Consider the following 115,343-nt stretch of genomic DNA (forward strand, 5'->3'; position numbering starts at 1 on the left):
TGGAAGCAGATGAAATATTATTGGCGAGATTTTCAAGTCATGACAGCTGATAAAATAGAGCAATGGGTGGAGAGAGTATCAAACCAATTCGGAAAAGAATACATGTTTACTTTTTAATGACAGCTTAGTTTCTAATCCTCAAACTGAGCAAACTCTGCCTATAAGTGCTCAACAGAATTTAATAAATAGTTTTACAAATAAGAGGAAGTATGAGAACTATTATATTGAGTTTAATAAAACCGATTATGTAAAATTTAAAACAGGAATTCCTCCATACGATGAAGATAAAAAAGGGCTATTTGGGAGTGTTTTACAAATAGTTTCAGGAGCATGTGATTTTATCGTTACATCTATTTTAAAGAAAAAGAATCTGTTTATAACAGTTTCATATCACCCGCCAGTTGTAAAACATGATGCAAATAAAATCACTCCTTATGCAACTCTAAGACTCTATAAAGAAAAAAATAGAAAATCTGAATTATTAAAAATACAAGAATTGAAGTCTGATGGTGGGGTTTGGAGTATTGAGCGAGGAAAAGAACCAGTAGGTTTCTGTAACATTACCTTACCTGAGCCTGATTTACTCCTATTGAGGGTTGAATTAGATCTTGGATATGTATTGACGTTTAGCGGTGGAGTTGTTACCCCGATACCCAGTTTTACAACCCACAGCTTTACTTTAAATTCCGCAGCAAGGGAAGTTAGATGAAGAATTTTCTTATTTTTTTAACAGCCTTCTTGATATTCGGAAGCACTGCCTGCTCATCTAATGGACATAATACACATCATGGTGAAGTTGAACTCACTCAAGATAGTGAAGCTGCCCAGAGTCTTTCTGCAGAAGATCAATCTATTATAAAAAAATATAAAGATACGATTCATAATTTGAATTTTAGGGAAAGAGAACATGCGAATAAGGTAATGAAAGATAGTTTGTCTGAAATAAACAAAATTAAGAATGATTCCGAGCGAGAAAAGTTGCAAATGCAGATTTACTTAGCCACAGCCATGTATAAAGAAGCTTATGATTTAAATAGTAAAATGTTAAAAACTAGGTTTAGCGAAGCACGTTTACTGACTCAATGTGAGTTGAGCTATTACGCTAAAAAGCCTAAAAATGAATATGAAAAATGTTATGCCCAAGTAGCGTCATTGCTGGAAAAGACATTGAAAGTCACTCCTAAAAATGACTCTGAATATTTATATGGTGAGTGGGGGTACTTACTCGCGATGTATAAGGCAGGACATGAAGAATATAGACAAAAAATGGAAGATTTTATTCATTCTACTCAAGATAAAACGCTGAAATATCAGTTTGAAAGTTCTTATGAGTTGGCGATTGAACAGATCGCTAGTTACCAGTGATCTTTGTTGTATTGGTTTTCAGGAGTGCGTAAATACATCAACCTAACCCTACTGTTGTGATGTATGCAAAATTCTTAAAATACGAACAGAATCTTTAACGTCATACACGACAACATAGTGCGATGCACCACAAGTTCTCGAGTTCCATGGATGAGACCAGATCGCCCTTTAATGGCAGCGAAGAATGCTATACACGCACGACTTAAAAGGAGACATTTGGGGTATGAAGAGGGTATGAATAACACTGAGTATCTAAGCGTATTCACTCAGTCTCCTCCTCACACTTCTTACACTCCAGCATCACCCCCAACTTTTCCTTGCGCCCTTGCTCTGTGATTACCCACGGGCGGTTTTGCCACGGTGGATTATGCCGCACATGCTGCCCATGACCGCAGGCCAAATCTGCGACCCAATCATTTTCTTCATCTAAATGAAAATCAATAATCGCTTGTTGCATCGCATACTCCTAAGTGCATGATGATCGTGGATAAAGCGTTACGAAAATTGCAGCAAAACCAAAGCCAAACTCCGCTATACTTTTGCTTATTCAATTCTTCAAAAGAGCACCGAAATATGCGCGTACTTGTTGTGATGGATCCCATCGAAAGTGTCAATTTGAAAAAAGACTCAACCATGGCGATGTTATGGGCGGCAAGCCGTCGTGGGCATACCTTGGGCTATGCATTACAGCAAGACTTATATATTGATCAGGGCAAGGCATTTGGTCTGATTGCTCCGCTCAAAGTCTTTGAAGACTATAACCATTATTACGAATTGGGCGAAAAACGCAAAGAATCCTTAGCCGATTATGATGTCATTCTCATGCGTAAAGACCCGCCTTTTGACATGAATTTCGTTTATACCACATATATTTTAGAGCAAGCTGAACGCGAAGGCGCATGGATCATCAACAAGCCGCAAAGCCTGCGTGACTGTAATGAAAAGCTGTTTGCGACTCAATTCCCAGAACTACAAGTTCCGACATTGGTCACTTCACAACAAAGCCTGATTCGTGAATTTATTCAGCAACAGGGTGATGTGATCGTTAAACCGCTCGATGGCATGGGCGGCATGGGAATTTTCCGTTTGTACCAAGATGGGGTCAATATTGGCTCAACCATTGAAATTCTGACCAACAACGGCACTCAGCCAATCATGGCGCAGCGCTATATTCCAGAAATTGTAGATGGTGATAAACGCATCCTCATGGTTAATGGTGAGCCTGTGCCTTATTGTTTGGCACGAATTCCACAAAATGGCGAAGTGCGTGGCAACTTAGCTGCAGGTGGTTTAGGCGAAGCACGTCCATTGACTGAAAATGACAAAGCCATTGCCGCCAAAGTCGGGCCATTTTTACGTGAAAAAGGCTTGGTTTTTGTCGGATTAGATGTGATTGGCAACTATGTCACTGAAATCAACGTGACCAGTCCAACGTGTATTCGTGAAATTGATGCACAGTTTGGTACATCCATTGCCGATGATTTATTTACCGTACTTGAAGCAGGTCGTCCCAACTAAGTTTGGGCTTTATGCTCACTGTATCAATACAAAAGCCGTTTTCTATTTGAAAGCGGCCTTGTTTTTAGAGACGTGGATACAAAAAACAACTTAAACACTTTGCAAAATAGATCAATCAAAGCAGGTAAAATTGAATAAAACTTAACATTTTCCGTAGATTAATAATAAAACTAGTTTAAACTTGAAAATCTGTAGAAAAAAACAATCAAGCACTTGGTGAAAAAAAGTAAATAACCTTTCAAGCCCATGCGTTTGTGATTACAATTGATAGCTTATACAAGATTTTTATTTGCCTTATTTTGAGTTGAAGAATTAAACCGTGACTGACGCACAGCAACAACAGCCTAAACATGTCATGATGATGGCCGCAGGTACAGGTGGACATGTTTTTCCCGCTTTGGCCGTCGCAAAACAATTACAGCAACAAGGGATTCAAGTGTCATGGTTGGCGACCCCAATGGGCATGGAAAATCGTCTGCTTAAAAATCATAATATCCCAATTTACCAAATTAATATTCAAGGTGTACGTGGCAACGGTTTGATCCGTAAACTGGCTGCACCATTTAAAATTTTAGGCGCAACGCTCAGTGCTGTGCGTTACATGAAGCAATTAAAAGTTGATGCTGTTGCAGGTTTTGGTGGTTATGTGGCAGGGCCGGGTGGCTTGGCAGCACGTGCTTTGGGTATTCCTGTGCTGATTCACGAACAAAATGCAGTTGCGGGTTTTACCAACACTCAATTGTCACGTGTGGCAAAAACCGTGTGTCAGGCTTTCCCAAATACCTTTCCAAACAGTAACAAAATTGTCACCACAGGCAACCCTGTTCGTGAAGAAATCACTGCGACCTTAAGCCCTGCATGGCGCTATCAGGAACGTGAAAAAGCAGGCTTGCCAATTCGTATTTTAATTGTGGGTGGTTCACTAGGTGCACAAGCCTTAAATGAATGTGTACCTGAAACGTTAAAGCAACTAAATGTCGCTTTAGATGTTTATCATCAATGTGGGCAAAACCATGCCGATGCGACGCAGGCACGTTATGCACACAAGCCTGACCATTTACAGGTTGAGGTACAGCCTTTTATTGAAGATATGGCCAAAGCCTATAGTGATGCCGATTTAATTATTTGTCGTGCGGGCGCACTCACGGTAACCGAGGTCGCGACTGCAGGTGTTGCAGCAGTATTTGTACCATTGCCTAGTGCGGTGGATGATCACCAAACTGCCAATGCCAAATTTTTAGCCGATTTGGGTGCAGCAAAAATCTGTCCGCAAGCCAGTATGACTCCCGAAAGTTTAACAACATTATTAACCCCGTTAATGAATCGTCAATTGTTGTCTGAAATGGCGGTCAAAGCCCGTCAGCAGGCACAGCCAGATGCAACTCAGCACGTGGTTCGTCTTATTCAAGCATTGTTCGAGTAAAATATGTCTCCATCTACACCCGCTGATCAAGCGAAAAAATTAATCAAAGTGCCTGAAATGCGCCGTATCAAACACATTCATTTTGTGGGTATTGGTGGCGCGGGGATGTGTGGTATTGCCGAAGTCTTGAAAAACCAGGGCTATAAAGTATCGGGTTCAGACATCAAAGCCTCAAAAACCACAGCGCAATTAGAAGAAAACGGCATCAAGGTTTATATTGGGCATGCGGCAGACCATATTAAAGGCGCAAATGTTTTGGTGGTGTCTACTGCAATTGACCCAGAAAACCCAGAAATTAAAGCAGCAATTGACACCCGTATTCCTGTGGTGCGTCGTGCTGAAATGCTGGGCGAGTTGATGCGTTATCGTCATGGTATTGCAGTGGCGGGTACGCATGGTAAAACCACCACCACCAGTTTAATTACCTGTATGTTGGCCGAAGAAAACATGGATCCAACTTATGTGATTGGTGGCTTGCTAAACCGTACTGGGGTCAATGCAGCATTGGGTGCGAGCCGTTATATCGTGGCAGAAGCCGATGAATCTGATGCATCGTTTTTATTCTTAGAGCCCATGGCGGCTGTGGTGACTAATATTGATGCCGACCATATGGACACCTATGGTGGTAGTTTCGATACCTTAAAAGATACCTTTATTCAATTTTTGCACAAACTGCCATTCTACGGTTTGGCTGTGGTGTGTGGTGATGATGCCAATATTCGTGAAATCATGCCGCGTATCGGGCGCCCTGTATTGACCTATGGTTTTAATGAAGACAACGATATTCGTGCCATTGATGTCGATCAAGACGGCATGCGCACACACTTTACTGTACTGCGTAAAGACCGCGAACCGTTACGCGTGACGGTGAATCAACCGGGGCTGCATAACGTATTGAATGCCTTGGCTGCAATTGGAATTGCCACCGATGAAGGCGTTTCTGATGGTGCAATTTGCCGTGCTTTAGAAGGCTTTAGCGGTGTCGGTCGTCGTTTCCAAGTACAAGGTGAGTTTGAGGTAGCAGACGGCAATGTGAAATTGGTAGATGACTACGGACATCACCCGAAAGAAGTGGAAGCCACCATTAAAGCTGCGCGTCAAAGTCATCCTGATCGCCGTTTGGTGATGTTGTTCCAACCACACCGTTTTAGTCGCACCCGTGACTGTTTTGATGACTTTGTGGAAGTGTTGTCACAAGTCGATCAATTGTTATTGCTCGATGTTTATCCTGCGGGTGAAAAACCAATTGTTGGCGCAGATAGCCGTACTTTGGCACGCAGTATTCGTTTGCGTGGTCAGGTTGAGCCAATTTTGGTCGATCCAAATGACGGCAACCTACCGAATATTGTGAAACAAGTGTTACAGGCCAATGACTTGTTATTGACCCAAGGTGCAGGTAATGTGGGGGCGATTTCAATCGAGCTTGCACAAAACCATTTATATTTAAAATAATCACAACCTGTGATGTTTGAATTTGATCGACCAGTTTAAAGTTTAAGGATATAAACGTGTCAAATGCTTCAAAGTTCGGCAAAGTTGCCGTGTTATTGGGTGGAAAATCTGCTGAGCGTGAGGTTTCTCTAGACAGCGGTCAAGCAGTACTCGAAGCACTGCTACGTTCTGGGGTCAATGCAGAAGCATTTGATCCACAAACACGTAGCGTGACCGAATTGGTCAATTATGATCGTGCCTTTATTGTGTTACACGGGCGCGGTGGTGAAGATGGTCAAATTCAAGGTGTTTTGGAATGGTTGAATATTCCATACACGGGTACGGGCGTGCAAGGTTCAGCCATTGGCATGGACAAAGTGAAGACCAAGCAAATTTGGCAAGGTTCTGACTTGCCAACTGCGCCATATCGTATTGTTAGCAAAGATTCCAATATTGAAGACGTGGTTGCCGAATTGGGTTTACCACTCATCATCAAGCCTGTACATGAAGGTTCAAGTATTGGCATGAGCAAAGTCGAAAAAGTAGAAGACTTTGCCGATGCTGTAGCGAAAGCAACTGCACATGACGCTATTGTTATGGCTGAAAAATGGATTACAGGACGTGAATTTACCATCGTGCTGTTAAATGGTCAGGCTTTACCGATTATTCGTTTAGAACCACCGAAAGATGTGGCGTTCTATGATTATGAAGCCAAATATCAACGTAATGATGTGCAATACGGTATTCCGTGTGGTTTAAGCACTGCCGAAGAGCAACAGTTACAAGCTTTGGCATTACGTGCCTTCCAAGCCGTGGGTGCAAGTGGCTGGGGTCGTATTGATGCCATGCAAGATGAGAACGGCAATTTCTGGCTATTGGAAGTGAATACCGTGCCGGGAATGACCAGCCACTCTTTAGTTCCGAAAGCGGCAAATGCAGTCGGCTATAGTTTTGATGAGCTGTGTGTGGCAATTTTGGCACAAACCCTTACAGGTGAAGCACACTAAATATGGCTCAACTTCCTGCATCCTTGCGCCGTAAACGGGCAGCGATTACCTCGATTCATGACAAACCGCCAACAGCCAAAGAAAAGCTGATTCATTTTGGCGGTTGGGTAATGCTGTGCGTTGCGGTGCTCGTGTTGGCAGTGGGTGCGTACGGGCTATACAAAGTCATGACCGATGCACAAATTGCCAAGCTAGATGTAGTGGGTACACGTTCAGATGCGGAACACCGCCAAGTGATGACGCATGTGAACCCTGTAATGACCAAGAACTATTTCACCTCTGACCTAGAGCAAATCCGCGATACCGCTTTGGAGTTGTCTTGGGTAGATCGAGTGGTGGTTTCACGTGCGTGGCCGAATGCTATTCGTGTGCGGGTTATGCCGCGTCATCCAATTGCACGTTGGGGGACAGGTCGTTTGCTCAGTGACAGCGGTGAAGTCTTTACCGAGGTCACGCCACAAAATAATCAACATTTACCGTTATTACACGGGCCAACGCATCAATCTAAAATGATGATGCGTCGTTATAATGAAATTAACCAATTATTCTTACCCGTCAACGATCGTTTAAAAGAACTATATTTAACAGAACGTATGACGTGGTTTATGCAGTTTGATTCAGGTCTACGTGTTATTGTAGATAAAGATCAAACCATGAGTAAGCTGCAGCGCTTGGGGCATCTTGCACAAAGTGATTTGAAACCTGTATGGTCTAAAATATCCGCCATCGATTTGCGTTATCGCAATGGTTTAGCCATTCAATGGAAAAACTCAATTCCGCCAAAAATTGCAAATGGTCACTTTGTTGTAACGATTGATGACACAAGCATTGCAGAGGGAATAAGAGCAAAGCCATAATATTGGGCTTTAAAAAAATAGAGGCATTAAGCCATAAATTAAACATACTGGTAATGGTAGTGAATAAATGAGTGAAGCTGTTCCCTCGGTTGTTGCGATTGACATTGGGACGCACAAAGTTTCAGTTTTGATTGCTAAGGTCCATGCGCCAGACAATATCCAAGTCATTGGTATGGCCACCGCACGTAATCGAGGCATGAGTAAGGGAAAAATTGTCAGTCTCGATAAAGTGATTACTGCAATTAAAAATGCCGTGCAAGAAGCGGAAGATATGGCGGAATGCCGTGTGCATTCGGCATGGATTTCTATTCCTAGTGCAGAGCTAAAAAGCTTTTATGCTTCAGGTCGCACACCTATTGAAAGTAGTGATCACACCATTACCACCAGTGAAGTGGTACGCGCCTTGGACTTGGCCAAAGCCAGTCACCTCACCTCAGACCATTATTTGGTGAGTGCAGTACCACTCGGTTTCGATTTAGATGATTCGGGTGAATGGGTACAAAACCCAATTCGTATGTCAGCACATAGCATGACGGGGCATTATCAATTGATGATGTTGCCTATTAGCACCATGCAGAATTTAGACCGTGCTTTAAAAGGTGCCAATATTGGTGTCGAAAAAATGGTGGTGTCAAATTTAGCCACTGCAGAAGCCAGTCTGCTTAAAGATGAAAAAGAATACGGTGTGTGTCTGGTAGATATTGGCGCAGGTACGACCAGTATTGCAGTTTATTTAGATGGACGTTTGGCCTTGGCACACACTTTGCAGCGTGGTGGTGAGCATGTCACCCGCGATATTGCAGCGGTGTTACAAACCACAACTGAAGAAGCTGAACGGATTAAGCTATTGTATGGCTGTGTAGATATGAAAGTGGTCAAACCTGATCACATGATTCAGATTCAGGGCATTGATGGGCCGCAAACCATTAGCCGTATTGAACTGGCGGAAATTATTATTGCGCGTTATGAAGAAATTTTTGCACAAATTCGTCAGGAACTCGAAAAGAGCGGTGCCATTCATGGTTTATATCATGGTGTGGTTTTGGCGGGTGATGCCTCACAAATTGAAGGCATGATCAGCTTGGTACGTCGTATGTTGGGTGTTTCGGCACACTTGGGGAATCATCCTTCACAAGTTTATGCCGATGAACCGCATCAGGCCGCCTTACGCCGTTCACAATATGCAACAGCTTCAGGCTTATTGCTTTATAGTCAAAACTATACTCAAGACACGATTGTAGAACATGAAGACCCTGAAACCTTATCGGTTTGGGGGCGTGTCGGACGGGCATGGTCTGGCTTGAACGAAAAGTTAAAATCTATTTTTTAGTTGAGTTTTTTGGGAATATTGTTAGGAAGTTGTACGGATCATCACTGGTACTTGACAAGCCAGAAGTTGAACAGCATTCTTAAAAATAATTTTTATGAAGATCAAGGCAGTATACGGGCTTAAGTGACTGCCAATAACGTATTAGGAAATCTAAAGGTCATGGCCTCATTTGAATTTATAGATGATCAAACCGATAGCAACGGTCAAGCCCGTTTCACTGTGTTTGGTGTGGGTGGTGCAGGTGGTAACGCTGTGCAGCACATGCTTGAGTCGGATATTCAGGGTGTAAAATTTGTTTGTGCCAATACGGACAAACAAGCATTGGATCGCATGAATTCGCAATTCAAAATCCAGCTAGGTGAGCAAAGCACACGTGGTTTAGGCGCGGGCGGTGATCCTCAAGTGGGTCAAACTGCAGCGGAAGAAAGCCGCGAGCTGATCTGTCAGCAACTTGAAGGCACAGACATGGTGTTCGTGACTGCAGGGATGGGCGGTGGTACAGGTACAGGTGCTGCGCCAGTTGTGGCTGAAATTGCCAAAGAAATGGGCATTTTGACTGTTGGTGTGGTGACTACGCCATTTAACTTTGAGGGTAAGCGTCGCTTACTTTCTGCGGAAAAAGGGATTGCGGCATTAGAACAGCATGTAGACTCTTTAATCATTATTCCAAACCAGCGTTTAATGAAAGTTTACCGCGACATTTCAATGAAAGATGCGTATAAAAAAGCCGATGACGTTTTGTTGAACGGTGTACGCAGTATTTTTGATTTGGTGGTACGTCCAGGTCACATCAACCTAGACTTTGCTGACTTGAAAACTGCGATGAGTACGCGCGGTTATGCGATGATGGGTGTTGGTTCAGGTCGTGGTGAAAACCGTGCGCGTCAAGCGGCTGAACAAGCGATTCGTAGCCCATTGCTCGATAGCGTAACCATTGCCAATGCCAAAGGCTTGTTGATTAACGTAACGGGTGGTGATGATGTGACCTTCGGTGAAATCGAAGAGATCATGGACGTGATTCATCAACTTTCAGATACCGAACAAACCCAAGTATTCTACGGTACGGTATTTGATCCTGAAGCGCGTGACGAAATTAGCGTGACTGTTATTGCTACTGGTTTAGCGCGTAACACAGGCGATACACCAGAGCCTGCAAAACGCACCGTGACACAAACCACTTCTGCAGCACCAACAGCGGCAGTAGAAGAAGATGATGTGCCTGCAATTCAGCGTCAGCAGGCAGAAACTGCGCCTGCAATTAGTGCGACAACAACATCAGGCTCTGCGCGTCCAACGCCAATGAGTATTCAAGACTATTTGAAAAATCAGCAGCGTAAATAAGCCAAGATCCTCAATTTCATTGTGTGATCGGGAAAAGGCAGTTTTAAACTGCCTTTTTTGTTTTTTATCAATGGCTAAATATGCTAACGTATAGCGGTTTTAAAATTTAGATGAATTGAGAACATGCTGAAACAACGTACCCTACAACGTGTCGTCAAGGCGAGCGGTATTGGTCTGCACAGTGGTCAAAAAGTATTGATCAACTTTGTGCCGCATCATGCCGATGGGGGAATTGTGTTTCGTCGTATCGATTTAAATCCGCCTGTCGATATTCCAGCCGATGCCATGCTGATTCAAGAAGCATTTATGTGCTCGAATTTGGTTCAGGATAATGCCAAAGTTGGCACTATTGAGCATGTTATGAGTGCAATTGCAGGGTTGGGCATTGATAACTTGATTATTGAAGTGTCTGCCTCTGAAGTGCCCATTATGGACGGCAGTGCAGGGCCTTTTATTTATTTGTTGATGCAGGGTGGTTTAAAAGAACAGGATGCTGCGAAAAAGTTCATCAAAATTTTAAAACCTGTAGAAGCTTTAATTGACGATAAACGTGCGGTGTTCAGTCCGCATGAAGGTTTTCAGCTCAATTTCACCATCGACTTTGATCATCCTGCCTTTAAAAAAGAATATCAGTCTGCCACCATCGATTTTTCTACAGAAACCTTTGTCTATGAAGTCAGTGGCGCACGTACTTTTGGCTTTATGAAAGATTTGGACTATTTAAAAGCCAATAATTTGGCTTTGGGTGCGAGTTTAGATAATGCCATTGGGGTAGATGATACAGGCGTGGTCAATGAAGAAGGTTTGCGCTTCTCGGACGAGTTTGTACGGCATAAAATTTTAGATGCTGTGGGGGATTTGTACTTGCTTGGACATCAAATTATTGCCAAGTTTGATGGTTATAAATCAGGACATGCCTTAAATAATCAGTTATTACGCAATGTTCAGAGCGATCCAAGCAGTTATGAAATTGTAACATTTGATGACATAAATTCTTGCCCGATCACTTTTGTGCATGTGACATAAGTCATTGTCTTTTCTTACTACGTTATAATGTAACAACAATAATATGTGAATTTCATCACAAATTTGAGCGCGAGTTTTTGGTGTTTTCTGCAAACAATTATTTTTTATTGCTTGCCAAACGTAACAAAGCTTGGCTAAGCTTAGGGTCGCTCACAAAGTCAGCAGCACCTCGTAACATATCTTGAGTTTCTGGACTAAGTGTTCTTAAAGGCTTTTCGCTTTTTGGGGGCGTTTGAGATTCAACTCTTAAACGAACTTGAATTTTTTGTATGTCTTTCAGTTCATGCAGTTGTGACAGTTGAGTAATGTATTGCTTTTGCAAATAAGCAAGTTGACTGACCATCGCTTGATTCGTTCCAGTAATGGTTAAGACACCTTGTTGATAACAAACCACCTGCCATTGCTCTGGTTGCGGCAGTAAAGGTTGAATAAGTTTGCCAAGTTTCTGCCATGCAGCAACTTGGGTTGAGAGAAACGTTAGGTTTCCTGTTTTTATGTGTTTTCTTGTTTGTTGAAAGAGATTCACAGGTTCGGACATACATCATTCCTTCATGTTTATGCCCTAATCTTATGCGCTCCTTTCAGTAGATATCAAGGAAGAGATCACAAGGAACTTCAAGTAAGAACAGTTAAGAGGTTTTTTTATGCATTCGCGCCGTATTTTATTAGCGTTTTCACTGGCAGCTTCGGCAGCATCTGTCGCATTTGCTGATTTAGTTGAGTTAGATTCTCAAAATTCATCGACTGATCGTATTGAGCAATTAACCCGCACCTTGTCACAAGGTTCTTATACAGAAACACAAGACATTGATGTTCCTGCACAAACGCAGATGACCGTTAAGCTTCGTGAAAAGACTACAGAATTAAACAATGCGTCTTTAGCAAAAAAATACGGTACCAATACCAGCACCCGTTTTGCTTCTTCAAATCCTTATGCTTGGTTAGTGTCACATCCATTACCAAATGCACGTATTAGCTCGAACTATGGCGGTCGTGTCATGAGTGGTCGTGCTGAAAACCATTCAGGCTTAGACCTTGCTGCACCAAGCGGTACTCCAATTTATGCGACTGGCCCAGGTATTGTGACCAAGTCAGGCTGGGGCACAGGTTATGGTCAATATGTAGAAATTAACCACGGTAATGGTTATATCACGCGCTACGCACACGCTTCACGTTTAATTGCACGTGTGGGTGACCGTGTAGATGCAGGCGAACATATTGCCAACGTGGGTTGTACAGGTCGTTGTACAGGTCCTCACTTACATTATGAAGTAGTGAAAGATGGTCAACGTAAGAACCCTTCTACCTATTTAGCAATGTTGCCGTAATGTTTTGGCTAGAAATTCATGCTCTAGCCACACTCACTGTAAACTACACGCGAACTACAAATTAAAACATGAAATTAAAGCGGCAAAGGTCGCTTTTCTTTATACTCACGTTTAGCTTTTAGCAAAATCTAGTGAGACATTTCAGACATCAACTTATCACCTAAAAAAATAATAACACGCAGTATCTGCTTTATTGTATAAAAAACCGCCTAAATTGGCGGTTTTTTGTTATTTGCTGTAAGAATGTGTCAATGACTATTTATTTTCTAAATAGTATGCAGGATATGCATTTAAGATTAGCCATATCTACTAAAGTCTAAATTATGATACATATAAAGCATACGATTAGGCTTAGGAATAGTGAATTATGGCGTTTTACGGTGATACGGACTCACAAGAAACCCAAGAATGGCAAGACGCCTTTGATGCTGTGTTACAACATATGGGTACTGAACGGGCAGCATTTTTACTCGAAAAACTGTACCAACGTGCAATTGCAAAGCATGTACCCATTCAGCGATTAAATACTCCTTACCTCAATACCATTTCAGTGGAAGAACAACCTGCCATGCCGGGCGATCAGGATATGGAGCGTCGTATTCGCGCCCTGATTCGCTGGAATGCGTTGGCGATGGTATTGCGTGCCAATAAAACAGGTGATGATTTAGGTGGTCACCTTGCAAGTTTCGCATCTTCAGCCACATTATATGATGTTGGTTTTAACCATTTCTTCCGCGCCAATAGTGATCATTTTGGCGGTGACATGATTTACTACCAAGGTCACTGTGCACCTGGTATTTATGCTCGTTCATTTTTAGAAGGGCGTTTAACCGAAGATCAATTGAATAATTTCCGCCGTGAAGTGGGCGGTAACGGTTTACCTAGCTATCCACATCCTTATTTAATGCCTGACTATTGGCAGTTCCCAACGGTATCGATGGGTCTGGGTCCAATCATGTCAATTTATCAGGCACATATTCAAAAATATTTAATGAACCGCGGTTTGATTAAAGAAGAAGACCGTAAAGTCTGGGCATATCTAGGCGATGGTGAAATGGATGAGCCAGAAAGTTTGGGTGCAATTTCACTGGCAGGTCGTGAAAAGCTAGATAACCTGATTTGGGTGGTGAACTGTAACTTACAGCGTTTAGATGGCCCTGTACGCGGTAACGGTAAAATCATTCAAGAACTTGAGTCGTTATTCCGTGGCGCAGGTTGGCGCGTGATTAAAGTGGTCTGGGGGCGTCATTGGGATGCTTTATTAGACAAAGACGACACAGGTGCATTAAGAGCCATTATGGAAGAAGCGGTGGATGGTGATTATCAGCGCTTGCAAGTGAAAGGTGGTGCATACGCTCGTGAAAAATTCTTTGGTAAATATCCTGAAGCCAAAGAATTGGTCAAAGATTTAAGCGATGAAGATATTGATAACCTGAACCGTGGTGGTCACGATCCGTACAAAGTATTTGCGGCGTATGCTGAAGCATGTAAGGCCAAAGGTCAGCCAACGGTCATTTTAGCCAAAACTGTCAAAGGTTATGGTTTGTCTGATGAAATTGAAGCGGTGAACAAAACCCACCAAATCAAAAAAATGCAGTTGGATTCTTTAAAATATGTACGTGACCGCTTCAACTTGCCATTTAGCGATGAGCAACTTGAAGAAGTGCCGTTCTATCGTCCAAGTGAAAATTCGCCTGAATTGAAATATATGAAAGCGCGTCGCGAAGCGTTGGGTGGTTATTTGCCTGCGCGTCGTAAAGACAGCGAAGCTTTACAAATTCCTGAATTATCAGTTTTCGATTCAGTCTTGGCAGGTTCAGGTGGCAAAGAACAATCGACCACTATGGTGATGGTGCGTTTGATTTCTGCCCTGCTCAAAGAAAAAGCCATTAAAGACCGTGTGGTACCCATTGTACCCGATGAAGCACGTACTTTCGGTTTAGAAGGCATGTTCCGTCAACTGGGTATTTATGCCGCACATGGGCAAAAATACACCCCTGAAGACCAAGAACAATTGATGCATTATCGTGAAGCCAAAGACGGTCACATGCTGCAAGAAGGCATTAACGAAGCAGGTGCAATGAGTGCTTGGGCAGCTTTGGGTACCAGTTATTCGACCAATAACTTACCAATGATCCCAATGTATATGTATTACTCCATGTTTGGTTTCCAACGTATTGGGGATATTGCATGGGCGGCAGGTGATGCACAGGCGCAAGGTTTCTTGTTGGGTGCCACTGCAGGACGTACCACACTCAATGGTGAAGGCTTGCAACACCAAGATGGTCACTCGCATATTTTAGCCAATACTATTCCAAACTGTGTGTCCTATGACCCATGCTTTGGTTATGAACTTGCCGTGATTGTGCATGATGGTTTGCAACGCATGTATGTCAATCAGGAGCGCGTGTTCTATTACCTCACCGTAATGAATGAAAACTACGAGCATCCTGAAATGCCACAAGGTGTGGAAGAAGGCATTAAGCGCGGCATGTATTTACTGCAGGAAGATGAAAAAGCCACGGTTCAATTGCTAGGTTCAGGTGTGATTTTGCGTGAAGTCATCAAAGCGGCGAAAATCTTGCGTGAAGAGTATCAAATCCACTCGAATGTCTACAGTGTGACCAGTTTTAATGAATTGGCGCGTGATGGTATGGCGTGTGAAGAATACAACCGTTTGCATCCATTGGCTGAAGAAAGCAAAGAGCCGTGGATCTCACAACAGTTACGTGGCAAAGATGGCATTGTCGTGTCTGCTACCGATCACATGCGCGCCTATAGCGAGCAAATTCGCGGTTACTTGCCAGACAATCGTCCATTTGTTGCCTTAGGTACCGATGGTTATGGTCGTTCCGATACCCGCGGTAACTTGCGTAGCTACTTTGGGGTCGATGCTGCACACATTGTGGTAGCCACCTTGAAAAAACTGGCTGATGAAGGCGAAGTCGATGCGCGTTTGGTCAAAGATGCAATCTCGACATTTGAGTTAGATACAGATCGTCCTGTCGCGTGGGCACCGCAAGCGGTTCCTGAAGTACAAGCGGTTGCTGACTACAAAGAGGAGCACTGATCATGCAAATTCAAACGCCTGATATTGGTGTCGATAAAGCCACTGTTGCAGATATTCTTGTCAAAGTTGGTGACACGATTGCAGTTGATGACAGCATTGTCCTATTGGAATCAGACAAAGCCTCTGTTGAAGTACCCAGCACCGTTGCAGGGGTGGTGAAAAGTATTTTGGTACAACAAGGCGATGAAGTGACTGAAGGTGCGGTGCTGATTGAGTTGGAAACTGAAGCTCAAACGGCAGCTGCTACAGAAGTTGCTGCACCGCAAGCCCAAGTAGATGCTGCACCGAAGCAAGATGCTGAACCAGTGATCGCTGCAGAACCAAGCTCAGCGACATCAAACACTGCGCAAGAAGTAGATGTACAAGTACCTGACATTGGCGTGGAAAAAGCCGTTGTTGGGGAAATTTTAGTACAAGTGGGCGATGCGATTGATGTGGATCAAAGCATTATTGTGGTGGAGTCGGACAAAGCTACAGTAGAAGTGCCAAGTACGGTGTCGGGTACAGTTACCGCTATCCAAATCAATACGGGTGATACCGTAAAAGAAGGTGTGGTGATTCTGAAAGTGAAAACCGCCGCTGCTGCAGTCACACAGGTGGAAACACCTCAAGTGGCATCAGCAGAAGCGGCTGCTGCAACAGCGAGCGCAGCAACTGCATCTGCACCACAAACAACAGCATCAGCACAGGTTGAAGTCGCAGTGCCTGATTTAGGGGTCGATAAAGCCACAGTGGCAGAAATTTTGGTACAAGTGGGCGATACGGTTGCTGCTGACCAAAGTTTGATTGTGGTGGAATCAGACAAAGCCACGGTTGAGGTGCCAAGTACTACCGCAGGTGTGATTCAAGCCATCCACGTGGAATTAGGACAAAGTGTTGCGCAGGGCAATGCCTTAGTGACGATAGTAACTGCAGGCGCAGCTGCACCAGCAGCAGTTGCGGCAGCGCAAGTTGCCTCTGCACCAAGTGCATCGCCAGCAGTCAGTGCTGCATCTACAGCACAAACCACAACGGTTGCAGCAAGTGCACATACGAATGTAGACAAATTGAGCAAGGCGCAAAATGAAGCCAATGCAAAAGTGTATGCAGGCCCTGCTGTGCGTAAACTGGCGCGTGAGTTAGGTGTTGTTTTAGCCGATGTAAACGCCACTGGCCCACATGCACGTGTACTCAAAGAAGACTTGAAGGCTTATGTTAAAGCGCGTCTTACTGCGCCGCAGATGGCTCCTGTCGCTGCTACAACACAGCAAGTTACAGGTTTGCCAAAGTTGCCTGATTTTAGTGCATTTGGTGGCGTGGAAGAAAAAGGTTTGACGCGCTTACAACAAGTGTCAATTCCGCAATTGTCCCTGAACAATTACATTCCACAAGTCACGCAATTTGATTTGGCCGATATTACTGAGCTAGAAGCGTGGCGCAGTGAATTGAAAGCTAACTTCAAAAAAGAAGGTGTTAGCTTGACCATTTTGGCGTTCATTGCCAAAGCTGTAGCGCATTTGCTGAAAGATGAACCGTATTTCGCTGCGCATTTGGCAGATGATCAAAAGTCTGTGCTGCTGCGTAAAGAAATCCACATGGGCATTGCCGTGGCAACCCCTGATGGTTTAACCGTGCCTGTGCTACGCAATCCAGATCAGAAATCGATTAAACAAATTGCGATCGAACTGGGCGAGTTGAGCCAAAAAGCGCGTGATAAAAAGTTGTCGCCTAAAGATTTACAAGGTGCAAACTTTACTATCACCAGTTTAGGTTCGATTGGTGGTACGGCATTTACGCCGTTAGTGAACTGGCCACAGGTTGCGATTTTGGGTATTTCACCAGCGACCATGCAGCCTGTCTGGAATGGTGAAGGCTTTGATCCGCGCTTGATGTTGCCATTGTCATTGTCGTATGACCATCGGGTAATTAATGGCGCAGATGCAGCACGTTTTACCCATAAACTGACCCAGTTGTTGGCAGATATTCGTAGCTTGCTGCTCTAAACTCAGAAAAGCTTTATAAAACCCTGCTGCGGCAGGGTTTTTTGTCACTGCCGTTATTCGGCTAAATTTGCTTAACCGCAGTATTCCGTTTAGAATAGCTGTACTTCATTGGGGAGTAGCCGCTTTTTACTAATTTCTGTTTCAACTGAATGCAGTAAAAAGGTGATGGTCAACATATTTGTTCCACAGAACATGGTCATCATAGCAAAGAACCAAGTCTGCTTTTTCAAGCTTTCTTTTGTTGGCAAGACCTTTGATTTATCACTCTGCAGATTTTGGCTAGCAGGAGGGATAGGTCATTGGTATGTGTGCTAGCCAGAGAAAAACATCATGTATGAATTCCTCATCTCGACTGCCATTGTCGCCTTAGCCGAAATGGGTGATAAAACCCAATTACTGGCTTTATTACTCGCGGCACGTTTTCGTAAACCTGCTCCAATCTTGGTTGCTATTTTACTGGCAACACTCATTAACCACGGACTTTCTGCAGTTTTGGGGCAGTGGATTACCACGGTACTTAGCCCAGAAATTTTATTGTGGATTTTGTCTTTAGGTTTTATTGGCATGGCGATTTGGATGCTTATTCCAGACCAGCTAGATGATGAAACTGAAAGCATCAACAAGTGGCAAAAATACGGTGTATTTGGCGCGACCTTTGTATTGTTCTTTTTGGCAGAAATTGGCGATAAAACTCAAATTGCCACAGTGGCTTTAGCTGCACGTTATGACAGCGTGTTTTGGGTCATGCTTGGAACCACTTTGGGGATGATGCTGGCCAATGCACCTGCGGTATTTATTGGTAATAAATTAGCGACCCGATTGCCAATTGCTTTAATTCATAAAATTGGTGCACTGATTTTCCTAATTATTGGTGTGTCGACTTTGGCGCAACATTATTTATTCTAAATTATTCATTAAAATGCATAAATCCTGAGCAAACTGCTCGGGATTTATTTATGTGAATGGTACTGCAATTCACTGATATTTCAGATAATCTGAGCCATTTTATTTATTGTAACTTTCCATAAATAGCTATATGTTATTCAGTGATAGAAAATCTATTTTTAAAATGAAAAAATTGGGGATTGGTTATGGCATTTGACCGTACAACATCGCAGGTCTTATTTGATAATGGGACACATAAATGTATTAGTTTTACCAGTTTGGTCAAAGGTGAAGGTGTTCAGGCCAACCAATTTCTGATCATTGATAATAACCGTGCCGCAGTGCTAGACCCAGGTGGCGACCTGACCTATGTACCACTGACCATGGAATTAAACAAATATACCCGTTTGACCAATCTTGACTATGTCATGGCATCGCACCAAGACCCAGACATCATCACTTCAATGCCGCGTTGGTTGGTCTATACCGAAGCAAAAATCGTAGCATCAAAATTGTGGGCGCGTTTCTTGCCGCACTTAAGCTCATCTTTTATGAGCGACCGTATGAAAGGCAACTGGTTAGATCGTTTGGTGGAACTGCCAGATGAAGGTCAGGCAATTCCTTTGGGCGAGTCTAAAATTATTGCTGTGCCTGCGCATTTCTTACACTCTGTTGGTAATTTCCAGTTTTATGATCCTATCGCCAAAATTTTATTTTCTGGTGATATGGGTGCGTCAATGGTGGAAGATGCTTCAATTCCATTGACTGATTTTGCTGCGCATATTCCTGCGATGAAAGGTTTCCATCAGCGCTATATGTGTTCCAATAAAGTGATTCGCCTATGGGTGAATATGGTACGCACCATGGACGTTGAAATGATTGTGCCGCAACACGGTACGCCATTTGTGGGCAAAGAACAGGTGAACCAATTCCTAGACTGGATTGAAACATTGGAATGTGGCGTCGATTTGATGGATGAACACGTTTTTAGCTGCCCTGAATAAGCGACAAAAAAAGCTGAAAAAACTGTAAAAAAAACTTGAGTGCAAAAACAACTTTTTTTAAGATTTTCGCCCAAAAACGATTTTTTTGATGACGAGAACTTAACGAATGTTGTCTCAAGTACCTACAGCCGATGCCTGCTTAAGCTGCGGCGCGTGTTGCGCTTATTTCCGTGTTTCATTTTATTGGGCTGAAGGCATGAATATGCCTGAGCACTACACGGAACCAGTAACAGCAGTCTATTCATGCATGTGTGGTACCAATCAGAGTCAGCCGCGTTGTGTCGCTTTAGAAGGTGAAGTTGGACAGCAAGTGAGCTGCGGGATTTATGAATTACGCAGCAGCTCTTGTAAAGAAGTGCAAATTGCCGATGATCAATGCAATAAAGCACGTCGTGCGCATAACATGATTCCATTTGTGCAAGTCGATCCAGCCATTTCTGTGAATGATGATGACTTCGATCAAGTGGTTTAATGGTGCTTTAAGTTGTTGATCGCAATCCAGATTGGAAAAGCAAAGCTGCGGCTTTGCTTTTTTTGTGGCTCAATTTTGGGTAGATAGCCAAATCATGATTCAGATTGAAGCGGCTTTATCTGCCTGAAAAATGAAACCTCGCAAGTTTTAAACTTGCGTGGCTAAAAAGCAAACTAGGAGTGAAAACCTCAATTTTTAGATGAAAATTACCGATTTTTTCATGCTGCATCCCCCAGAAGGGCAGAATAAAAAATATTTCTTAGAGAACAAATGAAATTTGTGCCCAGATTTGTTTATAATGGCTCACGGAAATTACCAGTGAGACTGTTATGCTGACCATCGTTCAAGAAGCGTTAACCTTCGATGATGTCTTATTACTCCCTGCCTATTCTACTGTTCTCCCAAAAGATGTCTCCTTAAAGACACGTTTTACGCGCGGCATTGACCTGAATATTCCTTTGGTTTCAGCAGCAATGGATACGGTGACTGAATCTCGTATGGCAATTGCGATGGCGCAAAATGGTGGTATTGGTATTTTGCATAAAAACATGGACATCGTTGCGCAAGCAGCCGAAGTGCGCCGTGTGAAAAAATTTGAAGCGGGTATGGTGAAAGACCCGATTACCGTAACGCCAGAAACTACAGTACGTGAATTGATTGCGCTGACTCAAGCCAATAATATTAGCGGTGTACCTGTAGTAAAAGATGGCAAAGTTGTCGGTATTGTGACAGGACGTGATACACGTTTTGAAACCAACCTTGAACAACCTGTCAGCAATATCATGACAGGTCAAGATCGTTTAGTGACAGTACGCGAAGACGAATCTAAAGAAAACATTCAAGCTTTATTGCAACAGCATCGTATTGAAAAAGTCTTGGTGGTGAATGACCAGCAGGAATTAAAAGGCTTAATTACGGTCACTGATTTCCGTAAAGCAGAATTGTATCCAAACAGCTGTAAAGATGACTTAGGTCGTTTACGCGTGGGTGCTGCAGTGGGTACAGGCGCAGAAACACCAAGCCGTGTAGAAGCATTGGTTGAAGCAGGTGTCGATGCGATTGTGGTTGATACTGCACACGGTCACTCTGCAGGCGTAATTGAGCGTGTACGTTGGGTAAAAGCTAACTATCCACAAGTTCAAGTAATTGGCGGTAACATTGCAACTGGCGATGCTGCTTTGGCATTGTTAGATGCAGGCGCAGACGCAGTGAAAGTGGGGATTGGCCCAGGTTCAATCTGTACCACACGTATTGTGGCAGGTATTGGTATGCCGCAAATCTCTGCAATTGACGCTGTTGCCAATGCATTGAAAGAACAGATTCCATTAATTGCCGATGGTGGTATTCGCTTCTCTGGTGATATGGCCAAAGCGATTGGTGCAGGTGCAAGTACCATTATGGTGGGTTCATTGCTTGCTGGTACTGAAGAAGCACCGGGCGAAGTTGAATTCTTCCAAGGTCGTTACTACAAAGCATACCGTGGTATGGGTTCATTGGGTGCAATGGCGGGTGCAACAGGTTCTGCAGACCGTTATTTCCAAGACTCGAAAGCAGGTGCAGAAAAACTTGTACCAGAAGGTATTGAAGGTCGTGTACCGTACAAAGGCCCAATGGGCAACATCGTGCATCAGATGATGGGTGGTTTACGTTCATCTATGGGTTATACAGGTTCTTCAACCATTGAAGATCTACGCCAAAATGCTAAATTCGTGAAAATTACTGCAGCAGGTATGCAGGAATCTCACGTGCATGATGTGACGATTACTAAAGAAGCGCCGAACTATCGCGTTGGTTAATATGAACTATCGCGTTGGTTGATATTTAGTAGCATTTTCAAATAAAAGCCGTCATCAATGTGACGGCTTTTTCATTTTTGGTGTAAAGTAACTCGCAGTAAAAAAGTGATGATAAAGATCACCCCTAAGAAGTGAGAACAATATGAGTTATTTTGGTACAGACGGCATTCGAGGGAAGTTTGGAGAGTTACCAATTACACCTGATTTTGCATTAAAACTAGGTTTTGCAGCAGGTAAAGTTTTAAAAAAACACACCAAAAAAAATAAACCTATTGTGGTATTAGGTAAAGATACACGTCTTTCAGGCTATATTTTAGAAGCAGCATTACAAGCGGGTTTAAATGCCGCAGGTGTCTATGTGCATTTGCTCGGCCCATTGCCGACGCCCGCTATTGCGCACTTAACCCGCGCTTTGCATGCCAGTTTAGGCATTGTGATTTCAGCATCGCATAATCCGTATTTTGATAACGGGATTAAATTTTTCTCGGGCGAAGGGAAAAAGCTGCCAGATGCCTTGCAAGAAGAAATTAACCAAGAATTGCAGCAAGAATTAAAAATTGAAGATACGGCCAACTTGGGTAAAAGCGTTCGTGTTAAAGATGCCAATGGGCGTTACATCGAGTTTTGTAAATCGACCTTTCCATATCATTTAGATTTAAATGACCTCACCATTGTGGTCGATTGCGCCAATGGTGCTGCCTACAATGTTGGCCCTGCGGTATTCCGTGAATTAGGTGCGAAAGTGATTGCCATTCACAATGAGCCAAATGGTTTAAACATCAACGAAAATTGCGGCTCAACCCATCCTGAAAGTTTGCAAAAAGCGGTGCTTGAGCATCAGGCGGACTTGGGTGTTGCATTTGATGGTGATGCAGACCGTGTGATTTTGGTGGATAGTCAAGGCAAGCAAATTGATGGTGACCACATTTTATATATTCTTGCCACACAAGGCTCGAAAAAACCTGCAGGTATTGTTGGGACGTTAATGAGCAATATGGCGCTGGAATTGGCGTTAGAAAAAGCCCAAGTACCATTACTGCGTGCCAATGTCGGTGACCGTTACGTGCTACAAGGTCTGGAAGAAAATGGCTGGGTTATTGGTGGTGAGCCATCGGGGCATATTTTGACTTTGGATAAGAGCACTACAGGTGATGCAATTATTGCGGCTTTGCAAGTGTTAACGGTGATGGTCGAACAAAATAAAGCCCTGCATGAATTGGTGGCAGATTTTAAACTGTTGCCAAACGTGCTGGAAAATGTGCGCTTAGCAAATATGTTTGACCCGTATACTGTTCCTGCCTTGGTGGAAGAGTTTGACCGTGCCACGGAACAGCTGAAAGGTCGTGGACGTTTATTGATTCGTAAATCGGGCACTGAACCTGTGATTCGTGTCATGGTAGAAGGTGATGATTTGGCTGAAGTGAAGACATTGGCGAAAGATTTAGCCGATGCTGTACGTCGTCATGCCGTCTAAAGGGGGTAAATCGTGAGTGATTTAATTAAAGATTTAAGTGAGCTGCGTTTAAGTTACCAAAAAGGTGAATTGCTAGAAGCACAGGTCAGTGCCAATCCGCATATTCAGTTTTTGAATTGGTTTAACCATGCCTTAGAAGCCAAGCTGCATGAACCGTATGCGATGTCATTGGCGACTGCCAATGCGCAAGGTCGTCCGCATGTGCGTACTGTGTTGCTGCGTGGAGCCACCGAAGCAGGCTATGACTTTTATACCAATTATGACAGTCAAAAAGGGTTGGATTTAGCGGCCAATCCTTATGCTGAATTGTTATTTTACTGGCCTGAACTGGAACGTCAGATTCGTGTCAGCGGTTATGTCGAAAAAATTGATGAGCAAGAATCGACAGCGTATTATCACAAACGCCCACGTGACAACCAAATCGCTGCGCATATTAGCACTCCGCAAAGTGGTGTGATTGCCAGCCGTGAAGAACTACAGGCGCGTTTCCAAGACTTGCATGCCCAAGTGGGCGATCAATCTGAATTGCAAAAACCTGTATTTTGGGGCGGTTACCGCTTGCAGCCTGATTATTACGAATTTTGGCAAGGCCGTCCGAACCGTTTGCATGACCGCTTAGCTTATGAAAAAATTGAAGGTGACTGGAAACTACAACGCTTGATGCCTTAAATCACTGGAAATTATGTCAAAAATTCTAATAAAGCAAAGACCTTTACTTACACGCCCTGAAAACTTTCAGGGCGTCTCTACATTTGTTGCCCAAATTTTAGCGCGCCGTGGCGTTGCGTCTGAGCAGGAGCTGGAACTTAAACTGAAGCACTTGCTTGCTCCAAGCATGAAAGGTCTACCAGAAGCAATTCAGCTGATGGATCAGGCGATTGATCAGCAGAAAAAAATTGTAATTGTGGGCGATTACGATGCCGATGGCGCGACCAGTACCACACTTATGATTTTGGCATTGCGCGAAATGGGCGCACACGTGCAGTATTTAGTACCTGACCGTTTTAAATATGGTTATGGCTTAACCCCCGCCATTGCCGATTTGGCTTTTGAGCGTTATGCACCTGATCTATTAATTACGGTAGATAACGGAATTTCCAGTCATGCAGGCGTGGAACGTGCGCAAGCTTTGGGGATGCAGGTCATCATTACCGATCATCACCTCACAACGAAAGCCACCCCAAATGCAGAGGCTGTGGTGAATCCAAACCAATTGGGTTGTGATTTCCCAAGTAAAGCCTTGGCAGGTGTGGGTGTGGCATTTTATGTGTTGGCGAACTTATCCAGTCAGCGTAAAAAACAGGGCAAATCTGCTGCAAATTTAACGCAATATTTAGATTTGGTGGCTTTGGGCACCTATGCCGATGTAGCCAGTCTGGATTATAACAACCGTATTTTGGTGGATGCAGGCTTAAAACGGATACAGCAGAATTTATGTCGTCCTGGGATTAGCGCATTGCTAGACTTGGCAGGGCGTGAACCCACACAGCTTAAAGCGCAGGATTTAGGTTTTGTCTTAGGGCCACGTATTAATGCTGCAGGGCGCATGGAAACGATGGATATTGGAATCGAGTGTTTATTGGCAACGGATATGCAAAGTGCCTATGCTTTGGCACGTCAGTTAAATGCTTTGAATCAGGAACGTCGTCAGGTTGAAGCACAAATTAAACAAGATGCGCTGGCAGAATTGGAAAAGTTGCAGTTAGATCAAAGCGATTTACCGCATGCTTTGATTATGTTTGAAGAACATTGGCATCAAGGCGTGATTGGAATTGTCGCAGGACGTTTAAAAGAGCAGTTCCATCGCCCTGCGATTGTATTTGCTGCCGATGAAGATGGTGAGCATATTAAAGGCTCTGCCCGTTCCATAGAAGGTATTCACATTCGTGACAGCATTGAATTGGTGGCAGAGCAATATCCACACTTGGTTAGTCATTTTGGTGGGCATGCTGCAGCCGCAGGCTTGACCATTAAAAAGGCTCATTTTGCAGAATTTAAACAGGTCTTTGAACAGATCATTGCGCAAATGGATGCAGAGCTGTTTCATGCCGTGCTGTGGACAGATGGTGAATTGCCGCCAGAGGCTTTTCATTTGCACACGGTAGAGATGCTGCAGCATTTGGCACCGTGGGGACATAAATTTCCGCAACCTGTATTTGAAGGGCGTTTTAAAGTGGTCGATTTTAGATGGCTTAAAGATACTCATTTAAAACTGCGTTTGGCATTGGAGAATGGGCAGGTTGTAGATGCGATTGCGTTTGGTGCCAAAGATAAATTTGAATTTAACCCGATGCTGGATGATGTGCGTTTGGTTTATGAATTAGAGCGCAATGTGTTTAATGGCAATGTGAGTTTACAGTTGCAGATTGTGCATTTGGAGCAATCTAAATAACAAAATCCGCTCAAATTTGAGCGGATTTTTTGCTTTTAATTTATGGAATTAGAAGCGGAATGTACCATTAATGCCATAAGAGTCCGCACCATCAGTTGTTGTGTAATTCACACCTACAGCAAATGCAGGGGTAAAGAATTTTTGTGCACGGACATTAAAGATAGTATCAGAGTCATCTTCTGTTGAATCAGCAAAAGCAACACCAACACTTAGAGTTGGGTCGATATAAAGGTCTGCACCTAGACGATATACTGTTTCATCGCCGAAATAAGAAACACCCTCAAAATTCGTATAATAGTTACCTATTTGAGATACATATTTTGCGCGTAAAGAAACAGCTGTTTCATCAACTACAGCCACCCCATAACCAAGTGTGCTTGCAAATCCAATTTTAGAAGCTAACATTGGATCGAAGCTGTCTTTTGCGACACCAACCGCTAATAGTAGACCATTTGTAGGTAGATAACCTGCTTCTAAAGAGTAACCAGTATTATCTTCAGACTCTTCTTCATGAAGTCCAGGGGTAGTTACCGAACCTGTATAGTCCAAACGGTTTAAGCTACCACCAATATAAAATTGGGTATTAGGGATATAAAACTCACCGTTAATACCAACAATGTCATATTCTTCTTCTGCCTTGACGTTACCTATGTTGAGTTCATTTTGGGCATTAAGATATCCTAAGCCAATATTGCTCGCTTTAGCTAAAAAAGCAGCTTCAGCTAAAGGTACATTTTTGACTTGAACACCATTTAGGTAATATTTACCATTAATAAAGAATAAGTCGCCATCAGACTCAAGTTCTACACCACCTAAATTATTATCAAAATCAGTGTTTTCATACCCACCATTGATTTCAAATTGATACGCATGAGCAGTACTTAAACCAGCAAGAAGAGCAGTTGCAAGCGCAAGTTTTTTAAACATTATTGAGATTCCCTCTGTTGTAGAAATATGACTGTTTTGTTACAGTTGTTGCTGATTGTACGGAAAATAAACATACAGTCAATGCACTATTTCTACCTAACTGCTTTATTTTGAGGCATAAAAAAGCACCCTTCCGAAGAAGAGTGCTGTTTGAATATCTAATTAGGCTAAACTCAGAAGCGATATTTTGCAGCGACACCAAAGCGGTTATAGTCATTGTTGCCAACTTCACCAAAGCCAACACGGCCTTCGAGGCTGATTTGCGGGGTAAAGAATTTACGTGCATTGATACCAAATTCGTTAGTATCACCGTAGTCACGATCTTTACTGTAGTAGTCTACACCTAGACTTAAGGTTTTATCGATGAAGTAATCTGCCGCAAGGTTATATTCGTCTAAATCACCAAAACCTGCGCCTGCTTCTAAGTTGATATCTTTACCATTGCTTAGAGAAGTGACATATTTAGCGCGAAGCGTAGGATCGACACCGTCGTCATAATCGTTGTCGTAGCCTTTTAGACCTGCAGCAATTAATAAACCTGGTGCGGGTAAATAACCGACTTCAGCGCCATAAACAGTCTCATCAAAATCGCCACCGCGGTCAAATTTCATATCGTCGCGACCAACATTACCACTCACATAGAAATCTGAGTTAGGAATGTAAACTTCAGCACCTACGCCGTAACGATGACGTTCATCATTACCGACTTCGTCATATTGGTATTTGGCATTTACGTTGCTAGCACGATCAAGGAACGCTGCTTCTGCCAAAGGTGCATTACGGGTTTGTACAGGGTTAAAGTAATAAGTACCATCAACACCGAATGAACCGCTTGAACTGTCGTTGTCTGGATCAATCAGTCCTGCTGATGCACCAATTTCAGCTTGGTATGCGTTCGCAGTACCAGTGATAGCCAAAGCTGAAAGTAGGGCTGATGCGATTGCTAATTTTTTCATGGAAAGTACCCCTCTGAAATCTGGTTAACAGTTAAACTTTTTGTTACAACTTTCAGTCTAGGCGAAAAAAAATCAGCGTCAATCACAGGAAAGTTACCGCATTGTTTCAAGCGTAAGTTTGTGTAATTTTTTTTATTTAAGTGATTGAAATAAAAATGAAATAATTAAATGTTTTGTTTTATTAAAACTATGTAGGTTTTGTGAATTTTACTAAATTTGATCATTAAATCATCAAACTTGTTTCATCTTTGTTTTATTTGGCGGGTTGAAGCAATTGCCATACACCACTTTTTAAGCATGTTTTCAGCTGAATGTGTCAGGCAAAACATTAGCGCGATAGATCAGCCATTAAGATAAACATCCGTGTTAATCGGGCATGCTATTTTAGGTTGGCTATCATCAGGCTTTCACTTTAAAAGTTGAAAGTAATCTTTATTTTTAACCACATTTAGCATTCAACCTATAAAAGCTGAAAAGTTATGCTGGAATTTACAGCAGGGTAGAAAAGCTAGAACAGGTCTGTGCTACAATTATCAGCTAATAAGCTTCATTGTTAATTGAGAGAATTTACGTGGAAATTAATCCTTATCTAAACCAATTAAAAGACTTGAACGAACGTGGTCAAACACTACGGGGGTATCTTTGACTACGATCTGAAAAAAGAGCGTTTAGAAGAGGTTCTCCGCGAGTTAGAAGATCCTGCAATTTGGAATGATCAAAGTCGAGCGCAAGCCATGGCCAAAGAAAAGGGCGAGCTTGAAAACGTGATTCATGTCCTAGAAGGTTTGGCGACCCAGTTAGAAGATGCCCAAGCCATGCTGGATTTAGCCGTTGAAGCCGATGATGAAGATTTATTGGTGGATGTGCAGTCTGAATTGACTTCTGCAGAAGAAGAACTGGCGAAATTAGAATTCCGCCGTATGTTCAGCAATCCAATGGATCCAAACCCATGCTATGTCGAAATTCAGGCAGGTTCGGGTGGTACAGAAGCACAAGACTGGGCATCGATGCTGTTGCGTATGTATATGCGTTGGATTGAACGTCACGGCTTTAAAGCAGAATTGATGGAAGAGTCGGATGGTGATGTGGCAGGGATTAAATCTGCGACCATTCGCGTTGAAGGTGAATATGCTTATGGTTGGTTGCGTACCGAATCGGGCGTGCATCGTTTAGTGCGTAAATCGCCATTTGACTCAGGTAACCGTCGTCATACGTCATTTTCTGCAGTGTTTGTTTCACCAGAAGTGGATGACAATATTGAAATTGATATTAACCCTGCCGATGTTCGTACCGATACGTATCGTGCATCGGGTGCGGGTGGTCAGCACATTAACAAAACTGACTCTGCGGTACGTTTAACCCACGCACCTACAGGTATTGTGGTGGCTTGTCAGAACCAACGTTCGCAACACGCCAACCGTGACCATGCGTGGAAACAGTTACGTGCTAAGTTGTATGAACTGGAAATGAGTAAACGTAATGAGGCGGCTCAAGCTTTAGAAGACTCGAAGTCTGATATTGGTTGGGGCAGCCAAATTCGTTCTTATGTATTGGATGATTCACGTATTAAAGACTTGCGTACAGGCGTGGAAACTTCAAATACAGGTGCAGTTTTAGATGGTGATTTAGATAAGTTTATTGAAGCCAGTTTAAAACAGGGTCTATAAGTTAGGGTCTGTAAGATCATAATGAGCCTGCCCAATTCAGTTGAGTTGCTTAAAAATTTATATAAATCGTAAAAAAACGATATTAATATCGAAAAAATACGATATATTAAAAGCAGCTGCTGAATTGGGCTTATATTTACGAATATGTGTCTGAATGATGGATGTCGATTTAATCTTTAAAGCCTTAGCCAATCCTACCCGTCGGCAAATTTTAGAATGGTTAAAAGCACCAGAACAATTTTTGTCGGTAGATGAGTGTGGCGACTTTAAGCGTGGCGTATGTGCAGGACACATTGAGCGTTTGGGCAACGTGTCGCAATCGACCATGTCAAATCATTTATCGGTACTGCAACAGGCAGGTCTTATTCGTGCAGAAAAATATGGACAATGGTCGTATTTTTCTCGTAATGAAGCACTCATTCAGCAATATGTCGAATATTTAAAACACTCACTTTAACTGTGAGATTAGAGGCAAAAATGGCTGAATTAGACTCTCCTTTAGTTTTGGGTGATCTGCATCTAAAAAACCGTGTGGTGATGGCACCTTTAACCCGTAGCCGCGCCAGCGATGACCGTGTTCCAACGCCAATGATGGCAGAATATTATGCACAGCGTGCCAGTGCAGGTTTGATTCTTTCAGAAGCAACGGTAATTTCTGAAGAAGCCAATGGTTATTTAAATACCCCAGGATTGTTTACCGATGCTCAAGTGCAGGGTTGGAAACTCGTTACCGATGCCGTGCATGCCAAAGGTGGTTTGATTGTGGCGCAACTGTGGCATGTAGGTCGTGTTTCACATCCAGATTTACTCAATGGTGCAACACCAGTATCGGCAAGTGCGGTACAACAAGCAGGTTATGTCAGTTTGTTGCGTCCTAAACGTGAATATGTGTTGCCACGTGCCTTAGAAATTGCAGAAATCCACACCATTACCGAGCAATATAAACAAGCCGCCATCCGTGCCAAAGAAGCAGGATTTGATGGGGTAGAGTTGCATGCAGCCAATGGTTATTTGATTGATCAATTCCTGCAAAGCAAAACCAACCAACGTGACGATGAATACGGTGGTTCGGTTGAAAATCGTGCGCGTTTCTTGTTAGAAGTGATGGACGCCTTAATTGAAGTCTGGGGCGCAGGTCGAGTCGGTGTGCATTTAGCACCACGTGGCGATGAGCACGACATGGGAGATGATGATCCACGTGAAACCTTTGGCTATGTGATGCAGCAATTGGGGCAGCGTAAAATCGCCTTTTTCTTTACCCACGAATATTTAGCCGAAGACAGCATTTCCCAAGAAATGAAAGTACGTTCAGGCGGTGTGCCATATATCGCGAACATGCGTTTAAGTCGTGCTGATGCCGTGGAATTATTGGCTTCGGGCAAGGCCGATGCGGTGTCATTTGGTAAGGCGTATATTGCCAATCCAGACTTGTATGAGCGTTTATTGGCAGATGTACCTTTAAACGAACTCAAGCTGGAAAACATGATTGGTACAGCCGTTGCAGAAGGCTATATCGATTATCCAACTTTGGCGGAAACACAACACGCTGTAGAATAAAAGCCAGTATAGCGCCACATGCAATTAACATGCGCGTGTGGCTCTGTTATATTTTGCCGATAATCTTTCTTTGGGGCGCATCTTTTGGCTACTCCATTTTGGTATAACGCAGCCTTGGCGCTGTTAAAACCGATTTATCAGTCACGTATTCGTAAACGTGCCGAATATCCTGAGCAATTACAACAAGAACTGCTTGAGCGTTTTGGCCCATTTCAGCCTGCTAAAAATTTACATGCCATTTGGTTTCATGTGGTGTCGGTGGGGGAAACTAATGCCGCACAACCTTTAATTGAACATTATTTAAAAGTGGGACATCCCGTTTTAGTCACCAATACCACCAAAACGGGGCAGGCACGCGCCAAATCATTATTTTTAAAAGCACCGTATTTAGATTTATTTCAAGCCGTGTATTTACCTGCCGATCAGGTGCATTTAATTCGTGAGTTTTATCAGAAATATCAGCCTAAATTATTGGCACTGGTCGAAACAGAATTGTGGCCTAATTTGATTGATCAGGCGCAGCATTTTCAAGTCCCGTGTTTGTTGATTAATGCGCGGCTTTCGGAAAAATCGGCCAAAGGTTATGCCAAAGTTAAAGGATTAACTCGCGGCATGTTGCAAAATTTGCAGCAACTTTTGGCGCAAGACTCTGCCACACAGCAGCGTTTTATCGCATTGGGGATGCCTGCCGAGCGTACAAACGTGGTGGGTAATATTAAATTTGATATTACTGCGCCAGAAGATTTTGTAGAGCAAGCCGCGCAGTTGCAACAGACATGGCAATTGGCACATCGCAAAATTATCACCCTTGCCAGTACCCATGCGCCTGAAGAACAGCAATTATTGACTGCTTTGAAACCTTATTTCGCACAGCATCCTGAACTGTTATGTATTGTTGTGCCGCGCCATCCAGAGCGTTTTGATGAAGTGGCTGTGCAGGTGAAAAAACTGCAACTCAATATGCAGCGCCGTAGTTTGGCTGAAGCGATTCAACCCGAAACACAAGTGTATTTAGCCGATAGCATGGGTGAAATGTGGTTGTGGTACGCCTTAAGTCAGGCCTGTTATGTTGGTGGTTCGCTGAATGAACCTGGCGGTGGGCATAATATTTTAGAGCCTTTGGCCTTAAATGTCGCCACGGTATTGGGCAAAAATTATTTTAACTTTCAAAGTATTGTGGATGAGTTTGTTGCAGCAGAAGCCGTGTATGTGGTCGAAGATGCTGAACAAGCTGTAAATACGTTAACGCAATTGTTGTTTGAACCTGCGTTGCGTGCTCAGCTGAATCAAAATGCTCAAGTGATTATGTATAAAAATCGTGGCTCTTTGACTGAGCATATTCACGTGATTAATCAGTATCTTTAAATATGAATATCGTTTTGCTTGACCCTCGGCAGACCACAAATGAAGTGTGGTCTATTAGCGCCCAGCGGCAAGTGCAGCATTTGCATACGCATGTTGGTGTGCAAGTCGGTGACACCTTGAAAGTCGGGATTCGTGGTGGCAAGCGTTATTTGACCGAAGTGGTGGAAGTCAGCGAGCAGCGAATTCAAGTCAAAGCCCTGCATGAAGAAGCTGTCCCAAAAAAACTGCCTGTGACCCTGATTGTGGCTTTGCCGCGCCCCAAAGTATTGCGTCGTTTAATTATGGATAGCGTGACGTTAGGTGTGGAAAAAATTATTTTACTGCACAGCTATCGGGTTGATAAAAGCTATTGGCAAACGCCATTTTTGCAGCAGCTCGATCAATATGTAACTTTGGGCTTGGAACAAGCAGGCGATACCATTGCACCTGAGATCCAACTTTATAAACGCTTTAAACCCTTTGTGGAAGATGTTTTGCCCGGTTTGATTTCTGCCGATTGTTCTGCTTATGTGGCGCATCCTTATACCGATCAAGCTATGCCACATGCCATCCAACATCCATGCAGTATTGTGATTGGCCCAGAAGGTGGATTTATTCCCTACGAAATTGATTTGCTCGAAAAAAACGGCTGCCAAGCGCGGCACTTGGGCAACCGTATTATTCGTACTGAAACTGTGATTGCTTATGTTTTAGGGCGTTTGTTTAGTGCGGGCTGAATCATCTTCATTGACTGCTGCATCACCACGATAAACTTTCACTTCCTGCACAGGATAAGGAATCGAAATGTGATGTTCGGCAAAAGCGGCAATTACCCGTTCTTGCACTTCACTGATGGATGCTGAAGTGGTGGTTTCCGTCGTATTTACCCACCAACGCACATTTAAATTAATCGAAAAATCGGCCAAGGCAGTGACATTGACGCTAAATGCAGGTTGGCTCAAGATTTTTATGTCACGGTCTAAAATGGCCAAAATAATATCTTTGGCTTTTTGTACGTCATCTTCATAACCAATACCGACCACAAACTCGCAACGACGACGGGTATAAGCCGTATTGACCGTCACGGCACTGGTATAGACCGTGGCATTTGGAATCACGATGCGACGCCCATCGGGAGAGCGCAAAAAGGTTGCACGAATCTGAATATCTTCCACCGTGCCTTCCATATTATTGACGATGATGTCATCACCAATTTTAAAAGGCTCACCAATCAAAATCAGTACACCCGACAATAAGTTCTGAAAGATATCCTTAAAGGCAAAACCAATCGCCACTGAGCCTAATCCCAAAGCACTCATGAGTTGACTTGGGGTAAAGCCAGGAATGGCAATTACCATCGCAATCAGAAAACCAAAGAAAATAATTGCGGAACTACCGACCCGATTCAGCACCAAAACCAGATTTTGTCGGGTATAGGAACGATTGTTTAGGGTCTTGCGGACAAACCATTTAAACACACGGGCAAGCAGCCAAAACAGAATCAGCACCACGGCTGCAATCATTAAATACGGCACACGCTCCCAAAATCCTTCCATAATTTTGTCGATGGTGGAGTAGGCGTCATTGTACTTGGCCGTATGATTGATCACGGTTTGCGTGGTTTTTTCAGTGGCTTCCTGCAACAGCTGGCTGGTGTTTTCAGAAACTTCACTGAGTGAGGGTTTGGATTCTGCCACGATAATTCCGAATTCAAAATGAAGTGACTATTTTGCCTGAAAAACTCAATTTGGTTAATGAAGCAATGCTTACTTGCGAGTATTTTAGACAACTTGGAGAGAAGTGATGAGCGTACTATTTTTTGGCGCTTAAAATGCTAGTTGTATGTGGTTTTATCTTTAAGACAGGGTCGTTGGCATGGATGATTGGCTGCGTAAAAAAATGTTAATACTCGCGATTATTGGACGATATTTTCTTTAAAAATAATGCAATGCGCAGTACAGTGGAATGTAAACCTGAAAAGTATGAATGCAAGGACATGGCATTCGATCAACGATTTGGCATGCTCTTGTTTGTATAAAATTTATGCGACTAAAGCCGAATGGTGAGCCATAAAAAAGAAAGTTCATACTGTAAATGTGCAGAAATAATAATCAATAACGTGGCATACATCTCGTGAGAGATGCAAGAACATCAAGGAAGTAGCAGATGAAAGACGTATATCCTGTTCCAGATGAATTTAAAAAGACTGCCCGCACCACTGAGGCAGAATATTTTCAACGCTATCAACAATCTATAGATGACCCTGATACTTATTGGGCAGAGCAAGCCCAACGCTTAGATTGGATTAAACCTTTTACTCAAGTCAAAAATACCAACTTTGACCCCGAGCATTTTAAAATTGAATGGTTTGCCGATGGGCAACTGAATGTCAGTGCCAATTGCTTAGACCGTCATTTAAAAGAACATCCGCATAAACCTGCAATTATTTGGGAAGGAGATCATCCTTCTCGACATAAAGTGGTTTCTTTTGCTTCTTTGCATGATGAAACCTGCCGTTTTGCCAACGTACTGAAAAAGAACGGGGTGCAAAAAGGAGATCGGGTGGTGCTGTACATGCCGATGGTTTCCGAAGCTGCGATTGCCATGCTGGCCTGCGCGCGAATTGGTGCAGTGCATTGTGTGGTTTTTGGCGGTTTTTCTCCCGATGCTTTGGCTAGCCGAATTGAAGACTGTCAGGCCAAGTTAATTGTCACTGCAGACTCGGCCATGCGTGGTGGCAAGCCAATTTATTTAAAAGCCAATGTTGATGCCGCTCTAAAAGTAGCAGGTACCGACTGTGTGCAAAATGTGATTGTGGTGCATCGTACAGGGAATCCGATTGAGATGCTGCCTGAACGCGACTTGTGGTATCACATGGAAATTATGTCGGTGAATGACATCTGCCCACCTGAGCCGATGAATGCCGAAGATCCACTATTTATTTTATATACCTCGGGTTCGACTGGAAAACCCAAAGGTGTTTTGCATACCACAGGCGGTTATTTGACCTATGTGAATAGCACGTTCCGAGAAGTCTTTGACCTGAAACAGGATGATGTGTTTTGGTGTACCGCAGATGTAGGCTGGATTACAGGGCATTCTTATGTCTTATACGGGCCATTGTCGAATGGTACATCTACCGTGATGTTTGAAGGGGTGCCGAACTATCCAAGCTGGGCGCGCACAGGGCATATTGTTGATAAACACAACATCACCATTTTATATACCGCGCCGACTGCCATTCGCGCCATGATGCGAGAGGGAGATCGTTTTGTACGTGAAAGTGACCGCAGCAGCTTGCGTTTACTTGGTTCAGTCGGTGAGCCAATTAATCCTGAAGCATGGAACTGGTATTACAACGTAGTAGGTGAAGGACGTTGCCCAATTGTAGATACATGGTGGCAAACCGAAACTGGGGGCATATTAATTTCAGCATTGCCGGGTGCAACGCCACTGAAACCCGGTTCGGCAACCCGCCCATTATTTGGCGTGCAACCTGCTATTGCCGATGCCGAAGGTAATGAACTGGAAGGCGCGACCGAAGGCAATTTAATTATGAAAGATTCATGGCCAGGGCAAATGCGCGGTATTTGGGGCGACCCTGCACGTTTTATTGAAGCGTATTTTTCGACCTATCCGGGTGCGTATTTTACAGGAGATGGTGCACGCCGTGATGAAGATGGCTATTACTGGATTACAGGGCGTGTGGATGATGTCTTGAATATTTCGGGGCACCGTTTAGGTACCGCAGAAATTGAAAGTGCCTTGGTGGCACATGAAGCTGTGGCTGAAGCGGCAGTGGTGGGTATGCCCCATGAGATTAAAGGACAGGGGATTTGCACCTTTGTAACCTTGCAAGTTGGTACACCTGAGTCAGAGGACTTGCGTGAAGAATTAGTCAATTGGGTTCGCAAAATTTTGGGACCTGTGGCAACGCCTGATGCGCTGCATTGGGCACCTGCTTTACCCAAAACCCGTTCAGGTAAAATTATGCGCCGTATTTTGCGGAAAATTGCAGCGAATGAATTGGATAGTTTAGGAGATACATCTACTTTGGCTGAGCCGCAAGTGGTGGAGCATTTGATTGCAACGGTGTATGGGGAGAGGTAGGTTAAGGTTGCTGTCACTGTACACAAAGAAGTTAGATAAGGTTTGTTTTTTATTTTTTTCGATGAAGTAAGGTGATTGTTTATATCATCTTACTTTATGCGACAACTCGTGTCGTCTTGCTTGGTAATTTGCTTGGGTGATTAAAAAATAACTGTAGAATAAATAACCATCATACAGATGATGTGGAATGGCATGAATATTCTAGGGTTACAGGCCAAGTATCGGCGTTTATATCATGAAAACTCAATTTGGAAATTATTAAGAGCAGATAACGCACCACATATTTTAGCGTTCATTGTTGACTTATTTGCAGAACAAAATGAAGTCCCTTATGGCCGTGCAAGAAATGTCTTGGATGAGTTGATTAAATCTAGTCGTGAGCAGGGTATTTGGCAGACAGAAAATAATGCAGCGCATTATTTAAATCATTGGATTCATTCAGGCTGGCTCAGAGAAATAGATGGCAAGCTGAGTAAAACGGATATTAGCGAAACCGTATTACGTTTTTGTCAGGGCTTGGATGAGCGAGCAACCCATACCACAGCATCACATTTAAGAATTGTGCAGGATGCGGTTCGTGATTTTGTGGTCGCATTGAGTGAAAATATTGAAGAACGAGTGGAGTTGCTCGAACAAAAAAAATTAGTGATTCAAAATGAAATAGATGCTTTGTTGGCGGGTGTTGTTACACAATTAGAAGAATCAGAACAAAAAGAAAGAATACGAGAAATTTATCAACTTGCTTCCATTCTTACAGGCGATTTTAGACGGGTCGAAGATGAGATTCGTCTACGAGATAAAGAGTTGCGTCTAGATATGATTAGTGGTGCTTATTCACGTGGAGAAGTATTGCTGAGCTTAATGGAAAAAGAGCAGTTGCTTGCCCAAAGTGATGCAGGCAGTGCTTTTGATGGGTTTTGTCAATTACTTCAGGATCAAGATCGTTCTACTGAGTTTAGAGAGCAGTTACGCAGTATTTTGAATCATCCTATTGCACAACAATTAAGCGAATCTCAACGTAAATATTTAGGTCAGTTAATGCGTGAGTTAGGACGCGAAAGTAGCCGAGTTTTCCAAGTCCGACGTCGTACAGAAGAAGGTTTGAGAGCTTATATTGAAAGTGGTGCAGCATTGGAAAACCGTTTGATTGATCAGTTGTTGTCGGAATTAGAAAAAAATGCAGTGGCATTGTTGGAATCGGAGTGTGATTTAAAAACAGAAGTACAAGTGGATTTAGCCGTGGGTTCCATCCAGCTGAATTCGCCTGAAAGTCTTGCTTTAAAAAGTCCCACAGAACATATGGATACACGTGAGGTCGAAGAGCAACAAAACAAGACTGAACCTAGTGATCAGATGCTGAAGTACTTAGACAATGTACGGGTTCGTGCTGTTGCTGAAAAAGTATATCAAACGCTCGCACAGAAAGGGGTGATGAGTATTGCCCACTTAACACATGAACATCCTTTACAAGCGGGGCTTGAAGAACTTGTTGCTTATTTGCGTATAGCAAAAGCCATTAAAGCACCACAAATGCAGCATACCGAGCAAGTTGAACTTAAGGATCGTTCAGGTGTGCATTTGCAGGCCAGTATTCCAGTGTATTACTTGAGTGCAGATTTATTTCCCAAAAATATAGATGAGCTGGCACTTTAAGGAGATCGAGATGCAATCAGAAAATAAGATACAACAGCATGACAACTTCTTTGAAATGGTACGCAGACCATCTTCAAATTCAGAGAAAAATATAGAAATCCAAGCTAATCAGCCTGTAGAAGATTCGTTTCCTACAACTGGGGCAGAGGAACAACATGCAGATAATCAAACAGAGATGGAGCATGCTCAGGATCGTGATACAGATGCGCTTATGCCACATGCAGCCCGACGCGTATTGGTCTATCTCATGCGTCAAGGGGTTATTCTTGCAGCAGAAAACTTAAAACTTTTTGATTTATTGTGCCGATATGAAGCGGAAATTCGTAGACATTTGGCAGAGGTTTATATCCAGTTGGTTTTGGATGCCAAGCAAGGGGTGGCTTATATCATCAATCTCGAAAGTATTGAGGATGAACAGGAAGATGAGAACCAGCCTTTAGATGATTTTCCTGTACTGATACGAAAACGAACTTTGACTGTATATGACACCTTAATTTTACTTATTTTGCGGAAGTATTATCAGGAGCGGGAAACTGCGGGTGAGCAAAAAATTATTATTGATGTTGAGCGAATCCAGAGCAGTTTAATTCCATTTATTCCTTTAACGAATCATGACAGCAAAGATCGTAAAAAGCTAAATGCAGCATTAGAAAAATTTATTGAGAAAAAAGTATTAACGGGACTGCGTGGTGAAGAAGGGCGTTATGAAATTACGCCAATTATCCGCTATGTCGTGAATGCCGAGTTTTTACAAAGTTTATTATCTGAATACCAACAATTAGCAGCAAAGGCCAAGTTGCAGCAATTCGAACAAGAATATGGAGAATCATCATGCAAGAAATGACCCTCTCAACTTTATTTGCACAAGGCCAAATTCGCTTGTCAGAAATTTCAGTATTTAACTGGGGCTCCTTCCATAACTTGCATACCGCACGTATTGATCCTGAAGGGACACTTATTACGGGAGATAATGGTGCAGGTAAATCTACCTTTATTGATGGTTTAATGGCATTGTTACAACCTGCAAGTAAAGCTAGTTTTAACGTAGCAGCTGCGCAGGGCGATCGCTCAGACCGTACATTACTCTCTTATATGCGTGGTAGTTTTGGTTCAGAACATGATGGGGCTGGAACGCGAGTAAAAAATAAGCGTGAAAAAGCAGTGACAACAGCATTAAGAGCGCTATATACCGCTGATGACGGTTCGATGATTACTTTAATTGGATTGTTTTGGGTTGGACAAGGTCAACATTCGCTGAGTGAAGTGAATCGTTTATATATGATTGCAAGTCGTAATGTGCAACTGACTGAAGTGTTAGAAAAATTTGCAGACGGTAATACTCGCCAGCTAAAACAACATTTTAATCCTAAAACAGATGCACGCGTGCATTATTTTGATAGCAAATTTGAAGACTATCAGGAGATGTATCGTAAATATTTATTTATGGATAATAAAAATGCACCTGCGTTGTTATCACGTGCTTTAGGCTTAAAGAAAATTGATGATTTGACTAAATTAATTCGCGAGTTGGTTTTAGAACCAAGCCAGGTTCGTGCTTTGGCACAGACTGCAGTAAATGAGTTTGCTGACTTAGAGGCAAACTATAAGCATTTGGTAGATGCGCGTGAACAAGTCCTACATTTACAGAAATTACCTGAGTTAGCTGTTCAAATAACAGCGTTAACTCTGCAACTGAATAATCTACAGCTCGAAAAACAAGCTTTTCCTGCATATTTAGGTGAATTGTATGTTCAGTTTTGGACTGAAAAAATACATCAGCTGGAGCAAGAGATACAGCGATTACATACGCAGTTTAAGCAATTAGAACAACAAGAACATGATGCGGAAAAACGACAAGAGCGCTGCCATGAAGACTATTTACAAGTAGGCGGTAATCGGATTGAAAACTTACAAAAAGAGCTAGAACTGATACAGCGTCAGTTAAAGCAATTAACCATAGAGGCATCGCGCTATCAGGAAGATGCTCAGCAATTACAATTGCAAGATGATTTAACCGAGCAAAATTTAATTGATAACCAAAAAATAGCCCATGAGCAGCTTCTAAATATTGGGCAAGAGAAAACCCAACGACAAGATGAGTTTGCTCAAGTCAGTAGCAAATACGCACAAACGCAACAGCAACTGAAAGAAACTCAAAGCGATATTCAGGAAATAGAAACCAGACCTAATAGTAATATTCATGACGTACATTTATTGCGTTTAAGAGATGAACTTAGACAGCATTTAGATTTTGATGAACATGAATTAATGTTTATTGGCGAGCTCATTGATGTAAAAGAGGCTGAAAAAAGCTGGCAAGGCGCAATTGAACGAGCATTAGGTGGTTTAAAAACAACGTTATTGGTGCCGAAAGATCGCTATTCAATGGTCACTCAATGGGTGAATGCACGTCATAATAAAACCCATGTGCGTTTACAGGTGATCCATCTTGATGCTACAGAAAGTGTGTATTTTAAAGAAAATGGTTTTCTGCGGAAATTGGTTTGGCGAGAGCATCCATATCGTGATTGGTTAAAACAACATCTGCTTCGCTTTGATCTGCAATGTGTGGCAGATACAACAATCATGAATACAACGCCTTTTTCTATGACACAACAGGGCTTAATTCATCGTGAGCAAGGTCGTTTTGAGAAAAAAGATCAACAGCGGATTGATGATCGAAAAATTTGGTGTTTGGGATTTTCCAATACTTCACGTTTAAATTTATTAAAGCATGAAGCGAAACAACTTGAGGTACAGTTGGAACAGTATGCCTTGAGTGTTGCACAATCGCGTAAGGTGTTAGATCAGGTAACACAGCATAAGAGTTTGTGGGAGCGAATGTTACGTTACCAATGGGATATGATAAATATTCCTTATTGGACAGAGCGCCAGCAACAGACCAGCAATGACTTGCAACATTTACAGCGGGCAGATACCAATATTGAACAAGCTCGACAACGTTGGGAGCTTGCAAAAGAGGAATTAAAACAACTACAGGAACAGAAAGGACAGTTACAACACACTTGGGGGAAACTCAAACAGAAACTCAGTGATGCAGAAAAACAACAACAACAAGCGCAAAAGGCAGCAAACCAAGGTGTCCCAGAACAAGCCAGAGAACTGTTGCTACAGCGTATAGGAGAAACACCTCGGTTGGAGGATGCTTATCTTACTGCTGTGGAAAAAGAGCTAGAGCGTTTAATTGAACATACCAGCAACCAAAATACCTCAGCAAAAAATAGCGCAACGTACATTATTGGTCAGTTTCGTGGCAAGGATAAATGGTCACATATTGCATTACAACGTGAATGGGCAGTTGGTTTGGCCGCATTGGATGATTGCGTTGCCTATTTTCATGAACTAGAAAAGGAAGGTTTGCCTGCCTTAGTTGAACAGTTTGAACAGCGTCTGCAAAAACATACCATGCAGTCTTTAAGTGTGATTCAGAATCGCCTTGAGGCAGATAGAGAAGAAATCACTGACCGTATTGCCATAATTAATCAGGTTTTACGGCGTACAGAATTTAAGTCTGGCAGCTATCTAAGACTAGGATACAAAAAGGAAAAGTATCCACACGTCATAGATTTTGAGCAAAAACTAAAATGGGTCGTATCTAGTATTAATAGTATTGAATATGAACAACGTTTTAAAAAGTTAGCTGAATTAATTTCTATTTTAGAAAAAGCGAGTAACTCGGTTACAGCGCATACTTTTGAAAGCCAGCGTTTACTTGATCCTCGTCATCAAATGTCTTTCTATGCAGAAGAAGTCGATTTGGCTACAGAAGAAATACGAGATGTTTTGGAGTCATCGAGTGGTAAATCTGGCGGAGAAAAAGAATCTTTTGCTGGAACCATTGTGGCAGCGAGTTTGGCTTATGTATTAACACCAGACGGCTATGATTATCCAATCTACAGTACAGTGTTTTTAGATGAAGCTTTTTCAAACACAGCTGAAGCGGTTAGTCGTCGAGTACTCAAAGTATTTAAGGCGTTGAAAATTCATGTCAATTTAATCACACCTTATAAAAACTTGAATTTAGCGCGTGAGTCAGCACGTTCTTTATTAATTGCCGAGCGTGATATTGAGAAACATGAAAGTCATTTATGTGAAATTACTTGGCAGGAAATTGATGAAAAAATGGCGCAAAAACAACAGCAACTGCATAGAGAGGCACAACAGTTTGGGGTGCAGTTAGATGCCTAAAATTGAGAAGTGGGGATTACTTCCAAATACCGTTTTGGGTATTTTGCATAAAAAAGAATGGGAAAATCGTCGAAATTTAAAGCAGCGGTTGTTAAATCAACGTCCTTTTCCAATCGAAATTTCACTGAAAGTGCCCACAGACCAACAAGCTAGAGATAATTTGGGTCATTTTCATGCTTTTTTTAAAGCGTGGACAGATTTTGCTTATCCTGAACTGGTTGAATGGCAAGAACGGCAGTATCGACAACTTTCAGAACAACGTGTTCCAGTAAAGTTACGAATTTTTTCTTTACAGCAGCTTACTGAGCTTTTAGGAATAGAGCAACAACTTGAAAACTGGTTGGATAAAATATCCAGCTTTTTGAAGCAGTCTTTTGTGCATGATCGTCATCAGCACCGTTTATTTCAAACTTTAATTCATCATTTAGAGCAGATAGAACGCTATAGCCAACAAGAATGGCAATGGTTGATTCAGCTGATTGAACAGCTGAAACCGAATATGGGGGCAGGGCTTTATTTAAGGGCCTTGCCATTAAGCGCTGTAAACACGAAGTTTCTTGAGCAGAACTTATTGCTGACGGAGGCAATTTGCAATGTACTTTATGATGATGAGATCGTACTGGCTGGAGGGTTGTTGGCATGGCTAGATTGCTTAGATAGCCCCAAAGGTTGGTTGACGATCAAACCCGTCTGCCCAAATGTGCAGGAAAAATTGGGAGGACTCCCCGTTTTTCAATTGTCCACAGAGGTGCTAGATCAATTTGAGTTACCTGCGGAACGAATAATTGTAGTTGAAAATATTCAGTCAGGTTTAGCGTGCCCTTACTTGGAAAATAGTATTGTGGTTTGTGGTGGGGGTAAAAATATTACATGGATGAAGGCCAAGTGGTTACAGTATAAACAGGTTTTTTATTGGGGAGATATCGACTCTGAAGGTTTAAATATTTTAAGTATGGTTCGGCAAAAAATTCCACACGTGATTGCTTTAATGATGGATGAAGCCACAGTTTTACAGTTCCAAAATCATATGGTGGATGAACCAGACTCTATTTTTAGTGAGCCACAATATCTCACTGCTGACGAGTTAAAATTATTTCATGATTTGCGTGCACAGACATTTAAAAATAGGCGTTTAGAGCAAGAGCGCATTTCGGTTGATTGGGTGCATCGTTATTTAGAGTTACTTTGAAAATTAATTTGATTGATAATAAGGGGTGTAATGTTTAAACCATCTGGGCGATGGCAAACTTCGAGCAGAACAAGCCAACTGCTTACGGTGTCTTCTAAACCATCTGGGCGATGGCAAACATAAAACCATCAGGTTTGTTTTAACAATAGGTCTTCTAAACCATCTGGGCGATGGCAAACTGCAATTGTGATAGCTTCATAACTTTTCCTTACTTCTAAACCATCTGGGCGATGGCAAACCGCCTACACGGACGTACTGGCGATAGTGAATACTTCTAAACCATCTGGGCGATGGCAAACAGAAAAAGATATTATTCAGACTAGGGTGGCATCTTCTAAACCATCTGGGCGATGGCAAACTGAAAGCTGAAAATTACAATTGTAGTTTTAAACTTCTAAACCATCTGGGCGATGGCAAACACTATAAAAAACTATCAAAGCGGTATTCAGCACTTCTAAACCATCTGGGCGATGGCAAACTATTTTCATAAATAAAAATTAAGCCCCATCACCTTCTAAACCATCTGGGCGATGGCAAACTACAGGTGCTGGGCGTGGCACGGTGTCAGGATCTTCTAAACCATCTGGGCGATGGCAAACAAGAAGTTCGTGAACGGTTTGCCAAATACGTTCTTCTAAACCATCTGGGCGATGGCAAACTTAATGCGTCATGGTTCACGTGCAATGGCACACTTCTAAACCATCTGGGCGATGGCAAACAAAATTTGCAAACAGTGTTGATTTTAGCAAATCTTCTAAACCATCTGGGCGATGGCAAACGATGGGCTGCGAGTTTTGTATATGATTCTAGTCTTCTAAACCATCTGGGCGATGGCAAACTAATGAATTTGTCGAGATTATTGATATAGGTACTTCTAAACCATCTGGGCGATGGCAAACACTTTAATGCCCGTTGACTCTACATACAGAGTCTTCTAAACCATCTGGGCGATGGCAAACGATATAGCGGGAAGCCACAACAATGGCAATATCTTCTAAACCATCTGGGCGATGGCAAACAACAGGCAAGATTCCAGAGTTGGATTTTGACGCTTCTAAACCATCTGGGCGATGGCAAACTGATTAGTATTATTTAGCTAGGGGCTAATGATCTTCTAAACCATCTGGGCGATGGCAAACTCCTCAACCGAAATCCATCCCTGCACAGTTTTCTTCTAAACCATCTGGGCGATGGCAAACGGCGTTATACGATGCATTTAATATCATTAACTCTTCTAAACCATCTGGGCGATGGCAAACCCATTTTTTCAGCAATGACAGCACTAATTTCACTTCTAAACCATCTGGGCGATGGCAAACAACGCCTTAATGAAATCCTGTTTTTTCCAGTTCTTCTAAACCATCTGGGCGATGGCAAACAACGCCTTAATGAAATCCTGTTTTTTCCAGTTCTTCTAAACCATCTGGGCGATGGCAAACAAGTCTAAAGCAGATTATTCTTATTTTGTGCACTTCTAAACCATCTGGGCGATGGCAAACGCCTGAAATGGTGTGCAGCGTTCTACGGCTCACTTCTAAACCATCTGGGCGATGGCAAACGAAGATTCAATGGTGCGACGCGCACCCCGTTTCTTCTAAACCATCTGGGCGATGGCAAACGATTGTATCGTGATACCAAATCAAAGCCAGACCTTCTAAACCATCTGGGCGATGGCAAACATTTAAAATTCTATCAATCGGAAGTGGTTGCACTTCTAAACCATCTGGGCGATGGCAAACCATAATAATCATTACTTTGCGGCATTATCAGACTTCTAAACCATCTGGGCGATGGCAAACCTGCAAACAACTACGCAGGGAGATCACATTCACTTCTAAACCATCTGGGCGATGGCAAACGACATTCGACACTAAGACTCAAGCTCGCGCATCTTCTAAACCATCTGGGCGATGGCAAACACGGAGATGTTCTAGTTAAATTTCCTCAAGATCTTCTAAACCATCTGGGCGATGGCAAACAGACAAAAGGTTTTAGAGCAAAAAGCACTACTCTTCTAAACCATCTGGGCGATGGCAAACAAGGTTGTCACAAACTACCGTGTGCTTCGACTCTTCTAAACCATCTGGGCGATGGCAAACTCTATTCAGACAGCACAGGCGAAATGCTGGCACTTCTAAACCATCTGGGCGATGGCAAACTCACGGGTTTAAACTTTAGTAGAGTGAATATTCTTCTAAACCATCTGGGCGATGGCAAACCAATTATTCTTGCTGTGACTGAAAACGTGGACCTTCTAAACCATCTGGGCGATGGCAAACCTGAGCGTGTAAGAAAGTTCATTGTCTTTTGTCTTCTAAACCATCTGGGCGATGGCAAACGTGGCGTACCAACAAATAGCTTTTGTCCACCACTTCTAAACCATCTGGGCGATGGCAAACCTGAGCGTGTAAGAAAGTTCATTGTCTTTTGTCTTCTAAACCATCTGGGCGATGGCAAACTGCGCACAGGATAGCCATTTCGCGTACGAATCCTTCTAAACCATCTGGGCGATGGCAAACTTCTAATCCGACATAAAAACGGGTATCGTAACCTTCTAAACCATCTGGGCGATGGCAAACGAATCCGCTGTAGATGCAAGAAAGAAAGCAGACTTCTAAACCATCTGGGCGATGGCAAACACATAGCAAACGTGTCGATGCACGGTATTGTTCTTCTAAACCATCTGGGCGATGGCAAACTTTCCGTATTCTCGCAATCGATAGTGGTAACTCTTCTAAACCATCTGGGCGATGGCAAACTTCCAATGCTAGGGTTGCAGTTTCATGATTGACTTCTAAACCATCTGGGCGATGGCAAACGATTTGCTGCTGCCTCTCCAGTGCCAAATCTTCTTCTAAACCATCTGGGCGATGGCAAACGATATGCACAGCCTCATGCAACAAAAGCCCATCTTCTAAACCATCTGGGCGATGGCAAACGGTGCTGCAGTTGGTGATGTATTTACAATCGCCTTCTAAACCATCTGGGCGATGGCAAACAGAGCCTGCTCAACAATTTGTCTTTTAGTCCACTTCTAAACCATCTGGGCGATGGCAAACAAAACATCAAATATCTTGCTTTCTAACAAGTTCTTCTAAACCATCTGGGCGATGGCAAACAATATACCGCCTGCAATGGCTGCCTTGCTTCACTTCTAAACCATCTGGGCGATGGCAAACAGTTGCCAATGGGGTTCTCTAATTTCCCAGATCTTCTAAACCATCTGGGCGATGGCAAACGTGAATGGCAAGGAAAACTTGCAATTGATCTTCTTCTAAACCATCTGGGCGATGGCAAACGTTATGCTCACAGATGGGTTTAAAATCAGATACTTCTAAACCATCTGGGCGATGGCAAACATTCAAAAGAAAACCAACCTAGTGAATGGCAACTTCTAAACCATCTGGGCGATGGCAAACGTATAACGAGTAGAAATAGGATTGCGTTCAGTCTTCTAAACCATCTGGGCGATGGCAAACAATTATCTCTTAATTTATTTTTATAATTATTACTTCTAAACCATCTGGGCGATGGCAAACTTCAACAAGAAATTAAAGCTGAAAGAGGGGATCTTCTAAACCATCTGGGCGATGGCAAACGGCTGCATTGGTATCTTTATCTTCGTAATATTCTTCTAAACCATCTGGGCGATGGCAAACTGCGCACAGGATAGCCATTTCGCGTACGAATCCTTCTAAACCATCTGGGCGATGGCAAACTTCTAATCCGACATAAAAACGGGTATCGTAACCTTCTAAACCATCTGGGCGATGGCAAACGAAAGCGTATTGATCAGACCAATGTGGAAGGTCTTCTAAACCATCTGGGCGATGGCAAACTATCATCTGCCTGCTCTCCGCAATCTTGTGTTCTTCTAAACCATCTGGGCGATGGCAAACCTAACAGACCAACGAATAGAACCGTCCGCGTTCTTCTAAACCATCTGGGCGATGGCAAACGATCTAGCGTCAGATTCTTAATATCTTCTTTTCTTCTAAACCATCTGGGCGATGGCAAACCATAGGTTTGACCATGTTGCGAAGTTCTGCAACTTCTAAACCATCTGGGCGATGGCAAACAATATCTTGCCGATGAATTTCCAGTTGTTGCGCTTCTAAACCATCTGGGCGATGGCAAACACTAGAACAAAATTAACACCAATTCAGTTTAACTTCTAAACCATCTGGGCGATGGCAAACGACAAGCAGTGCTTGAAGCGATTAGCCAACTACTTCTAAACCATCTGGGCGATGGCAAACATAGCCGACTGCTCGAATTGCTGTAGCCGCTGCTTCTAAACCATCTGGGCGATGGCAAACTGAAGAAGCAGTCGGTGGTGGCTTTGGTGCTTCTTCTAAACCATCTGGGCGATGGCAAACGATTGGAACAGGGTTTAGATGCTGTTCAATCGCTTCTAAACCATCTGGGCGATGGCAAACTTGATGGTGTAGTCGCTAATGGTATCCCGCTCCTTCTAAACCATCTGGGCGATGGCAAACTCATCAAGCCTAATGGGGCAATTGTGCTTTTTCTTCTAAACCATCTGGGCGATGGCAAACGCATCTTTGGGATTATGCAGGAAATGTGGCAACTTCTAAACCATCTGGGCGATGGCAAACTACTTCTTTTATCTGGCGATGGGGTTGAATAACTTCTAAACCATCTGGGCGATGGCAAACATGGATGCAGCAGAGCAAAAGGACTGGCAAAACTTCTAAACCATCTGGGCGATGGCAAACTTTAATCGCTCAGGTGGTGATATTGGCAAGCTCTTCTAAACCATCTGGGCGATGGCAAACAATAGGATTTCATTAAGGCGTTTTCCGTTGATCTTCTAAACCATCTGGGCGATGGCAAACCTGAGGGTATTAATCATGTCGTTGATCTGCCACTTCTAAACCATCTGGGCGATGGCAAACTCATCCATGATTATGATGAACATGGAAGGTGACTTCTAAACCATCTGGGCGATGGCAAACGTGTCGATTGTGCTGCTTGAGCAAGTGCTAAACTTCTAAACCATCTGGGCGATGGCAAACCTTCGGATTGCAGATACAGCGTATTTGCATCACTTCTAAACCATCTGGGCGATGGCAAACTACGTTTGGCTGCAGTAATGATGGGGGTGGTTCTTCTAAACCATCTGGGCGATGGCAAACAAGTGACTGGGATTACCAATTACACAATTGATCTTCTAAACCATCTGGGCGATGGCAAACCACAACTGACGCAACACTAACACTTGCGGGCGCTTCTAAACCATCTGGGCGATGGCAAACCCCTTACCCTTGTCTTTCTCATTATCTTTCTTCTTCTAAACCATCTGGGCGATGGCAAACTTAATGAGTAACTTTCGTAACCTTGTTGTTTTCTTCTAAACCATCTGGGCGATGGCAAACTAGAACTTTTATCATAAAAAGCTCTAGATAATAATGATATAGGTTTTTAAAGAGTGAAAATAGATCAAAAAAACAAAAATCAATAAACTTTTGAAATCATTTGATTTTATTGCATAGCTCAGAAATGAAGTTAAACATATAGTCTAAGACATCCTGATCTTGGCAGGATTCAATCAGTTGCATTCTAAACTCTTTTTGATTATGTCCATTTTTGGCAGAAATAAACGCTTGTGGCATAACAAAAGCATCTTTTACTAAATCTGCAATATCGAAAACTAAACCACCACGACGTGTCTTACCGTGCAAAATAGGTAAGGCAAAACTTATTCCCATACCATTTAGTGTGACAGAAGCATAACCATAAGCAATGTAATTACCATGATCTAGATAACTATTGGCAATATCACGTAAGGACTCATGCGACCCTTTTCCTTCCTCACGGCTAAATTCAAAATTTAAACCCGATGCAAGTTGTTTATAGAGACTTTTTGCCCAACGGCCTTCGGCTGCTAATAATTCTGTTTGATTGTTTGCCAAATCAATATCTTGTAGAAAACGTGTCATAGCAATGGGGTCAAGCGATATACCGTGTTGTATTAAGTTGATATTCTTTTTCCATGCTTTTTCAGTAATAGACACACGTTCGCTTAGTAAAACTTTAGCCATCAGTAAGCGAGCATCATCTTCAAGCCAAGCTCTCATCCACGTTTGCATATATTCGGTTGGGCGATATTCACTTTGTGGTGCGAGGAAAGTGAGATCAAGTGATGAAAAGAGAGGAGAACCGCCTGAACCACAAAATCCAACCATAACATTAGATTCTGCCAAACGACGGGCGGCAGCATCGGTTAAGGAGCTGCCTTTACCGAGCAATAAGAACGCCGTATTTTTTTCAGGAATATTATAAAAATGTTCCATCGGTTGAAGGTTATCCGTCAGATACACAATCCGATCATCTTTGAGCATGACACGTACCCGCTCAAGGTAAAATACACAGGCTCGTTTAGATAACATCAGAGCACGACTGCGTTGCTGACGGAAATCACTCATTTTATACCTCAAACACAGGTAATGCGAAAGCGTGTTGTTTTCGTGCTAGGCCATACCCATCAGGTAAACCACTTTTTAACACGTTAACATCCTTGTAATTTTCAGGAAGTCCAAAATTTTCTTCCTCAAAATTAATATCAAAAATCTCAATAGGAACCGTAAAACTTTGCCCAGTACTTTGACTAATGACCTTAAAGTAAGGAAGTTTCTTGGCTTTATTAAGGCGTTTGGTGTGTAAACTTTCTCGTTCAGGATAATCTTTTAAAAAATTGGGTTCAGCTTTTAAGGTTGGTAATCGAAAACGAAAATAACAGCGCCAACCCGTCACCTTTGCTATAGGTACAGCAACAGGATGATTGAGTAAAGCATAGTCCCTGATTTTCCAATGACCTTTAATGCGCTCAACCAATTGATCTAAATCATCTTGTTCCGATGCAAAAATACGTAAAACATCATAATTTGGTGTTATGGGATAATTATATTTTGCTTCTTTGGTCAGCATTTTTCGTTGCTGGCGTGGTGAAATTTCTAAAGCTAAGGCAAATTTTTCTGGCATTTTTCGAAAAGCACCATGCACAATACTGTAAATTTGATTGCGCAGATGGGTGAGGGTAAGCTCACCATCATCCGCACTGTCTAAAATACGAATATCAAGATAATAGTTGGGTTGCATATTACTCTCCCTCAGAGTAAACGCCGCCACGAACTAAGCAGGCTATTAAGAACATACCTTTATCGCTATTTGGGTCTAAACTGCGAATTTCTTTTAAAATATCAAAAGCAGAATCTTTTTTCTTTTTGTCTACACGGAAAAAGTCCTGTGCGTCTAGGCTTGCGCCATTTGGCTCTACAGGAATTGGTTTACTATCATTCTCTAAAAACTTGTCATACCAAGTATCAATGGTGCGTAAGGCATTGCCAATTTTTTGGTCACGAATCGCTGCTTGTCCTAAAAACTGATTGTCTTTGGCCTGACGTTCAGGGCGGATAGGATTGAGTTGATACAGTGAGCGCGAAAAACCTTTTGGTTTTTCTTCAAGATAGTTTTGTGATGGAAAGACTTCAACACCGCCCATGCCAAAATCTACAATCGCTTCAATATGTAATCCTGAATTGACATCACCTTGCATGCCTTTGACTAAGATATTGGCAATTTTATTTTCACTTTCAGAAACATCATCAAATGATTTTAGGCTGTAATCCAAAGCATTAAATTCAGCAATTAATTTATAGCTTTTAGTCGTCTGACTTTGATCATGTTCAATAATTTCGCTGACTTTAATCGAAATATGTTCTGCAACGCTGCGATTACGCCATAACCAACGCCCATTCACAATATTGCGAACATAGCGACGAGCAACTTCTTCAATCCCTTCGCTATTTTTAGCCTTTTCAATAAAATCCTTGAAACTTGCGCGAAAGTCTTTTTCCTCTTGTTTATCTGCACCTGCTTTGGATGCTGAAGCAAATAAAATATGATCTAAGTCGATGAAACGTAAACTCCATTTGACTAGAAACTTAGCATCAGGCAAAAGTTTCGCCGATTCTGTCATTTGAATATTAGAAACTTCACGAGCGACAGTGTTACCTGAAGCAGCACCTTTGTCTTTATTGCCTGCCACGTTTTGAGTACCACGAATACCATGATACATCACATGTAGCGCCTCTTCTTTGCCATCAGCATGCAAATGGTAGAAAGCAGCATCACTGATTAATGTTCCGCGTTGTAAAGAAAGGCTGCCTGGTAATTTTTTGAAATTTTCAGATGTAGACATGATGTTTATTCCTTATAAATGTCAATTAGTTGTCGATCTGTTGATTTTGTTGCAATAAAAAAACGTTGTCTTGAATCCAGTGATACGACCATTGGATTTGTTCTAAATAGCCATCGGGATAAATTGATGTTTCAAGGCGGATTTCATTCAAGATTGAATTAAGTGAGTGATACTGAATCAAGCCTGTTAAAGGTTCTGCATAGGCATGCTGTGTTTCATCCTGATCATCGGCATGGCGAATCCCAGCACGATCAGCAGTTGGTTGTTCGAGTAAGGCATAACCTAAAGTTGTTGCAGAAAGCCATGCTAAGCTTTCATTCGGTAAATGTTCTAAAATAGGTATATCACTATTTTTAGCTTGCGGACGATGTGCTAAAAGTTGGCTAAAGGCTTGTAAACGATTTACTTGATATGCTTTTTGATAGGCGGTTAATAAATCATTCCTATCATGAATTAAAAAGCCAGAGCTAATCTGAGCCAAGGCATCTTCAGCATCATTAAAATCTTGAATTTTCCCAAACTCGAGAATATGACCGCCTGCAAATTTACTTCTTTTGATAGTTTGAACTAATGTGTTTAGATCTGGACGTCTAGCGTCAAATTCAATTACTAAACTGAACAGCAAATGACAGCTTGCAGTGGGTTGAAGTGATAAATTTTTAGTTCCTCTAGCATAATCTGTCTTACCAATAAAAGTAGCACCGCGTCGTTGTGCTGGAGTGAAGCGACCATAAGCTTCTCCACCAAGTGGTTGTATATCATGGTGCACATAATAAAAGCCGAGATCTTTTTCATCAATTTGACGCGCAAGGTGATGGCTAAACATGGCAGCAGCCATCAGTGGAGCGCCACCCATGATTAAGCCATTGCTCTGAAAATTTGCTGCTTGCACTTTAATGTATGGAATAACGACGAAGCAACTCATTTTAAAAGCTCCTGAATACGACGTGAGAGAAAGCTTTTGGCTTCAGCTTCCGATAGGCTAATGTCAACTGTATTTTTAATCTCTTTTTTCCAGTAACTGTGTTTCGTGATTCGTCTTGCTAAATCATCTGCAAAAAGCTGTTGCCAATCTTCAAATTGTTGCAGTTCAGGATTAATTAAGCCTTGAGCGATTAGAGATACACGCGGATGGCTCCACCTCGATTTTCTCTCCAACACTTTTAAACTAGGCAAATCATTTGCAACAGCCTTTAAAATTTGGAGGATGTCTTGCCCTTGTTGCAGAACATCATCGATAACTTTCTGAATAGTGGTTAATTCTGCTGCACGTGTTTGCATATTTGAAAAAGGGGCGTGTATACCATGTTCATGGAAGCCTACCTTCAAACTTAGTTTTTGTTGTTTAATCAAAGATTTTGCATATTCAGTCAATTCCTGATACATCGCTCGATTGATATAGGCATTTGAAATTTGGTAATCAAAGCCTTTATAAAAATACTGAAAAGCAAGGCGTGTTTCAGGATCTTGAGTAGGTGAGTCAAGAACAAGAGGACGTTGCATGGATCGGACTAGACTTCCGACGTTTTGCGGATTTGATCCGCCAATACCAAATACAGCTGTCTTAATATTCTTCAGTTTTGTATTTTTACCTTCTGCTTTACGTTGTTCTTTAAGTGCATCAACTTCAGTATTAATCAGTAAATTCAGACCTGCTGCTGAAAGTGGGCTGATGGATAGATACTCATTATTTTTAGGAATGAGTAATTGACGCATGCGAATATCAATAATATCCAACCCTGCAGTAAATGGTTGTTCAAATATCTTGTTTAAATGTGGTTTAAGCAAGGCCACGTTTTGCTTAAATTCTTCATCTGCTTCGGACAGCTCTTCATCTAATTGAGCTGCTTTGACGACTTTAAATAAAGTTGCAGTTTTACCTGCATTTGCTTGGTAGTCGGTTGGAACAAGAAAATCATCAGCAAGTAATGTTCGTGCTGAAATATAAGGTAAGTTTAATGCATGGCTTTGCGCAAGGCGGATACCGCCTTTTTCAATATTTGAGTTAACGGTTTTTAGGCTGTAATGAACAGATTCAGCCAAGGCTTGCTGATAAGGATTTTCCTCTGTATCTTTTGTCATAATGCATCCTAAGTTATTAAAATATATTTGTTTAGAGTATTAATAGCGGATGAAATATTTATTATCAAATGCTATTTTTAGTTAAACGACATGATGTGTCGCAGAGATGCGATTAAATCCAATGAATAATTATATCCATCCAATATGCATACAATTTTTATATCCGCTTGTGAAAAACGCGCTTTAAAAAAGACCAGAGCTGTTTTAGATAGCTATGCAATTCGCACTGGGCAAAGTTCATGGCAGGCACCTATGACCATGGAAGGTCTTAAAGAAATTCGTAGCGCACTGAAAAAAACAGCAACACGTCAAACTGCTGTAGCAGCTTATGTGAATTATGGTATGCGCAGAATGAAATTGGTTTGGGTCGTAGGTTCTAAGCATCGTTTTAATCTAGAGGGCGCTTATCCAGTTGCCTCGACATCTAAACAACAAAAGCAGCTACAAGTGCCTGAATGGGTTCGAGCAGCAAGTTTACTTGCAGGTGCTGCAGGTGATGTACATGACATTGGTAAGGCTTCTCAGCACTTTCAAAGCAAATTAAGTCCTGCGATGGCAGGGCAGATGCTCAAAGATGATGTACGACATGAATGGTTGTCGATGAAACTATTGCAGCAAATGCGTAAAAATAACTGGAATTGGCCAGAAGCATGGAAAAATATTGATCGTAACTTAACAGATTTAACCCTGGGCGAACGTACTAAGATAAGAAAACAATTTTTGCTGAATGAATTAGAAGCCGTGGATTATTTGGTGGTGACGCATCATGGCTTATTGGGAGATAACAACTGGTATCCAAATGCGGATTTGCATGTCAGGGAAAAACATCCTCGTGTAGAACAATTCACCTGTGCGGGTGATTTAAATGACAGCATATTTAAAAGTCACCAAAACCGTATGGCCCGCTTAGCGAAAATGACCCAAGCAACGGAAGATCAACAGTTATATTGGAAAGCTTTAGCACTACATAGCCGCGCAGCACTCATTCATGCAGACCATACCGTTTCTGCGGAACAGTTTTCTGAAACAAAACCTGAAAATGTCAGCCTATTTGCCAATACAAAGATAAAAAATAGTCCACAAGGCAAAAAGGAGCGAATGCAAGATCAACCTCTGGATTGGCATTTGCAGCAGGTTGGAGATCGTGCTGCGTATATCGCCACAAAAATGATGACAGATTTGAATCTTGCTGGTTTAAGTGAACAAACGGTTGAGTTTATCTGTCAGCCTTCTACTTTACCCAGATTTCAGTGGCAAAATTTGGTTGCTCATGCCTTACAAAAGCAAATCAATAAAATGCCAGATACCCCTTGCTTATTGCTGAATATTGCAGGAACGGGGAGTGGTAAAACCAGAATGAACCTGCGTGCAGCATGTATATTAAGACCGAATGATCCACGCCTTGCCATTGCACTGAATCTTCGCTCATTAACGTTACAGACTGGTGATGCACTTAAAAGCTCCATGAATCTGTCGGATGATGAAATTGCCGTGATTATTGGTGATCATGTCAGCCAAAAGTTATTTAATGAAAGTCGTGCAAATGCGTCTGTGGCTGATGAAGATGAAAATTTACCAGAACCTGTATTTGATGCTTATGCACAGGATCAAGACTTACCACAGTGGTTGCATCCTCTATTTACTAAAATAGTCAAAGGAAAAAGGGGAGTAGATAAAGTTGCTCAAAATGTTTTAGCCTCGCCTTTATTGGTATCCACGATTGATTATTTAATCGCGGCAGGCGAGCCACATCGACAAGGGCATCATGTTAAAGCATTGCTCAGAATAATGAGCAGTGATCTGATTTTAGATGAAATTGATGGTTATGAACCTAAATCATTAATCGCTGTATTGCGTTTAGTCCAATTGGCTGCAATGTATGGTCGTCATGTTATTTGTTCATCTGCAACGCTTTCAGCAACAGTCGCAGATAGCATTTACCGTGCTTTTGAATCAGGAATCGAGCTTCGTGCAGCCTTATATAAGGAACCACAAAAATTTATTGCGGCGATTGCAGACAATGAATTGAAGCCCAAGATACTGGTACAAAAAAGCCATGAACCATCAGTATTTAATCAGGTTTATCAACAGCATTTAGATGAGTTGCAGCACGTTCTTACGGTTAAAGCAGAACAGCCATATCGTTTGGCACGTTTAGCCAGTATTGAAAATCCTTCTGTTGATCAATGGAAAAGGACGATTTTGGAGCAGACAGAAGCTCTACATCAACAACATCGTTGGTCACTTAAAAAACAGGACAAAAAACTTTCATTTGGTTTAATCCGTGTGGCAAATATCAAGCATGCTATTGATTTAGCAAAGCATTTATCAGGCCGACTGCCACATGCACAGATTGCTTGTTACCATGCTCATGATTGGCTAATCTCAAGATTCCACAAAGAAAAACGACTCGACTTTTTGCTCACACGGCATAAAAATGGCATAAAACGTCCAACGGGAAATGAACATATTTATACGGATGAAGAGATATTAAGTATCGTTCAGACCTCTAACTCTATAGATATTCCATTGATTGTGATTGCAACGCCTGTAGAAGAAGTTGGGCGCGATCATGATTTTGACTGGGCGATTATTGATGCTTCAAGTGTGCAGTCGATAGTTCAGACAGCAGGGCGTGTTAATCGACATCGTTTAAATATTGTGCAACATCCCAACATTGTGATTCCACAATTTAACTATAAATACTGTGCAAATAAAGATAGGACTCAGCCAAAAAAGCAGGCGGTATTTAATCGTCCTGGGTATGAAGGTTATGTAGACATCAAAAAACAATATAAATCGCAAGATTTATCGCAACTTTTGCCTTGGTCTAATAATGAACTGGTGGTTGATGCCAGACTTAGATTCAATGCCAATACCTGCGACTTTACAAAATATGATGATGAACAAATTCAAAAGTTTAATCAGGACTTTTTTGCTTCAGAAGGTGAACAACTCTTTTCTAATATTCAGGTGAATGCAGCTTTGCTAACGGAACAGTTATATAAAGATACATGTCTAAGAGATATGCAAAATCAGGAAGTATATAGCTTTGATGTTGAGGATGATGAATTATCTATTTATCAGCATTTTCCAGATTCCGTAGAACTGAATATTCAGACTGGAAAATATGAGCAAGCTGTTAAAAGTGTCACTTTTAATATTGAACCAGCTCCTGATAATGCTTGGTTGAGTTTATCACCTGCGCAACTCAAGGAGCTAACATTAGAGTATGGGCTTGCAGTGCAAGAGGGATGTAAGTTGTCTTTGTCTGTTTATAATGACCAAAGCCCGCAGTGGATATACCATCTTGGGTTCGGGGTTTATCACTGATCTGTTATTGATTAAATTTTATATGTATTTCCAGATTGCTTTTGATTAAATCGGATGGTTTATATTCAATTCAATAAATGAATATTATGCTTAATCCTATTTTGGATCATTTGGAGAGTTTCAGATCTAATTTGTTCAGGTAATAGATCATGAGCAATCTTCGTAAATCGGCTGGCAACTTCGCAAATTGAGTTAATCATTTCATCAACCTCTTGAATAGAAAGCTCTGCTTCCTGAATGCCCAGTTTGACAATGGCAGACCGAGTAATATCCAGTGCTTCACCCATAATATCCATTTGATGATATCCACCTGGGCCTTCACAGAAAGTAACGTCGTAGGCTGGGGCGAGTTTCCATTGTCCATTTTGAGACATTAAAAACGAAAAGTTTTTGCAATGATCATCTCGATTATTGAACACCACATTGAAAACAGCGCGCTTGAATGCAATCGCTTTTTCGCGAATATCATTGGTACAAAAGTGTGTAGCACGAAGAAAGTTGCTGTAGTCTAAACTCCCAGGTGATTTAAAATCAGCCCCTGTAAAGGCAGCTAAACTTTGCATAGGGATGCGCATGCCATCGCAGCGGTCAAATCTTTTTGAGGCAAATGCAGTTAGGCCATTCGGAAGAGTGAAGTATTGGGTGTCTGGGGTGTCAATATGACAATGACGCAAACATTCTGCATAAACAGTTTCAATTGCACAAACTTCAGGATGCTCTTGCTGAGCGGGAAATTTGATCAGCCAAGCTTCATGTTGATGTGAGTGAACTGTTGAGAATTCATTAGTGACAGGATCACGATAAACAAGTGCTTTTGGCCTTGCACCTTGTGGAGACACGCCCATAATTAATAAATGCTGTAAAAATTCGGCACCTTCTCCTTTGAGAACTTCCTGAACTTCTTGAGCGAGTCTTAGCAATGGAATATTTTCAGCTAATGTTAACTCGGATGCTGAAGGTTCAAAGGATAATGCCCCCATTGCATGTGTACTAATATACGTGAGGCGTTCTAAAGGCCCAACTCGTGCTGGATTAAGTCCATTTTTTTTAAATAAGCGATCCATCAGGAGCATGCCCCAGCCATCGGGTAAGGCATCGTATATAGGGCCTGGTAATCCCATTTGATGTGCAGGAAAGTTCTTTCTTAATGGGTCACCTTTTAGCGGAAGTAGGTAAGATGAAAGCTCTAAACCTTTACTAATTGCTTCTGCGCTGTATTCAAAAGCAATCAATGGTCGACCTGTGATTGCAGTTGAGGAAACTAGTGTGCCCCAAAGCCAATATTCGCCCCATCCATTGTAGTAAACATCAAGTTTTTTGAGCATGGATTCATTTCCTTTTGATACGTTGGCGAGCCGTATTACTCTCATAGCGGAGCATGTCATCTACACTATTTAAATGTGGTTTGAAAAGTTCCTCTAATTCTTTTAATCGGCCGAGCACCATGGCAACACGTACTAAATTTTCAAATGAAACATTTCGACCAGCTTCTAGATTAGATACAGTATTCACACCAATACCCGCACGCGCAGCAACATCTGCCTGAGTCATTTCCAGATAAAGACGTTCTTTACGAAGCCTCTCACATAATAAAGCAACAACTTCTTCAGGTTTTTTGAATATTAAATCCATAATATTGTGTTTTACATTGTGATATCACCATTAAAACACAAAAAAATGGATTTATGAAATTATGCCAGTTGGTCGATAATGAGATGCTTGATTGGCTGATGAGATTCTATTGGATTAAAGAAATCTAATGATTTTAATGCATTTATTTTTTGCAACTACCTACGAATATGTCGTATTTGGGGCCCGAAACTGTGAAATAAAAGATAATAAAGAAAGTATGATTGGGGATAACATAATATAAAATCAATAAAAAAGCCTCAATCTTTCGATTGAGGCTTTTTGAATTTGGAGCGGGAAACGAGACTCGAACTCGCGACCCCAACCTTGGCAAGGTTGTGCTCTACCAACTGAGCTATTCCCGCATGCGGTGTATAATACATGATGCAAAAATAGGGTCAATCATTTTTTGCATGTCATTGTACTGACTGAATAAATAAACAACATTTTTGGAAAATAGTGCGGTTAAATGACTTAGGTTGTTTGTTTTATAAAAGTTTTCATTGTCTGCAAAAATATTAATATCACTTACAATGCGCTGCAGCTATGCGAAAAATAAAAGCATCAGACATAAAAAATCCGCAGTACTAAATTTCTAAAAATGAAGCCGACTGCGGATTTTTTAGGTGATTCAAAATAATTTTATTAAATTTAACTAATTGAATTTAATCAACATTATTCCACTGTTACGCTTTTTGCCAAGTTTCTAGGTTGATCGACATCAGTACCGCGCAAAACTGCCACATGATAAGACAACAACTGCACAGGAATGCTATACACAATTGGCGCAAGCAACGCGCTGACTTGCGGTACATAAACCACATGCTGACGCTCTTTATCTGCAGGAATGCCGCTGTGTTCATCTGCAAATACAAACAGCTCACCACCACGTGCCTGTACTTCTTCCATATTGGATTTCAGTTTATCCAGCATGTCATCTTGCGGTGCTAAAATCACCACAGGCATGTCATTGTCTACCAATGCCAATGGGCCGTGCTTTAATTCACCCGCAGCATAACCTTCTGCGTGAATATATGAAATTTCTTTCAGTTTCAAAGCACCTTCCAAGGCAATTGGGAATTGTGTGCCACGACCCAAGAACAAGCAGTGATTTTTCTCTACAAACAATTCAGACAAACGTAAAATTGCCGTATCATTTTGCAAAGTATCTAAAATTACTTTTGGTGTGTGCCACAAGTCTGCAATAATTTCCGCTGTTTCTGTCGCTGCAATTGCATTTTTCACCTGACCAATTTTGAGCACCAACAGCATTAATGCTGCCAACTGTGTCGTAAAGGCTTTGGTCGATGCCACACCAATTTCAGGACCCGCAAGCGTTAACAAACTATGGTTGGTTTCACGTACCATTGACGACGTTGCCACGTTACAAATGGTCATGGTTGTGATATCTAAACCTTTTGCAGCAGCACGTTTTTGTGTATCACGTAACGCAGCTAAAGTATCTGCAGTTTCGCCAGATTGTGAAATGCACACATACAACGTGTTATTCACAATGACTGGGGTACGATAACGGTATTCGCTGGCAATTTCCACATGACATGGCAAGTTAATCAGCTGTTCAAACCAATATTTTGCAATCATCCCTGCATGGTAGCTGGTACCGCAGGCAATAATCTGTACCTGTTGGATGTTGGCAAAATCAAGTTCAGCATCTTTCAGGAAATCTTCACGTAAAGCGTTGCCATTTAATGCTTGTGAAATGGTTTGTTGAATTGCTTCAGGCTGCTCATAAATTTCTTTGAGCATGTAGTGTTTATATTCACCTTTCGATGCATTGCTTACAGTTGCATCCAACTCTTTTACAGGGCGTTCAACCGTTTGACCGTTTACAAAAACTTCAATGCTGTCGCGGGTTAAGCGGGCGATATCACCTTCTTCCAAATACATAAAACGGTTGGTGATCGGCAATAACGCCAATTGGTCTGAACTGATAAAGTTTTCGCCAATACCGACACCAATCACCAAAGGAGAACCTTCACGTACCGTGATCAATTCATCTGGATAATCGGTATGGATAATTCCCAGAGCATAAGCACCTTTCAGTTGAGGCACGACTTGCTGTACCGCAACCAATAAATTCGGTGCAGTTTTAAGAGCATGGTTGACCAAGTGCGCAACCACTTCAGTATCCGTTTGAGAGCTGAACATATAGCCTAAAGCTTCTAGCTCATCTTTCAGTTCTTGATAATTTTCGATAATACCGTTGTGTACGACAGCAACATTGCCAGAAATATGCGGATGTGCATTGTTTTCTGTCGGTTTGCCATGTGTTGCCCAACGTGTATGGGCAATACCGAGTGAACCTGTGACTTGAGAATCTAGTACTGCTTGCTCAAGATTTGCTACTTTACCGACACGACGCTCACGCAAGACTTGACCTTGACTAATCAATGCCAAACCTGCGGAATCATAACCGCGATATTCTAAACGCTTTAAACCTTCAATGAGGATATTGGTAATACTACGTTCTGCAACGCCACCGACAATACCGCACATAGGAACTTCCTCTTATTTTTTCAATTTCTGTGGACGTTGATAATTTTCTTTAGTGAACTGTTTAGAACGTTCCACAGCTAAACACTGTTCTGCAACATCACGGGTAATGGTCGAGCCTGCGCCTACCGTTGCACCATTGGCAATGGTGACAGGTGCAACCAATGAACTATTTGAACCAATAAAGACTTGGTCACCAATAATGGTTTTAAATTTATTGGCACCATCATAATTGCAAGTAATCGTACCTGCACCAATATTGCTGCCTGCACCCACTTCGGCATCACCTAAGTAGGTAAAGTGGTTGGCTTTGGAGCCTAAACCAATTTGACTGTTTTTCACTTCAACAAAGTTGCCAATATGCACTTCATTGGCCAATACCGCGCCCGGACGTAAACGTGAGAATGGACCAATTTGCGCAGCTTCACCTACAACCGCTTGGTCAAATACGCTATACGGCTGAACTTTAGTGCCCGCAGCAATTTTGGTGTTTTTGAGGATACAACCTGCACCAATTTCTACGCCATCACCCAGTTCGCAATCGCCTTCAATAATTACGTTAATATCAATGCGAACGTCTTTACCTGCAGTGAGATTACCACGTAAATCAAAACGGGTTGGGTCAATTAAATGCACACCTTGTTGCATGAGTTGCTTGGCTTGGAAGTTCTGGAACTCGCGTTCTAATGCAGCCAATTGCACACGGTCATTCACGCCTTCTACTTCAAAAGCCAGTTGAGGTTCTACCGATGCAACTTCTAAGCCATCGGCAATTGCCATCGCCACAATATCGGTCAGGTAATATTCACCCTGCGCATTGTTATTGCTCAGTTTTGGCAGCCATTCATGTAATTTGGCATTGCTGACGCAGTAAATACCCGTGTTAATTTCCTGAATTTGACGCTGGGCTTCAGACGCATCTTTATGTTCAACAATCGCTTGAATTTTACCGTTTTCACGTACAATACGACCATAACCCGTGGCATCAGCAAGGGTAAGTGTCACCAAGCCAATTTGGGTTTCACGTGAAACATCGAGTAGCTTTTGTAAAGTTTGCTCTGTAATACAAGGTACATCTCCCGATAAAATCAGTGATACACCTTCACGTGGTAAAACAGGCAAAGTCACTTTGACTGCGTGACCTGTGCCCAACTGTTCAGCTTGTTCGACCCACTGTACCTGTTCATGCGCAAACGCATTTTGCACCAAAGCACCGCCATGACCGTAAATGGTAATTATATGATCTGCTTGTAATTTTTTTGCGGTATTAATCACGTGACCCAAGAGTGGGCGTCCTGCAAGAGGTTGTAATACTTTTGGTAAATTTGAACGCATGCGCGTGCCTTTACCTGCTGCAAGAATAATCACGGTGGTAGACATGTTGAATCCTAGTGATGGCTAAACCAAAGTAAAAGATAAATAAATATAAATACATAATGCGGCCCAAAGACCCGCAATAATATCGTCCAGCATGATGCCAAAACCACCTTCGACCTGACGATCAATGACACGTATTGGCCAAGGTTTCCACACATCAAATAGTCGGAATAGGGCAAAACCCACAATTACCCAGACCCAGCTGATTTGATTGATAAAAATCAGGGGTAAAAAGGTAATCGATTGTCCTGCAAATTCATCCCAAACAATACGACCATCATCATGTACGCCCATAACCTGTGCAGTACGTCCACAGATATATATGCCAACGAGGGACATGATGGCAATGGCAAAAAGGCTTGGAATGAAACCAAGCGCGAACCAAATGGGAATGAACAGTAGGGCAAAGGCCGAACCAAAGGTACCGGGAGCTTTGGGTAGTAGACCTGAACCGAAGCCAACACCACAGCATACAATCAGTCGGTCAGTCCAAGACATGGCTTTGAAATTAATCGCGGGTTTTTGCAAAGTGTTGGTATCCATGAAAATGAAGTGAACGATCTACGCCATTCTGTTCAAAGCTTAAGCGGTTTTGATTGTTAATTTTGCCAATAATATGAATAGGGGTATTCAGCGGTTTTTGCAAAAGCTGCTGATAATTTTGTGGGCTTATTGTAAAGCATAACTCATAGTCATCGCCACCTGCCAAGGCATATTGCCACTGCTTTTGTTGTGGTAATTCGGTTAATGCAGCATCTATAGGCAGTTGGCTGAGTTCAATACAAGCACCGACCTGAGAGGCTTTGAGAATATGCCCTAAATCTTGTGCCAAGCCATCTGAAACATCAATCATGCTTGAAGCCAGACCTTTGAGTTGTTGTCCAAGTTGACAACGTGGTGTTGGGTAGTCGAGACGTTGTTTTAAAGGATGATCGAGATGATCTAAACCAAAAGCGGCATCACCGACTTGTCCGCTGACGCAAATATAATCACCGACTTGCGCGCCTGAACGTGGAATGGCATGTCCTTGTTCAATCCAGCCTAAGGCGGTAACGGAAATGGTGAGATGCGGGCTTTGTGTGGTATCTCCACCAATTAAACTTACCCCAAATTGATCGCAACAATCATGTAAACCCTGACTAAACCCTTTGAGCCAGTCGTGATCAATTTGGGGTAGGCTCAATGCCAATAATATACTGTGTGGGGTGGCACCCATGGCGGCAATGTCAGATAAATTGACCGCAACCGATTTCCAACCAATCGCATGTGGGTTGGTATCGAGGGGGAAATGTCGTCCAGCGACTAAAGTGTCGGCACAAATGACCAATTGTTGTTGCGGCGGAGGGGTGAGCAGAGCTGAGTCATCACCGACACCTAAATCGACTGCATCGGGACGCGGTCTGTTGAAATAGGTCTCAATAATGGAAAACTCAGCCATACAACAATCGACTCAATACTTTGAATTAGTTGCTTTGTTGCTTTTCTGCTGCACGTAAGCTGTTGGCAAGACGGTCTAATACACCATTGATGTATTTGTGGCTGTCTGCACCACCAAAGTGTTTTGCCAATTCAATCGCTTCATCCAATACCACACGGTATGGAATTTCCAGATGTTGTTCTAACTCATAAGCACCTAAACGTAAGGTGGCGAGTTCAACACCATCGAGGGCTTGAATGTCACGATCAAGAACAGGCACCAGTAATGCATCCAATGCTTCATGATTGGCAACCACTTGAGTCAACAATTCATGATAATAGCCGAGATCCACTTTGTGCATGGCATTTTCCACACGGGTACGTGCTTCAATTTCATGTACTGGATTGTGGCTCATCTGCCATTCATAAATACCTTGCACAGCAAAACGACGTGCTTTACGTTTTGCTGCATAAGTTGCTTGAAGTGTTTGCGACATAGCGTTAAATAGCCTTTAACAAGTTAACCATTTCAATTGCAGTTAAGGCAGCTTCACTTCCTTTATTACCTGCTTTTGTTCCAGAGCGTTCAATTGCTTGTTCAATACTATCCGTAGTCAATACACCGTTAATCACAGGTAAGCCAGTATCTAAACCAACCACACCTAAGCCTTTGGCACATTCGCCTGCAACAAAGTCAAAGTGTGGAGTGCTACCGCGAATCACTGCGCCGAGTGCAATAATGGCATCATAACCATTCGATGCAGCTAATTTTTTAGCCACAACAGGAAGTTCCCAAGCGCCTGGTGCATGAACAACGGTGATATTATCCTCTGATACGCCATGACGTTTCAATGTGTCAATTGCGCCATCAAGCAAATGCTCAACCACAAAACTATTAAAACGACCGACTAAAATCGCATAACGGCCTTCGCTAGCGAGATGTAATAAACCTTCAATACGGCGAATTGCCATAGCAACCTCGATTATTTCTCTGATGTTGGATCTGCGGTGATATATTCCACCACTTCTAAGTTAAAACCTGATAAAGCATTGAAACGTAATGGTGAGCTGAGTAGCTTCATTTTTTCAACGCCTAAATCACGTAAAATTTGTGCACCCACGCCAATGGTTTGGTATTGCTGTGACAATGCAGCATTGGCTTTGCCTTGTTTCGGGGATTTAAGGCTGTCTAGGGCAGGGCCCAAGTCTTGCAATTGAGCTTGACCAATCCAGACCAAAACACCACGTTCACTGTTGGCAATTTCTTTTAAAGCACGGTCTAAATTCCAAGTTGCCGAACCATCTGCTTTTTTCAGCTTCAGCAAATCACGGGTTGGATTAAAACCATGCACACGTACTGTGGTAACGCCTTCTTTCGGCTCGCCTTTGACCAATGCCAAGTGAATGTCTGGGTTCCCCAGTTCACGGTAGCGATATAAGTCAAAAGTACCATATTCGGTGTCGATGCTTTGCTGATCCAAACGCTCTACAGTTTGTTCATTGGTCATGCGATAGTGGATTAAATCGGCAATAGTACCAATTTTTAACCCGTGCTTTTCAGCAAAAATTTCTAAATCTGGACGACGCGCCATCGTGCCGTCTTCATTGATGATTTCACAAATTACCGATGCAGGCTCTAAACCTGCCAAACGGGCAAGATCACAACCTGCTTCGGTATGTCCTGCACGGTGCAATACACCACCTGGCTGTGCCATGAGTGGGAAAATATGCCCAGGCTGAACAATATCGGCAGGCTTGGCATGTGCAGCGACAGCGGTTTGAATGGTATGCGCACGTTCTGCGGCAGAAATACCCGTGGTAATGCCTTCAGCAGCTTCAATCGACAAAGTAAAGTTCGTACCGTGTTGTGCACCATTGGCATCAACCATTAACGGTAGGTTTAATTGCTGGCAACGGTCACGACTTAAGGTTAAGCAAACAAGACCACGCGCGTGTGTGATCATGAAGTTGATATCTTCAGGGCGAACGTGGGTTGCGGCAATGACTAAATCACCTTCATTTTCACGATCTTCATCATCCATGAGGATGACCATTTTTCCTGCACGGATATCTGCTACAAGCTCTTCGACAGTATTGAGCGGCATCAACCTTCACCTTCTTATTTGTCTGAAACGACATTGAATGAGAGAGATGCATAGTCTAACGGTTTTTTACCTGTTTTGCCTATGCTTATCATTTTCATTGCGTGACTTATGGTTATACACAGTGTCATCAGGCTTGGAAAGAGGTGAAAAGGAGGATTTGCTGCGTTGCTGTAGATTGTTTAGGCAATTAAGATGAAATGCAAAATCTGTGAAAAATAAAACTGTAGAGGGCATAGGATATTATCGCCCTCATTCTCGCCTTCACTTGAGCCCAGTTGGGTTTTGGGAGAAGGCAAGAATCAGAGATGAGATAATTCATTAAATTCAGGTATAAGAGAATTTCTGTTTAGCGCTCACGTAAGGCTTCTTTGGCTTTGTTGAATGGTTTGATCAGATAATCCAACACCGTTTTTTCACCCGTTTTAATATCGACTGTTGCGACCATGCCCGGGGTATATCAAACGCTTGTCCTGCTTTGTTGCTGAGTTTGTCTGAATCGGTACGGATATAAACCCTTATCTTGGGATATTTTCTATTTCATATTACATCTTGTTTTGAGCGTTTTGGTTGTAAAATAAAACTGATTAAAAAATCCACAAAATGATCAACCTTTTTGACTGAGCGCTGAAAACATAAAAAATAAACGCTTTTCTGTGATTAATTGCACAATAAATGCAAAAAAGTCATGTCTTGCATATCCTTAATTGTCTTTGTGTGGTTAGAATATAACAACTGTGCCCAAGATCTCTCACGTCTGTTATGAATATATTAATCGTTGATGATCATCCGCTGTTTCGCCATGCCTTAATTCAGGCGGTTCGTTATAGCTTACCGCAAGCTCAAATTCATGAAACTGCTGCAGTTAATGAATTGTACGAACGTTTGGAAAATGGACCTGAGCCTGATCTTGTTTTATTGGACTTGAATTTACCAGGGGCATCGGGCTTTTCTGCATTGGTGCATGTGCGTGCGCAATATCCATCTATCCCAATTATTGTGGTGTCCGCTCACGAAGAAGCATCGATTATTCAACGTTCAATTGCGCATGGGGCGATGGGTTATATCCCAAAATCGGCACATCCGAGCCATATTGGTGAAGCAATTCGTCAAGTTTTAGAAGGTGAGATTTGGTTGCCGCCAAACTTGGCTGCGAATGTTAACTTTGACCCTCGCGCTGCAGATGAAACAGCTTTGGCTGAACGTATTCAGTCTTTAACACCACAGCAATTCCGTGTATTGATGATGGTGGCAGAAGGTTTGTTGAATAAGCAAATTGCCTATGAATTAGATGTTTCTGAAGCGACGATTAAAGCGCATGTGACCGCAATTTTCCGTAAATTGGGTGTGCAAAATCGTACTCAGGCGGTATTGGCAATCAATGCGTTAAATATTGAAGAAAAGAAAATGTAAGATGTGACTGATCTGTAAAAGATGAGTTTAAAACCGCTGTGTTGATCTGGAAGATTGAGCAGCGGTTTTTTTATTGGGTGGGTGGTTGGCTGATTATGACCTTTTTAAAAAGCTAATTCGCTTTAGGATGTGACATTTAGCGTTCAGGTTGTTGATGTGCTTAAAACCTAAAAGGAATATTGTCTTATTCCTTTAGCTGTATGGCATAAACATATTCAGGCTTTCATGTCGATAAAACTAACAAAAATCGACATGAGAGAGTTGTCATGTCGATGACATAAACATATTCAGGTTGTCATGTCGATAAAATGGGTAAAAATCAACATGAGCTGAATAGCTATCAGTCTAATGCAGGCGATATGCTTCTTTCAGATTCTTAGGCTTTGATTGTATCTGTACCCATAAATCCAATAGTGTGAAGTTGTCCGCAGCGGGAAAACCCGCCACTAATAAGAAATACATAGAAGGACGAATATGTTTTAATAGTAATAGATGAATGGTGATTTGAATAAATCATACCTAAGTGAGTAGGGGGCTTTCCCCTATATGGGTTCAACTTTTAAAATTCACGATAACCAAGCCCGCCAGCCGTGATATGTGCTAGATTTCGATCATAGGTAATTATTTGGCTTTCTTTTCCGATGGTTTTATTTTTCTGACTTGAGCATCTGTAAGCATTGCAATGATTCCACAGAATTGGGGGTATAATTTTGGGGGTAATTTATTATACCCCTAGTTATACCCCCAACAAGATCAAGCTTGCAATAGATAAAGTAGATTGCATTAGACATAAAAAAAGCTTAAACCCTTTAGATTTAAGCTTTTTAAGATCACATGAGACTTCATGAGAATAATGTTTGGCGGTGAAAGAGGAAGTCAAAACTAATTTATAAGCAATTGAAATATAATTGAATTAAAAGTTAGAAACAAGAAAGTACCAACAAAAGTACCAACAAGTAAAAAAAGTTGATGTGCTGAATCTCTTATCGAAAATTAAGGAATTTAACTCTCGATACGTTATTTTTTTAATATAAAGTTCATTTGTTATGTAAAAAAAATATAAGGGTTAATCCCTTTTTTATTTATAAGCCTTAAAAAATTGTTTTGCTTATATGTAACTCCATTTCAAGGTATCCACCTCTTTATTGATTCCTATTTGCAAGTTTTGCATGTTCATAATGTAATATTTTGCCAACAAAACCACCCTAATAAATTGGACTTGACATTTTGCTCCATGAGGTAGTTTCAAAAAACCCTAAAAACAACCCTGATTTCTTCATTAAAACAGCGTAACTAATTGAAATATAATTATATTGTGTGGTTTGGTTGAAAAGAGTACAAAAAGGCGCATTTAGCGCCTTTGCTTTGGTATATTTTGCTAATCAGTATGGCTTTTCTTCGGGCAGAAATAAGTATCTCTCTCTTACTATTTGCCATGCTTCATCAGGGCTAATTCCACTTAGCTCTAGTTGGTCTAATTCCTGATAAGTCTGTTCAGCCGCTTCTTCTAATTTTTATTGGAGTACGCCGTTACGCTCATATTCGCTATACATTTTCGGTAAGTGTTCTTTCCAATGCTCTCTCGCTTCCCTTATCCAATTTCTAAACATAGTCATTTGTTTCTCCAGTCTTTAAGTAATAGAAAACAATGTATATAAATTTCTTCGTGTTTGAATCGCCAAAATACAGCGCTATTTGTCTGCAAAAATGTCAAAACAAAATAGGTAAACTATAGCCACTTATAGCTAAAAATAACTAAATCACGTCAAAGGTTTTGTCTAATTAGACTTTGCCGATCTAATACGGTCTAACATGCTCTATTTAGCGAGTAATGATAAAATACTTATGGTTTATGCTGTTTTTATCTTTCGATACAGAAGGTAAAAATTAAATAATAAATAAAACCAACTATGTGACTAGAAAGCGCGGCTATAGATATTTTTTAACACTGTTTCAATCTCTTTTATTTCTCAAAAATTAGAGTGTTTAAAAGAAAAATGCTATCAACCATTAGATAAAACAGATTAATCAACGTATATACTTAACGTTGGCTAACGTATGTAACCAAGGCTGTAATAGCCTAACTAAAGAGAATTTTTTTATTCAATTGCAAATTAATAAAGCAATAAAAGCTTTTGTGAGGGTAATAGTGTCAATTTCACGCAATCAAATCATTAAAAATGCGCTTAAATTCAGCAAAGACTGGAAAAATGAAGTTAGTGAAAAAGCTGAATCACAAACATTTTGGAATGAATTTTTTGCAGTATTTGGTATCAATCGCCGTCAAGTTGGTATTTTTGAAGCCAAACTCACTAAACTCAATGGGCATCGTGGTTTTATTGATGTATTTTGGCCAAGTAAATTAGTTTGTGAACAAAAAAGTCGAGGACAAGATTTAGATAAAGCTTTCCATCAAGCAATAGAATATTTAGAGGCGACTGCGAAAGTTGACCCTGCTCAATTGCCTCGTTATGTCATCGTTTGTGATTTCGAGTTTCTTCGATTATATGATTTGGAAACACAAGAGCATACTCAAATTCTTGTAGCTGAATTAGCTGAAAATATTCATTTGTTTGGCTTTTTACATGATCAAATTACTGAGATTAAACAAGCTGAAGAAGCTGCGAATATTCAAGCTGCTGAAAAAATGGGGAAGCTACATGATCAATTAAAAGCTATTGGTTATGATGGTCATGCTCTTGAAGTGATGCTGATTCGTTTACTTTTTTGCTTGTTCGCTGAAGATACTGGGATTTTTGAAAAATATCAGTTCACAAACTTTATTCAGCGTAAAACTAAAGCAGATGGGTCAGATTTAGCATCTCAAATTGCTATGTTGTTTTATGTATTGAATCAACCAGAAGAACAACGACTCAAAAATCTCGATCAAGACCTTGCAGACTTCGCGTACATCAATGGGCAGTTATTTGCGGAGACATTACCTCCAGCATCGTTTGATGATGAAATGCGTAACCTGTTACTTGAAGCATGTGAAATGGATTGGAGTAAAATTTCTCCAGAAATTTTTGGTGCTCTTTTCCAGTCTGTAATGGATGCTCAACAACGCCGTAGCTTAGGTGCACATTACACCAGTGAGGAAAATATTCTTAAAGTCATTTCATCTTTATTTTTGGATGACCTTCGAGCTGAATTTGAAGAACTAAGACGAAGAGGAAAAAATAAGACAAGGACTGCCGCACTGGATATTTTTCATGAGAAATTAGCCAATCTCGATTTTTTAGACCCAGCCTGTGGTTGCGGAAATTTCTTAATTGTAGCTTACAGAGAGCTACGTTTATTGGAACTGGATGTCATTGAAGAACTGCATGCGAAAGGGCAGTTATTAGATGTATCCACCATTGTCCGTTGTAATGTAAATCAATTTCATGGTATTGAAATTGAAGATTTTCCAAGTCAAATTGCGCGTGTAGCAATGTGGTTAGTCGATCATCAAATGAATATGCTGGTTTCGGAACATTATGGAACACACTTTGCACGTATCCCATTAAAGTCAGTTGCAGATATTCAAAATGCAGATGCATTATCTGTTTTATGGCCTGCTGTAGATTATATTTTTGGTAACCCACCTTTTGTGGGTGCAAAATGGATGAATAGTGAGCAAAAGCGAAGCTTTAATAAAATTTCAAATGATATCCCAAATAATGGAATTCTAGATTTTGTGAGTGCTTGGCATATCAAAGCAACAAAATACATGAAAAAGAATCCGCATGTAGAAACTGCTTTTGTATCTACCAATTCAATTACTCAGGGCGAACAAGTTGCTGCATTATGGAACTGGGTATTTGCTCAAAACATGCATATTAATTTTGCCCATCGTACATTTCATTGGCAAAGTGCAGCCAAAGGCAAAGCAGCTGTACATTGTGTAATTATAGGTTTTAGCAACAAAAACCATAATCCAAAATATATTTTTGATTATGAAAATGGGAAAGGCATCCCGAATAAATTAGAAGCAAAAAATATCAATGGCTATTTAGTTGATGCTCCTGCTATATCAATTTCTAGCCGTTCCAAGCCAATTTGTAATATTCCAGTAATGGTCAGTGGTAATCAGCCTATTGATGGAGGTTATTACATATTTACTAAGGATGAGATGTTGAAATTTATGAATGAGGAGCCTCTGTCTAAAAAATATTTTAAACGATGGATGGGAGGAGAGGAATTTATCAATAATAGTTTTCGTTATTTTTTACATTTAGAACAAGCCTCACTGCCTGACTTAAAAAACATGCCTAAAAGCCTCCAATTAATTAATGAAGTAAAAAAATTTAGAGCGTCAAGTAATCGAGTATCTACTCAAAAACTCGCAGATTTCCCTACTAAATTTCAAACCTCGTTCCAATCCGAATCAAATTATTTGGCAATTGCAGAAGTATCTTCAGAAAGACGTTTTTATATGCCAATAGCTTTTCTAGATAGTTCTGTTTTATGTAGTAATAAATTGCGATTAGTAGCTAATGCTGACTTATTTCATTTTGGTGTCTTAACTTCAGTTATGCATATGGCATGGATGCGTACTGTTACAGGCCGCTTAAAAAGTGATTATCAATATTCAGTAAAAATAGTTTATAACAATTTTCCTTGGCCTCAAGAAGTAACGGAAAAACAGAAAAAGAGAATTGAAGATGCAGCTCAAGCGGTATTAGATACCCGAAAAAAATATCCAGAAAGTTCATTAGCTGATTTGTATGACCCTTTGCTTATGCCTGTTGAGTTGTCTAAAGCACATCAATCCTTAGATAAAGCTGTTGATTCTGCCTATTCTCGTAAAAAGTTTAACAATGAAGCCGAGCGCGTAGCTTTTCTGTTTGAACTTTATGAACAGTATCTACAAGCAGAAAAATTTGAGTTGCAAAATCAAGCACAGACCAAGCCACAAAAATCTAAAGTAAAAGAAAAAAAACCTACTGTTTGAAATTAATTTTTAGCAGCTAAAAAAAGCCTATCAAGTGAATCCTTGAATAGGCTTTTTATTTTTTAATGGCTTTTATTTAGAGATTCTTTCTTTAATGACTGTAATAAAATCTAAAATTAGATTGCCTAAGGGAGTAGCAAGCTCTGTAGAATCTTCTTTATTCCCTTCATTACTATTCTTAAAAGTATGCTTGATTAAATTTAATAAGATAGTTAAAGCTACTGCAAAAATAACAGTAATTAAAGTCAGAATGACCCCAGTAGATAAAAGTTTACTACTTAAGACTTTTTCCTCCCTATCTTGTAGTAAATTTAATTCTTTTATCTGCTCTGGTTTAACTCCTGTATCTTTTAAAAGACGTATTTTCTGTTCGTCTATTTCTAATTGTTTCTGCTGAATTACCAAAGCTGATTTTGCTAAATCCAGTTGTGTATCAATAAAACTATATGATTTGCATAACCCAATAGCCAAAAAAATACAGCTTATTACTAACCCAACCCAAAACAGTTTACTTTTAAAATCTCTTAGAAGTTCTTCATCTTTAGCTTTGCTATCTAAATAGTTATTAGCATCTACAGCCACGATAGTAGGTAAATCATCTTCATCATCAGAATTAGGTGGTGTGTTCACTACTGTATTCATTTTTTCCCGCTAAAAAAAATCCCTTTTTTATAAAAAGGGATTGAATAAGTTAATTAAATTATCGAACTAAATTTAGCCCTTTTAAACGATAATACATTGCTCTTTCAGAAACATTAAATTTTAAAGCTAATCCTTCAACTGTACGGATATTTTCTTTTTCAATTAAACGGCGAATAGCATATTCAGGCATTAGAATATCTGCCCCCAATCTATTAGCATCACGCTCTTGAATGGAAGCATAATCACCATTAAAAGTATGCTTTTCATCACGAAAACAAGGGTTTTCAGGGGTTACGTGATTAAGTAAATGATGAGCTAGTTCATGAGATGAGGTAAATCTTTGGCGCACTATGCTATCAGTAGGATTAACATAAATAATCCGTTTGCCATTTTCTAATGAAGCTTTCCCACTTAGATGTAATTCGTCGTAATCTAAGAAACGAACCTCGATATCTAACTTTTCAGCAATCGAGTTTATATCTACAGGTAAGAAGCCATCCCAAAAATTTTTTAAGACTGTATCAGCGTAAGACATAGCGTTTTACTCCAATCAGTAGGCTGTCTATAAATTGACAGACATTGTAGTTAATTTATTAGTTAGTTCAATGACTATTAATATGTTCTTTAAGAATAGAATGCAATCTTTAGCAATATAATGCAATGAAAATCATATAAAGCTGATAAAAGCCCCATCAAAGGAGTTATGAGTTTCACTCAATCCTCAACTGTATATAAATTCGCATGGTATAGATAACCAATCATTAAAAGCTGCCCCTGTGTTGTCATCGGGCATGTAGTCTTGTTCTAGTTGGTCGGGGGTGGTGAGCAATGTCTTTGCATGGTCAAAATATACAAGCTGCTCGCTTTGAATGAGCAATCTCTCAATGATATGCAATTCAGCATCATTGACCTTTAACACGCTTTTAACTGTTTCCCTCCATTCACTCGCTGATATACGTACAGTCACGATAGGTACGCCGTTATAGCGGTAATAGGTGCGCTTGCGGTCTAGCATCCACAGATAACCATCTAGCGCACGTTTAACCAATATTGATAGGTCACGGCTTGTATGTTTCAGGTATTCAATCAAAATAGGTTTGTTGGCTCTCAATTCCTCCAGTAGTTCATCAGGTGGCATGATTGGGCTTTCCCATCTCAATTGATTAGGTGGGGCAATAAACAATCTGCACTGGTGCGACTTGGCAAGCTGTATCAAGTCCAACGCTTTTTGCATGTTCATACGCCACCCCCGAACATATCAATCGTCTTTGTGTCTATCACTTCTTGAGGCTGTGATGCTTTAGCCTTTACCTGTTTTTTGGGTGTAGTTACCTCGTTACAGTGTTGCTCACCCCCTGTTACCCCATTTTGAAACGTTACATCGTTACAAGTCTTATGTGGTGAGGGTTTTAGCGGTTTTTGAAACGTTACATTATTCTTTTGTGTAACGCTTTGATTTTTGCTGTATGCCTTATGTAGCATGGGTTGTAACGTTGTTACGTTTTGAATCCCTGTTTCAGGGACGTAACGTTTAAACGCATCATCAAATTGACTTAACTCATAACCACTTAGTACTTTGTCCTTAACACGGACTTTTTTAGATTTAATGCAGAACAGTTTTAATCGGGCTGCAAGTTGGTTCTGTGTAATTGGTTTGCCTTTATTCCATGATGCCCACATCTTCTCATTATCTGCATTTAGTTCACTAACTAGCACTTCGCTATGTATCTTGCTATGGCTGTAATGGCTAAAAATTTGCTTTATATCGGTGAGTAGTTGCTCGTTTATGCTAAGGGGTACAATCTCTGCCTCATCAATCAGTAATGCAGCTTTATTGGCTTTGTTTAACCATTCATCGCTAGCAAGTTGAGCAATAATAAAAAGACACTCCCAGTTGTCCTGCGCTCGGTCATGCAGTTGTTCAGGAAGCTGTGGGCGTGTGGTCTTGATAACTTCAAAATTATCACTTACCCAACGCAAGCACTTACGTTTAATGTTGTGCCACTCTGCCTGATTTGCATGTCGTAAACGCAGCTTTTGTTCACTGGGGAGTTTTCGCCGTAACTCCAAAATAATTGAACGGTCTTTGATGGTTTCAGGTAGATGACCAATACCGCTAATCGCTTTAGCACAATAAACATTAAAACGTGTTGGCTTATTGTCCTCCCCATCACATCGAATAACAAAAGCATTTTTTCTGCTGTGACCTGCATTAATCACACCTCGCAAGTCCTCGTTTTCTTTTAGGAACGTATCTGCTTCATCAATCAGTAATGTGGGTTTCCATGCCTCAATAGAACGATACATAGCAGATGATGAGATGTTAGAGGTAGGTAAGGGCTTATAGCAAAGCTCACCAATCAGGGTTAAGAGTTGGGTTTTACCGCATCGTTTTTCGGGTGCAGTAATACATGCGATTGGCGCAATCTGCATGGCATCAATTGCCCATGTAAAGAGAATCCATAATGTTACTGCTGTTCGGGTTTGTGGTTCACAAGCGATATGGTCATTCACGATTTGCTCAATGCTATTCAGTAAGTCATGACCGCTAACAGGCGTGTGCCATGCTTCCACATGCTCGAAAAAATCATCCCGATGCTTATTTTCTGCAATCTCTTTTCGTTTGGCTTTGACAAGTTTATCTAGGACGCTTGCACGTATGCCAAGCTGCTCGGCTTCTGCTGTCCGTGTCTGCTCGTATTGCAGTTCTGTAAGGTTAGCCAATCGCAAAATGTCATTGTCCAGTGGGTCGGCTTCTGCTTCCTCCAGTGGTGGCAATTGCTCAATACTATCCTGTAAGAATGCCTGTATATTTTCAACATCCTCATATTGGGTTATCTCGATATAATTACTACCCACACATTGAAGCAACAATCTGACGGTGGTGCTTTCCTCCAGTGGTTTAAATGCTTTTGAATCCTCACGTCTGACAGGTAAATAAAGCTGCTGATAGCCTGTCTGCGACAATTGATTAATCACAAATTCAATTTGTTTAAAATCAAACGGCTTGAGTTCTGATTTATGTTTGCTGCATAGGGTAGGCAATACGACTAATACAACGGCGTAGTCAGTCTGTGCAACTTTAAAGAATGCCTCTAGGCTGTAAGTGATAATAACAGGCTTGGTATGGTCGAAATGACCATACCTCGCAAAGCCTTTGGCTAATCTATCGGGAGTGACTGCGACTGTCTTTTTTTCCTGCATCACAGCACATTGAACAAGCTCAAGATGCCCATTGTAGATAGGCAAAATAAGAGGGCTGTCATAGCTAACGCCGTTGATGGTGATAATACTGTCATCAACATGAATCTTTTGTTCAGGACTGCCAAAACGCTGTATAAGCTCATGCTCAATGTATGCCTTATGTGTTGGCATAAGCTCTGTGCATTGCGCTAGAATATCGTTAGGTGATGTAAAACCGTGAGGGGCTTCATGGTGTGCTGTCATGGTTGCCCCCTTTTAATTTGCCCACATTCAATAAAATATGCAGTTGCTAAATGTTTGTGGCATTCAAATCTACTTGCAGCCAAGCACTCGTACATATCTAAATGCGTTATCAAATTTGCTAATCGTTGTTCAGTAACAAACTCGCCGTTTGTTGTTATTTCATGCTGTAGCTGCTTTGCCTCTTTTCTAATATGAACGATAGCTGCAAGCATCCAACCCATATCACGCTCTGAAAAAGAATAAGCATCATATAAATCACTAGCATCATAGTTCGTCTTATTCATTATATTTTTGCCCCTCTCAACTCATAGCGTGCATAACTTCCATTGCCTCGTTTGTTTTTTTCATAATGCGTCACAATGTCATAGCCTTGTTTGCGTAGCTTCTCGATACTTGCACTAAGGCGGTAACAACTATAAAGATTCAAAGCTTCAACGGCGGTAATGCTTTTACCGCTTTTGAGGTGACTTAGGACTGCTTGTTTATGAGAAATATTAGTCATGGATTCAAGCCTCCATACCACGTGAGCGCATCCATTCTTGAACATCCTCAATGCGCCATGCAGTAATGCGTCCTGACAACTTTACTGGTTGTGGAAATTCCCCAGCACGCACCTTGTCCCATATCGTTGTTTCACCCATAGGCAAAATCCCTTGACGTTCAGGGCGTGCCTTGATGATGCGAGTTGTGCCATCTTTGGTGGTGTACTTACGTTCTTTGCGTGCTGCTGTTGTCGCAAGTTGTGCCATGCGATAAAAGCCTTTAGGAGATTGGTTTGCATTTCCGATAGTCATAAAAAAACCTCTAACGTGTACCGTATTGCAACGGCGTTAGAGGTACTATGATGTTGTTTTTAATTGCTTAGGGTATGGCTACTAGCAACGCTACCCATTATCTAGCAAAGTGACCTTTTTACTAGCAGAAAGGTTATTTAACCGATTAGAAATTTCATTGACCAATTTTTTGGGGTCTAAATCAATATTGGTTTCAGGGTTTTTTAAGTAGAATTCTTTAATAAAATATTTCGCACATTCACTTTTAAATCTCCATTTTTTTCCTGTTTTAGGGTGTCCTTTCAAAAACAGATCAAACACCTCATCAAAGATAGGATTCATTTTTGTACTGTAGTTCTGAGCTTTTGCTTTACCTCCAGTAGAAGCCATTTTTTTAATTTGTTTTTTGTTTTGGGATTCAGAAATATCATTTATAGCATTGCCAATAAGAAAGTTAGCTCTGCTTATAAGAACAATTATTTGTTTAAAAATTTCTTGTTGTTCGGCTTTATCCAAAGTTTTTGATTCTCTATCTACAGCGATTTCTCTAATAAAATTTTCAATAGATAAAATTCCTGCGGCTAAGTTAGTGGCTTGATTCCAAGTAAAAGTTATTTTTGATACTTTATTAAGTTCATTAAATGCTCCTAGAGCATCTTTATGTATCAAATCTAATATTTTCTGGGTCGTACTATTACTATCATTGTTGGCTATGCTATCTGCTAATCCATATCCACCAATCCAACAGAAATAGCGTAATAACTCGATTTCCTTTAATTCCGTAAGATTGACTAAATATGAAATTCTTAATCTACTTTCATCTATTAATTCCTTAATGATATTCGCATAAGGTTCATTTTCATCTATCACAATTTCTTTTGATTCAAAATTTGTATATTTATTCATTCATGCCTCCCACCGCATCCTCCATTTAGTTGTTAGGTAAACAAGTTGGGTGACTTGCTTGTCGGATGCCCCCTATACCTAACAATTCAATAATACAAAGCTATGCAGTTTTGGTGCCTTGTTTAAAGAGAATAAGATTCTCACTTTCATTATTTGGCTTGAATTGTGAAACGTCACCACCTTGACGCAAGGTGTCTAAGTAATCAGCCCATAACTGCATCATTTCACGTCTACGGCGTAAAAACTTGGTTCGGTTGTAAGCTGTACCATTCGGGTCTCTAACTCGGTGTGCAAGCTGGTGTTCTACAATGTCGGTTCTATATTCGATTTCTTCATCAAGTAGCGTCCTCGCTGTTGCTCTGAATCCGTGTGCTGTGTGCCTGCCATTGAAGCCGATCCGCTTAAGCAACTGAATGAGAGTTCCATCACTCATACATTCTTTTGAAGTCTTAACGCTTGGAAATACATATTCTGACGTTGTCCGCATTTCTTCTAGCTCTTTGAGAATGTCAAAAGCCTGTCTTGATAACGGTACAATGTGGTCTTGATTAGTTTTGCTTGCAGCAAATGATAAGTATCTGTTTTCAAAGTCCACAGATTCCCATTTCAAGCCTCTAATCTCATTCGGACGCTGGTAGATATAAGCTGATAATTTAATTGCCAGCTCTGTTCTGATTCTTGTACGTGGATAATCCTTAGATATGCGCCATAACTTTTGCAGTAATTCTGCTAACTCACTCTCGCTGGTAATTGCGTTGTGGTTTCCTTTAATTGGTTGGGGGAGGGTAATGTCGGGTGCTGGGTTATAGGTAATGATTCTGCGTTTTAACGGTAGTTTCAGTACCATATTAATAATTGATTTCACACGTCTAGCCGATTCCAATGCACCACGTTCAACAAGGGCATTGGTAACATCACGCTCCAATTGTTCTGTAGTGAGTACGGCAACTGGTAATTTACCAATAAAAGGCAAAATATCTTTATTCAGCTTGCGTATTGTTTCACTGTCTACTTTGTTCTCCAGCTTGCGAAGTTCTAACCATTCGGCAGCAAATTTACTAAAGGTGTTTTCTAGTGTTTCGAACTGTTCACGTTTTTTATTATTGCGTTGCTCGGCTGGGTCGATACCATTCGCCAGCATCATTTTAGCTTCTTCACGCTTAATACGTGCCTGCTGCAAAGTTAGTTGTTCATAAGTACCCAAAGCCAGCGTATTTTGTTTTTTGCTTATTGGATGACGGTAGTTAAGCCGCCAGTATTTCGCACCATTCTTTTTTACAAGCAGATATAACCCCCCACCATCAGAAAATTTTTTATCTTGGCTTGGGTCTGCTATTAAATTTTTTACAGTTTTAGCATCTAGCTTGTTGGATTCTTTAGCCATGAAGCAATCCTCACTTGTTGGTACTTTTTTCTGAAAAAATGAAAAAACTCGATAGAGTGTTCATTTTTCTATAGATACCAACAAATGTACCAACAAAGTTGTTGGTATGCTACCGTTTTACGCCGTAGTGCATCGGATATAAAAAAAGCTTAAACCCTTTAGATTTAAGCCTTTAGCACTACGGTAAACTACCGTGAAAATCGAATTTGGCGGTGAAAGAGGGATTCGAACCCTCGATACGCTATTAACGTATACACACTTTCCAGGCGTGCTCCTTCAGCCACTCGGACACTTCACCATAGGCGGTGGATAATAACCAAAAAATAGTACAAAGCCAAGTTGAAAAATTTGATTTAGAGAAAAACTTTCAGCGTAGTGCTATGATTCTCAAAAATACCGTCTAAATCGAAGACACCTATGCAAAGTACTGCAAAAAAAGCAGCCTTACCCGTCATTACCTTGGCTGCACTCGGAGTTGTATTTGGGGATATCGGAACCAGTCCTCTGTATGCCTTCAGACAAACTTTTTTAACGGCGCATCTTGCAATTACCCAAGCCAGTGTATTGGGAATTTTATCCCTAATTTTCTGGTGCATGATGCTCACCATCAGCTTCAAATACGTCACCATTATTATGCGTGCCGATAACAATGGCGAAGGCGGGATCATGTCATTATTGGCATTGAACCTGCGCACCACCCGTATTGCCGAAGACAAAAAAATCTTCCTGATCGCACTTGGCTTTATTGGTGCATCCCTGTTCTTTGGCGATGGCATTATCACCCCCGCCATTTCAGTATTGTCTGCCATTGAAGGACTAAGTATTGCCACGCCTATCTTTAATCAATGGCTCGTACCGCTCTCCATTGGTATTTTGGCAGGACTGTTCATTGTGCAGCGTCATGGTACAGGCACTATGGGCAAATTTTTTGGCCCACTGACTTTGCTGTGGTTTTTAGCCATTGGCGGTGCAGGGCTGCTCAGTATCATCCAAACCCCATTTGTATTGGCCATGGTCAGTCCACACTGGGCGTTTAACTTTGTAGTAGAGCAACCCTTTGTTGCATTTCTCACCATGGGTGCGGTGATTTTAACCATGACGGGTGGCGAAGCACTCTATGCCGATATGGGGCATTTTGGGCGGATGCCTATTCGCCTCGCGTGGTTTTTGATTGTCTTACCTTGCTTGTTATTGAATTACGCAGGACAAGGGGCATTATTGCTGCGTAACCCTGCAGCGATTGAAAATCCGTTCTATATGTTGGTGCCTGAATGGGGCTTATACCCGATGATTGGTTTAGCCACAGCTGCAGCGGTGATCGCTTCTCAAGCGGTGATCACAGGGGTATTTTCAATGGTCAATCAGGCCATTCAATTGCGTTATTTACCACGCCTGACTGTACGTCACACGTCCGATGTTGAACGTGGTCAAATCTATTTGCCATTCATTAACTGGGCCTTATTTATTTCGGTGCTTATCTTAATTTTATTATTTGAAAATAGTGCCAGACTTGCCAGTGCTTATGGCGTGGCAGTGACCATGACCATGCTGTGTGGCACGATTTTAATTTCAGTGCTGGCCTATGGTTTTTGGCGTTGGCCGATGTGGAAAGTTGCCCTTTTTGCAGTGCCATTTTTAACCCTAGATTTAATTTTTGTGGCTTCGACCTCGCTCAAAATTGTGTCAGGGGGATGGGTGCCAATTTTAATTGGCGCCATCATGTATACCATTTTAATGACGTGGAAAGATGGTCGTGCATTGGTTTTCAATCGTTTGGAAAAAGATGCCTTGCCGATAGACCTATTCATTCACAGTATTAGTATGGGCAATGAAACCAAATTTGTCCCTGGCGATGCGATTTTCTTGACAGGTACGCCTAACATTGTGCCACATGCCATGTTGCATAATATTAAGCACAACAAGGTCTTACATGAACGCAATATCATGGTAACGGTCATCACGCGTGATATTCCATTTGTGGCGCAGCAAGATCGGATTCAAGTCGAAAAACTGGATGATCGTTTTTATCGGATTGCCATGTATTACGGTTTTAAAGATCAGCCAAATATTCCAAATGCCTTGAAACAAGCCTATGAACAGCTTGAGTTTGAATTCGATATGATGCAAATGAGCTTCTTTATTTCGCGTGATCGAATTGTGCATACGGTGGGCGATGGCATGTCACCGTGGCGTGAAAAACTGTTTATTTCAATGCAGCGCAATACCAGTCCTGTGAGTGATTTCTATCAAATTCCAACCAACCGTGTGGTGGAATTGGGTAGTCAAATCGAAATTTAAAAACTGCTCAATAGATTTTAAAAAACCAGCATTATAAAGTGCTGGTTTTTTATTTTTAGCTCAAGATTGGTCTTAAACAGATCTTATTGTTCCGTATCACTTGGTTGTAGATGGCTTAAATCTATATCGTTTACATCTGCGCCCTGTGCCGCAGGTGCTGTGGTTTCAAGCCGTTCAGTCGTGGGCAGATTGACTGCTGCTTGTTCAGATGCAGCAGGGTTTTGTGGTGCAGCATTTAGCGCTTCTGCGGTGACATCCACATCATCGCCAGCATTTACAGGTAAATCGGCTGAAGATGACAATAATGGCGCAGAGGTGGCTTGTATGTGTTGTTCGCTCACTTGCTCTGCCTGCGCTGCGTGTTGCAGTTCGGATTCAGTCCCGACAGGCATCGTCATCGGTACATTGTCTTGAGCCAGATTGGCTTGTTCGGCTGAAATTTGGTTTGCAGGCTGTTGCGCTATATTTTCTGCTGGACTTGTTAAGTTTGTATCTGTACTCGGTACAATGCGTATCTGACCATTGGCGATTAATTCTTGTAGTGAGCCTGCTTGCCCATTAATCGTGGTGCTTATTTTGACTTTAGATAAACTTTCTAAAGTATCACCTGCTTGAATGGGTGGTTCGGCAAAGGCAGAAATGCTGATACTGCTACCAACCAAAGCACAAGCAAAAAGATGAAAACGCATGTATTTCTCCATCAAAAATCGCAAAAATAAAGTTAAAACCAATTTAAATCGTCAATGACATCCAGCTAGAGCAGCGCAATGCGCTTGGGTGTCGCTGAGCGATGTCTTTAAGGTGTATTTAGCTTGGCAGATTCGCTAAAACGGATGCAATCAAATCTACCAAACTTGATCTAGACTGATGTCAAAAGTGCTTAAAACTCAGGCTGTGTATGGCTTTTGTGGTGTTATGGCGCGGGTTTTGTTTAATTGTTAGACGAACAAGAGGTGCTTCATATACAAGCTGTGAGTGGATTGTTAAGCTCGGGCAAACTCTGCGGATTTAGAGCGAAGTCACAGTAACGGTTATGGCAAGAAAACGGCGCAATTCCAACAACATTTGGACTCAAATTTTCAATCAAAACAGCTTGAAAGTGCTACTCGGTGTAGTGGCAACAGGGAGTTTTGTGATTGCTTTTGGTCAAGAAAAAATTAGCCAGTGGACTTCACTGGTGCCGAGTTCAGGAAATAGTGCTTGCCTAACCCAGTTCTATCGAGAAACGCCGCCCTATTTACTGAAAAATAGCCTGCAAAAAGACAGCTATCCGCTGTGTTTTAATGACTTTAATGTGATGTATTCAGGGGTATCCAAAACCCCGTTATGGGTGGCAGAAGCCTTAACACCAGCGCGTTTGAGTCAGCGGATTCCACGTGAAGATAACTTTCACGAAGAACCGCGCGTCAAAGCCGAGCATCGTGCGACTTTGCTGGATTATCGTGGTTCGGGTTATGACCGTGGACACATGGCACCGAATGCCGACATGACCAACTTGGCAGCCCAGTTTGACAGTTTTTCTTTGGCAAATATGGTGCCGCAAGCCCCTAAAAATAATCAGCAGGTCTGGCGTGAACTTGAAGAAGCCACCCGAGCGGTGGTGACTAAGCAAAAGCAAGATGTGTATGTGATTACGGGGCCAAGTTTTAATGCCAAGCGTCTAAAAACCATTGGGCAGGGCGTTATTGTGCCGACTGCGGTGTATAAAGCTGTGTATATGCCCAAAACAGGCGCGATAGGGGCTTATTACGCGCCCAATAACGACTCGTTACAGGTGCAAGTGGTGAGTGTCTGCTATTTAGAAGAACAGTTGGGCATTAATTTATTCCCACAATTAAGTGAAGAACAAAAGCGCAATACCTATAAATTGCCTTTGACTGCAAATGCTGTAAAAGCCAATACACCGATTGCCTACTCACATTGGGATGCAGAAAGCCAGTGCGCAGAAGATGTATCTGCTGAGCAATTACAAGCCTTGCAAACCGAATTTAAACGCTCAGGCAGTAGTCCTGCATCGGGTGCTAGCATTGATGCAGATACCCAAGATGCAATTGTGAAGCAATTGATTGAAGCTTTATTGCAATATATTTTACAGTTGTTGAAATCTTAAACTGGGTTAAGATGATGGATATTGCATCCTTCATGCTAAGGTGAATTCAATGTTTAAACCGTTTCAAAATGGGACTGAATCACATGCGATTCATGACTTAACCTTAGAAAATGATTTAGATTGCATCAATGTGTATGGCAATTTGCAAATCAGCAAAGATCAGGCGGGTTTACAGGCAGCCAAAGCACTACAGGCTTTTTTGAATGAAGTTGTTGCAACTTTGGAGCAGACTCCGAATCTGCCTGAAAAGTTAGATCGTCCCGAAGCGGGTGAAATTGAAAATCCATTTTTATAATGGATGCCATCTCAAGATATTAAATCTACTTTAATCTGCTCATCTAAGCCATTAAAAAGCCCGCTCAAACGCTTGAACGGGCTTTGTTGTTTTGTGTGTTTTTAGATAAATCCCAGACATCTTGAAAAGCTGTGGATTTAAAGTTTTGAAGATCAGTCTTCAGCTTTTGCCATAGCGCGATACAGCACCGCACCAATCACCGCACCTACAATCGGTGCAACCCAGAAAGCCCAAAGCTGGCTGAGTGCTGCAGTTTCAGCAAAGAACGCCACACCTGTACTACGTGCAGGGTTCACGGAAGTATTGGTTACAGGAATACTGATCAGATGGATTAAGGTCAGTGCCAAACCAATTGCAATTGGAGCAAAACCTGCAGGTGCACGTTTGGCGGTTGCACCCATAATCACCATCAAAAAGCCAGCAGTGAGTACCACTTCAATCAATAATACTGAACTGAGGGCATATTTTCCTGGAGATAAATCACCATAACCGTTGGTCGCGAAACCGCCTGTGCCTGCAAAACCTGCCTGACCCTGTACAATCAGATACAACACCAGTGCGGCCAGAGTCGCACCAATAATTTGTGAAATAATATACGGTGCGAGTTCTTTGGCTTCAAAACGTCCACCTGCCCACAAACCAATACTGACTGCAGGGTTAAATTGACCACCTGAAATGTGCCCAAGTGCATAGGCCGCGGTTAATACGGTCAGACCGAACGCGAGGGATACTGTACCGTACCGGATTTGTCGGAGAGTCAATATTCTGAGATGAGAAGCATTGCTTCGCAAGACGTAGCGAAGCGTAGTGTCCCGATGACAAAATTAAAATATACCCCTGAAATCAGAGAAAGAGCGGTTCAATTATTGATTGAATCCGAAAAAGATTATCCATCGTATTGGGCTGCAATCACAGCAATCGCTCCTAAGATTGGCTGTACTCCTGAAACACTACGTGTTTGGTATCAAAAATATTTAGATAAACAAAATCCAGTTAAAGTACAGCAGCTTTCAGACCAAGAACGTATCAAACAACTGGAACGCGAAAATAAAGAACTGCAACGTGCGAATGAAATTCTACGTAAAGCAGCTGCTTTTTTCGCCCAGGCGGAGCTCGACCGCCCACACAAATAATGGTGGATTTTATCCATAACAATAAGGCGTTAAGCGCATGCGGTGATTCCACCTAGAAAATGAGAAAGCATACAAAGATACAAAGAGCAGCTCGCTAGAGCGAGATAAATGACTTCGAACAGTTAATCTCAGGTAGGACACTATGGAAAAATGATCAGGCTATCATCGGCGCAGTTGGGTTGAAACTAAGATGCATGCACTTGTAGCAGTCCTCAACAGATGTAAGCAATTAGGTAGAGCACTTACCCAAGTTACGCCTTAAATTTGGTTCATTTCGGGGTACTTTGTCTTTCAAATCTTTGTGGAACAAAGCCCATTTGGCTATACATTAACTAAAAAAATAGAGAAAAAAACTATAAAAAATATAAAATGTGAAATTTGCGCATTTGGTGGAAATTGGGTATTATTTTGCTGGAATATTGACCAGTATGTTTGGGCTGGCAAAGTTCTAAGTAGAGATAAAATTTTAAAATACAAAATCCAGAGGGCAGAATAGATGAAAAATAGAGCATTTGTAAAAATAATGATGGTCACGGGTGTCTTAGGTTTAACAGCATGTGGCGGTAGTGACAGTGATGAAACAGGAAACGTACCAGTACCATCAGAGCCAGTTGCCGAGGCTATGGTTCAAAAAAGTGTAGAAGAGCTGACGCTGTTGGATGTGAATAACCTTACCTTAAATGCTGCGTCGATTCAGATTTTAAGTGACGAAGAGTGGAAGAAATTACAAGCAAGTAGTTTGAAAACAGCAACAAATGCAAGTACAGCAGATGATTCTGAACAGCTATTTCCACCGATCAATAGTTTACCGACAGCGACTCATTTTAAAGGTCAAAGTTACCTTGCTAATGCTCAAGGCATCGTTAAACTGCCTAAATTGGCTGCAGGCACATATTATGTTTTGGTCACTAAAAATGGACAGTCTGCAGTTTCGGCATTCTTGATCCATCCTAAAAATACCAATAAGAGCATTGTGTTGAATGTTGTCCTCAACTGCTTAGACCAAGACTGTCAGACCTTAAGTGATGCACCTGTCAATGATGCAGTAGTCGGTACGTTGTCTGGTCAGGTCATTTATAAAGGAAAGCCTTTAGCGAATGCGCAAGTCGCATTATCTGGCGGTGCTGCGACCAATGGTGCATTTGTTAGTGCAATTACCGATGCTAATGGTTATTTCACGCTTTCATTTAACGTCTCCAATACTCTGCTTGAAGCATTGAAAAATGCCACGCTCACTATTAGCAGTGCAGGAACTAATACCATGACAAAAAAAGTTACGGTCATTGCTTCTTCTGCATCGGGCTATCAATTTGAAGTGCTGCCTGAAACGACATCTGCAGATGCGGTATGGCGTGAAACTTTTGAAGCGGACTCTACTACTCGCAATGCATGGACAAGCTCACAGCCAAGTGTGGCGAATGTCGATTGGCAGCTGCTAAACAAAGGTCACAATATTCGTAATAATCAAGTGAATCAGCGTGTGCGCTTAGCGCCAAATGACCAAAGTCAAGGCAAGGTACCTGAGCCACTGCAAGGTAATACGGCATATTGGTATGGTGACAAAGTAAATGGCAACTTTATTGGTGCTTTAAGTGATTCATCTACGGCTCCAGAGTTTGATGGCGGCACCTCGCAGCATGACAATAGGGGAGAATTGATTTCACCTGTGATTAATCTAAGCCAGTATCAGGCGCCTTTGAGTTTAAGCTTTAAAACATGGTGGGAAATTGAGTCAGTCAATCCAAATAATCAGGGGTTTGATTTGATGAATATTTTAGTTTCTACCGACGGCGGTAACAGTTTTAAGACTTTGGCTCGATTAAACCCGCTGGCAGATCCATCTTCTGCATATGATCGCGCGCCGATTCCATACAGTAATTTAGGCTTTAACCTCGCACCGGCTGCTGTTCAGCAAGAAGCAATTTCATTAGATGAATATGCAGGCAAGGCCAATGTTCAGCTGAAATTCCAATTTAGAACGGTCGATGGACTTTATAATGGTTTCCGCGGCTGGATGATTGATGATGTGGTGATTCAGAAAAAAGCCGGAACTTTCCCATTATTTGATGGTGTGAGTTTTGATGAAAATTCAGATAGTTTCTCTCAGGACTATAGTGGCGTCGCTGCAAAACAAGCGGGCGTTTTGTTGAAAAGCACGAAGAGTTATGCACGGTGGGCTGACGAGCCACAGCGTAAATAAAGATTTACATGGCGGTGCAGTATGAATGAATAGAATAGGTTTAGACACATTGCATTCGCGATCAATCAACCATCAAGCGTGGTGAATACTAAAAACAGCTCTCTATTGAGGGCTGTTTATATTTAAAGGGGCAATTTATTCAGCCACTTCAGCATAGCGGTAACTAAAGCGTAAGCGTTCGCTGAACACAATCTTACGAATTCATCCTATAAGCCTTAATTCAATCCCCTTTAAAAAACAGGCGACTCAATTTTATGACTACAAATAACCAGACATTGATCGCATTTCTTGCCAAGAAACTAAGAACATACAGTGAATCATAGTGAGTTTGTCGAAGACGAGATTGTAAATAAAATTGCGTAATTGATTGAATTTTATATGTTCATAGTCACAACGAAGTCAGGCATCATGTTGGAAGAACAAAAATTAAATGACCTTATAGCAGAATTTGCTAAATCCATAAAAACAGAAGATGATCTAAATCCATTCAGCCGATTGTTGACTAAACTGACTATTTTAGCGGCTCTCAATGCCGGACTTACCCTACACCTCGGACATGAAAGAAAGCTCGTAAGCGCGGTTCTAATGCTCGCAATGGTCATTCAAGTAAGACCTTACGGATGATGGTGAGATTCAGATCACGACACCAGGAGATCGTGATGACACACTTCAGTCACAGCTGTTTAAAAAGAAAGAGAAGCACGACTTCGCAAGGCTATCACGCGAATGGATAGCCAGATTCTATCCCTTTATATCAAAGGCTCCCAGAGGGAAACTGGAATTTACAGCCTTGTACCCTGTCATTTTCTTCACCATTTTCAACTGCAATAAGCTTATGAGTATGATGACTGTGATTCAATCCTTTACTGAATTTCATGCTGGCTTTTTGAGTCCTGAACTTTGACTCATCCAGATAAGGAAAACGTCAGCTCAATATTGACGGGTATCTATGGAACACAAGGGGTTCTTAAAGCGAAATATGGGACAGTAGTGGCATTCGGACTCCTTTTTTTCTGCCTGTATTTTGGGCTAAATAAAAAAGTGTAACCCGAAGATTACACTTTTAAAGCTCAAAAACTAAAGTCCAAAACAGTTTTGTTTTAGAAATTACAAACGCATTTCAATGCCTTGCGCTGCCAAATATTGTTTGGCTTCTGGAATAGTGTGCTGACCAAAGTGGAAAATTGAGGCAGCTAGTACCGCATCTGCACCGCCTTTTAAAATACCATCTGCCAAGTGCTGTAAATTACCTACACCGCCAGACGCAATGGTGGGTACAGTTACACGGTCATTGATGGCACGCATGAGCGCCAAGTCATAGCCTGCCTTGGTACCATCGGCATCCATTGAAGTGACCAATAGCTCACCTGCGCCGTAGTCTGCCATTTTCACTGCCCATTCAATGGCATCAATACCTGTTGGTTTACGACCACCGTGGGTGAAAATTTCCCATTTGTTATCACCCGTTTTTTTCGCATCAATGGCAACTACAATACATTGCGCGCCAAAACGCTGTGAGGCTTCTTGCACAAATTCAGGGTTAAAGACGGCTGCAGAGTTAATGCTGACTTTATCTGCACCTGCGTTCAATAATAGGCGAATGTCTTCAACCTTGCGCACGCCACCACCAACGGTGAGGGGCACGAACACGGTTTCTGCCATACGTTCTACGGTACGATAAGTCGTATCACGACCATGATGGGTAGCGGTAATGTCTAAAAAGGTGATTTCATCGGCACCTTGTTCATTATAACGACGCGCCACTTCGACAGGGTCGCCCGCATCACGAATATCAAGGAATTGCACGCCCTTGACCACGCGACCATTATCTACGTCTAGGCAAGGAATAATACGTTTCGCTAGCATAAATTTTTCCAATTATTACAGCCGATTATGAAACTCACCCACACAAGCGCTACACCTTGGCAGATGGAGCGGGTATTCTATCAAACTTAGCTCAGGTTTTTCGCAGGTTTTCTATGTCGGTTTATACTCCTTTGACTTTAAAGGAAGTTCAGGTCTTTGCAGCGCCTTATGGATTGGAGGTGGTCGAGCTGATTCCCATTCAAGGGGGGATTCAAAATACCAATTATTTTTTGCGTTGCGACAATCAAAACGAGTACGTGCTGACCATTTTTGAAGAATTAGATCAGCAAGCGGCAGGCGAATTAATTCCTGTATTGCAGCATTTGGGGCAAGCGGGTTTGCCTGTGGCAGTGCCTTTATCCTATTCGGGACAAGCCATTCACCAATTAAAAGAAAAACCTGCACAAATTGCACCGCGTTTAATTGGGCAGCATCCGACACTGGCAACAGTGGCGCAAGTGGAAGCGATTGCGATTGCACAAGCCAAAATGCATGTGGCCTTACAAAATTTTCCTTTGCAGCGCGATCATGTACGTGATCACGCTTATTGGGCAGGAGTTGCCCGCCAATTAAAACCAAGCATGCATGTGGCCGATCAAGCCTTACTGTCCAAACTTTTGGGCTTGTATGAAGCCTTAACCGCAGTCTATCCGCAGCGTCCTAAAGGTTTTATTCACTCGGATTTATTCCGTGACAATACCTTGTTTGTAGATGATCAGTTGCAAGGCATTTTAGATTTTTATGAATTAAATCAAGATGAATTGCTGTTTGATATTGCGATTACCCTAAATGATTTTTGTACCGACTTTCCTGAGTTGAGCTTAAATGAAAGCAAGGCGATGGCATTTTTAAATGCCTACGAAACCGTGCGTCCTTTAACCCAAGACGAAAAGGCTTGTTTAGAACTGTATTTGGCAATGGCGGCAGGACGTTTTTGGTTAATGCGTTTGCAGGTGGCTGCTAAAAATGCGGCAGAAGGGCGGACAGGCGCAGATATTCTGCAGAAAAATCCAGATGAAATGCGGAATATGCTGATTGAACGCTTAAAGTTTGTGACAGCTTGAGGGATATAGAACATGCGTGATCAAGGGCGTTTAGTCGAATGGTTTGATGAGCAGGGTTATGGGTTTATTCAGCCGAATGACCACCAAAAAGATCGCGTGTTTTTACACATTAAGGACTTCGCCCGACAAGGTCCACGTCCAATTGTGGGCTGTGCCTTAGAATACACAGTGACTGTGGATGAGCGTGGACGTTACCGAGCGCAGCAAGCGGTGTATTTAAAAGCTTCGCAGACCAAAGCAGCAAAGGCATCTGCTGTGAGTGCGAAAACGTCCAACAGCACGCAAAAAATGCAGCCGATGCAAATATTGTGTGTGGCTTATATTGTTGCTTTGGCTTTGCTGACGCTGTTGGGATTGCTCAGCGGTATGTTGTTATTATTCATCAGTTTGATGAATGCGCTGAGTTATTGGCTGTATGCACAAGATAAAGAAGCTGCACAGCAGGGTGGACGTCGTATTCCTGAAAATAACTTGCATATTGTGGCTTTTTTAGGGGGTTGGCCTGCAGCATGGTTGGCACAACAAAAATTACGCCATAAAACACAAAAACAACCCTTTGGTAAGATTTATTTTTGTACGATAGGCTTAAATATCTTTCTGATTTTATGGATGATTTCTCCGTTGAATCAGCTTAACATCTAATTGGGAATATTGTTCCAGTAACAGGCTTGTCAGGTGCATTATGTCAGACGCAGAGCATTCATATTCAGTAGATCAAGACCCACATCGTTCATTGACCATGATTTTATATGTGCTGTATATCGTGGCGATTTTTTCTGCGGGGATATTGGCCGTTATTGCCTTAATCATCAACTATTTAAAACGTAGTGATGTACAAGGTTCAATTTTTGCCAGTCATTTTACTTGGCAAATTCGCAGCTTCTGGTGGTATCTGTTTTGGAATATTGTGGCCTTTGTGCCGTTCTTTTTGGTGTTCTTTAGTCCAGATGCGCAAAGCTTTGCCAGTATGACTTTGGCTGCGACACTTTTCTGTATCGCAGTGGTTGCTATTTCGTGGTTATGGATTGTTTACCGTGCTATACGCGGTTTAATTCGCGTGAATGATAATTTACCGATGTATCATTAAATTCACGTTCGTTCGTCTTTTTAAGATGTTTTGAGCGATCTTGCCTAGATGCTGTTCATTCAACTTTTTGGGATGATGTGTTTCGTTTTAAAAATTTTGGTCGCCATTCGCTGACCAGCACGCCTAAAACCACCAGTAGTCCACCGAACAACGCCAGAACTGCCAAGCGCTCGCCTGCCAAACGTCCAATCAATGCGGCCCAAACAGGCTCACCTGCATAAATAATAGCAGCTTGCGCAGGGTCTACTTGTCGTTGCGCCCAGTTCATCACCAATTGAATCACGGCACTGGCAATGCCTAAGCCGAGCAAAACAGCAAGGAGTGACCACTGAAATTCGGGCAATTGAGTTTCTCCAACCCATGGTGCAATCGCAAAACACAATAACGATGCACAACCCAGTTGGATGAGGGTAACGCGCTTTAAATTGACCCGATTGGCAAAATAGCTAATTAAAATAATTTCAAAGGCAATCGCAATTGAACCGATTAAAGTAATGGCTTGTCCAAAACTTAACTGAATTGCGCCTAAGCCATTGCCTGTTAAAAAGACCAAGCCTACAAATGCCAAAATAGCACCCAACCAAGTCATGACATGCGGACGTTGATCAAAGCATAACCACAGCAATAGCGGTACAAGCGGGACATACAGCGCCGTTAAAAAGGCCGATTCGCTACTGCTGATACTTTGTAAGCCAATGGTTTGAGTGACATAACCTAGCGCAATGACTGCGCCTATGGCAAAGCCTGCATAGAGTTCATCGAGGCTAAAACCACGTAGGCTTCGCCATGAAATTAATCCCACAGCCAAAGTGGCTGCGGCAAAACGTAAGCCTACAAACAGTACGGGACTGCTGAAATTCAAACCGTATTGCACGGTAATGAAGGTTGCACCCCAAATTAAAGTAATCAAAATGAGCGCCAGTTGCGGGGCTTTACTGCGAAGCATTGGTGAAAGCTGAGACATATAATTTGTAGGAGATGAAAAACTTAAGATGAGCAAAATAAAATCAAAATAAAAAAGAGGTCCGCAGACCTCTTTGAAAATGCGCTTCAGAATTACAAAGATTGCTCATCTAAAAGCAACTGTGCTTCACGCAGGCTTAAGGTACCTTCGTAAATTGCACGACCTGTAATCGCACCTAAAATGCCAGGCTGCCCTTTTAGATTGCGTACGTCATCTAAATTGGTTACACCGCCAGAAGCAATCACAGGTAAGCCTGAATATTGTGCCAAGTTTACGGTTTGTTCTACGTTCACACCTTGCATCATGCCATCACGGGCAATATCGGTATAAACAATGCTAGATACACCTGCATCGGCAAAACGCTTAGCTAAATCTGTTGCCTTCACGTCTGTGACGTTGGCCCAACCATCAGTAGCCACCATGCCATTCATGGCGTCAATGCCGACAATGATGTGTCCTGCAAATTTCTTGCAGGCTTCTTCTACAAAAGTAGGCTCTTGTACGGCTTTGGTACCAATAATCACGAACGATACGCCTGCATCCAAATAGTGTTCGATGGTTTCGAGTGAACGAATACCGCCACCAATTTGAATTGGAAGATCCGGTTGTGATTTTGCAATCGCTTCAACCACAGGTTTATGAATTGGCGTACCTGCGAAAGCGCCGTTTAAATCGACTAAATGCAAGCGACGTGCGCCTTCATTTACCCAATGTTGTGCTGTCGCCACTGGATCGTCAGAAAATACAGTATCATCTTCCATACGACCTTGTTTTAAACGAACACATTTGCCATCTTTCAGGTCAATTGCAGGGATGATCAGCATGCTTTCGCTCCTTGCCAAAAACTTATTGAATTCAATCTGTGCATCTTAACAAAGTATTGTTAAATATCTAAGCATCTGTTGTAGGTTTTGTTTTAGAGGGACGAATCCGCAATTTGAGTGAACTGTTTGGGATATGCTCGGGCAATAGACCCAAACGCCCCAATTCTTCAAATATCAACACAGGTGCGTAGGCATCGGCGGCAGCATAGGCAATTTGTGCTTCACTGAGCTGTTTGCATGCCCAGTTTGAGGTGCTGATACTTCGGCTTTTAGGGAAATGAACGTGAAATAATAATGCCATGGCATTTTTAAGCCCAAGCGGACTTTTAAAACCAAAACTGCCAAAACATTTGGATAGTTCAATCACGCTATTCAGTTGTATACCTTTTTTACGAAATAAATGGGCATCATTTTTCAGCCCAAAACCTACTTTAATTTGATCGCGATTGGCAAAAACTGGCTGCAAAAATTGCCAAATGTCATCATTGAGCTGAAATAGATAGGCTTTTTCTAAGGTTGCGAGCTGAATTAAATGCGGGCCTGTAGAAACTTCGCCTACATTAAACGTGGGTTTAGATTCAGAATCGAAACCCAAGACAGCTGCGGTTTTCAGTTCAGCTTCAATTGCTAGACATTGCTCTAGATTTTGAATCAGTACAATATTTTGACGCGCAATATTTTCAAACAGTGGCAATTGCCGAATTTCATCAGGGCTAGGCAGGGTACGCAGACGAGTGAGATCCATAACATTCAAAGCGGTAAAGAAGCGGTTTTAGCCTAAAGCGTTTTGCGGAATTTGGCAAAGTTTAAAAGATTGAAAATGCTGTGCAGGACAAAGATTGCAGCGAATATCCTGAAAAAATAGCCCAATAGATGGGCTATTTCGAAATATCAACCAAGTGGAATATTTTTGCTTAGACGTTGCTGAATATACCTGACAAGAAGCTGCCAATAATCGCCAAAATCATCAGCACAATAAAAATCCAAGCCAGTACTTTTTCCCAACCTGCAGTTTCACGTACCGCACCATAGCTATTTTGACGATCATCGCCAGGTGCAAATACCAAATATAAACCCATAATAATATTCACCAAAGGCACCAAAATCAGCAAAGATAACCAGCCAGTATGATTGCGGTCATGCAAGCGGCGGATGGTGAAAATAAAGCTAAAATAGAACGCAACGATATAAATGATCACGAGCAAGATCATGCCGATGCCCATAGAGCCAGAGCCGAGCTCTAGCAATAAATTGGGTGCAACAACGGCAATAATTGCAATCAGTACTGCAAGCCCCAAGCTGAGCAAACAGTTCCACGCTAAAAATGATAATCGACCAAAACGCCCCGCTGCACTGAGTGCAGAATCTTCTACATATTGACTCATTGTTGTAATTCCTAGATTTTTTGAATTTTCTGTCGCATACCGTATATTTGCTCAAAAATCTTGTGAGATATCTCTCTCACATCGCAAACATAGACCAATTATCGACAGACCCTCAGTTTATTTTGAATAAAAGGTATAAAAAGCGCTTTAATTTTAAACACAAATCAATGTGCAATAAAAGTGAAAAACATTCACGCAAAAATAAAGCCGAGATTAACTCGGCTTTATTGATTGAAGCATCCTGAATATTAGATATTCCATTCCACAAAGTTTTTTAGTAACTGCAAACCAACAGTGTGACTTTTTTCTGGGTGGAACTGCGTTGCAAACAAGTTGTCTTGATGCAGGGCTGTACAGAAAGTTAAACCATAATCACAGGTCGCGGCCACGATTTTTTCATCTTGCGGTTCAACATAAAAACTATGCACGAAGTAAAAACGCGCATCTTGTTCAATGTTGTTCCACATAGGGTGGCTCGGGTCACGTTGATGTACCTGATTCCAACCCATGTGTGGCACTTTTAAACCTGCTACTTCAGGAAAGCGTTTGACTGTACCTGCAAAAATGCCCAGTGCATCTGCTCCGCCATTTTCTTCGGAATGTTGCATCAGCGCCTGCATGCCTACACAAATTGCAAGTACAGGTTTATTAAAGACCGCGTTGCGTACCACGTCATCAATGCCAGCTTCATGCATGCCTTGCATACAATCACGCATAGCACCCACACCTGGAAACACAATTTTATCGGCTTGTGCAATCAGTTTTGGGTCATTGGTCACATCTACCGTTGCACCCACATGCTCTAAAGCTTTCGCTGCAGAGTGTAAATTTCCCATGCCATAGTCAAGAAGGGCAATTCGGGTCATTAGAGTGTTCCTTTGGTTGATGCCACTGTATTTTCAGCACGCGGATCGACTTCACATGCCATGCGTAAAGCACGTGCAAATGCTTTAAATACGCTTTCAATTTGGTGGTGGCTGTTTTTACCTTTGAGGTTGTCGATGTGCAGTGTCATTAATGCATGGTTGACAAAGCCTTGGAAGAATTCTGAGAATAAATCCACATCAAAAGTACCAATACGTGCGCGGGTAAATGGAATATCCATAAATAAACCCGGACGACCCGATAAATCGACAATCACACGGCTTAAAGATTCATCAAGTGGTGCGTAAAAGTGACCGTAGCGTCGTAAACCTTTTTTATCGCCCAAAGCTTGAGCAAAAGCTTGTCCAAGCGTGATACCACAGTCTTCTACAGTGTGGTGATCATCAATTTCCAAGTCGCCATCACAATGAATATCAATATCAAACAAACCGTGTCGCTTGATTTGATCAATCATATGGTCTAAAAATGGAACTCCAGTGTTGAGTGTGCCTTGACCCGTACCGTCCAGATTCACACGAACTCGAATTTTAGTTTCGTTGGTATTTCTCACCACTTCACTGATACGTTGGGTCATAGACACGTTCCTCAAAAAACGTCAAAAATGATTGATGTAAAATGTTTTCGCTGTGACGAAGTCTCAGCATATTAGATTGCTCAGGAGGGTTAATCAATGCCTATTACCGTACATGCCTATACTTCACTGGAAAATACCGAAGTGCGCAGCCAGCTTGAGCGACTGTATGATACCAGCCCTGAATTTGGCGATGGGCAAGATGCGGTAAGCCAACTTGAGCAGAACTTGGCTCAGTATACCCTACTTTACACGGCAGAATTTAATACTAAAGTGATTGCTGCGATTTGGTGCACAGGGCAAGATGATCATCGTACGCTTGAATATATTGTGGTGCATCCTGCAAACCGTGGTCGAGGTGTGGCAGATCGTTTGGTGAGTGAGGTGTGCCGTATGGAAGAAGCCAAAGGTGTGCAGCACTTTCAGCCGGGTTGTGGTGCGATTCATCGTTGTTTGGCGCATTTGGGTAAGTTGTGAGTTTTTAAAAAGCTGACGTTGTGTCTGTCTTTTCAGTTTATCCGTATAGGTCAAAATTAAATTAGTATCGAAAATCCCTTCTCTTGCGCCATATATGGCTCAGGGATGAGGAATATCTTCCGTAAGAGGATGATGGGGGATTGAAGTATGGTTTTAATCGGATTTGTGAAAGAAGTTTATCTAAATCCTATATTGTTTTTTGTGCTTGCACAGCCACAATTTTTAGCTAAGGTTTAAATAGCTTTGCGTAGGCATCTTCCTACTTTGGCAAGACCCAAAGTAGGCAAAAGTCTTTTGTTACCCATACACGACATCCTTGTCGTGATGGGTAACGTGGGGCATCCGTGCCCCACATTCGCGTATCGGAAGTTTGTCAAAATTTAATTGGAAAAGAACTCATTTTTAAATTTTTGGGTGATATTTCAGCAGAAATAGAATGAGGTTGCTGTAAAAGTAAACATTTGCACTGAAAAGCGAAAAAGACTATTGACGATTTACAGCTGAAACTGTTTAATACGCGTCATTGGCGTGATAGCTCAGTCGGTAGAGCAACGGATTGAAAATCCGTGTGTCCCCAGTTCGATCCTGGGTCTCGCCACCATATTCAAAACGGTTAAACGTTTTCAATCCCTGATCCCATCAGGGATTTTTTTTTTGCATAAAATTTATGCGATCAAATAAAAAAGTGATGATTTTTATTGACTATTCAGCCGAGATACGGCTTAATACACGACATTGGCGTGATAGCTCAGTCGGTAGAGCAACGGATTGAAAATCCGTGTGTCCCCAGTTCGATCCTGGGTCTCGCCACCATATTCAAAAAGCCTCAAACAATGTTTGGGGCTTTTTTATGCGCAAAATTTTTTATGTCTAAAATAAAATCTTGTATTCAAACCCGCTTTGCATCTTCATCTAAAGTCCACAATACGTATTAAACAAGCTGAATTAAAATCAAGCGATCATGGTCAGGGAATGCAGCATGAAAGATTTGTTTTCGCAGGGCAGCGATTTATATCGTCAGGCACGTCCGCAGTATTCAACCGCGATTGTCGATACGATTTTACAACATGTGCCAGAGCGCGGTTTGACATGGGACTGCGGTGCAGGTTCAGGGCAGTTTACCCAGTTATTAACGCCACATTTTCAGCAGATTTTAGCCACGGATTTAAGTCAGGCACAGCTGGATCAAGCACCACAGTGGGAAAATGTGCGTTATCGCGCTTGTTTGGCGCAAGACAGTGGATTGGCAGATGCCAGTGTGGATTTGATTACTGTTGCACAAGCGATTCACTGGTTCAATTTTGATGCCTTTTATGCCGAAGTGCATCGGGTGCTAAAACCGAGTGGAGTATTCGCTGCGGTGGGTTATGGCCTGATTCAAGCTGTGGATACTGAGGTGAATGCCGCAATTCAACGCTTATATTTTCAGACCTTAAAAGGCTATTGGGATGCCGAGCGCCGTTATATTGATGACTTATATCGCACAATTCCTTTCCCATTTCAAGAAATCGTGACACCCGAACTTTGCCTGAAATATCGTTGGTCGGCAGCACAATTGCTGAATTATTTAAACACTTGGTCGGGACTGCAGCATTATTTAAAGCAACATACTGATACGCCCTTGCTTGAATTACAGCAATTGTTGCAGCAGCAACCTGCTCAGGGCTTGGAAATTCAGTTTCCAGTTTTGCTGCGTTTAGGTCGCTTGGTATAAAAAGTCAATGTATTGAGTGATTTTTGAACTTAAAATATAAGTTGGTGAAAAAAGGATGTTTCTCCACAGGTGTAATTTACCTATGTGCGAGGTGTCCAATGTTAAAATTTTCTCTCCCTATTTTATTCAGTCTTGCGCTGAGTCTCCCTGCGACTGCTTTTGCCAATCTTGATCAGCCTTTACAGGTCTTGGATGATTGTGCATTAAGTGCAGAATATGGGCAATCCAACAGCTTAAATTTGCTGCATGATCAATACCGTTTTACCGCGCAAGATGTGGTGAATCAAGTTCGAGCTGAACAAAACCTAGACTTAGCAAGCAAATTTGCAACTTTGGGTTCTCGTTTTTATATCAACCCGCAAGGTCAAACTGTGCTGCAAATTCAACGTGATGTGGTGTCTTTGGGTGTGATTGAAACCACACTCAGTGTGGATGGTTTACGCCAGTTAGGGCAGCATTTTATAGATGAATTTAAAGCTTTGGCATTTGAGTAAAATGGAGTGCGTTGTCGCAAATGACCTTGTGACAATCTAAGACATAAAAACTTAAGACATAAAAAAACGCCCTGAAAAATCAGGGCGTTTTTTATTGCACGCGAATTATGCTGGTTGCGCAGATTCTTGTTGTGCAGGAGTCAACATGTGACCGTGTTCTTCGAAGTTTGCATGCCAAGATAATGCTTCACGAAGTAGGTGAGGAGTGTGACCACCTTTTGCACATGCACGCTCAAAGTAATCATTCAATGCATTGCGGTACATTGGGTGTACACAGTTGTCGATAATCGCACGAGCGCGTTCACGTGGTGCAAGACCGCGTAAATCTGCTAAACCTTGCTCAGTGACTAAGATGTCAACGTCGTGTTCGTTGTGGTCTACATGCGCAGCCATTGGAACGATAGATGAAATGTCACCGCCTTTCGCAATCGATTTAGTCACGAAAATCGCCAAGTGTGCGTTACGCGCGAAGTCACCTGAACCACCAATACCGTTCATCATTTTGGTACCGCATACGTGGGTTGAGTTCACGTTACCGTAAATATCAAACTCAAGTGCAGTGTTAATACCAATGATGCCTAAACGACGTACTAACTCAGGGAAGTTAGAAATTTCTTGTGGACGTAAAATGAATTTGTCTTTGTAGTGTGCAAGATTACCAAATACGCGATCGCCACATTTTTCAGACAAAGTCATTGAACAGCCAGAAGCGAACTTCATTTTGCCTGCATCAATCAATTCAAACGTACAGTCTTGGAGTACTTCTGAGTACATCACCAAGTCTTCAAAGTTAGAGTGTTTGAAGCCTGTTAATACTGCGTTTGCAATTGAACCGATACCTGCTTGTAAAGGTGCCAAGTTTTTCGGTAAACGACCTTGAGCTACTTCGTTTTCAAAGAATGCGATCAAGTGATCTGCAATTGCTTGAGTTTCGTCATCTGGATCGGTCACGTTAGATGGAGAGTCAAGCAAGGTATCGTTAAATACAATACCCACAACTTTTGCAGGGTCTAACTGAATACCTTTGGTTCCAATACGTTGTTCAACGTGAGTTAATGGCACTGGACCACGTGTTGGACGTGCTTCAGGAATATAAATGTCGTGTAGGCCTTCAAATTCTGTGCTTACAGTGGTGTTGATTTCGATAATGACTTTATCTGCATATTCAACAAAGCTTGCAGAGTTACCTACAGAAGTTGTTGGAATAATTAAGCTGTCTTCAGTAATTGCAACTGCTTCAACAATCGCGATGTCTGGGCGTTTTAGCGTGTTGTTACGCATTTGCTCAACAGTTTCAGACAAGTGTTGGTCAATGAACATAACTTGACCTTGGTTAATTGCTTTACGCAAGGTGTTGTCTACTTGGAACGGCATACGACGAGCCAAAACACCTGCTTCAGTCAATTGCTTGTCTAAATCATTACCAAGACTTGCGCCAGTAATTAAGTCAATTTTTAAAGGGTTGGTTTTAGCGCGTGCCACCAATGCAAGTGGAACAGCTTTTGCTTCACCCGCACGAGTAAAGCCACTCATACCTACGGTCATACCATCTTGAACGAATTCAGCAGCTTGTTCTGCGCTGATTACTTTGTCGTGGAGGGAGGCTAAACGGATGCGATCTAAAGACATGGCGAACTCTCGTAAAATACTAGACTGATACCGATTGTACCGATCAAAAAAGGTATTTTGCATAGGTGTTAGGCTAAGGTCTAATTTTTTGCCTAAATGGTGGTATAAAAATATAAAATAATACATAAATAATTGAATTTAATCGTTTATTTATATATCAAAAGGTAAATATTACAATTTGTTTGATATATTTTTATACAATTTTGATATGCACCATCTGAATTTTTTACTTTGATCGTCCATCTGATTTGCTGTTGGTCTGAAATTGGTATATAGCAAGCCAGATAGAGATCAAAAGCGTCAGTCGTTTAGAAGTGTTCACTCAAACTTTGTTTGATTTTTTCCAGCGTGCCAACATTATTTTTTTCTTCAACGATTTCAGGTTGTAACGGCAGGGTAATGATGGCTTCAAGACCACCGTGTTCACGGTTTTGAATGGTGAGCTCGCCCTGATGAATATCGACAATACGTTTTACAATTGCCAAACCTAAGCCACTGCCTTGTACAGTACGTGCTTCATTGCCGCGTACAAAAGGCTGCATTAAATCGGCAATTTGGTCTTCTGGAATGCCTGTACCGTTGTCTGCCACGCTAATCCGAATGTGTTCATCCAGCACTTCTGCAGACAACTCAATTGGCTCTGCACCATAGCGTTTCGAGTTATTAATCAGGTTGCCAATCAGACGTTTCAGCGACAAACTGCGCGCCTGAATTAAAGGTAATTCTTGTGCGTTAAAGCGAATATCCAACGGTTTAAATTGAATAATCAATTCCTGCAGCAAAACATTTAAATCGGTTTCTTGTAATTCTTCATCGGAACCATCACGCATATAAGAAATGAATTGATTTAAAATCGCATCCATATCTTCTACATCGTAAATTAAGCCTTCTTTTAAAAAATCATCATCGGGCATCATTTCGGCACTTAAACGAATCCGTGTCAGTGGCGTGCGCAGGTCGTGTGAAATACCTGCCAACATGATACGACGGTCACGTTCAGTCTGTTCCAAGGTATAAATCATGTGATTAAAGGCTTGGTTGACCTCACGAATTTCCTGCGGACCGTGATTGGTTTCCAAATAAGGTGCTTTGCCTGTTTTACTGTAGCTATTGGCGGCATTTTGCAGACGACGCAAAGGACGATTCAGCTGACGTACTAGAGTTAAAATAATCGCTGCAGCAAAAAGCGGAATACCCAAAAGCCAGCCAAAGACCAGTTCAGGGCTGTAGTTGGCATAGGTTTTAAGGGGTTCACGTACCCAGTTGCCATTCATTTCTGGGGTTTGAATCCAAATACGCGGGCTTGGTTTGAACTGGAAATAGACCGTGACATCCTGCATTTTTAATTCAGTTGCCAGTTTCTTTTCTATTTGTTGGGTAAAAAACTCTGCAATGACTTTTTCCCGTACATTAGGAAACTCACGTGGATCGGTTACATATTCAATGCCGACCCGATTTTTAAGCCACGCATCGACATCGACTTCGGCTTCATTGTGAAAAATGCGCAAATCTGGATTGTTTAAAATTTCCAGTTCAACCGCTAAATAGCGGGCGTGTTGTTGAATTTCAGGTAAATACAAGGTGCGCCAAAAGAACCACAACGACATAAACAGGCTAAACAACACCACAAAAACCACCAGTACCGTGGTGCGCATGGCTGCAGAGCGTGGTTTGATTTTGTCCAGAAAACGCTCCCAGCGGGTACGTTTCTTTTCAGAATACGCCACATAGTCGGTAAATTCTTGTGGGTCGATGGGTTCGAGTTTCACATCTTGTCCTGTGGCAGAGGTTGTAAAGCGAATTTAGTGAGTGAAATTTTATGATGAATATACTTGTTATTGGAATGTCTGTTCTTTAAATCTAGCACAATGATCGGTGTGCATAAATGTTGATCATTGCATGAAGATGTGAGGCTGAAGCCTCACATCATTTTCAACTTATTCCGCACCATCTGGAACAAATACATAACCGACACCCCAAACCGTTTGAATATAACGTGCACGGGCAGGGTTTTCTTCAATTAAACGACGTAAACGTGAAACCTGAACATCAATCGAACGCTCCATCGCACCCCATTCACGACCACGCGCCAAATTCATTAACTTGTCACGGGTTAAAGGCTCACGAGGATGTTGTACCAACGCTTTGAGTACTGCAAATTCACCTGTAGTTAGGGTCACGACCTGACCTTCACGTGTCAAAGTACGGGTCGATAAATCTAGTGACCATGGGCCAAAACCAACCACTTCCATTTGCTGACTTGGTGCACCTGGTACCTCGCGCACTTGACGACGCAATACAGCACGAATACGCGCTAACAGCTCATTTGGATTAAACGGTTTTGGTAAATAATCATCTGCACCTGCTTCAAGTCCTGCAATACGGTCAGAGTCACTGCCGCGAGCCGTCAGCATAATAATTGGCGTGTCGATGTTAGATTGACGTAAACGACGGCAAATACTTAAACCATCTTCAACAGGCAGCATAAAATCAAGCACGATTAAAGAGAACAGTTCACGCTGTAACAAACGATCCATTTGTGTCGCATCGTGGGCAGTTTTGACCACAAAGCCCTTATCTTCCAAGAAACGCTGTAACAGGGTACGTAAACGCACATCATCATCGACAACGAGAATGCGTTCAACGCGGTCAGTTTCGCTGTGTACGGCATCTGTTTTTTCAGCAGGTACAACTAAACTCATGATGTGCTCCTTTATTCTTTATTGTCATCGTAAACAAAAAGTTGAGTTGGCTTTGAGTATACGATTCATTGGTATCTATTGCCTATGCTCTAAAGCAACAAATATTGCAGACAAAATCAAGACATAGATACCAAATATATACAGCATTCCCATGCGAAAAACTGACATATTTGTCCGTTTGAGTCTAACATAAGCCTGAATTTTATTTAGATTTATAAAATTTAGCCGAATTGGCAAAAATCGCCAAAAAACCACCATTTATAAAATTCATAAAACAATTGTGGATTTTATAGTCTTGGTCTTTATAATCATGGCTTTTAGTACTTATCCTTGTAGGATCACACACGATGACTGACTTAGTTCAGCAGTTAGCAAAAGAACTTGCCGTACGACCAAATCAAGTAGAAGCTGCCATCAAACTTATTGATGAAGGTGCTAGCGTTCCATTTATTGCACGTTACCGTAAAGAAGTGACGCAAGGTTTAGATGATACGCAGCTACGTCAGCTCGATACACGTTTATCGTATTTACGTGATTTATATGAGCGTCGCGAAAAAGTAATAGAATCACTCAAAGAACAAGATAAATTATCTGATGATTTATTGGCACGGGTTAACGCTGCTGAAACCAAAAATGCTTTAGAAGAAATTTACGCGCCTTACCGTCCAAAACGCACCAGTAAATCGTTTAAAGCTAAAGAAGCAGGTTTAGGCCCAATTGCAGCGCAAATTTTTGCAGAACAGGTTGAGCCAAGCGAAGCTTTAGCAGGCTTTAGTCATGCAGACTATCCTGATGCAGACAGTCAGCTAGATGCGGTACAACACATTCTGATTGATGAATGGGCACAAAATATTGCCTTAACCACAGAATTAAAAGAAATTTTTGCCAAAACAGCGGTATTAAAAAGCTTGGTTGCTTCTGAAGAGAAAAAAGAAGTGGGCAAAAAATTCCGTGATTACTTCGATTTTTCAGAAAACCTCAACAAAGTGCCTTCACATCGTCTATTGGCGATGTTGCGTGGTCGCCAAGAAAACGTCTTGGGCTTAAAAGTTGATGGTGAAGACAGTGCGCCTTTGGCACGTATTGAAACTGAATACAATTTAGATCAGATTCAGCCGCAAGCACGTCAGGACTTTTTAAAGCAAACGGCAAAATTGTTCTGGTTGGGCAAAGTGCGTCCACAAATCGAACATTCATTATTGACTGAAAAGCGTTTGGCTGCCGAAGCTGAAGCGATGGATGTCTTTGCAGAAAACTTGCGTCATTTATTGCTTTCTGCACCTGCAGGTGCGCGTTGTACGCTGGGCGTAGACCCTGGCATCCGTACAGGTGTCAAACTGGCTGTGGTGAACCAATCTGGCGATGTGGTTGCACATAGCACGGTTTATCCATTTGCACCTAAAGAAGACAAAGCAGGCGCGATTGAAGAACTTGCTCGTTTATGCCGTGAGCACAATGTTGATTTAATCGCGATTGGTAACGGGACTGCAAGCCGTGAAACTGAAGCGGTTGTGGCAGAAATGATGGCGGCGCACAGTGACTTGAAATTAACACGTGTGTCTGTATCTGAAGCGGGTGCATCTGTGTATTCAGCTTCTGAATTGGCATCGCAAGAGTTGCCAGAACTAGATGTGTCGATTCGTGGTGCAGTGTCGATTGCACGTCGTTTGCAAGACCCATTGGCAGAGTTGGTAAAAATTGATCCAAAATCAATCGGTGTGGGTCAGTATCAACATGACGTGAATCAGGCAGGTTTAGCAAAAACCTTAGAAGCTGTGGTAGAAGACTGTGTGAACTCGGTCGGTGTCGATGTCAACACGGCATCTTCAGCAATTTTGGGTTATATCGCAGGTTTGAATAAAGCCATTGCACAGCAAATTGTTGAATACCGTAAAGAACATGGCCGTTTTGACAATCGCCAAGCTTTGAAAAACGTACCGCGTTTAGGCGAACGTACTTTTGAACAAGCAGCAGGTTTCTTACGTATTCAGGCAGGTTCTGAGCCTTTGGATGCTTCTGCAGTGCACCCTGAATCTTATGGTTTAGTAGAAAAAATTGTGGCTGCCAAAGCGACCACGGTTAAAGATATTATTGGTAATACTGAAATTATCCGTTCGGTGAATGCTGAAGAATTTGTGGATGAGCAAGTCGGCTTACCAACTATTCAGGATGTTTTGTCTGAATTGGAAAAACCAGGTCGTGACCCACGTCCTGAATTCCGTACGGCTAAATTCCGTGAAGATATTACTGAAGTGGCGCAGTTGACTGAAGGCATGCAGCTTGAAGGTGTTGTAACCAACGTGACCAACTTTGGTGCTTTCGTGGATGTGGGCGTACATCAGGATGGTTTGGTGCATATTTCTGAGTTGGCCAATGAATTTGTGGCTGATCCGCATAAAGTGGTGAAACCAGGTCAAATTGTTCAAGTGCGTGTGTTGCAGGTTGATGTAGAGCGTAACCGTGTGAATTTATCGATGCGTCCTGAAGGTTCGGCTGCACCTGCAAAAGCAGCGCGTGCACCACGTCGTGATCAAGAACAGCGTACAGAGCGTAAGCCACAAGCGAAACGTCCACAGCAGTCACGTCCTCAGACTGAGCGTCCACAAGCGAAAAAACCACAAGCCGCTAAACCACAAGAAAATAAAATTGGTGGTTTAGGTGCATTGTTGTTACAAGCAGGGATTAAAGGTTCGAAGTAATTTTGAATTGCTCTAACAAAAAGCTCCCGAAATTCGGGAGCTTTTTGTTTTGCAGGAACATTTTTATATACAGATTTTTTGATGGATTTTAAATCAACGGTACAATCCAACTCACCAAAATCAGCATAATTCCCAAATGTCCAAGTTTACGAGTCACTGCGACTAGTTTTGACGGTGGTGCTTCAAGTTGGCGAGCATATTCCTGAAGATTTAAACCTTGTGAGGCTTTGCTGCTAAATAAAAATACGCCCAAATCAATACAAATTAAAATCGTGCCGACATCGGCAACAACCTCTAAAAGTTCATATTCTTGCTGATAAAGCGCCATTGCAACCTGATAACTCAGAAACAAGGCAAAGGCAAAACAGCCATATTGTAAAATGAGGGCCAGTGCTCGCATAATCCATTCAAAATACTTAAAACAGCTGTGTTATAGCATAAAAATGCGGTGCAATTGAATGTTTTGTTATGGTTGAGATTGTGGATCTTAAATAAGCAATTAACGGATTAAGCCTTGCAGAACAAAACTTGTGGCAATACTGCCTGCTGCCAATTTAGACATGAAATAACTGTAATTAGAAGAGGCAGAAACTTCGGACATCGCACCAGATGAATGCGACATGGACACGGCAAGTTGGCTGCGATAGCCCAATTCGACTAACAAGACCACCAGGCCTGTCAGTGTCATCACTTGAAATGTGTCTACATGATTGCGCGTAAGCTCAGTATATAAGTGATAAAAACTTAAGCCCGCAGCAGAAAAACAAAATAGCTTAAACAGATACAGAGTTTTCATGTGTTGTACCTTTCATTATTGTAATGTCATTTTGAATGCTATTTCTTAAACCAATATTAAAATCACATGAAAAGTTGCGGCTGCACAATTTAAAAATTGTTGAAGTGATGTTGTATTGTTGTGCGCTGTTCAACCTAAGCTGTAAAAACAAATAGGCGACCCGTAGGTCGCCTAAAGCAAAACTTGAATTGTGTATAAATTACCAGTGTTCACCTGGGAACAAGCGCGCATACGCTTTTTGTACCCAGTTCAGTTTTTGCTGCTCGCCCACAGAAGCGGTGGAGCTTGGGAATAAGTTATAACCAATCGACATGAGTTTGTTGTTAATGTCTGGTGCAATCGCATAAGTGATTGAAGCCAAACGACCCAAATGTGTCGCAATTTTCTTCGGACGTTTCACAATCGCATAAGCAATTAAATCTGCCGCTTGCTCAGGTGAAAGGGTGGGCACGTACTTATAAATTTTGGTTGGTGCGATCATTGGGGTACGAACCAATGGCATATACACCGAAGTAATCGCAATTTTGTGTGTATGCGCTTCTGCAGATAGACAGCGACTAAACGCATCCAATGCGGCTTTAGATGCCACATAAGCCGAGAAACGCGTTGCGTTGGCTAATACACCAATCGAGCTGATGTTGATGATGTGACCATCTTTACGGTGCATCATCTGCGGCAAAATATTAAGTACCAAACGCACAGCACCAAAATAGTTGAGCTGCATGGTACGTTCAAAGTCGTGGAAACGATCAACCGACTCATGTACTGCACGACGGATTGAGCGGCCTGCGTTGTTAATTAAAATATCAATATGATCGACAGAGGCAAGAATTTGTTGCGATACAGCATCAATAGAGTCCATATCGTTTAGATCACAAGGGAAAACTGAAGCCTTGCCACCACGTGCTTCAATTTCAGCTTTGACTTGTTCGAGCGTTTCCTGAGTACGTGCCACCAAAAGCACATGCGCACCTGCATCGGCTAGCTTATGTGCCACGGTTAAACCAATACCACTCGATGCACCTGTAATAAGGGCAACTTTACCATTTACACGCTGTTGAAAAAGTTTCTCTAATTTTGGCTTCACGCTAATATTCCTGATTTAGATTCCTGAGTTGTCATTTTTATTGAGATTGACGATTCAAATTTCAGACTGAATTTGAACTGTTTTACTTGGCTTTATGATAGCCGATTGCACAAAAAAAGCTATGGAATAAGTGGTTGAATTTAAAAATGAATTTAGAGTAATTGCTCTATTTTTGTGAGCTGTATATCTTTATTTTTACCATGAAATAAAGCTAATGCAAAGACATACAAAGAAAAATTAAAATAAAAAAGCATCCTGTTGAAATTAATCAGCAGGATGCCAGTACAAAGTTTGAACTGATGAGTTTTTATACGGCTGCTAAAGCTTGCTCTAAATCGGCAATTAAGTCATCGGCATGTTCAATCCCGATGGATAAACGCACCATATCTTCACTCACACCAGCCGCTTTGAGTTCATCTGCACTCAACTGACGGTGAGTGGTGGTTGCAGGGTGGCAAGCCAGACTCTTGGCATCGCCAATATTGACCAAGCGTGTGAATAATTGCAGTGCATCAATAAAGCGGGTTCCGCCTTCACGGCCATCTTGCACACCAAAAGACAGAATTGCAGAAGGTTTGCCTTTCACATATTTTTGTGCCAACGCATGTTGCGGGTGATCTTTCAAACCTGCGTAATTGACCCATTTCACTTTTGGATGTGCCTGTAAATATTCCGCTACTTTTTGCGCGTTTTCAGTATGGCGTTCCATACGCAGGCTTAAGGTTTCTAAACCTTGTAAAATTAGGAATACGTTATGCGGGCTAATCGCTGCACCTGTATTGCGTAGTGGTACTACACGTGCACGTGCAATAAATGCTGCAGCGCCTAAGGCTTCTACATAGTTCACACCATGGTAACTTGGGTCAGGTGTATTTAAGGCTTTAAAACGCTCAGGATATTTGCCCCAAGGGAATTTACCGCTATCGACAATAATGCCGCCAATAGACGTACCGTGACCACCAATATATTTGGTCAGTGAGTGAATGATGATGTCTGCGCCAAAATCAAATGATTTTTGCAAGACAGGCGTGGCTACAGTGTTATCCACCACCACTGGAATGCCGTATTCGTGCGCAATTTTCGCAATCGCTTCAAGGTCAATAATATTGCCCAATGGGTTACCAATGGATTCTACAAAGACCAGTTTGGTTTTGTCATCAATCAGGTCGCGTAAGCTTTCAGGCTGTTGATAATCGAAGAAACGTACTTCAATGCCTTGTTTAGGCAAGGTGTGGGCAAATAAGTTGTAAGTACCGCCGTATAAAGTTGATACTGAAGCAATGTTATCGCCTGCTTCGGTAATGGTCTGAATTGCGTAGGTAATTGCAGCCATACCCGATGCTAAAGCCAATGCGCCAATCCCGCCTTCAAGTGCTGCAACACGTTGCTCCAATACTGCAGTGGTTGGGTTCATAATACGGGTGTAAATATTGCCTTGTACTTTTAAATCAAATAAATCGGCACCATGTTGCGTATTATCAAAGGCATAAGAAGTGGTTTGGTAAATAGGCACAGCCACGGCTTTGGTGGTTGGTTCTGGGCTATAGCCTGCATGAATGGCCAAAGTTTCGTCTTTATAGGTCATGTTTACTTCATCTTCGTGAGTTAAATTGGTTTGAGTCTAGCACTTTTAAATATGAAAGAAAGTGTAAAAATGCTGCAATATTTAGCTGTAAATTTGATATAGCAGGCAAAAAGTCCTGTGCTTATCCGCTGATCGCTAGAGTTGTAACAAAGCATGCAAGATGTTTGTGGTGTCTTATTTTTTCTCCGTATTCAGGTATAATACCCGATTATTTTTTCGCTCATTAGAGCAGGGGCTGCTCATCTGAGCCCCAGATTTGGTTTTCTATTGAGGAGTCCTACGTGGCCCAATATATTTATACGATGAACCGAGTGTCGAAAATGGTTCCGCCTAAGCGCGAAATCTTGAAAGACATCTCCTTATCATTTTTCCCAGGTGCGAAAATTGGTGTGCTTGGTTTAAACGGTGCAGGTAAATCGACTTTGCTCCGTATTATGGCGGGCGTAGATAAAGATTTCTCTGGTGAAGCTCGTGCGCAGCCAGGCATCAAAATTGGTTATCTTGAGCAAGAACCACCTTTGGACGAGAGTAAAGACGTTCGTGGTAACGTGGAAGATGGCTTGCGTGAGCCACTTGATGCTTTGGCTCGTCTTGATGAAGTCTTCGCTGAATATGCGGCTGAAGATGCAGACTTTGACGCACTAGCCAAAGAGCAAGAAAAGCTTGAAGCTATTATTCAAACTTGGGATGCGCACAACCTTACAAACCAGATGGATCAAGCTGCTGCAGCACTGAACCTGCCTGCTTGGGACGCAGACGTTTCTAAGCTTTCTGGTGGTGAACGCCGTCGTGTAGCACTTTGCCGTTTGCTTTTGTCTAAACCAGATATGTTGCTACTAGACGAACCGACCAACCATTTGGATGCCTCATCTGTTGCATGGTTAGAACGTTTCTTGAAAGACTTCCCGGGTACCATCGTCGCGATTACGCACGACCGTTACTTCTTAGATAACGTGGCTGAATGGATTCTTGAGCTTGACCGTGGACATGGTATTCCTTACCAAGGTAACTACTCTTCTTGGTTAGAGCAAAAGAACGCGCGTCTAGAGCAAGAACAGAAGCAAGAAGAGTCTTTTGCTAAAGCATTGAAAAAAGAACTTGAATGGGTTCGTTCTAATGCCAAAGGCCAGCAAAAGAAAAATAAAGCACGTATGGAACGCTTTGAAGAGCTTAACTCTCGTGAATTCCAACAGCGTAACGAAACCTCTGAAATCTACATTCCACCTGGTCCACGTCTGGGCAACAAGGTGATTGAAGTTGAAGGGATCAGCAAATCGTTTGGTGACCGTACCCTGTATAAAGACTTGAGCTTTTCAGTACCACCATGTGCCATTGTTGGTATTGTCGGTGAGAACGGTGCAGGTAAAACGACGCTATTCCGTATGATGACTGGCGAACAGCAACCAGATACCGGTACGGTAACGCTGGGTGAGTCGGTTAAAGTGGCTTACGTGGGTCAGATTCGTGACACCTTAGACGACAACAAAACCGTATGGGAAGAAGTGTCTGGCGGTTTAGACATCTTGCGTATTGGTGAATACGAAATCGCATCTCGTGCTTATATCGGTCGCTTTAACTTCAAAGGTCAAGATCAGCAAAAACGTGTGGGTCAATTGTCGGGTGGTGAGCGTAACCGTTTACAACTTGCAAAAATCCTGCAAATGGGCGCTAACGTGATCCTGCTGGATGAACCATCGAACGACTTGGATATCGAAACTTTACGTGCACTTGAGGATGCCATTCTGGTATTCCCAGGTACTGTGATGGTGATCTCGCATGACCGTTGGTTCCTAGACCGTATTGCAACGCACATCTTGTCATTCGAAGGTGAAACACCAGAATTCTTCACTGGTAACTATACTGAATTCGAAGAATATCGTCGCAAACGTGATGGTGATGACTTAGTAACCAAGCGTCAAAAATATCGCAAAATCGGTGTGTAATTATTCCCGACGTTTGTAAATAAAAAACCAGCCTTAGGGCTGGTTTTTTGTGTTTACTCAATCATGCTGATTGAGTATTAAGACAACAGCATGATGTGAAATCTGAAAAGAGTAACAGTGTTTAAACTTCCCACTCATGTGAACATTCACGGCACTTCCATTGTTTTTGCGACTGCATAAAGGCCTGCATGGAAATTTTAAAATCAGGCAAATCACGGTAGAACAAGAAGCCTGCAATCACACATACAACAAATACCGCTACAGTAATGCTTTGTAAGGTTGTGCCTGCGCCATCGCCAAAAATCCACATGGCAATACTAATTAAAACCAGAAGCAATAATACAAATACCGCAGGAATGAGCATCACCAAGCTTTTAGGCACAACAGGACGTGGCGTTGCTTGACCTGCCTGTGAAACAGGCATGATTTTTGGGCTTTGACATTTAGGGCATCGGTATTGCATTACAACTCCAAAATTCTGATCTAATTGTTATTCTAACGAAATGTGCGACAAATAAAAAACAGTCTGTCAGAAAACAGGGCAATAAAAAAGCCCAAGTCGTTGCTTGAGCTTCTTTATAAGATGAAGATAAGTGCTTTATATTCATCTTGAATATGGCGTCCCTACGGGGATTCGAACCCCGGTTACCGCCGTGAAAGGGCGATGTCCTAGGCCTCTAGACGATAGGGACTTGATGAGGCAACACAGGTAAAGCCTTATTTAAACTTGGTGGAGTCAAGCGGGATCGAACCGCTGACCTCTACAATGCCATTGTAGCGCTCTACCAACTGAGCTATGACCCCAGTCTGTGTGAGCGCAATATTAGGGCTATTGCGTTCACACGTCAACAAAAAAATGAATTAAGCAGGATCAATTGCATCATTTTTCGGCAATTTGATGCTTTCATTCAGTTTTTCCCAGACTTTGACTTCTTTTTTGCTTGGGCCGCCTACAACTTCTAAGGCATTGCGCAAACGTGCAAAAGTTAGGTCAGGGCCAATGGTGACCATGGTTTGCATGACTGGCGTAGACGCAGTTGAACCTGCAATAGCAATAAAGAAAGCAGGCATGAAATCACGCAATTTGATTTCCATTTGGTTGGCCAAATCCATGAGAGTTTGGCTCACGGTGTCATTGTTCCAAGTAAATAGGCTTTCTAAACGCCAAATGGCAAATTGCAGACTTTGACGCACTTGTTCTTCAGATAGCTTTTTGCTTTCAAACTGTTCTTTGCTCAAGTTTGGGAAATGGTTGAAGTAATGAGCAGACCAATTCACCGCTTCAGACAACAAGTTAATACGTGGTTGAATTGCGGCCGCAATATCTTCAAGCTTGGCACGATCTGCTTTCCATGCAAGCAAGGTATCCAGCAGTTCAGCAGGAGATAATGCTTTAATCCATTGACCATTCAGCCAGTTCAATTTTTCTACATCAAAAATTGGGCCACCTAGTGATACACGCTGAATATCAAAGTGTTCAATCATTTCGGCCAACGTGAATTTTTCACTTTCATCTGGCATTGACCAACCCATACGGCCTAAGTAGTTCAGTAAGGCTTCTGGCAGTACCCCAATATCTTTGTAGTAGTTAATTGAAGTTGGGTTTTTACGTTTAGATAATTTAGATTTATCTGGGTTACGCAACAATGGCATGTGACACAACACAGGCATATCCCAACCAAAATATTGATATAGCAATTGATGTTTGGGTGCAGATGGAATCCATTCTTCGCCACGAATTACGTGGGTGATTTGCATTAAATGGTCATCGACCACATTCGCCAAATGGTAAGTTGGCAAGCCATCTGTTTTCAGCAAAATTTGCATATCGACTTGCGCCCATGGAATTTCCACTTCACCGCGCAGCATGTCATTAAATTTACATACGCCTTCGGTTGGCACTTTCATACGAATAACATGCGCTTCGCCTGCCGCTAAACGACGCTGCACTTCATCTGCAGACAAGTTTAAACCACGACCATCGTAGCGCGGGCTTTCACCACGTGCTTGTTGTTCTGCACGCATTTGATCGAGTTCTTCGCTAGTAGCGAAGCAATAGAAAGCATGTCCTTGTTCAACCAATTGCAAGGCGTATTGCTTATAAATATCCATACGTTCAGATTGGCGATACGGTGCATGCGGGCCGCCGACATCTGGACCTTCTGCCCAATTTAAGCCTAACCAACGCAATGAATCCAAAATCATTTTTTCAGATTCAGGGGTTGAACGCAGTTGGTCAGTATCTTCAATACGAAGAATAAACTCACCACCGTGTTGTTTGGCAAAACATAAGTTAAACAAGGCGATATACGCTGTTCCCACGTGCGGGAAACCAGTAGGAGAAGGCGCGATACGAGTACGAACAGTCATAAGCAAAAATTAATTCAAAATGTAAATTGCAACCATTATAACGAAAAAGCCCAAGTACTTAATGTTAAATTCAACATTCTGTACTTGGGCGTTTCAACTCCATTTGAAAAGGGGATCAAAGGCAGTGAATTTAATGCGGAGTTATGAGTTATCTTGCGGGAATAAGGCTTGTACAAAACGGCTAAAACGCTGATTTTGCAAGGCAAAGAAATTTTGAGTTGGAGCGACATGAATGGAAGTCAGCACTTTTAAATCATTATTTGATTCAAACTTTTGCTTGTCTGCCTGTTTTTGTTGGGTAAGGGCTTTTTCAATTAAAGACCCCTTTTCCGCAGTTAAATGGGTTTTACTTTCAGTAGACTTGATCACAGCACTGTGACTGACTGTGCTTAAAGTGAGTAATGCTGCGCATATGAGTTTAGATTTCATCTTGATTCCCCCTTTCCTTTATGAATGAACTCACAATTTATAAATTGTTTTAATCACTTTAATATTTAATCACAAAAATCATAACAAAAGTAGATTTGCGTCACACTCTTAATAAGATCTTTATCATCATTTACTCACTATATACCGATTTTTCAGATGATCTTTGATTTAGAACATGTTGTAACAAACAACTGTGGAGATATCGTGAAGATTGTTACAAAAGTCACAATAAAATAGTTTTGAAGCGGGTTTGATTGCTGTGATGTCGCTTATTTTACCGTTGAGTCTAAAAACGGATCAAAGTTTTATTCACTTTTCATATATCTAATCCATAAAAAGGTATAAATTTGGAATAAACGCCGCATCTTGAATTAAATTGATTAAAAACAATTAATTAAAGCTAAATTATTTGAATTTAATCATTTTTTGCATGTTTTTTACAAATTGCGCAGCGCCTGAGCATTGCATATATTGAGCGACAGATTAAAGGTGATGTGTGCTGTAATGAAAACTCAATTGAAAGCTTTATTGGCTGCTGCGCTATTGGCAACAGGTTTTGCTGCAACGACTGCTCAGGCTGCAGATCGTCAGTTTTTAAATGTATCGTATGATGCGACCCGCGAATTTTATGATGAATTTAACAAGTCGTTTGGTCAGTACTGGAAAAAACGTACAGGTTTAGACGTCAACTTTAAACAATCACATGGTGGTTCAGGCAAGCAAGCGCGTTCTGTGGTCGATGGTTTAAAGGGCGATGTTGTCACTTTGGCATTGGCGAATGACATTGAAGAAATTGTAAAGTCAGGTCAAATTCAAGCGGGTTGGCAAAAAGAATTTCCTCATAACTCTGCGCCTTATACCTCGACCATCGTCTTTATGGTGCGCAAAGGTAATCCGAAAAAGATTAAAGATTGGAATGATCTAACCAAACCGGGCGTACAAATTATTACCCCAAACCCGAAAACAGGTGGTTTGCCGCGTTGGGTGTATTTGTCGGCTTGGGGTTATGCAGAAAAGCAACCAGGCGGTTCTAAAGCTAAAGCGCAAGAATTTGTAGGTAAGATGTACCACAACGTGAAAGTGATGGACTCGGCAGCACGTGCATCGATGACCACATTCGCTGAACGTGGCATTGGTGATGTGTTGTTGACTTGGGAAAATGAAGCCCTTGTGACTTTAAAAACCTTAGGCAAAGACAAGTTTGATATTGTTTATCCATCTATTTCTATTTTGACTGAGCCTTCG

Annotated in this window: 93 protein-coding genes, 6 tRNA genes, 5 pseudogenes, 1 CRISPR repeat array and 1 riboswitch (1 of these 106 running past the window's edge); of the genes and pseudogenes, 51 read left to right on the top strand and 53 right to left on the bottom strand. The window is 41.8% G+C overall.

The features are described 5' to 3' along the window. Both FTT70_RS04425 and FTT70_RS04430 read left to right on the top strand, forming a co-directional pair. Positions 1-117 (top strand): annotated as a pseudogene (locus tag FTT70_RS04425) (transposase); the annotation flags it as partial. Between the two features lie 588 nt (positions 118-705). Next, on the top strand, positions 706-1,365 hold the full coding sequence (locus FTT70_RS04430; protein ID WP_136144754.1) for a hypothetical protein: 660 nt from the start codon (positions 706-708) through the stop codon (positions 1,363-1,365). Between the two features lie 48 nt (positions 1,366-1,413). Here the strand turns inward: FTT70_RS04430 and FTT70_RS13775 are convergent, their stop codons facing one another. Together FTT70_RS13775 and FTT70_RS04440 are read right to left on the bottom strand one after the other, a co-directional pair. After that, positions 1,414-1,473 (bottom strand): hypothetical protein, encoded by a 60-nt coding sequence (locus FTT70_RS13775; protein WP_225531235.1) that lies wholly within the window; start codon positions 1,471-1,473, stop codon positions 1,414-1,416. 154 nt (positions 1,474-1,627) lie between these two features. After that, positions 1,628-1,822, bottom strand: coding sequence for a DUF3565 domain-containing protein (locus FTT70_RS04440; RefSeq protein ID WP_167846407.1), 195 nt, complete (start codon positions 1,820-1,822; stop codon positions 1,628-1,630). Between the two features lie 116 nt (positions 1,823-1,938). Between FTT70_RS04440 and gshB the strand changes: the two genes are divergently transcribed. The 8 genes from gshB (at position 1,939) to lpxC (ending at position 11,298) form a co-directional block, all read left to right on the top strand. Further along, on the top strand, positions 1,939-2,883 hold the full coding sequence (gene gshB, locus FTT70_RS04445; protein ID WP_167846406.1) for a glutathione synthase: 945 nt from the start codon (positions 1,939-1,941) through the stop codon (positions 2,881-2,883). 319 nt (positions 2,884-3,202) lie between these two features. Beyond that, complete coding sequence (murG, locus tag FTT70_RS04450) at positions 3,203-4,306, top strand: undecaprenyldiphospho-muramoylpentapeptide beta-N-acetylglucosaminyltransferase (protein ID WP_180168331.1); 1,104 nt, start codon at positions 3,203-3,205, stop codon at positions 4,304-4,306. 3 nt (positions 4,307-4,309) lie between these two features. After that, positions 4,310-5,758, top strand: a complete 1,449-nt coding sequence (gene murC / locus FTT70_RS04455) for a UDP-N-acetylmuramate--L-alanine ligase (protein WP_104852725.1) — start codon at positions 4,310-4,312, stop codon at positions 5,756-5,758. Positions 5,759-5,814: 56 nt separating this feature from the next. Then, the gene (locus FTT70_RS04460; protein ID WP_004974232.1) at positions 5,815-6,744 is read left to right on the top strand and encodes a D-alanine--D-alanine ligase; all 930 of its coding nucleotides are present in this window, start codon (positions 5,815-5,817) and stop codon (positions 6,742-6,744) included. A 2-nt stretch (positions 6,745-6,746) separates the two neighbouring features. After that, a complete protein-coding gene (locus FTT70_RS04465; RefSeq protein WP_004974235.1) occupies positions 6,747-7,601 on the top strand; it encodes a cell division protein FtsQ/DivIB in 855 nt (284 codons plus the stop codon). 67 nt (positions 7,602-7,668) lie between these two features. After that, complete coding sequence (gene ftsA / locus FTT70_RS04470; RefSeq protein ID WP_004974236.1) at positions 7,669-8,931, top strand: cell division protein FtsA; 1,263 nt, start codon at positions 7,669-7,671, stop codon at positions 8,929-8,931. Positions 8,932-9,090: 159 nt separating this feature from the next. Next, positions 9,091-10,272, top strand: coding sequence for a cell division protein FtsZ (ftsZ, locus tag FTT70_RS04475; protein ID WP_004974238.1), 1,182 nt, complete (start codon positions 9,091-9,093; stop codon positions 10,270-10,272). Positions 10,273-10,395: 123 nt separating this feature from the next. Next, a complete protein-coding gene (gene lpxC / locus FTT70_RS04480; protein WP_004974240.1) occupies positions 10,396-11,298 on the top strand; it encodes a UDP-3-O-acyl-N-acetylglucosamine deacetylase in 903 nt (300 codons plus the stop codon). Positions 11,299-11,395: 97 nt separating this feature from the next. Here the strand turns inward: lpxC and FTT70_RS04485 are convergent, their stop codons facing one another. Next, positions 11,396-11,836, bottom strand: a complete 441-nt coding sequence (locus FTT70_RS04485) for a DciA family protein (RefSeq protein WP_004974242.1) — start codon at positions 11,834-11,836, stop codon at positions 11,396-11,398. 106 nt (positions 11,837-11,942) lie between these two features. On the opposite strand from FTT70_RS04485, the gene FTT70_RS04490 reads away from it, so the two are divergent. From FTT70_RS04490 to recJ, 10 genes are all read left to right on the top strand, one after another. Then, positions 11,943-12,626, top strand: coding sequence for a M23 family metallopeptidase (locus FTT70_RS04490; protein ID WP_004974246.1), 684 nt, complete (start codon positions 11,943-11,945; stop codon positions 12,624-12,626). A gap of 367 nt (positions 12,627-12,993) precedes the next feature. After that, the gene (aceE, locus tag FTT70_RS04495; protein ID WP_096901655.1) at positions 12,994-15,696 is read left to right on the top strand and encodes a pyruvate dehydrogenase (acetyl-transferring), homodimeric type; all 2,703 of its coding nucleotides are present in this window, start codon (positions 12,994-12,996) and stop codon (positions 15,694-15,696) included. Between the two features lie 2 nt (positions 15,697-15,698). Further along, the gene (locus FTT70_RS04500; protein WP_180168332.1) at positions 15,699-17,678 is read left to right on the top strand and encodes a 2-oxo acid dehydrogenase subunit E2; all 1,980 of its coding nucleotides are present in this window, start codon (positions 15,699-15,701) and stop codon (positions 17,676-17,678) included. Between the two features lie 98 nt (positions 17,679-17,776). Beyond that, positions 17,777-17,936: riboswitch (yybP-ykoY riboswitch) on the top strand. Between the two features lie 72 nt (positions 17,937-18,008). Next, positions 18,009-18,584: a TMEM165/GDT1 family protein gene (locus tag FTT70_RS04505; protein ID WP_004974251.1), complete on the top strand. Its 576-nt coding sequence runs from the start codon at positions 18,009-18,011 to the stop codon at positions 18,582-18,584. A gap of 185 nt (positions 18,585-18,769) precedes the next feature. Further along, complete coding sequence (locus FTT70_RS04510; protein ID WP_004974253.1) at positions 18,770-19,567, top strand: MBL fold metallo-hydrolase; 798 nt, start codon at positions 18,770-18,772, stop codon at positions 19,565-19,567. Between the two features lie 106 nt (positions 19,568-19,673). Next, positions 19,674-20,039, top strand: a complete 366-nt coding sequence (locus FTT70_RS04515) for a YkgJ family cysteine cluster protein (protein WP_004974255.1) — start codon at positions 19,674-19,676, stop codon at positions 20,037-20,039. 329 nt (positions 20,040-20,368) lie between these two features. Next, positions 20,369-21,835, top strand: a complete 1,467-nt coding sequence (guaB, locus tag FTT70_RS04520) for an IMP dehydrogenase (RefSeq protein ID WP_004974257.1) — start codon at positions 20,369-20,371, stop codon at positions 21,833-21,835. A gap of 142 nt (positions 21,836-21,977) precedes the next feature. Then, positions 21,978-23,309 carry a phosphoglucosamine mutase gene (gene glmM / locus FTT70_RS04525; protein WP_180168333.1) on the top strand — a complete coding sequence of 444 codons (1,332 nt, stop codon included), beginning with the start codon at positions 21,978-21,980 and terminating at the stop codon, positions 23,307-23,309. A 12-nt stretch (positions 23,310-23,321) separates the two neighbouring features. Continuing rightward, positions 23,322-23,978 carry a pyridoxamine 5'-phosphate oxidase gene (pdxH, locus tag FTT70_RS04530; RefSeq protein WP_131261206.1) on the top strand — a complete coding sequence of 219 codons (657 nt, stop codon included), beginning with the start codon at positions 23,322-23,324 and terminating at the stop codon, positions 23,976-23,978. Between the two features lie 13 nt (positions 23,979-23,991). Beyond that, a complete protein-coding gene (gene recJ, locus FTT70_RS04535) occupies positions 23,992-25,701 on the top strand; it encodes a single-stranded-DNA-specific exonuclease RecJ (RefSeq protein ID WP_180168334.1) in 1,710 nt (569 codons plus the stop codon). 48 nt (positions 25,702-25,749) lie between these two features. Here the strand turns inward: recJ and FTT70_RS04540 are convergent, their stop codons facing one another. Beyond that, positions 25,750-26,628 carry a putative porin gene (locus FTT70_RS04540; protein WP_179990847.1) on the bottom strand — a complete coding sequence of 293 codons (879 nt, stop codon included), beginning with the start codon at positions 26,626-26,628 and terminating at the stop codon, positions 25,750-25,752. 173 nt (positions 26,629-26,801) lie between these two features. After that, a complete protein-coding gene (locus FTT70_RS04545; RefSeq protein WP_179990846.1) occupies positions 26,802-27,584 on the bottom strand; it encodes a putative porin in 783 nt (260 codons plus the stop codon). A gap of 571 nt (positions 27,585-28,155) precedes the next feature. Between FTT70_RS04545 and prfB the strand changes: the two genes are divergently transcribed. The 5 genes from prfB (at position 28,156) to FTT70_RS04570 (ending at position 32,889) form a co-directional block, all read left to right on the top strand. Further along, a protein-coding gene (gene prfB, locus FTT70_RS04550) for a peptide chain release factor 2 (RefSeq protein WP_104852716.1) occupies positions 28,156-29,251 on the top strand; the annotation gives its coding sequence in 2 pieces (ribosomal slippage) (positions 28,156-28,227 and positions 28,229-29,251; 1,095 coding nt in all). A 157-nt stretch (positions 29,252-29,408) separates the two neighbouring features. Continuing rightward, on the top strand, positions 29,409-29,708 hold the full coding sequence (locus FTT70_RS04555) for a helix-turn-helix transcriptional regulator (protein WP_019837093.1): 300 nt from the start codon (positions 29,409-29,411) through the stop codon (positions 29,706-29,708). A gap of 20 nt (positions 29,709-29,728) precedes the next feature. Further along, positions 29,729-30,808: an alkene reductase gene (locus FTT70_RS04560; protein WP_180168335.1), complete on the top strand. Its 1,080-nt coding sequence runs from the start codon at positions 29,729-29,731 to the stop codon at positions 30,806-30,808. Positions 30,809-30,892: 84 nt separating this feature from the next. After that, on the top strand, positions 30,893-32,173 hold the full coding sequence (locus FTT70_RS04565; RefSeq protein WP_179990252.1) for a 3-deoxy-D-manno-octulosonic acid transferase: 1,281 nt from the start codon (positions 30,893-30,895) through the stop codon (positions 32,171-32,173). A gap of 2 nt (positions 32,174-32,175) precedes the next feature. Continuing rightward, complete coding sequence (locus tag FTT70_RS04570; RefSeq protein WP_180168336.1) at positions 32,176-32,889, top strand: 16S rRNA (uracil(1498)-N(3))-methyltransferase; 714 nt, start codon at positions 32,176-32,178, stop codon at positions 32,887-32,889. On the opposite strand, the gene FTT70_RS04575 is transcribed toward FTT70_RS04570, so the two are convergent. After that, the gene (locus FTT70_RS04575) at positions 32,863-33,849 is read right to left on the bottom strand and encodes a mechanosensitive ion channel family protein (RefSeq protein WP_004974276.1); all 987 of its coding nucleotides are present in this window, start codon (positions 33,847-33,849) and stop codon (positions 32,863-32,865) included. The genes FTT70_RS04570 and FTT70_RS04575 overlap by 27 nt on opposite strands. 469 nt (positions 33,850-34,318) lie before the next feature. Between FTT70_RS04575 and acs the strand changes: the two genes are divergently transcribed. The 5 genes from acs to FTT70_RS04600 all read left to right on the top strand — a co-directional run bounded on the left by acs (position 34,319) and on the right by FTT70_RS04600 (position 43,313). After that, positions 34,319-36,262, top strand: a complete 1,944-nt coding sequence (acs, locus tag FTT70_RS04580; protein WP_180168337.1) for an acetate--CoA ligase — start codon at positions 34,319-34,321, stop codon at positions 36,260-36,262. A 192-nt stretch (positions 36,263-36,454) separates the two neighbouring features. Beyond that, entirely contained in the window at positions 36,455-37,915 is a 1,461-nt protein-coding gene (locus FTT70_RS04585) for a DUF3375 domain-containing protein (RefSeq protein WP_070155917.1), read from the top strand. 10 nt (positions 37,916-37,925) lie between these two features. After that, on the top strand, positions 37,926-38,759 hold the full coding sequence (locus FTT70_RS04590) for a DUF4194 domain-containing protein (RefSeq protein WP_180168338.1): 834 nt from the start codon (positions 37,926-37,928) through the stop codon (positions 38,757-38,759). Further along, complete coding sequence (locus FTT70_RS04595; protein WP_180168339.1) at positions 38,747-42,124, top strand: ATP-binding protein; 3,378 nt, start codon at positions 38,747-38,749, stop codon at positions 42,122-42,124. The genes FTT70_RS04590 and FTT70_RS04595 overlap by 13 nt, the downstream gene beginning before the upstream one ends. Beyond that, on the top strand, positions 42,117-43,313 hold the full coding sequence (locus FTT70_RS04600) for a Wadjet anti-phage system protein JetD domain-containing protein (RefSeq protein ID WP_180168340.1): 1,197 nt from the start codon (positions 42,117-42,119) through the stop codon (positions 43,311-43,313). The genes FTT70_RS04595 and FTT70_RS04600 overlap by 8 nt, the downstream gene beginning before the upstream one ends. Positions 43,314-43,344: 31 nt before the next feature. Next, positions 43,345-48,712: direct repeats of the CRISPR family, unit length 28 nt; unit sequence CTTCTAAACCATCTGGGCGATGGCAAAC. Between the two features lie 96 nt (positions 48,713-48,808). Here FTT70_RS04600 and cas1f read toward each other — a convergent pair. The 5 genes from cas1f to FTT70_RS04625 are packed head-to-tail and all read right to left on the bottom strand — an operon-like array spanning position 48,809 to position 53,619. Beyond that, complete coding sequence (cas1f, locus tag FTT70_RS04605; protein ID WP_070154190.1) at positions 48,809-49,762, bottom strand: type I-F CRISPR-associated endonuclease Cas1f; 954 nt, start codon at positions 49,760-49,762, stop codon at positions 48,809-48,811. Between the two features lies 1 nt (position 49,763). Further along, positions 49,764-50,435 carry a type I-F CRISPR-associated endoribonuclease Cas6/Csy4 gene (locus FTT70_RS04610; RefSeq protein ID WP_180073095.1) on the bottom strand — a complete coding sequence of 224 codons (672 nt, stop codon included), beginning with the start codon at positions 50,433-50,435 and terminating at the stop codon, positions 49,764-49,766. 1 nt (position 50,436) lies between these two features. Beyond that, a complete protein-coding gene (gene csy3 / locus FTT70_RS04615) occupies positions 50,437-51,537 on the bottom strand; it encodes a type I-F CRISPR-associated protein Csy3 (RefSeq protein ID WP_131261193.1) in 1,101 nt (366 codons plus the stop codon). Positions 51,538-51,562: 25 nt separating this feature from the next. Beyond that, positions 51,563-52,462 (bottom strand): type I-F CRISPR-associated protein Csy2, encoded by a 900-nt coding sequence (gene csy2, locus FTT70_RS04620; protein ID WP_131261192.1) that lies wholly within the window; start codon positions 52,460-52,462, stop codon positions 51,563-51,565. Continuing rightward, on the bottom strand, positions 52,459-53,619 hold the full coding sequence (locus FTT70_RS04625; protein ID WP_131261191.1) for a type I-F CRISPR-associated protein Csy1: 1,161 nt from the start codon (positions 53,617-53,619) through the stop codon (positions 52,459-52,461). Before FTT70_RS04625 ends, csy2 begins: the two co-directional genes overlap by 4 nt. Before the next feature lie 144 nt (positions 53,620-53,763). On the opposite strand from FTT70_RS04625, the gene cas3f reads away from it, so the two are divergent. Continuing rightward, positions 53,764-56,952 carry a type I-F CRISPR-associated helicase Cas3f gene (gene cas3f / locus FTT70_RS04630; RefSeq protein ID WP_180168341.1) on the top strand — a complete coding sequence of 1,063 codons (3,189 nt, stop codon included), beginning with the start codon at positions 53,764-53,766 and terminating at the stop codon, positions 56,950-56,952. Positions 56,953-57,017: 65 nt separating this feature from the next. On the opposite strand, the gene FTT70_RS04635 is transcribed toward cas3f, so the two are convergent. From FTT70_RS04635 to FTT70_RS04685, 11 genes and pseudogenes are all read right to left on the bottom strand, one after another. Next, the gene (locus FTT70_RS04635; RefSeq protein ID WP_180168342.1) at positions 57,018-58,277 is read right to left on the bottom strand and encodes a type II toxin-antitoxin system HipA family toxin; all 1,260 of its coding nucleotides are present in this window, start codon (positions 58,275-58,277) and stop codon (positions 57,018-57,020) included. Between the two features lie 4 nt (positions 58,278-58,281). Continuing rightward, a complete protein-coding gene (locus FTT70_RS04640; RefSeq protein WP_070153706.1) occupies positions 58,282-58,584 on the bottom strand; it encodes a helix-turn-helix transcriptional regulator in 303 nt (100 codons plus the stop codon). A 286-nt stretch (positions 58,585-58,870) separates the two neighbouring features. Then, positions 58,871-58,946 (bottom strand) — tRNA-Gly (locus FTT70_RS04645). Between the two features lie 310 nt (positions 58,947-59,256). Continuing rightward, entirely contained in the window at positions 59,257-61,098 is a 1,842-nt protein-coding gene (gene glmS, locus FTT70_RS04650; protein WP_004974344.1) for a glutamine--fructose-6-phosphate transaminase (isomerizing), read from the bottom strand. Positions 61,099-61,110: 12 nt separating this feature from the next. Continuing rightward, on the bottom strand, positions 61,111-62,475 hold the full coding sequence (gene glmU / locus FTT70_RS04655) for a bifunctional UDP-N-acetylglucosamine diphosphorylase/glucosamine-1-phosphate N-acetyltransferase GlmU (protein ID WP_096902632.1): 1,365 nt from the start codon (positions 62,473-62,475) through the stop codon (positions 61,111-61,113). 18 nt (positions 62,476-62,493) lie between these two features. Next, positions 62,494-63,015, bottom strand: a complete 522-nt coding sequence (locus FTT70_RS04660) for a phosphatidylglycerophosphatase A (protein WP_131260658.1) — start codon at positions 63,013-63,015, stop codon at positions 62,494-62,496. Then, the gene (thiL, locus tag FTT70_RS04665) at positions 62,981-63,910 is read right to left on the bottom strand and encodes a thiamine-phosphate kinase (protein WP_004974348.1); all 930 of its coding nucleotides are present in this window, start codon (positions 63,908-63,910) and stop codon (positions 62,981-62,983) included. Before thiL ends, FTT70_RS04660 begins: the two co-directional genes overlap by 35 nt. A gap of 25 nt (positions 63,911-63,935) precedes the next feature. Then, complete coding sequence (nusB, locus tag FTT70_RS04670) at positions 63,936-64,385, bottom strand: transcription antitermination factor NusB (protein ID WP_004974349.1); 450 nt, start codon at positions 64,383-64,385, stop codon at positions 63,936-63,938. A 4-nt stretch (positions 64,386-64,389) separates the two neighbouring features. Continuing rightward, positions 64,390-64,860 carry a 6,7-dimethyl-8-ribityllumazine synthase gene (gene ribE / locus FTT70_RS04675; RefSeq protein WP_004974350.1) on the bottom strand — a complete coding sequence of 157 codons (471 nt, stop codon included), beginning with the start codon at positions 64,858-64,860 and terminating at the stop codon, positions 64,390-64,392. A gap of 11 nt (positions 64,861-64,871) precedes the next feature. Continuing rightward, positions 64,872-65,993 (bottom strand): bifunctional 3,4-dihydroxy-2-butanone-4-phosphate synthase/GTP cyclohydrolase II, encoded by a 1,122-nt coding sequence (gene ribBA / locus FTT70_RS04680; RefSeq protein WP_096902634.1) that lies wholly within the window; start codon positions 65,991-65,993, stop codon positions 64,872-64,874. Between the two features lie 346 nt (positions 65,994-66,339). Next, positions 66,340-66,509: pseudogene (locus FTT70_RS04685) on the bottom strand (secretion protein HlyD); the annotation flags it as partial. A gap of 243 nt (positions 66,510-66,752) precedes the next feature. Between FTT70_RS04685 and FTT70_RS04690 the strand changes: the two are divergent. Together FTT70_RS04690 and FTT70_RS04695 are read left to right on the top strand one after the other, a co-directional pair. Beyond that, positions 66,753-67,403 carry a response regulator transcription factor gene (locus tag FTT70_RS04690; RefSeq protein WP_004974358.1) on the top strand — a complete coding sequence of 217 codons (651 nt, stop codon included), beginning with the start codon at positions 66,753-66,755 and terminating at the stop codon, positions 67,401-67,403. A gap of 2,149 nt (positions 67,404-69,552) precedes the next feature. Continuing rightward, the gene (locus tag FTT70_RS04695; RefSeq protein ID WP_180168343.1) at positions 69,553-72,339 is read left to right on the top strand and encodes a DNA methyltransferase; all 2,787 of its coding nucleotides are present in this window, start codon (positions 69,553-69,555) and stop codon (positions 72,337-72,339) included. Between the two features lie 72 nt (positions 72,340-72,411). Here the strand turns inward: FTT70_RS04695 and FTT70_RS04700 are convergent, their stop codons facing one another. From FTT70_RS04700 to FTT70_RS04745, 10 genes are all read right to left on the bottom strand, one after another. Further along, the gene (locus tag FTT70_RS04700) at positions 72,412-72,981 is read right to left on the bottom strand and encodes a hypothetical protein (protein ID WP_180168344.1); all 570 of its coding nucleotides are present in this window, start codon (positions 72,979-72,981) and stop codon (positions 72,412-72,414) included. Between the two features lie 58 nt (positions 72,982-73,039). Then, entirely contained in the window at positions 73,040-73,516 is a 477-nt protein-coding gene (locus FTT70_RS04705) for an ImmA/IrrE family metallo-endopeptidase (protein ID WP_180168345.1), read from the bottom strand. A 186-nt stretch (positions 73,517-73,702) separates the two neighbouring features. Then, the gene (locus FTT70_RS04710) at positions 73,703-74,215 is read right to left on the bottom strand and encodes a hypothetical protein (protein WP_180168346.1); all 513 of its coding nucleotides are present in this window, start codon (positions 74,213-74,215) and stop codon (positions 73,703-73,705) included. 2 nt (positions 74,216-74,217) lie between these two features. Further along, a complete protein-coding gene (locus tag FTT70_RS04715; RefSeq protein ID WP_180168347.1) occupies positions 74,218-76,428 on the bottom strand; it encodes a DUF3631 domain-containing protein in 2,211 nt (736 codons plus the stop codon). Further along, positions 76,425-76,712, bottom strand: a complete 288-nt coding sequence (locus tag FTT70_RS04720) for a hypothetical protein (protein WP_180168348.1) — start codon at positions 76,710-76,712, stop codon at positions 76,425-76,427. Before FTT70_RS04720 ends, FTT70_RS04715 begins: the two co-directional genes overlap by 4 nt. Further along, positions 76,712-76,930, bottom strand: coding sequence for a helix-turn-helix domain-containing protein (locus FTT70_RS04725; protein ID WP_180168349.1), 219 nt, complete (start codon positions 76,928-76,930; stop codon positions 76,712-76,714). The genes FTT70_RS04720 and FTT70_RS04725 overlap by 1 nt, the downstream gene beginning before the upstream one ends. A 4-nt stretch (positions 76,931-76,934) precedes the next feature. Next, entirely contained in the window at positions 76,935-77,222 is a 288-nt protein-coding gene (locus FTT70_RS04730) for an AlpA family transcriptional regulator (protein WP_180168350.1), read from the bottom strand. 90 nt (positions 77,223-77,312) lie between these two features. Continuing rightward, the gene (locus FTT70_RS04735) at positions 77,313-78,107 is read right to left on the bottom strand and encodes a hypothetical protein (protein ID WP_180168351.1); all 795 of its coding nucleotides are present in this window, start codon (positions 78,105-78,107) and stop codon (positions 77,313-77,315) included. Between the two features lie 100 nt (positions 78,108-78,207). Continuing rightward, entirely contained in the window at positions 78,208-79,491 is a 1,284-nt protein-coding gene (locus FTT70_RS04740) for an integrase arm-type DNA-binding domain-containing protein (protein ID WP_180168352.1), read from the bottom strand. Positions 79,492-79,698: 207 nt separating this feature from the next. Then, a tRNA-Ser gene (locus FTT70_RS04745) sits at positions 79,699-79,789 on the bottom strand. 119 nt (positions 79,790-79,908) lie between these two features. Between FTT70_RS04745 and FTT70_RS04750 the strand changes: the two genes are divergently transcribed. Then, the gene (locus FTT70_RS04750) at positions 79,909-81,789 is read left to right on the top strand and encodes a potassium transporter Kup (RefSeq protein WP_004974367.1); all 1,881 of its coding nucleotides are present in this window, start codon (positions 79,909-79,911) and stop codon (positions 81,787-81,789) included. 83 nt (positions 81,790-81,872) lie between these two features. Here the strand turns inward: FTT70_RS04750 and FTT70_RS04755 are convergent, their stop codons facing one another. Beyond that, entirely contained in the window at positions 81,873-82,478 is a 606-nt protein-coding gene (locus tag FTT70_RS04755; RefSeq protein ID WP_004974369.1) for a hypothetical protein, read from the bottom strand. 344 nt (positions 82,479-82,822) lie between these two features. Here FTT70_RS04755 and FTT70_RS04760 point away from each other — a divergent pair, with 344 nt between their 5' ends. Both FTT70_RS04760 and FTT70_RS04765 read left to right on the top strand, forming a co-directional pair. Then, the gene (locus tag FTT70_RS04760) at positions 82,823-83,899 is read left to right on the top strand and encodes a DNA/RNA non-specific endonuclease (protein ID WP_004974371.1); all 1,077 of its coding nucleotides are present in this window, start codon (positions 82,823-82,825) and stop codon (positions 83,897-83,899) included. 49 nt (positions 83,900-83,948) lie between these two features. Then, the gene (locus FTT70_RS04765) at positions 83,949-84,194 is read left to right on the top strand and encodes a hypothetical protein (RefSeq protein WP_004974374.1); all 246 of its coding nucleotides are present in this window, start codon (positions 83,949-83,951) and stop codon (positions 84,192-84,194) included. Positions 84,195-84,346: 152 nt separating this feature from the next. Here the strand turns inward: FTT70_RS04765 and aqpZ are convergent, their stop codons facing one another. Beyond that, the gene (gene aqpZ / locus FTT70_RS04770; protein ID WP_207973788.1) at positions 84,347-84,985 is read right to left on the bottom strand and encodes an aquaporin Z; all 639 of its coding nucleotides are present in this window, start codon (positions 84,983-84,985) and stop codon (positions 84,347-84,349) included. Positions 84,986-85,009: 24 nt separating this feature from the next. On the opposite strand from aqpZ, the pseudogene FTT70_RS04775 reads away from it, so the two are divergent. The 4 genes and pseudogenes from FTT70_RS04775 to FTT70_RS04790 form a co-directional block, all read left to right on the top strand. After that, positions 85,010-85,359 (top strand): annotated as a pseudogene (locus tag FTT70_RS04775) (transposase); the annotation flags it as partial. Position 85,360: 1 nt separating this feature from the next. Beyond that, a pseudogene (locus FTT70_RS04780) lies at positions 85,361-85,589 on the top strand (IS5/IS1182 family transposase); the annotation flags it as partial. A 234-nt stretch (positions 85,590-85,823) separates the two neighbouring features. Further along, the gene (locus tag FTT70_RS04785) at positions 85,824-87,527 is read left to right on the top strand and encodes a carboxypeptidase regulatory-like domain-containing protein (protein WP_131260656.1); all 1,704 of its coding nucleotides are present in this window, start codon (positions 85,824-85,826) and stop codon (positions 87,525-87,527) included. Positions 87,528-87,938: 411 nt separating this feature from the next. Further along, positions 87,939-88,289, top strand: a pseudogene (locus FTT70_RS04790) (transposase); the annotation flags it as partial. 345 nt (positions 88,290-88,634) lie between these two features. Here the strand turns inward: FTT70_RS04790 and hisF are convergent. Beyond that, a complete protein-coding gene (hisF, locus tag FTT70_RS04795; protein WP_004974384.1) occupies positions 88,635-89,393 on the bottom strand; it encodes an imidazole glycerol phosphate synthase subunit HisF in 759 nt (252 codons plus the stop codon). 113 nt (positions 89,394-89,506) lie between these two features. On the opposite strand from hisF, the gene FTT70_RS04800 reads away from it, so the two are divergent. The 3 genes from FTT70_RS04800 to FTT70_RS04810 are packed head-to-tail and all read left to right on the top strand — an operon-like array spanning position 89,507 to position 91,544. After that, positions 89,507-90,457, top strand: a complete 951-nt coding sequence (locus FTT70_RS04800; protein ID WP_004974386.1) for a homoserine kinase — start codon at positions 89,507-89,509, stop codon at positions 90,455-90,457. Positions 90,458-90,469: 12 nt separating this feature from the next. After that, positions 90,470-91,099 carry a DUF1294 domain-containing protein gene (locus FTT70_RS04805; protein WP_131260654.1) on the top strand — a complete coding sequence of 210 codons (630 nt, stop codon included), beginning with the start codon at positions 90,470-90,472 and terminating at the stop codon, positions 91,097-91,099. Between the two features lie 40 nt (positions 91,100-91,139). After that, entirely contained in the window at positions 91,140-91,544 is a 405-nt protein-coding gene (locus FTT70_RS04810) for a hypothetical protein (protein WP_004974391.1), read from the top strand. Positions 91,545-91,599: 55 nt separating this feature from the next. On the opposite strand, the gene FTT70_RS04815 is transcribed toward FTT70_RS04810, so the two are convergent. From FTT70_RS04815 to hisB, 6 genes are all read right to left on the bottom strand, one after another. Beyond that, entirely contained in the window at positions 91,600-92,508 is a 909-nt protein-coding gene (locus tag FTT70_RS04815) for a DMT family transporter (protein ID WP_131260653.1), read from the bottom strand. Between the two features lie 92 nt (positions 92,509-92,600). After that, positions 92,601-93,332 (bottom strand): 1-(5-phosphoribosyl)-5-[(5-phosphoribosylamino)methylideneamino]imidazole-4-carboxamide isomerase, encoded by a 732-nt coding sequence (gene hisA, locus FTT70_RS04820; RefSeq protein WP_004974395.1) that lies wholly within the window; start codon positions 93,330-93,332, stop codon positions 92,601-92,603. 67 nt (positions 93,333-93,399) lie between these two features. Next, the gene (locus FTT70_RS04825) at positions 93,400-94,077 is read right to left on the bottom strand and encodes a hypothetical protein (RefSeq protein ID WP_004974396.1); all 678 of its coding nucleotides are present in this window, start codon (positions 94,075-94,077) and stop codon (positions 93,400-93,402) included. Positions 94,078-94,246: 169 nt separating this feature from the next. Further along, a complete protein-coding gene (locus FTT70_RS04830; RefSeq protein WP_004974398.1) occupies positions 94,247-94,717 on the bottom strand; it encodes a DUF805 domain-containing protein in 471 nt (156 codons plus the stop codon). A gap of 248 nt (positions 94,718-94,965) precedes the next feature. Next, positions 94,966-95,583, bottom strand: coding sequence for an imidazole glycerol phosphate synthase subunit HisH (gene hisH / locus FTT70_RS04835; protein ID WP_004974401.1), 618 nt, complete (start codon positions 95,581-95,583; stop codon positions 94,966-94,968). Beyond that, positions 95,583-96,176, bottom strand: coding sequence for an imidazoleglycerol-phosphate dehydratase HisB (gene hisB, locus FTT70_RS04840; protein ID WP_096902642.1), 594 nt, complete (start codon positions 96,174-96,176; stop codon positions 95,583-95,585). Before hisB ends, hisH begins: the two co-directional genes overlap by 1 nt. 96 nt (positions 96,177-96,272) lie before the next feature. On the opposite strand from hisB, the gene FTT70_RS04845 reads away from it, so the two are divergent. The 5 genes from FTT70_RS04845 (at position 96,273) to FTT70_RS04865 (ending at position 98,858) form a co-directional block, all read left to right on the top strand. Then, a complete protein-coding gene (locus tag FTT70_RS04845) occupies positions 96,273-96,650 on the top strand; it encodes a GNAT family N-acetyltransferase (RefSeq protein WP_180168353.1) in 378 nt (125 codons plus the stop codon). A 525-nt stretch (positions 96,651-97,175) separates the two neighbouring features. Beyond that, positions 97,176-97,251: transfer RNA gene (locus FTT70_RS04850), tRNA-Phe, on the top strand. A 136-nt stretch (positions 97,252-97,387) separates the two neighbouring features. After that, positions 97,388-97,463, top strand: a tRNA-Phe gene (locus tag FTT70_RS04855). A gap of 166 nt (positions 97,464-97,629) precedes the next feature. Beyond that, a complete protein-coding gene (locus FTT70_RS04860) occupies positions 97,630-98,364 on the top strand; it encodes a class I SAM-dependent methyltransferase (protein WP_180168354.1) in 735 nt (244 codons plus the stop codon). A gap of 98 nt (positions 98,365-98,462) precedes the next feature. Then, positions 98,463-98,858 carry a hypothetical protein gene (locus FTT70_RS04865; protein ID WP_004974410.1) on the top strand — a complete coding sequence of 132 codons (396 nt, stop codon included), beginning with the start codon at positions 98,463-98,465 and terminating at the stop codon, positions 98,856-98,858. A gap of 105 nt (positions 98,859-98,963) precedes the next feature. On the opposite strand, the gene FTT70_RS04870 is transcribed toward FTT70_RS04865, so the two are convergent. The 3 genes from FTT70_RS04870 to ompR all read right to left on the bottom strand — a co-directional run bounded on the left by FTT70_RS04870 (position 98,964) and on the right by ompR (position 103,189). Next, a complete protein-coding gene (locus FTT70_RS04870) occupies positions 98,964-100,487 on the bottom strand; it encodes an acetyl-CoA hydrolase/transferase family protein (RefSeq protein WP_004974412.1) in 1,524 nt (507 codons plus the stop codon). Positions 100,488-100,795: 308 nt separating this feature from the next. Then, on the bottom strand, positions 100,796-102,256 hold the full coding sequence (locus tag FTT70_RS04875; protein ID WP_131260650.1) for an ATP-binding protein: 1,461 nt from the start codon (positions 102,254-102,256) through the stop codon (positions 100,796-100,798). A gap of 168 nt (positions 102,257-102,424) precedes the next feature. Then, positions 102,425-103,189, bottom strand: coding sequence for a two-component system response regulator OmpR (ompR, locus tag FTT70_RS04880; RefSeq protein ID WP_104852661.1), 765 nt, complete (start codon positions 103,187-103,189; stop codon positions 102,425-102,427). A gap of 347 nt (positions 103,190-103,536) precedes the next feature. On the opposite strand from ompR, the gene FTT70_RS04885 reads away from it, so the two are divergent. Next, on the top strand, positions 103,537-105,888 hold the full coding sequence (locus FTT70_RS04885; protein WP_096901295.1) for a Tex family protein: 2,352 nt from the start codon (positions 103,537-103,539) through the stop codon (positions 105,886-105,888). 88 nt (positions 105,889-105,976) lie between these two features. Here the strand turns inward: FTT70_RS04885 and FTT70_RS04890 are convergent, their stop codons facing one another. The 4 genes from FTT70_RS04890 to FTT70_RS04905 all read right to left on the bottom strand — a co-directional run bounded on the left by FTT70_RS04890 (position 105,977) and on the right by FTT70_RS04905 (position 109,356). After that, on the bottom strand, positions 105,977-106,288 hold the full coding sequence (locus FTT70_RS04890; protein WP_004974419.1) for a hypothetical protein: 312 nt from the start codon (positions 106,286-106,288) through the stop codon (positions 105,977-105,979). Positions 106,289-106,387: 99 nt separating this feature from the next. Then, a complete protein-coding gene (locus FTT70_RS04895) occupies positions 106,388-106,684 on the bottom strand; it encodes a hypothetical protein (protein ID WP_004974421.1) in 297 nt (98 codons plus the stop codon). Positions 106,685-106,883: 199 nt separating this feature from the next. Further along, on the bottom strand, positions 106,884-107,771 hold the full coding sequence (locus tag FTT70_RS04900; RefSeq protein ID WP_004974423.1) for an SDR family NAD(P)-dependent oxidoreductase: 888 nt from the start codon (positions 107,769-107,771) through the stop codon (positions 106,884-106,886). A 307-nt stretch (positions 107,772-108,078) separates the two neighbouring features. Then, the gene (locus FTT70_RS04905; RefSeq protein ID WP_004974425.1) at positions 108,079-109,356 is read right to left on the bottom strand and encodes an O-acetylhomoserine aminocarboxypropyltransferase/cysteine synthase family protein; all 1,278 of its coding nucleotides are present in this window, start codon (positions 109,354-109,356) and stop codon (positions 108,079-108,081) included. 281 nt (positions 109,357-109,637) lie between these two features. Between FTT70_RS04905 and ettA the strand changes: the two genes are divergently transcribed. Further along, positions 109,638-111,299 carry an energy-dependent translational throttle protein EttA gene (gene ettA / locus FTT70_RS04910; protein WP_019838215.1) on the top strand — a complete coding sequence of 554 codons (1,662 nt, stop codon included), beginning with the start codon at positions 109,638-109,640 and terminating at the stop codon, positions 111,297-111,299. A 121-nt stretch (positions 111,300-111,420) separates the two neighbouring features. On the opposite strand, the gene FTT70_RS04915 is transcribed toward ettA, so the two are convergent. The 5 genes from FTT70_RS04915 to FTT70_RS04935 all read right to left on the bottom strand — a co-directional run bounded on the left by FTT70_RS04915 (position 111,421) and on the right by FTT70_RS04935 (position 114,098). After that, positions 111,421-111,762 (bottom strand): hypothetical protein, encoded by a 342-nt coding sequence (locus FTT70_RS04915; protein ID WP_096901293.1) that lies wholly within the window; start codon positions 111,760-111,762, stop codon positions 111,421-111,423. 153 nt (positions 111,763-111,915) lie between these two features. Beyond that, positions 111,916-111,991: transfer RNA gene (locus tag FTT70_RS04920), tRNA-Glu, on the bottom strand. A gap of 36 nt (positions 111,992-112,027) precedes the next feature. Beyond that, positions 112,028-112,103 (bottom strand) — tRNA-Ala (locus FTT70_RS04925). A 57-nt stretch (positions 112,104-112,160) separates the two neighbouring features. Then, on the bottom strand, positions 112,161-113,669 hold the full coding sequence (gene gltX, locus FTT70_RS04930; protein ID WP_180168355.1) for a glutamate--tRNA ligase: 1,509 nt from the start codon (positions 113,667-113,669) through the stop codon (positions 112,161-112,163). A gap of 141 nt (positions 113,670-113,810) precedes the next feature. Continuing rightward, positions 113,811-114,098, bottom strand: a complete 288-nt coding sequence (locus FTT70_RS04935; protein ID WP_019838212.1) for a hypothetical protein — start codon at positions 114,096-114,098, stop codon at positions 113,811-113,813. Between the two features lie 504 nt (positions 114,099-114,602). Here FTT70_RS04935 and FTT70_RS04940 point away from each other — a divergent pair. Beyond that, positions 114,603-115,343: the 5' portion of a sulfate ABC transporter substrate-binding protein gene (locus tag FTT70_RS04940; RefSeq protein WP_179997200.1), read on the top strand. It continues 273 nt past the right edge of the window; 741 of the gene's 1,014 nt are visible here — the first part of the coding sequence; the start codon lies at positions 114,603-114,605; its stop codon lies off the right edge, out of view.

Source organism: Acinetobacter sp. YH01003 (assembly GCF_013420525.1).
In the GTDB taxonomy this organism is placed as follows: domain Bacteria; phylum Pseudomonadota; class Gammaproteobacteria; order Pseudomonadales; family Moraxellaceae; genus Acinetobacter; species Acinetobacter towneri.

Coding starts and splice junctions, on each gene's coding strand:
- FTT70_RS04430 (WP_136144754.1), top strand. CDS start 706: ATGAAGAATTTTCTTATTTTTTTAACAGCCTTCTTGATATTCGGAAGC.
- FTT70_RS04440 (WP_167846407.1), bottom strand. CDS start 1,822: ATGCAACAAGCGATTATTGATTTTCATTTAGATGAAGAAAATGATTGG.
- gshB (WP_167846406.1), top strand. CDS start 1,939: ATGCGCGTACTTGTTGTGATGGATCCCATCGAAAGTGTCAATTTGAAA.
- murC (WP_104852725.1), top strand. CDS start 4,310: ATGTCTCCATCTACACCCGCTGATCAAGCGAAAAAATTAATCAAAGTG.
- FTT70_RS04465 (WP_004974235.1), top strand. CDS start 6,747: ATGGCTCAACTTCCTGCATCCTTGCGCCGTAAACGGGCAGCGATTACC.
- ftsA (WP_004974236.1), top strand. CDS start 7,669: ATGAGTGAAGCTGTTCCCTCGGTTGTTGCGATTGACATTGGGACGCAC.
- ftsZ (WP_004974238.1), top strand. CDS start 9,091: ATGGCCTCATTTGAATTTATAGATGATCAAACCGATAGCAACGGTCAA.
- lpxC (WP_004974240.1), top strand. CDS start 10,396: ATGCTGAAACAACGTACCCTACAACGTGTCGTCAAGGCGAGCGGTATT.
- FTT70_RS04485 (WP_004974242.1), bottom strand. CDS start 11,836: ATGTCCGAACCTGTGAATCTCTTTCAACAAACAAGAAAACACATAAAA.
- FTT70_RS04490 (WP_004974246.1), top strand. CDS start 11,943: ATGCATTCGCGCCGTATTTTATTAGCGTTTTCACTGGCAGCTTCGGCA.
- aceE (WP_096901655.1), top strand. CDS start 12,994: ATGGCGTTTTACGGTGATACGGACTCACAAGAAACCCAAGAATGGCAA.
- FTT70_RS04500 (WP_180168332.1), top strand. CDS start 15,699: ATGCAAATTCAAACGCCTGATATTGGTGTCGATAAAGCCACTGTTGCA.
- FTT70_RS04505 (WP_004974251.1), top strand. CDS start 18,009: ATGTATGAATTCCTCATCTCGACTGCCATTGTCGCCTTAGCCGAAATG.
- FTT70_RS04510 (WP_004974253.1), top strand. CDS start 18,770: ATGGCATTTGACCGTACAACATCGCAGGTCTTATTTGATAATGGGACA.
- FTT70_RS04515 (WP_004974255.1), top strand. CDS start 19,674: ATGTTGTCTCAAGTACCTACAGCCGATGCCTGCTTAAGCTGCGGCGCG.
- guaB (WP_004974257.1), top strand. CDS start 20,369: ATGCTGACCATCGTTCAAGAAGCGTTAACCTTCGATGATGTCTTATTA.
- glmM (WP_180168333.1), top strand. CDS start 21,978: ATGAGTTATTTTGGTACAGACGGCATTCGAGGGAAGTTTGGAGAGTTA.
- recJ (WP_180168334.1), top strand. CDS start 23,992: ATGTCAAAAATTCTAATAAAGCAAAGACCTTTACTTACACGCCCTGAA.
- FTT70_RS04540 (WP_179990847.1), bottom strand. CDS start 26,628: ATGTTTAAAAAACTTGCGCTTGCAACTGCTCTTCTTGCTGGTTTAAGT.
- FTT70_RS04545 (WP_179990846.1), bottom strand. CDS start 27,584: ATGAAAAAATTAGCAATCGCATCAGCCCTACTTTCAGCTTTGGCTATC.
- FTT70_RS04555 (WP_019837093.1), top strand. CDS start 29,409: ATGGATGTCGATTTAATCTTTAAAGCCTTAGCCAATCCTACCCGTCGG.
- FTT70_RS04560 (WP_180168335.1), top strand. CDS start 29,729: ATGGCTGAATTAGACTCTCCTTTAGTTTTGGGTGATCTGCATCTAAAA.
- FTT70_RS04570 (WP_180168336.1), top strand. CDS start 32,176: ATGAATATCGTTTTGCTTGACCCTCGGCAGACCACAAATGAAGTGTGG.
- acs (WP_180168337.1), top strand. CDS start 34,319: ATGAAAGACGTATATCCTGTTCCAGATGAATTTAAAAAGACTGCCCGC.
- FTT70_RS04585 (WP_070155917.1), top strand. CDS start 36,455: ATGAATATTCTAGGGTTACAGGCCAAGTATCGGCGTTTATATCATGAA.
- FTT70_RS04590 (WP_180168338.1), top strand. CDS start 37,926: ATGCAATCAGAAAATAAGATACAACAGCATGACAACTTCTTTGAAATG.
- FTT70_RS04595 (WP_180168339.1), top strand. CDS start 38,747: ATGCAAGAAATGACCCTCTCAACTTTATTTGCACAAGGCCAAATTCGC.
- FTT70_RS04600 (WP_180168340.1), top strand. CDS start 42,117: ATGCCTAAAATTGAGAAGTGGGGATTACTTCCAAATACCGTTTTGGGT.
- cas1f (WP_070154190.1), bottom strand. CDS start 49,762: ATGAGTGATTTCCGTCAGCAACGCAGTCGTGCTCTGATGTTATCTAAA.
- FTT70_RS04610 (WP_180073095.1), bottom strand. CDS start 50,435: ATGCAACCCAACTATTATCTTGATATTCGTATTTTAGACAGTGCGGAT.
- csy3 (WP_131261193.1), bottom strand. CDS start 51,537: ATGTCTACATCTGAAAATTTCAAAAAATTACCAGGCAGCCTTTCTTTA.
- csy2 (WP_131261192.1), bottom strand. CDS start 52,462: ATGAGTTGCTTCGTCGTTATTCCATACATTAAAGTGCAAGCAGCAAAT.
- FTT70_RS04625 (WP_131261191.1), bottom strand. CDS start 53,619: ATGACAAAAGATACAGAGGAAAATCCTTATCAGCAAGCCTTGGCTGAA.
- cas3f (WP_180168341.1), top strand. CDS start 53,764: ATGCATACAATTTTTATATCCGCTTGTGAAAAACGCGCTTTAAAAAAG.
- FTT70_RS04635 (WP_180168342.1), bottom strand. CDS start 58,277: ATGCTCAAAAAACTTGATGTTTACTACAATGGATGGGGCGAATATTGG.
- FTT70_RS04640 (WP_070153706.1), bottom strand. CDS start 58,584: ATGGATTTAATATTCAAAAAACCTGAAGAAGTTGTTGCTTTATTATGT.
- glmS (WP_004974344.1), bottom strand. CDS start 61,098: ATGTGCGGTATTGTCGGTGGCGTTGCAGAACGTAGTATTACCAATATC.
- glmU (WP_096902632.1), bottom strand. CDS start 62,475: ATGTCTACCACCGTGATTATTCTTGCAGCAGGTAAAGGCACGCGCATG.
- FTT70_RS04660 (WP_131260658.1), bottom strand. CDS start 63,015: ATGGATACCAACACTTTGCAAAAACCCGCGATTAATTTCAAAGCCATG.
- thiL (WP_004974348.1), bottom strand. CDS start 63,910: ATGGCTGAGTTTTCCATTATTGAGACCTATTTCAACAGACCGCGTCCC.
- nusB (WP_004974349.1), bottom strand. CDS start 64,385: ATGTCGCAAACACTTCAAGCAACTTATGCAGCAAAACGTAAAGCACGT.
- ribE (WP_004974350.1), bottom strand. CDS start 64,860: ATGGCAATTCGCCGTATTGAAGGTTTATTACATCTCGCTAGCGAAGGC.
- ribBA (WP_096902634.1), bottom strand. CDS start 65,993: ATGCCGCTCAATACTGTCGAAGAGCTTGTAGCAGATATCCGTGCAGGA.
- FTT70_RS04690 (WP_004974358.1), top strand. CDS start 66,753: ATGAATATATTAATCGTTGATGATCATCCGCTGTTTCGCCATGCCTTA.
- FTT70_RS04700 (WP_180168344.1), bottom strand. CDS start 72,981: ATGAATACAGTAGTGAACACACCACCTAATTCTGATGATGAAGATGAT.
- FTT70_RS04705 (WP_180168345.1), bottom strand. CDS start 73,516: ATGTCTTACGCTGATACAGTCTTAAAAAATTTTTGGGATGGCTTCTTA.
- FTT70_RS04710 (WP_180168346.1), bottom strand. CDS start 74,215: ATGCAAAAAGCGTTGGACTTGATACAGCTTGCCAAGTCGCACCAGTGC.
- FTT70_RS04715 (WP_180168347.1), bottom strand. CDS start 76,428: ATGACAGCACACCATGAAGCCCCTCACGGTTTTACATCACCTAACGAT.
- FTT70_RS04720 (WP_180168348.1), bottom strand. CDS start 76,712: ATGAATAAGACGAACTATGATGCTAGTGATTTATATGATGCTTATTCT.
- FTT70_RS04725 (WP_180168349.1), bottom strand. CDS start 76,930: ATGACTAATATTTCTCATAAACAAGCAGTCCTAAGTCACCTCAAAAGC.
- FTT70_RS04730 (WP_180168350.1), bottom strand. CDS start 77,222: ATGACTATCGGAAATGCAAACCAATCTCCTAAAGGCTTTTATCGCATG.
- FTT70_RS04735 (WP_180168351.1), bottom strand. CDS start 78,107: ATGAATAAATATACAAATTTTGAATCAAAAGAAATTGTGATAGATGAA.
- FTT70_RS04740 (WP_180168352.1), bottom strand. CDS start 79,491: ATGGCTAAAGAATCCAACAAGCTAGATGCTAAAACTGTAAAAAATTTA.
- FTT70_RS04750 (WP_004974367.1), top strand. CDS start 79,909: ATGCAAAGTACTGCAAAAAAAGCAGCCTTACCCGTCATTACCTTGGCT.
- FTT70_RS04755 (WP_004974369.1), bottom strand. CDS start 82,478: ATGCGTTTTCATCTTTTTGCTTGTGCTTTGGTTGGTAGCAGTATCAGC.
- FTT70_RS04760 (WP_004974371.1), top strand. CDS start 82,823: ATGGCAAGAAAACGGCGCAATTCCAACAACATTTGGACTCAAATTTTC.
- FTT70_RS04765 (WP_004974374.1), top strand. CDS start 83,949: ATGTTTAAACCGTTTCAAAATGGGACTGAATCACATGCGATTCATGAC.
- FTT70_RS04785 (WP_131260656.1), top strand. CDS start 85,824: ATGAAAAATAGAGCATTTGTAAAAATAATGATGGTCACGGGTGTCTTA.
- hisF (WP_004974384.1), bottom strand. CDS start 89,393: ATGCTAGCGAAACGTATTATTCCTTGCCTAGACGTAGATAATGGTCGC.
- FTT70_RS04800 (WP_004974386.1), top strand. CDS start 89,507: ATGTCGGTTTATACTCCTTTGACTTTAAAGGAAGTTCAGGTCTTTGCA.
- FTT70_RS04805 (WP_131260654.1), top strand. CDS start 90,470: ATGCGTGATCAAGGGCGTTTAGTCGAATGGTTTGATGAGCAGGGTTAT.
- FTT70_RS04810 (WP_004974391.1), top strand. CDS start 91,140: ATGTCAGACGCAGAGCATTCATATTCAGTAGATCAAGACCCACATCGT.
- FTT70_RS04815 (WP_131260653.1), bottom strand. CDS start 92,508: ATGTCTCAGCTTTCACCAATGCTTCGCAGTAAAGCCCCGCAACTGGCG.
- hisA (WP_004974395.1), bottom strand. CDS start 93,332: ATGCTGATCATCCCTGCAATTGACCTGAAAGATGGCAAATGTGTTCGT.
- FTT70_RS04825 (WP_004974396.1), bottom strand. CDS start 94,077: ATGGATCTCACTCGTCTGCGTACCCTGCCTAGCCCTGATGAAATTCGG.
- FTT70_RS04830 (WP_004974398.1), bottom strand. CDS start 94,717: ATGAGTCAATATGTAGAAGATTCTGCACTCAGTGCAGCGGGGCGTTTT.
- hisH (WP_004974401.1), bottom strand. CDS start 95,583: ATGACCCGAATTGCCCTTCTTGACTATGGCATGGGAAATTTACACTCT.
- hisB (WP_096902642.1), bottom strand. CDS start 96,176: ATGACCCAACGTATCAGTGAAGTGGTGAGAAATACCAACGAAACTAAA.
- FTT70_RS04845 (WP_180168353.1), top strand. CDS start 96,273: ATGCCTATTACCGTACATGCCTATACTTCACTGGAAAATACCGAAGTG.
- FTT70_RS04860 (WP_180168354.1), top strand. CDS start 97,630: ATGAAAGATTTGTTTTCGCAGGGCAGCGATTTATATCGTCAGGCACGT.
- FTT70_RS04865 (WP_004974410.1), top strand. CDS start 98,463: ATGTTAAAATTTTCTCTCCCTATTTTATTCAGTCTTGCGCTGAGTCTC.
- FTT70_RS04870 (WP_004974412.1), bottom strand. CDS start 100,487: ATGTCTTTAGATCGCATCCGTTTAGCCTCCCTCCACGACAAAGTAATC.
- ompR (WP_104852661.1), bottom strand. CDS start 103,189: ATGAGTTTAGTTGTACCTGCTGAAAAAACAGATGCCGTACACAGCGAA.
- FTT70_RS04885 (WP_096901295.1), top strand. CDS start 103,537: ATGACTGACTTAGTTCAGCAGTTAGCAAAAGAACTTGCCGTACGACCA.
- FTT70_RS04890 (WP_004974419.1), bottom strand. CDS start 106,288: ATGCGAGCACTGGCCCTCATTTTACAATATGGCTGTTTTGCCTTTGCC.
- FTT70_RS04895 (WP_004974421.1), bottom strand. CDS start 106,684: ATGAAAACTCTGTATCTGTTTAAGCTATTTTGTTTTTCTGCTGCGGGC.
- FTT70_RS04905 (WP_004974425.1), bottom strand. CDS start 109,356: ATGACCTATAAAGACGAAACTTTGGCCATTCATGCAGGCTATAGCCCA.
- FTT70_RS04915 (WP_096901293.1), bottom strand. CDS start 111,762: ATGCAATACCGATGCCCTAAATGTCAAAGCCCAAAAATCATGCCTGTT.
- gltX (WP_180168355.1), bottom strand. CDS start 113,669: ATGACTGTTCGTACTCGTATCGCGCCTTCTCCTACTGGTTTCCCGCAC.
- FTT70_RS04935 (WP_019838212.1), bottom strand. CDS start 114,098: ATGAAATCTAAACTCATATGCGCAGCATTACTCACTTTAAGCACAGTC.